At 57.2% G+C, this 113,651-nt stretch carries 109 protein-coding genes, 2 tRNA genes, 1 pseudogene and 1 riboswitch (2 of these 113 running past the window's edge); of the genes and pseudogenes, 61 read left to right on the top strand and 51 right to left on the bottom strand.

The window, feature by feature from the left end:
- The 3 genes in view from efeB to efeU are tightly spaced (at most 40 nt apart) and all read right to left on the bottom strand, a layout consistent with a single transcriptional unit that may run on beyond the window.
- On the bottom strand, positions 1–145 hold the beginning of the coding sequence (gene efeB, locus ACOTZB_RS08900) for an iron uptake transporter deferrochelatase/peroxidase subunit (RefSeq protein WP_126328211.1). The gene continues 1,139 nt to the left of window position 1, outside the view; 145 of the gene's 1,284 nt are visible here — the first part of the coding sequence; its start codon is at positions 143–145; its stop codon lies off the left edge, out of view.
- 5 nt (positions 146–150) lie between these two features.
- Entirely contained in the window at positions 151–1,278 is a 1,128-nt protein-coding gene (gene efeO / locus ACOTZB_RS08895; protein WP_421626931.1) for an iron uptake system protein EfeO, read from the bottom strand.
- 40 nt (positions 1,279–1,318) lie between these two features.
- Positions 1,319–2,152 carry an iron uptake transporter permease EfeU gene (gene efeU / locus ACOTZB_RS08890; protein ID WP_421626930.1) on the bottom strand — a complete coding sequence of 278 codons (834 nt, stop codon included), beginning with the start codon at positions 2,150–2,152 and terminating at the stop codon, positions 1,319–1,321.
- 251 nt (positions 2,153–2,403) lie between these two features.
- On the opposite strand from efeU, the gene ACOTZB_RS08885 reads away from it, so the two are divergent.
- A complete protein-coding gene (locus tag ACOTZB_RS08885) occupies positions 2,404–3,588 on the top strand; it encodes a NupC/NupG family nucleoside CNT transporter (protein WP_421626929.1) in 1,185 nt (394 codons plus the stop codon).
- Positions 3,589–3,619: 31 nt separating this feature from the next.
- On the opposite strand, the gene ACOTZB_RS08880 is transcribed toward ACOTZB_RS08885, so the two are convergent.
- Entirely contained in the window at positions 3,620–4,039 is a 420-nt protein-coding gene (locus ACOTZB_RS08880; protein ID WP_421626928.1) for a DUF3574 domain-containing protein, read from the bottom strand.
- 115 nt (positions 4,040–4,154) lie between these two features.
- On the bottom strand, positions 4,155–5,663 hold the full coding sequence (gene putP / locus ACOTZB_RS08875; RefSeq protein WP_149323878.1) for a sodium/proline symporter PutP: 1,509 nt from the start codon (positions 5,661–5,663) through the stop codon (positions 4,155–4,157).
- A 422-nt stretch (positions 5,664–6,085) separates the two neighbouring features.
- Between putP and putA the strand changes: the two genes are divergently transcribed.
- Together putA and ACOTZB_RS08865 are read left to right on the top strand one after the other, a co-directional pair.
- Complete coding sequence (gene putA, locus ACOTZB_RS08870; RefSeq protein ID WP_421626927.1) at positions 6,086–10,048, top strand: trifunctional transcriptional regulator/proline dehydrogenase/L-glutamate gamma-semialdehyde dehydrogenase; 3,963 nt, start codon at positions 6,086–6,088, stop codon at positions 10,046–10,048.
- Positions 10,049–10,099: 51 nt separating this feature from the next.
- On the top strand, positions 10,100–10,495 hold the full coding sequence (locus ACOTZB_RS08865) for a lysozyme inhibitor LprI family protein (protein WP_045401798.1): 396 nt from the start codon (positions 10,100–10,102) through the stop codon (positions 10,493–10,495).
- On the opposite strand, the gene rutR is transcribed toward ACOTZB_RS08865, so the two are convergent.
- On the bottom strand, positions 10,492–11,130 hold the full coding sequence (rutR, locus tag ACOTZB_RS08860) for an HTH-type transcriptional regulator RutR (protein ID WP_023311087.1): 639 nt from the start codon (positions 11,128–11,130) through the stop codon (positions 10,492–10,494). The two genes, ACOTZB_RS08865 and rutR, sit on opposite strands and share 4 nt — an antisense overlap.
- Positions 11,131–11,375: 245 nt before the next feature.
- Between rutR and rutA the strand changes: the two genes are divergently transcribed.
- Genes rutA through rutG form a run of 7 tightly spaced genes read left to right on the top strand, consistent with a single transcriptional unit; the run spans position 11,376 to position 16,810 of the window.
- Positions 11,376–12,467: a pyrimidine utilization protein A gene (rutA, locus tag ACOTZB_RS08855; RefSeq protein ID WP_421626926.1), complete on the top strand. Its 1,092-nt coding sequence runs from the start codon at positions 11,376–11,378 to the stop codon at positions 12,465–12,467.
- Positions 12,467–13,156, top strand: a complete 690-nt coding sequence (gene rutB / locus ACOTZB_RS08850; protein WP_421626925.1) for a pyrimidine utilization protein B — start codon at positions 12,467–12,469, stop codon at positions 13,154–13,156. Before rutA ends, rutB begins: the two co-directional genes overlap by 1 nt.
- Before the next feature lie 11 nt (positions 13,157–13,167).
- Positions 13,168–13,554: a pyrimidine utilization protein C gene (gene rutC, locus ACOTZB_RS08845; protein WP_010429508.1), complete on the top strand. Its 387-nt coding sequence runs from the start codon at positions 13,168–13,170 to the stop codon at positions 13,552–13,554.
- A gap of 7 nt (positions 13,555–13,561) precedes the next feature.
- Complete coding sequence (gene rutD, locus ACOTZB_RS08840; RefSeq protein WP_421626924.1) at positions 13,562–14,362, top strand: pyrimidine utilization protein D; 801 nt, start codon at positions 13,562–13,564, stop codon at positions 14,360–14,362.
- A gap of 9 nt (positions 14,363–14,371) precedes the next feature.
- Complete coding sequence (locus ACOTZB_RS08835; RefSeq protein WP_348940451.1) at positions 14,372–14,962, top strand: malonic semialdehyde reductase; 591 nt, start codon at positions 14,372–14,374, stop codon at positions 14,960–14,962.
- A gap of 9 nt (positions 14,963–14,971) precedes the next feature.
- The gene (gene rutF, locus ACOTZB_RS08830; protein ID WP_126328200.1) at positions 14,972–15,466 is read left to right on the top strand and encodes an NADH-dependent FMN reductase RutF; all 495 of its coding nucleotides are present in this window, start codon (positions 14,972–14,974) and stop codon (positions 15,464–15,466) included.
- Positions 15,467–15,487: 21 nt separating this feature from the next.
- Positions 15,488–16,810, top strand: a complete 1,323-nt coding sequence (gene rutG / locus ACOTZB_RS08825; protein WP_047061541.1) for a pyrimidine utilization transport protein G — start codon at positions 15,488–15,490, stop codon at positions 16,808–16,810.
- On the opposite strand, the gene ACOTZB_RS08820 is transcribed toward rutG, so the two are convergent.
- Complete coding sequence (locus tag ACOTZB_RS08820; protein WP_094934935.1) at positions 16,798–17,721, bottom strand: DMT family transporter; 924 nt, start codon at positions 17,719–17,721, stop codon at positions 16,798–16,800. The genes rutG and ACOTZB_RS08820 overlap by 13 nt on opposite strands.
- A 117-nt stretch (positions 17,722–17,838) precedes the next feature.
- Positions 17,839–18,009 (bottom strand): general stress protein, encoded by a 171-nt coding sequence (locus ACOTZB_RS08815; protein ID WP_023311077.1) that lies wholly within the window; start codon positions 18,007–18,009, stop codon positions 17,839–17,841.
- Positions 18,010–18,400: 391 nt separating this feature from the next.
- Between ACOTZB_RS08815 and wrbA the strand changes: the two genes are divergently transcribed.
- Positions 18,401–18,997, top strand: a complete 597-nt coding sequence (gene wrbA / locus ACOTZB_RS08810; protein ID WP_023311076.1) for an NAD(P)H:quinone oxidoreductase — start codon at positions 18,401–18,403, stop codon at positions 18,995–18,997.
- A 20-nt stretch (positions 18,998–19,017) separates the two neighbouring features.
- Positions 19,018–19,245 (top strand): YccJ family protein, encoded by a 228-nt coding sequence (locus ACOTZB_RS08805; protein ID WP_008499832.1) that lies wholly within the window; start codon positions 19,018–19,020, stop codon positions 19,243–19,245.
- A 33-nt stretch (positions 19,246–19,278) separates the two neighbouring features.
- Here the strand turns inward: ACOTZB_RS08805 and agp are convergent, their stop codons facing one another.
- Positions 19,279–20,520, bottom strand: a complete 1,242-nt coding sequence (gene agp / locus ACOTZB_RS08800) for a bifunctional glucose-1-phosphatase/inositol phosphatase (RefSeq protein ID WP_193804638.1) — start codon at positions 20,518–20,520, stop codon at positions 19,279–19,281.
- 152 nt (positions 20,521–20,672) lie between these two features.
- Here agp and ACOTZB_RS08795 point away from each other — a divergent pair, with 152 nt between their 5' ends.
- Together ACOTZB_RS08795 and ACOTZB_RS08790 are read left to right on the top strand one after the other, a co-directional pair.
- Positions 20,673–21,116, top strand: coding sequence for a winged helix-turn-helix transcriptional regulator (locus ACOTZB_RS08795; protein WP_421626923.1), 444 nt, complete (start codon positions 20,673–20,675; stop codon positions 21,114–21,116).
- Positions 21,117–21,241: 125 nt separating this feature from the next.
- Positions 21,242–22,033 carry an SDR family NAD(P)-dependent oxidoreductase gene (locus ACOTZB_RS08790; RefSeq protein ID WP_421626922.1) on the top strand — a complete coding sequence of 264 codons (792 nt, stop codon included), beginning with the start codon at positions 21,242–21,244 and terminating at the stop codon, positions 22,031–22,033.
- Here the strand turns inward: ACOTZB_RS08790 and ACOTZB_RS08785 are convergent.
- Positions 22,026–22,541, bottom strand: coding sequence for a DedA family protein (locus ACOTZB_RS08785; RefSeq protein ID WP_421626921.1), 516 nt, complete (start codon positions 22,539–22,541; stop codon positions 22,026–22,028). The two genes, ACOTZB_RS08790 and ACOTZB_RS08785, sit on opposite strands and share 8 nt — an antisense overlap.
- A gap of 159 nt (positions 22,542–22,700) precedes the next feature.
- Positions 22,701–22,870: riboswitch (M-box (ykoK) riboswitch) on the top strand.
- A 60-nt stretch (positions 22,871–22,930) separates the two neighbouring features.
- Between ACOTZB_RS08785 and ACOTZB_RS08780 the strand changes: the two genes are divergently transcribed.
- Positions 22,931–23,932 carry a magnesium transporter gene (locus ACOTZB_RS08780; protein ID WP_421626920.1) on the top strand — a complete coding sequence of 334 codons (1,002 nt, stop codon included), beginning with the start codon at positions 22,931–22,933 and terminating at the stop codon, positions 23,930–23,932.
- On the opposite strand, the gene hpxK is transcribed toward ACOTZB_RS08780, so the two are convergent.
- The 7 genes from hpxK to hpxU all read right to left on the bottom strand — a co-directional run bounded on the left by hpxK (position 23,898) and on the right by hpxU (position 30,269).
- Positions 23,898–25,160, bottom strand: coding sequence for an allantoate amidohydrolase (hpxK, locus tag ACOTZB_RS08775; RefSeq protein WP_421626919.1), 1,263 nt, complete (start codon positions 25,158–25,160; stop codon positions 23,898–23,900). The two genes, ACOTZB_RS08780 and hpxK, sit on opposite strands and share 35 nt — an antisense overlap.
- Positions 25,157–26,398 (bottom strand): pyridoxal-phosphate-dependent aminotransferase family protein, encoded by a 1,242-nt coding sequence (locus tag ACOTZB_RS08770; RefSeq protein ID WP_421626918.1) that lies wholly within the window; start codon positions 26,396–26,398, stop codon positions 25,157–25,159. Before ACOTZB_RS08770 ends, hpxK begins: the two co-directional genes overlap by 4 nt.
- A gap of 13 nt (positions 26,399–26,411) precedes the next feature.
- The gene (locus ACOTZB_RS08765; protein WP_045354547.1) at positions 26,412–27,149 is read right to left on the bottom strand and encodes an amino acid ABC transporter ATP-binding protein; all 738 of its coding nucleotides are present in this window, start codon (positions 27,147–27,149) and stop codon (positions 26,412–26,414) included.
- On the bottom strand, positions 27,130–27,786 hold the full coding sequence (locus ACOTZB_RS08760; RefSeq protein WP_421626948.1) for an amino acid ABC transporter permease: 657 nt from the start codon (positions 27,784–27,786) through the stop codon (positions 27,130–27,132). Before ACOTZB_RS08760 ends, ACOTZB_RS08765 begins: the two co-directional genes overlap by 20 nt.
- Positions 27,786–28,451, bottom strand: coding sequence for an amino acid ABC transporter permease (locus ACOTZB_RS08755; protein WP_421626917.1), 666 nt, complete (start codon positions 28,449–28,451; stop codon positions 27,786–27,788). Before ACOTZB_RS08755 ends, ACOTZB_RS08760 begins: the two co-directional genes overlap by 1 nt.
- 4 nt (positions 28,452–28,455) lie before the next feature.
- Entirely contained in the window at positions 28,456–29,238 is a 783-nt protein-coding gene (locus tag ACOTZB_RS08750) for a transporter substrate-binding domain-containing protein (RefSeq protein WP_421626916.1), read from the bottom strand.
- 191 nt (positions 29,239–29,429) lie between these two features.
- The gene (gene hpxU, locus ACOTZB_RS08745) at positions 29,430–30,269 is read right to left on the bottom strand and encodes a MurR/RpiR family transcriptional regulator HpxU (RefSeq protein WP_023311063.1); all 840 of its coding nucleotides are present in this window, start codon (positions 30,267–30,269) and stop codon (positions 29,430–29,432) included.
- Positions 30,270–30,412: 143 nt separating this feature from the next.
- Here hpxU and hpxW point away from each other — a divergent pair, with 143 nt between their 5' ends.
- From hpxW to ACOTZB_RS08710, 7 genes are all read left to right on the top strand, one after another.
- The gene (gene hpxW / locus ACOTZB_RS08740; RefSeq protein WP_421626915.1) at positions 30,413–31,996 is read left to right on the top strand and encodes an oxamate amidohydrolase; all 1,584 of its coding nucleotides are present in this window, start codon (positions 30,413–30,415) and stop codon (positions 31,994–31,996) included.
- A gap of 10 nt (positions 31,997–32,006) precedes the next feature.
- Positions 32,007–32,195 carry an oxalurate catabolism protein HpxX gene (gene hpxX, locus ACOTZB_RS08735; RefSeq protein WP_047650813.1) on the top strand — a complete coding sequence of 63 codons (189 nt, stop codon included), beginning with the start codon at positions 32,007–32,009 and terminating at the stop codon, positions 32,193–32,195.
- Positions 32,192–33,589, top strand: coding sequence for an AtzE family amidohydrolase (locus ACOTZB_RS08730; RefSeq protein ID WP_421626914.1), 1,398 nt, complete (start codon positions 32,192–32,194; stop codon positions 33,587–33,589). The genes hpxX and ACOTZB_RS08730 overlap by 4 nt, the downstream gene beginning before the upstream one ends.
- The gene (hpxZ, locus tag ACOTZB_RS08725; protein ID WP_008499851.1) at positions 33,586–33,972 is read left to right on the top strand and encodes an oxalurate catabolism protein HpxZ; all 387 of its coding nucleotides are present in this window, start codon (positions 33,586–33,588) and stop codon (positions 33,970–33,972) included. Before ACOTZB_RS08730 ends, hpxZ begins: the two co-directional genes overlap by 4 nt.
- 130 nt (positions 33,973–34,102) lie before the next feature.
- The gene (locus ACOTZB_RS08720) at positions 34,103–34,294 is read left to right on the top strand and encodes a hypothetical protein (RefSeq protein WP_421626913.1); all 192 of its coding nucleotides are present in this window, start codon (positions 34,103–34,105) and stop codon (positions 34,292–34,294) included.
- Positions 34,282–35,535, top strand: a complete 1,254-nt coding sequence (locus ACOTZB_RS08715; RefSeq protein WP_421626912.1) for a PAAR domain-containing protein — start codon at positions 34,282–34,284, stop codon at positions 35,533–35,535. The genes ACOTZB_RS08720 and ACOTZB_RS08715 overlap by 13 nt, the downstream gene beginning before the upstream one ends.
- On the top strand, positions 35,528–35,920 hold the full coding sequence (locus tag ACOTZB_RS08710) for a DUF943 family protein (protein WP_421626911.1): 393 nt from the start codon (positions 35,528–35,530) through the stop codon (positions 35,918–35,920). Before ACOTZB_RS08715 ends, ACOTZB_RS08710 begins: the two co-directional genes overlap by 8 nt.
- Before the next feature lie 550 nt (positions 35,921–36,470).
- Here ACOTZB_RS08710 and puuE read toward each other — a convergent pair.
- From puuE to ACOTZB_RS08695, 3 genes and pseudogenes are all read right to left on the bottom strand, one after another.
- Entirely contained in the window at positions 36,471–37,370 is a 900-nt protein-coding gene (gene puuE, locus ACOTZB_RS08705; protein WP_421626947.1) for an allantoinase PuuE, read from the bottom strand.
- A pseudogene (gene hpxA, locus ACOTZB_RS08700) lies at positions 37,288–38,159 on the bottom strand (allantoin racemase). The gene puuE and the pseudogene hpxA overlap by 83 nt, the downstream one beginning before the upstream one ends.
- Positions 38,159–38,875, bottom strand: coding sequence for a GntR family transcriptional regulator (locus tag ACOTZB_RS08695; protein WP_421626910.1), 717 nt, complete (start codon positions 38,873–38,875; stop codon positions 38,159–38,161). The pseudogene hpxA and the gene ACOTZB_RS08695 overlap by 1 nt, the downstream one beginning before the upstream one ends.
- A 144-nt stretch (positions 38,876–39,019) precedes the next feature.
- On the opposite strand from ACOTZB_RS08695, the gene ACOTZB_RS08690 reads away from it, so the two are divergent.
- Positions 39,020–40,516, top strand: coding sequence for an NCS1 family nucleobase:cation symporter-1 (locus ACOTZB_RS08690; protein WP_029741848.1), 1,497 nt, complete (start codon positions 39,020–39,022; stop codon positions 40,514–40,516).
- Positions 40,517–40,617: 101 nt separating this feature from the next.
- Positions 40,618–41,934 carry a guanine deaminase gene (guaD, locus tag ACOTZB_RS08685; RefSeq protein ID WP_421626946.1) on the top strand — a complete coding sequence of 439 codons (1,317 nt, stop codon included), beginning with the start codon at positions 40,618–40,620 and terminating at the stop codon, positions 41,932–41,934.
- Here guaD and uraH read toward each other — a convergent pair.
- Both uraH and uraD read right to left on the bottom strand, forming a co-directional pair.
- Positions 41,914–42,237: a hydroxyisourate hydrolase gene (gene uraH / locus ACOTZB_RS08680; protein ID WP_047652811.1), complete on the bottom strand. Its 324-nt coding sequence runs from the start codon at positions 42,235–42,237 to the stop codon at positions 41,914–41,916. The genes guaD and uraH overlap by 21 nt on opposite strands.
- Complete coding sequence (gene uraD, locus ACOTZB_RS08675) at positions 42,234–42,734, bottom strand: 2-oxo-4-hydroxy-4-carboxy-5-ureidoimidazoline decarboxylase (RefSeq protein WP_421626909.1); 501 nt, start codon at positions 42,732–42,734, stop codon at positions 42,234–42,236. Before uraD ends, uraH begins: the two co-directional genes overlap by 4 nt.
- Before the next feature lie 239 nt (positions 42,735–42,973).
- On the opposite strand from uraD, the gene hpxO reads away from it, so the two are divergent.
- Genes hpxO through ACOTZB_RS08660 form a run of 3 tightly spaced genes read left to right on the top strand, consistent with a single transcriptional unit; the run spans position 42,974 to position 46,127 of the window.
- Positions 42,974–44,128: an FAD-dependent urate hydroxylase HpxO gene (hpxO, locus tag ACOTZB_RS08670; protein WP_421626908.1), complete on the top strand. Its 1,155-nt coding sequence runs from the start codon at positions 42,974–42,976 to the stop codon at positions 44,126–44,128.
- 17 nt (positions 44,129–44,145) lie between these two features.
- Positions 44,146–45,180, top strand: a complete 1,035-nt coding sequence (gene hpxD, locus ACOTZB_RS08665; protein WP_126328182.1) for a molybdenum cofactor-independent xanthine hydroxylase subunit HpxD — start codon at positions 44,146–44,148, stop codon at positions 45,178–45,180.
- Positions 45,181–45,191: 11 nt separating this feature from the next.
- Positions 45,192–46,127: a PDR/VanB family oxidoreductase gene (locus ACOTZB_RS08660; protein WP_421626907.1), complete on the top strand. Its 936-nt coding sequence runs from the start codon at positions 45,192–45,194 to the stop codon at positions 46,125–46,127.
- A gap of 63 nt (positions 46,128–46,190) precedes the next feature.
- Here ACOTZB_RS08660 and ACOTZB_RS08655 read toward each other — a convergent pair whose 3' ends face one another.
- Genes ACOTZB_RS08655 through ACOTZB_RS08640 form a run of 4 tightly spaced genes read right to left on the bottom strand, consistent with a single transcriptional unit; the run spans position 46,191 to position 51,105 of the window.
- Complete coding sequence (locus ACOTZB_RS08655) at positions 46,191–46,763, bottom strand: DJ-1/PfpI family protein (RefSeq protein ID WP_421626906.1); 573 nt, start codon at positions 46,761–46,763, stop codon at positions 46,191–46,193.
- A 22-nt stretch (positions 46,764–46,785) separates the two neighbouring features.
- Positions 46,786–47,976, bottom strand: coding sequence for a glycoside hydrolase family 88 protein (locus tag ACOTZB_RS08650; protein ID WP_421626905.1), 1,191 nt, complete (start codon positions 47,974–47,976; stop codon positions 46,786–46,788).
- A 13-nt stretch (positions 47,977–47,989) separates the two neighbouring features.
- Entirely contained in the window at positions 47,990–49,270 is a 1,281-nt protein-coding gene (locus tag ACOTZB_RS08645) for an oligosaccharide MFS transporter (RefSeq protein WP_193804657.1), read from the bottom strand.
- Positions 49,267–51,105, bottom strand: coding sequence for a DUF2264 domain-containing protein (locus ACOTZB_RS08640; protein ID WP_421626904.1), 1,839 nt, complete (start codon positions 51,103–51,105; stop codon positions 49,267–49,269). The genes ACOTZB_RS08645 and ACOTZB_RS08640 overlap by 4 nt, the downstream gene beginning before the upstream one ends.
- Before the next feature lie 228 nt (positions 51,106–51,333).
- Between ACOTZB_RS08640 and ACOTZB_RS08635 the strand changes: the two genes are divergently transcribed.
- Entirely contained in the window at positions 51,334–52,191 is an 858-nt protein-coding gene (locus ACOTZB_RS08635) for a helix-turn-helix domain-containing protein (RefSeq protein WP_421626903.1), read from the top strand.
- A 78-nt stretch (positions 52,192–52,269) separates the two neighbouring features.
- Here ACOTZB_RS08635 and ACOTZB_RS08630 read toward each other — a convergent pair.
- Positions 52,270–52,357, bottom strand: a tRNA-Ser gene (locus ACOTZB_RS08630).
- A 276-nt stretch (positions 52,358–52,633) separates the two neighbouring features.
- Between ACOTZB_RS08630 and ACOTZB_RS08625 the strand changes: the two genes are divergently transcribed.
- From ACOTZB_RS08625 to ACOTZB_RS08600, 6 genes are all read left to right on the top strand, one after another.
- A complete protein-coding gene (locus ACOTZB_RS08625) occupies positions 52,634–53,770 on the top strand; it encodes a D-alanyl-lipoteichoic acid biosynthesis protein DltD (RefSeq protein ID WP_421626945.1) in 1,137 nt (378 codons plus the stop codon).
- Complete coding sequence (locus ACOTZB_RS08620) at positions 53,767–53,889, top strand: hypothetical protein (protein ID WP_023335174.1); 123 nt, start codon at positions 53,767–53,769, stop codon at positions 53,887–53,889. The genes ACOTZB_RS08625 and ACOTZB_RS08620 overlap by 4 nt, the downstream gene beginning before the upstream one ends.
- A gap of 9 nt (positions 53,890–53,898) precedes the next feature.
- Positions 53,899–55,017 (top strand): MBOAT family O-acyltransferase, encoded by a 1,119-nt coding sequence (locus ACOTZB_RS08615; protein WP_193807326.1) that lies wholly within the window; start codon positions 53,899–53,901, stop codon positions 55,015–55,017.
- A complete protein-coding gene (locus tag ACOTZB_RS08610; protein WP_047652821.1) occupies positions 55,014–56,447 on the top strand; it encodes an AMP-binding protein in 1,434 nt (477 codons plus the stop codon). The genes ACOTZB_RS08615 and ACOTZB_RS08610 overlap by 4 nt, the downstream gene beginning before the upstream one ends.
- Positions 56,448–56,464: 17 nt before the next feature.
- On the top strand, positions 56,465–56,683 hold the full coding sequence (locus ACOTZB_RS08605; protein WP_008499867.1) for an acyl carrier protein: 219 nt from the start codon (positions 56,465–56,467) through the stop codon (positions 56,681–56,683).
- A 251-nt stretch (positions 56,684–56,934) separates the two neighbouring features.
- The gene (locus ACOTZB_RS08600; RefSeq protein WP_421626902.1) at positions 56,935–57,771 is read left to right on the top strand and encodes an alpha/beta fold hydrolase; all 837 of its coding nucleotides are present in this window, start codon (positions 56,935–56,937) and stop codon (positions 57,769–57,771) included.
- Between the two features lie 66 nt (positions 57,772–57,837).
- On the opposite strand, the gene ACOTZB_RS08595 is transcribed toward ACOTZB_RS08600, so the two are convergent.
- Together ACOTZB_RS08595 and ACOTZB_RS08590 are read right to left on the bottom strand one after the other, a co-directional pair.
- A tRNA-Ser gene (locus ACOTZB_RS08595) sits at positions 57,838–57,925 on the bottom strand.
- A gap of 130 nt (positions 57,926–58,055) precedes the next feature.
- Entirely contained in the window at positions 58,056–59,684 is a 1,629-nt protein-coding gene (locus ACOTZB_RS08590; RefSeq protein WP_421626901.1) for an ABC transporter substrate-binding protein, read from the bottom strand.
- Between the two features lie 269 nt (positions 59,685–59,953).
- On the opposite strand from ACOTZB_RS08590, the gene yccA reads away from it, so the two are divergent.
- Positions 59,954–60,613 (top strand): FtsH protease modulator YccA, encoded by a 660-nt coding sequence (yccA, locus tag ACOTZB_RS08585; protein WP_023335168.1) that lies wholly within the window; start codon positions 59,954–59,956, stop codon positions 60,611–60,613.
- 54 nt (positions 60,614–60,667) lie between these two features.
- On the opposite strand, the gene ACOTZB_RS08580 is transcribed toward yccA, so the two are convergent.
- Together ACOTZB_RS08580 and ACOTZB_RS08575 are read right to left on the bottom strand one after the other, a co-directional pair.
- Complete coding sequence (locus tag ACOTZB_RS08580) at positions 60,668–61,144, bottom strand: hypothetical protein (RefSeq protein ID WP_193804677.1); 477 nt, start codon at positions 61,142–61,144, stop codon at positions 60,668–60,670.
- A complete protein-coding gene (locus tag ACOTZB_RS08575; RefSeq protein ID WP_421626900.1) occupies positions 61,141–61,896 on the bottom strand; it encodes a winged helix-turn-helix domain-containing protein in 756 nt (251 codons plus the stop codon). The genes ACOTZB_RS08580 and ACOTZB_RS08575 overlap by 4 nt, the downstream gene beginning before the upstream one ends.
- A gap of 309 nt (positions 61,897–62,205) precedes the next feature.
- Here ACOTZB_RS08575 and ACOTZB_RS08570 point away from each other — a divergent pair, with 309 nt between their 5' ends.
- From ACOTZB_RS08570 to tusE, 6 genes are all read left to right on the top strand, one after another.
- The gene (locus tag ACOTZB_RS08570; RefSeq protein ID WP_421626899.1) at positions 62,206–62,949 is read left to right on the top strand and encodes a fimbrial protein; all 744 of its coding nucleotides are present in this window, start codon (positions 62,206–62,208) and stop codon (positions 62,947–62,949) included.
- Between the two features lie 75 nt (positions 62,950–63,024).
- Positions 63,025–63,531 (top strand): CS1 type fimbrial major subunit, encoded by a 507-nt coding sequence (locus tag ACOTZB_RS08565; protein ID WP_025912956.1) that lies wholly within the window; start codon positions 63,025–63,027, stop codon positions 63,529–63,531.
- A gap of 72 nt (positions 63,532–63,603) precedes the next feature.
- Complete coding sequence (locus ACOTZB_RS08560) at positions 63,604–66,321, top strand: TcfC E-set like domain-containing protein (RefSeq protein ID WP_421626898.1); 2,718 nt, start codon at positions 63,604–63,606, stop codon at positions 66,319–66,321.
- Position 66,322: 1 nt separating this feature from the next.
- Positions 66,323–67,480 (top strand): CfaE/CblD family pilus tip adhesin, encoded by a 1,158-nt coding sequence (locus ACOTZB_RS08555; protein ID WP_421626897.1) that lies wholly within the window; start codon positions 66,323–66,325, stop codon positions 67,478–67,480.
- Positions 67,481–67,490: 10 nt separating this feature from the next.
- A complete protein-coding gene (locus ACOTZB_RS08550; protein ID WP_047652829.1) occupies positions 67,491–68,042 on the top strand; it encodes a LuxR C-terminal-related transcriptional regulator in 552 nt (183 codons plus the stop codon).
- Between the two features lie 69 nt (positions 68,043–68,111).
- Positions 68,112–68,441 (top strand): sulfurtransferase TusE, encoded by a 330-nt coding sequence (gene tusE, locus ACOTZB_RS08545; protein ID WP_008499913.1) that lies wholly within the window; start codon positions 68,112–68,114, stop codon positions 68,439–68,441.
- On the opposite strand, the gene yccX is transcribed toward tusE, so the two are convergent.
- Genes yccX through ACOTZB_RS08530 form a run of 3 tightly spaced genes read right to left on the bottom strand, consistent with a single transcriptional unit; the run spans position 68,438 to position 70,087 of the window.
- A complete protein-coding gene (gene yccX, locus ACOTZB_RS08540) occupies positions 68,438–68,719 on the bottom strand; it encodes an acylphosphatase (protein ID WP_421626896.1) in 282 nt (93 codons plus the stop codon). The two genes, tusE and yccX, sit on opposite strands and share 4 nt — an antisense overlap.
- A gap of 11 nt (positions 68,720–68,730) precedes the next feature.
- Positions 68,731–69,519, bottom strand: a complete 789-nt coding sequence (locus tag ACOTZB_RS08535) for a helix-turn-helix transcriptional regulator (protein WP_421626895.1) — start codon at positions 69,517–69,519, stop codon at positions 68,731–68,733.
- Positions 69,520–69,529: 10 nt separating this feature from the next.
- Complete coding sequence (locus ACOTZB_RS08530) at positions 69,530–70,087, bottom strand: kinase inhibitor (protein WP_421626894.1); 558 nt, start codon at positions 70,085–70,087, stop codon at positions 69,530–69,532.
- Between the two features lie 173 nt (positions 70,088–70,260).
- Between ACOTZB_RS08530 and rlmI the strand changes: the two genes are divergently transcribed.
- Positions 70,261–71,451, top strand: a complete 1,191-nt coding sequence (gene rlmI, locus ACOTZB_RS08525) for a 23S rRNA (cytosine(1962)-C(5))-methyltransferase RlmI (RefSeq protein WP_421626893.1) — start codon at positions 70,261–70,263, stop codon at positions 71,449–71,451.
- Positions 71,452–71,511: 60 nt separating this feature from the next.
- Positions 71,512–71,829, top strand: coding sequence for a heat shock protein HspQ (gene hspQ, locus ACOTZB_RS08520; protein WP_008499919.1), 318 nt, complete (start codon positions 71,512–71,514; stop codon positions 71,827–71,829).
- A 39-nt stretch (positions 71,830–71,868) separates the two neighbouring features.
- On the opposite strand, the gene ACOTZB_RS08515 is transcribed toward hspQ, so the two are convergent.
- A complete protein-coding gene (locus tag ACOTZB_RS08515; RefSeq protein WP_028012609.1) occupies positions 71,869–72,282 on the bottom strand; it encodes a CoA-binding protein in 414 nt (137 codons plus the stop codon).
- Positions 72,283–72,455: 173 nt separating this feature from the next.
- Between ACOTZB_RS08515 and csgI the strand changes: the two genes are divergently transcribed.
- Positions 72,456–73,118 (top strand): curli synthesis inhibitor, encoded by a 663-nt coding sequence (gene csgI / locus ACOTZB_RS08510; RefSeq protein ID WP_033145125.1) that lies wholly within the window; start codon positions 72,456–72,458, stop codon positions 73,116–73,118.
- Between the two features lie 80 nt (positions 73,119–73,198).
- Positions 73,199–73,657: a methylglyoxal synthase gene (gene mgsA, locus ACOTZB_RS08505; RefSeq protein ID WP_023311034.1), complete on the top strand. Its 459-nt coding sequence runs from the start codon at positions 73,199–73,201 to the stop codon at positions 73,655–73,657.
- A gap of 58 nt (positions 73,658–73,715) precedes the next feature.
- Here mgsA and helD read toward each other — a convergent pair whose 3' ends face one another.
- On the bottom strand, positions 73,716–75,770 hold the full coding sequence (helD, locus tag ACOTZB_RS08500) for a DNA helicase IV (RefSeq protein WP_421626892.1): 2,055 nt from the start codon (positions 75,768–75,770) through the stop codon (positions 73,716–73,718).
- A gap of 123 nt (positions 75,771–75,893) precedes the next feature.
- Here helD and ACOTZB_RS08495 point away from each other — a divergent pair, with 123 nt between their 5' ends.
- Together ACOTZB_RS08495 and yccS are read left to right on the top strand one after the other, a co-directional pair.
- Entirely contained in the window at positions 75,894–76,340 is a 447-nt protein-coding gene (locus ACOTZB_RS08495) for a YccF domain-containing protein (protein ID WP_023311032.1), read from the top strand.
- A gap of 19 nt (positions 76,341–76,359) precedes the next feature.
- On the top strand, positions 76,360–78,522 hold the full coding sequence (gene yccS / locus ACOTZB_RS08490; RefSeq protein ID WP_421626891.1) for a YccS family putative transporter: 2,163 nt from the start codon (positions 76,360–76,362) through the stop codon (positions 78,520–78,522).
- Here yccS and ACOTZB_RS08485 read toward each other — a convergent pair.
- A complete protein-coding gene (locus ACOTZB_RS08485; RefSeq protein WP_421626890.1) occupies positions 78,479–79,105 on the bottom strand; it encodes a TfoX/Sxy family DNA transformation protein in 627 nt (208 codons plus the stop codon). The genes yccS and ACOTZB_RS08485 overlap by 44 nt on opposite strands.
- A 217-nt stretch (positions 79,106–79,322) precedes the next feature.
- Between ACOTZB_RS08485 and sulA the strand changes: the two genes are divergently transcribed.
- Together sulA and ompA are read left to right on the top strand one after the other, a co-directional pair.
- Positions 79,323–79,832, top strand: coding sequence for an SOS-induced cell division inhibitor SulA (gene sulA / locus ACOTZB_RS08480; RefSeq protein WP_421626944.1), 510 nt, complete (start codon positions 79,323–79,325; stop codon positions 79,830–79,832).
- 354 nt (positions 79,833–80,186) lie between these two features.
- Positions 80,187–81,242 (top strand): porin OmpA, encoded by a 1,056-nt coding sequence (gene ompA, locus ACOTZB_RS08475; RefSeq protein ID WP_023311028.1) that lies wholly within the window; start codon positions 80,187–80,189, stop codon positions 81,240–81,242.
- Between the two features lie 66 nt (positions 81,243–81,308).
- On the opposite strand, the gene matP is transcribed toward ompA, so the two are convergent.
- Positions 81,309–81,761: a macrodomain Ter protein MatP gene (gene matP / locus ACOTZB_RS08470; RefSeq protein WP_008499929.1), complete on the bottom strand. Its 453-nt coding sequence runs from the start codon at positions 81,759–81,761 to the stop codon at positions 81,309–81,311.
- Between the two features lie 186 nt (positions 81,762–81,947).
- Between matP and ACOTZB_RS08465 the strand changes: the two genes are divergently transcribed.
- The gene (locus tag ACOTZB_RS08465; RefSeq protein WP_421626889.1) at positions 81,948–83,708 is read left to right on the top strand and encodes an AAA family ATPase; all 1,761 of its coding nucleotides are present in this window, start codon (positions 81,948–81,950) and stop codon (positions 83,706–83,708) included.
- A gap of 68 nt (positions 83,709–83,776) precedes the next feature.
- Positions 83,777–84,295: a 3-hydroxyacyl-[acyl-carrier-protein] dehydratase FabA gene (gene fabA / locus ACOTZB_RS08460; RefSeq protein WP_126328163.1), complete on the top strand. Its 519-nt coding sequence runs from the start codon at positions 83,777–83,779 to the stop codon at positions 84,293–84,295.
- A 71-nt stretch (positions 84,296–84,366) separates the two neighbouring features.
- Here fabA and rmf read toward each other — a convergent pair whose 3' ends face one another.
- The 6 genes from rmf to rlmKL form a co-directional block, all read right to left on the bottom strand.
- Positions 84,367–84,534 carry a ribosome modulation factor gene (gene rmf, locus ACOTZB_RS08455; RefSeq protein WP_013097261.1) on the bottom strand — a complete coding sequence of 56 codons (168 nt, stop codon included), beginning with the start codon at positions 84,532–84,534 and terminating at the stop codon, positions 84,367–84,369.
- A 256-nt stretch (positions 84,535–84,790) separates the two neighbouring features.
- The gene (gene pqiC / locus ACOTZB_RS08450) at positions 84,791–85,357 is read right to left on the bottom strand and encodes a membrane integrity-associated transporter subunit PqiC (RefSeq protein ID WP_337279902.1); all 567 of its coding nucleotides are present in this window, start codon (positions 85,355–85,357) and stop codon (positions 84,791–84,793) included.
- Positions 85,354–86,994, bottom strand: coding sequence for an intermembrane transport protein PqiB (gene pqiB, locus ACOTZB_RS08445; protein ID WP_008499933.1), 1,641 nt, complete (start codon positions 86,992–86,994; stop codon positions 85,354–85,356). The genes pqiC and pqiB overlap by 4 nt, the downstream gene beginning before the upstream one ends.
- Before the next feature lie 4 nt (positions 86,995–86,998).
- Positions 86,999–88,252, bottom strand: a complete 1,254-nt coding sequence (pqiA, locus tag ACOTZB_RS08440; protein WP_421626888.1) for a membrane integrity-associated transporter subunit PqiA — start codon at positions 88,250–88,252, stop codon at positions 86,999–87,001.
- A gap of 13 nt (positions 88,253–88,265) precedes the next feature.
- Positions 88,266–90,173, bottom strand: coding sequence for an ABC transporter ATP-binding protein (locus tag ACOTZB_RS08435; protein ID WP_421626887.1), 1,908 nt, complete (start codon positions 90,171–90,173; stop codon positions 88,266–88,268).
- A gap of 12 nt (positions 90,174–90,185) precedes the next feature.
- Positions 90,186–92,294: a bifunctional 23S rRNA (guanine(2069)-N(7))-methyltransferase RlmK/23S rRNA (guanine(2445)-N(2))-methyltransferase RlmL gene (gene rlmKL, locus ACOTZB_RS08430; protein ID WP_421626886.1), complete on the bottom strand. Its 2,109-nt coding sequence runs from the start codon at positions 92,292–92,294 to the stop codon at positions 90,186–90,188.
- Between the two features lie 98 nt (positions 92,295–92,392).
- Here rlmKL and ACOTZB_RS08425 point away from each other — a divergent pair, with 98 nt between their 5' ends.
- Complete coding sequence (locus tag ACOTZB_RS08425; protein ID WP_421626885.1) at positions 92,393–93,502, top strand: YcbX family protein; 1,110 nt, start codon at positions 92,393–92,395, stop codon at positions 93,500–93,502.
- Here ACOTZB_RS08425 and zapC read toward each other — a convergent pair.
- Together zapC and pyrD are read right to left on the bottom strand one after the other, a co-directional pair.
- The gene (zapC, locus tag ACOTZB_RS08420) at positions 93,499–94,041 is read right to left on the bottom strand and encodes a cell division protein ZapC (RefSeq protein WP_032651189.1); all 543 of its coding nucleotides are present in this window, start codon (positions 94,039–94,041) and stop codon (positions 93,499–93,501) included. The genes ACOTZB_RS08425 and zapC overlap by 4 nt on opposite strands.
- A 165-nt stretch (positions 94,042–94,206) precedes the next feature.
- Positions 94,207–95,217 carry a quinone-dependent dihydroorotate dehydrogenase gene (pyrD, locus tag ACOTZB_RS08415; protein WP_257829568.1) on the bottom strand — a complete coding sequence of 337 codons (1,011 nt, stop codon included), beginning with the start codon at positions 95,215–95,217 and terminating at the stop codon, positions 94,207–94,209.
- 248 nt (positions 95,218–95,465) lie between these two features.
- Here pyrD and ssuE point away from each other — a divergent pair, with 248 nt between their 5' ends.
- From ssuE to ssuB, 5 genes are read left to right on the top strand one after another with little or no spacing between them, the layout of a single operon-like run.
- Positions 95,466–96,041: an NADPH-dependent FMN reductase gene (gene ssuE, locus ACOTZB_RS08410; RefSeq protein WP_421626884.1), complete on the top strand. Its 576-nt coding sequence runs from the start codon at positions 95,466–95,468 to the stop codon at positions 96,039–96,041.
- On the top strand, positions 96,034–96,996 hold the full coding sequence (locus tag ACOTZB_RS08405) for a sulfonate ABC transporter substrate-binding protein (protein WP_421626883.1): 963 nt from the start codon (positions 96,034–96,036) through the stop codon (positions 96,994–96,996). The genes ssuE and ACOTZB_RS08405 overlap by 8 nt, the downstream gene beginning before the upstream one ends.
- Positions 96,993–98,138, top strand: coding sequence for an FMNH2-dependent alkanesulfonate monooxygenase (ssuD, locus tag ACOTZB_RS08400; protein ID WP_421626882.1), 1,146 nt, complete (start codon positions 96,993–96,995; stop codon positions 98,136–98,138). The genes ACOTZB_RS08405 and ssuD overlap by 4 nt, the downstream gene beginning before the upstream one ends.
- 9 nt (positions 98,139–98,147) lie before the next feature.
- Positions 98,148–98,939 (top strand): aliphatic sulfonate ABC transporter permease SsuC, encoded by a 792-nt coding sequence (ssuC, locus tag ACOTZB_RS08395; RefSeq protein ID WP_032658177.1) that lies wholly within the window; start codon positions 98,148–98,150, stop codon positions 98,937–98,939.
- Positions 98,936–99,706, top strand: a complete 771-nt coding sequence (gene ssuB, locus ACOTZB_RS08390; RefSeq protein WP_421626881.1) for an aliphatic sulfonates ABC transporter ATP-binding protein — start codon at positions 98,936–98,938, stop codon at positions 99,704–99,706. Before ssuC ends, ssuB begins: the two co-directional genes overlap by 4 nt.
- 37 nt (positions 99,707–99,743) lie before the next feature.
- Here ssuB and pepN read toward each other — a convergent pair whose 3' ends face one another.
- Entirely contained in the window at positions 99,744–102,356 is a 2,613-nt protein-coding gene (gene pepN / locus ACOTZB_RS08385) for an aminopeptidase N (protein ID WP_421626880.1), read from the bottom strand.
- Between the two features lie 254 nt (positions 102,357–102,610).
- Between pepN and pncB the strand changes: the two genes are divergently transcribed.
- The 4 genes from pncB (at position 102,611) to aspC (ending at position 108,465) form a co-directional block, all read left to right on the top strand.
- On the top strand, positions 102,611–103,813 hold the full coding sequence (pncB, locus tag ACOTZB_RS08380; RefSeq protein WP_421626879.1) for a nicotinate phosphoribosyltransferase: 1,203 nt from the start codon (positions 102,611–102,613) through the stop codon (positions 103,811–103,813).
- A 166-nt stretch (positions 103,814–103,979) separates the two neighbouring features.
- Positions 103,980–105,380, top strand: coding sequence for an asparagine--tRNA ligase (gene asnS, locus ACOTZB_RS08375; protein ID WP_032658183.1), 1,401 nt, complete (start codon positions 103,980–103,982; stop codon positions 105,378–105,380).
- A gap of 606 nt (positions 105,381–105,986) precedes the next feature.
- On the top strand, positions 105,987–107,090 hold the full coding sequence (locus tag ACOTZB_RS08370) for a porin (protein WP_047651295.1): 1,104 nt from the start codon (positions 105,987–105,989) through the stop codon (positions 107,088–107,090).
- A gap of 184 nt (positions 107,091–107,274) precedes the next feature.
- Positions 107,275–108,465 carry an aspartate transaminase gene (aspC, locus tag ACOTZB_RS08365; RefSeq protein ID WP_421626878.1) on the top strand — a complete coding sequence of 397 codons (1,191 nt, stop codon included), beginning with the start codon at positions 107,275–107,277 and terminating at the stop codon, positions 108,463–108,465.
- Positions 108,466–108,513: 48 nt separating this feature from the next.
- On the opposite strand, the gene ACOTZB_RS08360 is transcribed toward aspC, so the two are convergent.
- From ACOTZB_RS08360 to mukB, 4 genes are all read right to left on the bottom strand, one after another.
- Complete coding sequence (locus ACOTZB_RS08360; protein ID WP_047651296.1) at positions 108,514–109,161, bottom strand: MBL fold metallo-hydrolase; 648 nt, start codon at positions 109,159–109,161, stop codon at positions 108,514–108,516.
- A 20-nt stretch (positions 109,162–109,181) separates the two neighbouring features.
- Positions 109,182–109,733, bottom strand: coding sequence for a YcbK family protein (locus ACOTZB_RS08355; protein WP_126328153.1), 552 nt, complete (start codon positions 109,731–109,733; stop codon positions 109,182–109,184).
- A gap of 175 nt (positions 109,734–109,908) precedes the next feature.
- Entirely contained in the window at positions 109,909–111,732 is a 1,824-nt protein-coding gene (ldtD, locus tag ACOTZB_RS08350) for a L,D-transpeptidase (RefSeq protein ID WP_421626877.1), read from the bottom strand.
- Between the two features lie 177 nt (positions 111,733–111,909).
- A protein-coding gene (gene mukB / locus ACOTZB_RS08345) for a chromosome partition protein MukB (RefSeq protein ID WP_421626876.1) crosses the window boundary here: on the bottom strand, positions 111,910–113,651 show its 3' portion. Its footprint extends 2,710 nt past the window's final position; 1,742 of the gene's 4,452 nt are visible here — the last part of the coding sequence; its start codon lies off the right edge, out of view; its stop codon occupies positions 111,910–111,912.

Genomic DNA, 113,651 nt, shown 5'->3' with positions numbered 1-113,651 from the left:
GCGTGCCGGGCGCGCTTTGCGGTTTCGCCGCATGCGCTACCGGACAGCCACCGGCCAGAGCAAGAGCCCCCCCCAGCGCCCCCACCCCTTTTAACAACCGACGACGTGAAGGTTCCGCCACGTCGTATTCGTCATGCTTATTCATCGTGCTTAGTCCAGACCCAGTACGCCGCGCAGCAGAGAGAGATCTTCCGCCAGGGCGGTAATCGGGCCTTTCAGCGCGTTACGGTCGGCATCGGTCAGCTTGTCGTAGGTTTCAAACCCGTCTTTAGTGCGATACTTCGCCAGGATGGTATCGACTTTCTTAAAGTTGGCATCCACTTTCGCCAGCAGCTCGCCGTTCTCTTTCTGCAGCTGAGGACGCAGGAGGTTAACAATTTTCTGCGCGCCGTCGACGTTGGCCTGGAAGTCCCACAGATCGGTATGGCTGTAGCGATCTTCTTCGCCGCTGATTTTGCTCGCGGCCACTTCTTCAATCAGACCGGCCGCGCCGCCCACCACTTTTGACGGCGGGAAGGCCAGCTCGCTGATGCGCTTTTGCAGCTCCAGCACGTCGCCGTTTAGCTGCTCGGCGTATTTCTCCATCCCTTTGGTGGAGCTGTCGCCGAACAGGGCTTTCTCAAGACGGTGGAAGCCGGTGAATTTTGGATCGGCCGCTTTCTGCTCGTAATCGTCTTCACGGGCATCAATGCTGCCATCAAGATCGGAGAACAGCTCCGCAATTGGCTCAATACGCTCGTAGTGCTGACGGGTTGGCGCATACAGGGATTTCGCTTTTTCGATATCGCCCGCTTTCACCGCATCGGTAAAGGCTTTGGTGCCCGCGACCAGATCTGCAGTCTCTTTAGTGACGTAGGCTTTATAGGCGGTGATGGCCTCGCCCAGGCTCAGCAGCGCTTCGCCCTTCGCGGCATCCTTCGTGGCGTTGCCCTTGACGATCAGCTTGCCTTTCGGATTAGTCAGCAGGCCGCAGGTCATCTCGTACTCCCCCGGCTGCAGGTTGGCGGTCATCTTCTGGCTGAAGCCAGGGGCGATGTTTTCGCGCTCTTCCACCACCATTACGCCTTTGAGGATCTCCCACTCCAGCGCCTTCTGGCTATGGTTCTGGATGATAAACTGGGTTTTGCCGCTGTTGACCGTGAGGGTCATCGGCTCACACTGCTTGTCATTGACGGTGACTTTAACCTGAGGAACATCCGCGCCCCAGGCGGAGAATGCAGAAGCGAACAGCGCGGCAATGCCTGCGCATAACGCACTACGACGGAACTGAATTGCCATGACTCTTCCCTTTATAAGTATGTTGTAACTAAATCAAAGATTACGGCGTCGCGCGCGACGCCTGCTTGCCGGTACGCGGCGGCATAGCGAACAGCACCAGCGCCGGAACCAGATAAATAAAGTACATCGCCACTTCGCTGACGCTCGGCGTTTCCTGATAGCCGAAGATACCTTCGAGCAGGGTGCCGGTCAGAGAATGGGTGGAGAGCACGTTGCTGAGGTCAAACGCCACGTCCTGGAAATGGTTCCACAGGCCCGCCTCGTGGAAGGCGCGTATCGCCCCCGCCGCCAGCCCCGCAGCCACCAGCAGAATAAACAGGCTGGTCCACTTGAAGAACGCGCCCAGATTCAGGCGAATACCGCCCCAGTAGAGCAGAAAGCCCAGCACCACGGCGGTTGCCAGCCCAAGCATGGCCCCCAGCGGCGGCCAGATCCCCACATCCTGCTGAAACGCCGCCAGCAGGAAGAAAACGGACTCAAGGCCTTCACGCGCGACGGCGAAAAAGACCATCATAATGAGCGCCCAGCCGTGGTTGTTCCCCTTTTGCAGGGCGTTATCCACCGCCTGCTCCAGCTGCACCTTCACGTTACGGGAGACTTTACGCATCCAGAACACCATCCAGGTAAGGATCACCACCGCAATTACGGCGACGATCCCCTCAAACAGCTCCTGCTCTTTCTGCGGGAACTCCCCGGTGGTTTCGTTGATGAGGATACCAAGGCCCAGACAGAGTGCTGCAGCAAGGAATACCCCGACCCACATGACGCCAATCCAGCGTCCGCGCTGGGTTCGCTTCAGATAACTGGCGATGAGGCTCACGATAAGGGCAGCTTCAAGCCCTTCACGTAACATAATGAGAAATGGAACAAACATGCCGACACCTTAAATGTTTATCGCGGTCAACTGATGCAAAGAAAGGTAAATTCTTGTGATAGTGATTATCATTACGGCGAAAATAAACACAAGCGAAATGTGCGGTGTTTTGATGACGAGTTGTAAACGCAAAGCCTGTTAATAGTTGCCAACGTTACCGTTAAGTTTATAAGTTATAATAAAATTGCCCATTTACGGTTAACCAGCGCTGTGGCTAAATATCCTTCTCAAAAACCAACTGAAAATAAACCATGTTTAAGATTGTCCATTTCCTGCTGGCGCTGGTGATTATTCTTGCGCTCGCCTGGCTGGTGAGTTTCGACCGCCGAAAAATTCGCATTCGTTATGTTTTACAGCTTATTGTCATTGAGATTGCCCTGGCGTTCTTTTTCCTGCACGCCGAAAGCGGGTTATTCCTGATTAAATACGTCTCCGGATTCTTTGAGTCACTGCTTAAATTTGCCGGCGAAGGCACCAATTTCGTCTTTGGCGGAATGGGGGAAAAAGGGCTGGCGTTCATTTTCCTCGGCGTGCTTTGCCCGATTATTTTTATTTCCGCGCTGATTGGTATTCTTCAGCACTGGCGGATCCTGCCGATTTTTATTCGGGTCATCGGTACGCTGCTGTCGAAACTGAACGGTATGGGCAAGCTGGAATCCTTTAACGCGGTGAGTTCGCTGATCCTCGGCCAGTCGGAAAACTTCATTGCCTACAAAGGCGTGCTGGGCGATCTCTCCTCTCGTCGTCTCTTCACCATGGCGGCCACGGCCATGTCGACGGTCTCCCTGTCGATTGTCGGCGCCTATATGACCATGCTCGACGCCAAATTTGTCGTCGCCGCGCTGATTCTGAACATGTTCAGCACCTTTATTATTCTCTCCGTCATCAACCCGGCGCGCCCGGAAGCGGAGTCGGATATCAAGCTGGAAAAACTGCACGAATCGCAGAGCTTCTTCGAGATGCTCGGCGAGTATATTCTGGCCGGTTTTAAGGTGGCGATGATTATTCTGGCCATGCTGATAGGCTTTATCGCGCTTATTAGCGCCGTTAACGCCCTCTTCTCCAGCGTATTTGGCATGAGCTTCCAGCAGATCCTGGGTTACGTATTTTATCCCCTGGCGTGGCTGGTGGGGATTCCGCTGAGCGACGCCCTGAACGCGGGGAGTATTATGGCAACCAAGCTGGTGGCGAATGAATTTGTGGCGATGATTGAGCTGCAAAAAATCGCGCATCAGATGTCCCCGCGCGGGCTGGGGATTTTATCCGTCTTCCTGGTATCCTTCGCGAACTTCGCGTCCATCGGCATCGTGGCCGGGGGGATTAAGGGCCTGAACGAACAGCAGGGGAACGTGGTGTCGCGTTTCGGTTTGCGTCTGGTGTACGGCGCGACGCTGGTGAGCCTGCTGTCGGCGAGCTTCGCGGGTCTTGTGCTGTAAGTGAGAACGGCGGGTTATCCCGCCGTTTTTATCAGAACTGCACGCACACCGGCTGATCGACCCGCATCACCGACTCCTGCGCGAAGCGTGACTTGTAAATCCCGCGTAACGCTTCGATGTTCTTCTCGCTCTGCGCATCTTTACCGTGGATCAGCATCAATGCTTTGCTGGGTTCGCGCGCCACTTTCCCGTCGTTCCCCAGCCACTGCCCGCGCGCGTCAAACACCGTTAAGCCATCGCGGAAACGCGGCGTCACGTCCTGATCGACAAACTGCTGCCACTCGTTGCTGGTGATTTGCGCCCCGGCAGGACGATTTAAGCCGAAATAGAGCGTGGTTTGCTGCATCTGGTTATCCGCTTTGCAGGTCTCCACCGCCGCGTGCTGCGATGGCGCCGTGCAGCCAGCGAGCATCATTAATGCCGCTGCCATTACCCCTGTTTTGATTGTCATGCTTCGCTATCCTCATTGTTATAAGCACATGGATATCACAGGAAATTACGGATTTTGGCAAGAAAAAAGCCGGGTGCGCTTGCGCTCACCCGGCCTGCATTGTGCAGCAAGAAAATTATTCTGCCTGGAGCTTAGACGGCGGCGCAGTGTGGTAATGCGCGTCGGCCTCAGCAAAGCGTTTCTGCATGGAGGCAGACGGGGCTTTACCCAGCAGGCTGAACACCACGATTCCGATGCTGCCGAAGATGAAGCCAGGAATGATTTCGTACAGGCCCAGCCAGGCGAACTGTTTCCAGACGATAACGGTCACCGCACCGATAATCATCCCTGCCAGCGCGCCGTTACGGGTCATACGTGACCACATGACGGAGAACAGCACTACCGGACCAAACGCCGCACCAAAGCCCGCCCACGCGTAGCTCACCAGGCCCAGCACGCGGTTCTCCGGGTTGGCCGCCAGCGCAATGGCTACCAGCGCCACCACCAGCACCATAAAGCGCCCTACCCACACCAGCTCTTTCTGGCTCGCGTTTTTACGCAGGAAGGCTTTGTAGAGGTCTTCGGTGATTGCGCTGGAGCAGACCAGCAGCTGGCAGCTCAGGGTAGACATCACCGCCGCCAGGATTGCGGAGAGCAGAATACCGGCAATCCACGGGTTAAACAGAATTTGCGCCAGCTCGATGAACACGCGCTCGGCGTTCTGGTTGACCGCGCCCGCCTGCGCCGGGTTGTTGTTGAAGTAGGCAATACCGAAGAAGCCGACCGCACACGCCCCCGCCAGACACAGGATCATCCACGTCATGCTGATGCGACGGGCATGAACGATGGTGTGGTGAGAATCCGCTGCCATAAAGCGCGCCAGGATATGCGGCTGACCGAAGTAGCCCAGACCCCAGCCCATCAGGGAGACGATGGCCACGAAGTTCAGCCCTTTCAGCATGTCGACGTTTTCGATGCTCTTCTGCTTGATCACTTCCAGCGATTCGCCAAAGCCGCCAACGGTGAAAATCACAATCACCGGAGTCAGGATCAGGGCGAAAATCATCAGGCTCGCCTGCACGGTGTCGGTCCAGCTTACCGCCAAGAACCCGCCTACGAAGGTATAGAGGATGGTCGCCGCCGCACCGGCCCACAGGGCGGTTTCGTAGCTCATGCCGAAGGTGCTTTCGAACAGACGCGCGCCGGCCACGATGCCGGAGGCGCAGTAGATGGTGAAGAACAGCAGAATAACCACCGCGGAGATAATGCGCAGAACGCGGCTGTTATCTTCAAAGCGTCCGGTGAAGTAATCCGGCAGCGTCAGGGCGTTGTTGTTGGCCTCGGTATGCACGCGCAGACGGCCTGCCACCAGCTTCCAGTTGATCCACGCGCCCACGGTCAGACCGATGGCGATCCAGCTTTCAGAGATACCGGAGATGAAAATCGCGCCGGGCAGCCCCATCAGCAGCCAGCCGCTCATGTCGGATGCGCCCGCAGAGAGTGCGGTCACCATCGGGCCTAAACTGCGTCCGCCCAGAATGTAGTCGTCAAAGTTCTTTGTAGAACGCCACGCCAAAAACCCTATCAGGATCATGCCAAAAATATAAACGAGAAATGTCACCAGCATCGGTGTGCTAATAGCCATTCAAATTCTCCAAAATGTCGAGCGACAACCATCCGGGCTGCCTTGTTATATGATCACCGGAACGAGGTGAATGTATCTTGTGTTTCGGTTGGGCGCGCTATCCTGCCGTATGCGCCTTCCGCTGACAAACGATTTAACACTGCATTTACATCAATTTCATCCCCGGTTTGATACGAGTTTCCTATAGGTTGCACTCGCTCACGCTTTTACGGGTTGCACCTTTGAAAAGTGTTAACTACCGCATAAAACCAGGCTTCCCGCGCAAAAGCCAGCGCGTTTTTCCGGCTAACCATTCGTTAACAATCCATTCATTTTCCGGGTTGCAAACCAAGTCACATTTAACACGGTTGCACAAAGTTGCAACATGGGGGATATTTCACGCTATCAACAGAACGCTATTACAGAACAACAGGAGCTTTGGCATGGGTATGACCACCATGGGGGTTAAGCTGGATGACGCAACCCGCGAACGGATTAAGACCGCAGCAACCCGCATTGACCGCACGCCGCACTGGTTAATCAAGCAGGCGATTTTTAACTATCTCGAAAGACTCGAGAGCGATGAGGGCCTGCCGGAGCTGCCTGCCCTGCTGGCCGGCGCGGCGAACGAAAGTGAAGAAGCCCCGGCCGCTGGCGACGAGAACCATCAGCCGTTCCTTGAATTCGCCGAGCAGATCCTGCCGCAGTCCGTCAGCCGTGCCGCCATTACCGGCGCCTGGCGCCGTGCCGAAACCGACGCCGTGCCGATGCTGCTGGAGCAGGCCCGCCTGCCGGAAGCCATTGCCGCGCAGGCGCACAGCCTGGCGTATCAGTTAGCCGATAAGCTGCGCAACCAGAAAACCGCCACCGGCCGCGCCGGGATGGTCCAGGGTCTGCTGCAGGAGTTTTCCCTCTCCTCTCAGGAAGGCGTGGCGCTGATGTGCCTGGCGGAAGCGCTGCTGCGTATCCCGGATAAAGCCACCCGCGACGCGCTGATCCGCGACAAGATCAGCAACGGCAACTGGCATTCCCACATTGGCCGCAGCCCGTCGCTGTTCGTCAACGCCGCCACCTGGGGCCTGCTGTTTACAGGCAAGCTGGTCTCAACCCATAACGAAGCCAACCTCTCCCGCTCCCTGAACCGCATCATCGGCAAGAGCGGCGAGCCGCTGATCCGCAAAGGCGTGGACATGGCGATGCGCCTGATGGGCGAGCAGTTTGTGACCGGAGAAACCATTGCCGAAGCGCTGGCGAACGCCCGCAAGCTGGAAGATAAAGGTTTCCGCTATTCGTACGACATGCTGGGCGAAGCGGCCCTGACCGCCGCCGACGCGCAGGCCTACATGGTCTCTTACCAGCAGGCGATCCACGCCATCGGTAAAGCGTCCAACGGTCGCGGTATTTATGAAGGCCCGGGCATCTCTATCAAGCTCTCCGCCCTGCACCCGCGCTACAGCCGCGCGCAGTACGACCGCGTGATGGAAGAACTCTATCCGCGCCTGAAGTCGCTAACCCTGCTGGCGCGCCAGTATGACATCGGCATCAACATCGACGCCGAAGAGGCCGACCGTCTGGAGATCTCCCTCGATCTGCTGGAAAAACTGTGCTTCGAGCCGGAGCTGGCTGGCTGGAACGGCATTGGCTTCGTGATCCAGGCCTACCAGAAGCGCTGCCCGTTCGTCATTGATTACCTGATTGACCTGGCCAGCCGCAGCCGCCGCCGCCTGATGATCCGTCTGGTGAAAGGCGCCTACTGGGACAGCGAAATCAAACGCGCCCAGATGGAAGGGCTGGAAGGCTATCCGGTCTATACCCGCAAGGTTTACACCGACGTCTCTTACCTCGCCTGTGCGAAAAAGCTGCTCGGCGTGCCGAATCTGATCTATCCGCAGTTCGCTACCCACAACGCCCACACCCTGGCGGCGATCTACAGCCTGGCCGGGCAAAACTACTATCCGGGCCAGTACGAGTTCCAGTGCCTGCACGGCATGGGTGAACCGCTGTACGAGCAGGTGACCGGTAAAGTGGCGGACGGCAAGCTGAACCGCCCATGCCGAATCTATGCTCCGGTGGGAACGCACGAAACCCTGCTGGCGTACCTGGTGCGTCGTCTGCTGGAAAACGGCGCGAACACCTCCTTCGTTAACCGCATCGCCGACACCACGCTACCGCTGGACGAGCTGGTGGCCGATCCGGTGCAGGCCGTTGAGAAGATGGCGGCACAGGAAGGCCAGATTGGCCTGCCGCATCCGAAGATTGCCCTGCCGCGCGAGCTGTACGGCAAAGGCCGCGTCAACTCGGCGGGTCTGGATCTCGCCAACGAACACCGTCTGGCGTCCCTCTCCTCTGCCCTGCTCAACAGCGCGCTGCAGAAGTGGCAGGCGAAACCGATGCTGGAGCAGCCGGTTGCTGACGGCGAAATGCAGCCGGTGATCAACCCGGCCGAGCCGAAGGATATCGTCGGCTACGCGCGTGAAGCGACCGAAGCAGAAGTGGATCAGGCGCTGGACAGCGCGGTGAACAACGCCTCTATCTGGTTCGCCACGCCGCCGCAGGAGCGTGCCGCCATTCTGGAACGCGCGGCGGTGCTGATGGAAGATCAGATGCAGTCGCTCATCGGCATTCTGGTGCGCGAGGCGGGTAAAACCTTCAGCAACGCCATCGCCGAAGTGCGCGAGGCCGTCGACTTCCTGCACTACTATGCCGGTCAGGTGCGCGATGATTTCGATAACGAAACCCACCGTCCGCTCGGCCCGGTCGTCTGTATCAGCCCGTGGAACTTCCCGCTGGCGATCTTCACCGGCCAGATTGCCGCCGCGCTGGCCGCTGGCAACAGCGTGCTGGCAAAACCGGCAGAGCAGACCCCGCTGATTGCCGCGCAGGGCATCAACATTCTTCTGGAAGCCGGCGTGCCGGCGGGCGTGGTTCAGCTGCTGCCGGGCCGCGGTGAAACGGTCGGTGCCAAACTGACCTCCGATAACCGCGTGCGCGGCGTGATGTTTACCGGTTCGACCGAAGTGGCGTCTCTGCTGCAGCGCAATATTGCCACCCGTCTGGATGCCCAGGGTCGCCCTACGCCGCTCGTCGCGGAAACCGGCGGGATGAACGCCATGATCGTCGACTCCTCTGCCCTCACCGAGCAGGTGGTGGTCGATGTGCTGGCCTCCGCCTTCGACAGCGCCGGTCAGCGCTGCTCCGCCCTGCGCGTGCTGTGCCTGCAGGACGACGTGGCGGACCACACGCTGAAGATGCTGCGCGGCGCGATGGCCGAATGCCGCATGGGCAACCCGGGCCGTCTCACCACCGACATCGGGCCGGTGATTGACGCGGAAGCCAAAGCCAACATAGAAAACCACATTCAGACCATGCGCGCGAAAGGCCGTCCGGTGTTCCAGGCGGTGCGCGAGAACAGCGAAGATACCCGCGAATGGCGGACCGGCACCTTTGTGCCGCCAACGCTGATTGAGCTGGCAAGCTTCGACGAGCTGAAAAAAGAGGTCTTTGGCCCGGTGCTGCACGTGGTGCGCTACAACCGTAACAACCTCAAGGAGCTGGTTGAGCAGATCAACGCCTCCGGCTATGGCCTTACGCTCGGCGTGCATACCCGCATCGACGAGACCATCGCACAGGTCACCGGCAGCGCCAAAGTGGGCAACCTGTACGTTAACCGCAACATGGTTGGTGCGGTCGTGGGCGTGCAGCCGTTCGGCGGTGAAGGCCTTTCCGGCACCGGTCCGAAAGCGGGCGGTCCGCTCTACCTGTACCGTCTGCTGGCGAACCGTCCTGAGAACGCGCTGGGCGTCACCCTGGCACGCCAGGATGCGGACTATCCGGTGGATGCGCAGCTGAAAACCGTACTGACCCAGCCGCTGGAGGCGCTCATTACATGGGCAGAAAAACGTCCTGAACTGCGTGCCGTCGCGAAGCAGTACGGCGAGCTGGCGCAGGCCGGTACCCAGCGTCTGCTGCCGGGTCCAACCGGCGAGCGCAACACCTGGACGCTGATGCCGCGCGAGCGCGTGCTGTGCGTGGCCGATAGCGAGCAGGACGCGCTGGTGCAGCTGGCCGCCGCGATGGCAACCGGTTGTGAAGTGCTGTGGCCGGAAGATGCCCTGCATCGCGATCTCGCCAAACAGCTGCCTAAAGCAGTCTCAGCCCGCATTCGCTTTGCGAAGGCCGATGCGCTGCTGACGCAGCCGTTTGATGCCGTAATTTACCACGGTGATTCCGACCAGCTGCGCGAACTCTGCGAGCAGGTTGCGGCCCGCAGCGGGGCGATTGTTTCGGTGCAGGGCTTTGCCCGCGGGGAAACTAACCTGCTGCTTGAGCGTCTGTACGTGGAGCGCTCGCTCAGCGTCAACACCGCGGCGGCAGGCGGTAACGCCAGCCTGATGACAATAGGCTAACGCTGTGCTAATAAGGCTCCGGAGACGGAGCCTTATTTTATTGGGGAGTATATGAAACGATATCTTATCGCCAGTGCGGCACTGCTGCTGAGCGCCAGCGCGCTGGCCGACGAGTGCGACAACGCGACCACCCAGCTTGAACTGAATACCTGTAGCGCGCAGCAGTACCAGGCTGCCGATAAAAAGCTTAACCAGACGTATCAGGCGGCCGTTAAGCGCGCTGCTGCCCCCCAGCGCGACCTGCTGAAAAAAGCGCAGCAGGCGTGGATTACACTGCGCGATGCGGACTGCGCGTTTATCGGTTCGGGGACGGAAGGCGGGAGCGTCCAGCCAATGATTGTTAACCAGTGCCTGGCGGAAAAAACCGTGGAGCGCGAAGCGTTTCTGGCCTCGCTGATGCAGTGTGAAGAGGGCGACTTAAGCTGCCCTCTCCCGCCGGGGAACTAGCGCAGGCGGATCCCTTCGATAATCATCCGCTGCACGTTTTCGAGGGTGCTGTGGAAAAACGCCTCGTCCTGGAGCGTTTTACCGGTCACCGCCTCAACCTGGGCCGCAAAGTCAGCGTAATGCTGAGTGGAGGCCCAAATCATAAAGATCAGATGATGCGGGTCGACCGGGGCCAGCTTTCCGCTGGCGACCCATCCGGCAATAATGGCCGACTTATCGTCCACCAGCTGTTTTAGATCGCCGGTTAATTCCGCCTGCAGCAGCGGCGCGCCCTGCAGCATCTCAAGACAAAACAGCCTTGATGCCTGCGGGTAATCGCGCGACACCTCCAGCTTCAGGCGAATGTACTCCTTGATAGCCACCAGCGGGGCCAGCTCTGCGCGGAACGCTTTAAGGGGCGCCAGCCAGATATCGAGGATCTGCTGCATCACCGCCACATAGAGCGCCTCTTTCGACGGGTAGTAGTAAAGCAGATTGGTTTTGGATACGCCGGACTGCTCCGCCACCTGCTCCAGGCGCGTGCCGTGAATACCAAACTGCGAAAAAGTCTCCAGCGCCGCGCTGAGGATCGCCTGCTTCTTGGCGCTCACCGCCTGCGAACGTTTACCTGGTGTTTTCACTGCGCCTTGTGTCATTCCCGCTCTCCTTATTCTGCGTTGCCCTCAGCATAGCAAAACCCCCGACTCGCCACGACATTCTGCACTCCCATCGCGCATGAATGCCTGTTTTCTGTGCAATGTTTTTGACCAGTTAGTCCACATTTAGCCGCACCAACCCACCAACTTCTGATTAACACATTAATAACACAGCCATTTTCAAAACTGGCACTGCCTTTGCAAAAACACCGTTACACCTGCGACGTAATGAAGAGAGGTTCGTGATGAAAATTGGCGTATTTGTACCCATCGGCAACAACGGCTGGCTTATCTCGACCACTGCACCGCAATACATGCCGACCTTTGACCTCAATAAAGCCATCGTGCAGAAAGCGGAGCACTACCATTTCGACTTTGCGCTTTCGATGATCAAGCTGCGCGGCTTTGGCGGCAAAACCGAATTCTGGGACCACAACCTGGAGTCCTTTACCCTGATGGCCGGGCTGGCCGCGGTCACCTCGCGGATCCAGATCTACGCCACCGCCGCCACGCTCACCCTGCCCCCGGCGATCGTGGCGCGCATGGCCTCCACCATCGACTCGATCTCCGGCGGGCGCTTTGGCGTCAATCTGGTCACCGGCTGGCAAAAACCCGAGTACGAGCAGATGGGGCTCTGGCCGGGTGACGATTACTTCTCGCGTCGCTACGACTACCTGACCGAATACGTGCAGGTGCTGCGCGACCTGTGGGGGACCGGCAAAAGCGATTTCAAAGGTGATTTCTTCACCATGAACGACTGTCGCGTCAGCCCGCAGCCGTCGGTGCCGATGAAGGTGATTTGCGCCGGGCAGAGCGACGCGGGGATGGAATTCTCGGCGAAATACGCCGACTTTAACTTCTGCTTCGGTAAAGGCGTTAACACGCCTGCCGCCTTCGCCCCGACCGCCGCGCGCATGAAAGAGGCCGCCGACAAAACCGGGCGCGACGTGGGCTCCTACGTGCTGTTCATGGTGATCGCCGACGAAACCGACGATGCCGCGCGCGCGAAATGGGAGCGCTATAAGGACGGCGCCGACGAGGAGGCCCTGAGCTGGCTCACCGAACAGAGCCAGAAGGATACCCGCTCCGGGGCGGATACCAACGTTCGCCAGATGGCCGACCCGACCTCCGCCGTCAATATCAACATGGGCACGCTGGTCGGCTCTTATGCCAGCGTCGCCAGAATGCTTGACGAAGTGGCGGCCGTGCCCGGTGCGGAAGGCGTTCTGCTGACCTTCGACGATTTCCTCACCGGCGTGGAGACCTTCGGCGAGCGCATCCAGCCGCTGATGCAGTGCCGCGCCCACATCCCTGCCGTCACGAAGGAGGTGGCGTAATGACGACCCTTAACGCACGCCCGGAAGCCATCACCTTTGCGCCGGAGCAGAGCGCACTGATCGTGGTGGACATGCAAAACGCCTACGCCAGCCAGGGCGGTTATCTGGATCTGGCGGGGTTCGACGTCTCCGCCACCCGGCCGGTGATTGAGAACATTAAAACCGCCGTCGCCGCCGCGCGCGCCGCGGGCATGCTCATCATCTGGTTCCAGAACGGCTGGGATGAGCTGTATGTCGAGGCAGGCGGCCCCGGCTCGCCCAACTTCCACAAGTCGAACGCCCTGAAAACCATGCGTAAACGGCCCGAACTGCAGGGCAAGCTGCTGGCGAAAGGCGGCTGGGACTATCAGCTGGTGGATGAGCTGGTCCCGCAGGCGGGCGATATTGTCCTGCCCAAACCGCGCTACAGCGGCTTTTTCAACACGCCGCTCGACAGCCTGCTGCGCAGCAGGGGCATTCGCCACCTGGTCTTTACCGGCATCGCCACCAACGTCTGCGTGGAGTCGACCCTGCGCGACGGCTTCTTCCTCGAGTATTTCGGCGTGGTGCTGGAAGACGCGACCCACCAGGCCGGGCCGGAGTTTGCCCAAAAGGCGGCCCTGTTCAATATTGAAACCTTTTTTGGCTGGGTCAGCAGCGTTGCGGAGTTCTGCGACGCCCTGAATCCCCCGCTCGCCCGTATCGCCTGAGGAGACACCTGATGCCGAAATCCGTAATCATTCCGCCGGGCACCAGCACGCCCATCGCCCCGTTTGTGCCGGGCACCCTCGCCGACGGCGTGGTGTATGTCTCCGGCACGCTGCCGTTTGATAAAGACAACAACGTGGTGTTTATCAACGACCCAAAGGCGCAAACCCGCCACGTGCTGGAGACGATCAAAACCGTGATCGAAACGGCGGGTGGCACGATGGAGGATGTGACCTTCAACAGCATCTTTATCACCGACTGGAAAAACTACGCCGCGATTAACGAGATCTACGCCGAGTTCTTCCCCGGCGATAAGCCGGCGCGGTTCTGCATTCAGTGCGGGCTGGTGAAGCCAGAGGCGCTGGTTGAAATCGCTACCGTTGCGCACATCGCGAAGTGAGGCAGGTATGAAACTTTCCGTCTCGCCGCCCCCGTACGAGGGCGCGCCCGTGGTGGTCTTTATTTCCGGTCTCGGCGGCAGCGGCAGCTACTGGTTGCCCCAGCTGGCCACGCTGGAGCCGGAGTATCAGGTGGTGTGCTATGACCAGCGGGGAACGGGCAATAACCCCGCTACCCTGCCGGAAGGGTATAGCCTTGCAGAGATGGCGGACGAACTGGCTCAGGCGCTGGCTGAAGCCGGGATTGTCCGCTACAGCGTCGTGGGTCACGCGCTGGGGGCGCTGGTTGGCCTGCAGCTGGCCCTCGACAGGCCCGACGCCCTCACCGCGCTGGTGTGCGTCAACGGCTGGTTGACCCTCAACGCCCACACCCGCCGCTGCTTTCAGATCCGCGAGCGCCTGCTGCATTACGGCGGCGCACAGGCGTGGGTCGAGGCGCAGCCGCTGTTTCTCTACCCTGCGGACTGGATGGCCGCCCGCGCGCCCCGTCTGGAGGCCGAAGAAGCGCTGGCGCTGGCCCATTTCCAGGGAAAAGCCAACCTGCTACACAGGCTCAGCGCCCTGAAAAAGGCCGACTTCAGCCGCCATGCGGCGCGCATTCGCTGCCCGGTCCAGATCATCTGTTCCGCCGACGACATGCTGGTGCCCGCTGTTTGTTCGTCTGAACTGCAGGCGGCAATTCCGCACAGCCACAGCGTGGTGATGCGCCAGGGCGGGCACGCCTGCAACGTCACCGAGCCGGATACCTTTAACACCCTGCTGCTGAACGGGCTTGCCAGCCTGCTGCACAGCCCGGAACCCGCTTTATAAGGAGCTTTAATGAGCGAAGCCATTACCCCCGCCGCGCTGGAAACGCTGTTCACCGGCGCCCGCACCCATAACGGCTGGCTGGATATGTCCGTCAGCGACGAAACGCTGCGCGAAATCTACGACCTGATGAAATGGGGACCAACGTCCGCCAACTGCTCCCCGGCGCGGATTGTGTTTGTGCGAAGCGCGGAGGGAAAAGAGAAGCTGCGCCCGGCGCTCTCCAGCGGCAACCTTGAGAAAACGCTCACGGCTCCGGTCACGGCGATTGTGGCCTGGGACAGCGAGTTTTATGAGCGCCTGCCTGAACTGTTCCCGCATGGCGATGCCAGAAGCTGGTTTACCTCCAGCCCTGCGCTGGCGGAAGAGACCGCCTTTCGCAACAGCTCGCTGCAGGCTGCCTACCTGATCTTCGCCTGTCGCGCGCTGGGGCTGGACACCGGTCCGATGTCGGGCTTTGACCGCCAAAAGGTCGACGAGGCCTTTTTCACCGGCACGACGCTTAAAAGCAATCTGCTGATCAACATTGGCTACGGCGACACGAACAAACTGTACGGGCGTCTGCCGCGCCTGACCTTCGACGATGCCTGCGGGCTGGCGTAAGGAGCCATCATGACGACACCGGATAAACAAACCTTTCGCGACGCCATGGCCTGCGTTGGCGCGGCGGTCAATATCATCACCACCGACGGCCCGGCGGGGCTGGCAGGCTTCACAGCCAGCGCGGTGTGCAGCGTCACGGATTCACCGCCTACCCTGCTGGTGTGCCTGAACCGCGGCGCGTCCGTCTGGCAAACCTTTAGCGAAAACCGCACCCTTTGCGTGAATACCCTGAGCGCCGGACAGGAGCCTTTATCTAACCTGTTTGGCGGGAAAACGCCGATGGAGGAACGCTTTGCCGCCGCACGCTGGCAGACGGGCGACACGGGCTGCCCGCGCCTGGAAGATGCGCTGGCCTCGTTTGACTGCCGCATCAGCCAGGTGGTGAGCGTCGGCACCCACGACATTCTGTTTTGCGACATTATTTCGATCATTCGCCACCCCGCGCCGCAAGGTCTGGTGTGGTTTGACCGCGGCTACCACGCGCTTATGCGACCCGCCTGTTAACCCGCCCTAAGGAGACAGACCATGTTCGGATTTCCCCACTGGCAGTTGAAATCGACCTCCACAGAAACAGGCGTGGTCGCGCCGGATGAACGTCTCCCGCTCGGGCAGACGATGGTGATGGGCGTTCAGCACGCGGTCGCGATGTTTGGCGCCACGGTGCTGATGCCGATGCTGATGGGACTCGATCCCAACCTGTCTATTTTGATGTCGGGAATCGGCACGCTGCTGTTCTTTTTCGTCACCGGCGGGCGCGTACCCAGCTATCTCGGCTCCAGCGCCGCCTTTGTCGGGGTGGTCATCGCCACCACCGGGTTTAACGGCCAGGGGATCAACCCCAACCTGAGCGTGGCCCTTGGCGGCATCATCGCCTGCGGTCTGGTGTATACCCTGATTGGTCTGGTGGTGATGAAAATCGGCACGCGCTGGATCGAGCGAATGATGCCTCCCGTCGTGACGGGCGCCGTGGTGATGGCGATTGGCCTCAACCTCGCCCCAATTGCGGTCAGGAGCGTCTCCGCCTCGCCGTTTGAAAGCTGGATGGCGGTGATCACGGTGCTGTGCATCGGCCTGGTGGCGGTGTTCACGCGCGGCATGATCCAGCGTCTGCTGATCCTGGTTGGGCTGATTGTCGCCTGTCTGGTCTACGCCCTGCTGGCCAACGTTTTCGGTCTGGGCAAGCCGGTTGACTTTACCCTGCTCCATCAGGCCGCCTGGTTCGGCCTGCCGAAGGTGACCTCACCCACCTTTAACACCCAGGCGATGATGCTTATCGCACCGGTGGCGGTGATTCTGGTGGCGGAGAACCTGGGCCACCTGAAGGCCGTGGCGGGAATGACCGGGCGCAGTATGGACCCGTACATGGGCCGCGCGTTCGTCGGTGACGGGCTGGCGACCATGCTCTCCGGTTCCGTGGGCGGCAGCGGCGTCACCACCTATGCCGAAAACATCGGCGTGATGGCGGTGACCAAAGTTTATTCGACGCTGGTCTTTGTGGCGGCGGCGGTGATGGCGATGCTGCTCGGCTTCTCGCCGAAGTTCGGCGCGCTGATCCACACCATTCCGTCCCCGGTCATCGGGGGAGCCTCAATCGTGGTGTTTGGTCTGATCGCCGTGGCCGGCGCGCGTATCTGGGTACAGCATCGCGTCGATCTCAGCCAGAATGGCAACCTGATTATGGTGGCGGTCACGCTGGTGCTGGGCGCAGGCGATTTTGCCCTGACGCTGGGCGGGTTTACGATTGGCGGGATTGGCACGGCGACCTTCGGCGCGATCCTGCTTAACGCCCTGCTGAGCCGCCGGATGGCCGCTGCGCCGCAGGGCGCCGTAGTGCATCAGGATTCGTGATTTAACGTCGCGCTGTCATTTTCTGGCAGCGCGTTTTTCTTCCGTTTGAGCTTTAACTCGCTCACCAGCACCCCGGCGACAATAAATGCCGCGCCCACCAGCGCCAGAAGCGGCAAACGCTCACCAGCAATGCGTCCGAAAATCCCCGCCCAGACCGGTTCGCCGGTATAAATCACCGTCGCGCGGGTTGGCGATACGCTGCGCTGCGCCCAGTTCATGGTGACCTGAATAATGGCGCTGAAAATCCCCAGCCCCAGTGCGACCACCACCAGTCCGGTGGACATCGGCGGCACGGATTCCCCTGCCGGCACCATCGTCGCAAACGCCACCAGCGACGCCGTGGCAAGTTGCACCACCGTCACCCGTTTGACGTCGACCTTGCCTGCCCAGGCGCTAATCAGAATAATTTCCGCCGCAATGGCAATCGCCCCAATCAGGGTGATGATTTCGCCCGGCCCCAGCGCCAGCAGGTTGTTTTCCGGCCCGGCCAGTAAGATCAGGCCGATAAACGCCAGCACGATGCCAATACAGGACATCAGCCCGGGCAGCCGACCCAGGCACAACCACTGCAGTAGCGGCACCAGGGGCACATACATGGCGGTGATAAATGCGGATTTGCTGCTGGAGATGGTCTGCAATCCCCACGTCTGCAGGCTGTAGCCCATCGCTATCGCCACCCCAATCGCCACGCCGGCCTTAAGCTCTTTCAGCGTCAGCCCCCGCAGCGTTTTAAGCGAAATCAGCCCCACGGCAAGCGCTGCCGTCGCAAAGCGCAGGCCAACAAAAAAGAACGGATCGCTGAGGGTCACCGCGTACTGAACGGCCAGAAACGTCCCGCCCCAGAACATGGTGATGAGAATGAGGATGGCTTCCTGCGGTTTAACGGAAAATTTGAAGCGTGAGACAGACATGCGGCACCAGAATGAGAAAACAATTCTGTAGTGTGCGTTGCCTTTGGTTACAGTTCAATGTTGCAGAAATAAAAAAACCGCCGGGAGATCCCGGCGGCAGGGGTTCAACCCGGCGTGTTACTTACTGCTGCCGTGGCTGTTTTTCCCCCCTTTCTTGCCAGCTTCAGATGCGCGTTGCGGGTCGTTCTTGAAGTTGCCCCCGCTATGCTGGCCACCTTTACGGCCTGCTTCTGATGCTCTTTCACGGTCTTCTGCGAAATTACCTGAACCACCACGATGGTTTGCCATCTCTAACCTCCAGAATGTGAAACATTAGACATCATATTGCATTCAGTAAAAGAGGAATCTTTCACCTCGCAACACAAGGACAGTGCCTTTATCTGTGCCGCGTGAAATTAAGCTTAGTGGAATGCCGCTATCCGGCAAGCCGCAGGTAATATTCTGCAACATGAACTCAGCCTTTCGGGTGAGATGACGCGACGGCGATTCATAAGCCTTTCTTATCATTTCAAAAAACTGCTGCCAAAAAGTTGTTTCATTTTGCTACAAAGCCTTTTTGTAACCATATTGTTATAAATCAAAGAAATGCCGTTCATTTTTGCAGTCTGGCCGTGATGGCATATCTTTAAATGAGCGCAGCGATCCGCTGTCAGAAAATACAAACGAGGAGTGATGCAAAATGGCAAAAGTTCTGGTGCTCTATTATTCCATGTACGGACACATTGAAACCATGGCTCACGCGGTCGCAGAAGGTGCGAACAGAGTTGATGGCGTTGAGGTTGTGGTGAAACGCGTACCGGAAACCATGCAGGCGGAAGCCTTCCTGAAAGCCGGGGGGAAAACGCAAAACGCCCCGGTCGCCACCCCGCAGGAGCTGGCGGATTATGACGCCATTATCTTCGGTACCCCGACCCGCTTCGGCAATATGTCAGGCCAGATGCGCACCTTCCTCGATCAAACCGGCGGACTTTGGGCATCCGGGGCGCTCTACGGCAAACTGGCCAGCGTATTCAGCTCTACCGGCACCGGCGGCGGTCAGGAGCAGACGATTACCTCAACCTGGACTACCCTTGCTCATCACGGGATGGTGATTGTGCCGATTGGCTACGGCGCCCAGGAGCTGTTTGACATTTCCCAGGTACGCGGCGGTACGCCTTACGGCGCAACCACCATTGCCGGTGGGGATGGCTCACGTCAGCCAAGCAATGAAGAACTGTCTATCGCCCGCTATCAGGGTGAATACGTCGCGGGTCTGGCTAAAAAACTGAACGGCTAACACCCAACAGGAGGACAAGCATGCCAACTCAAGAATCCAAAGCTCACCACGTGGGCGAATGGGCAAGTTTACGCAACACCTCTCCGGAGATTGCCGAAGCTATCTTTGAAGTCGCGAAGTACGACGAGAAGCTGGCCGAGCAGATTTGGGAGGAAGGTAACGATGAGGTGCTGGTGCGCGCCTTCGAAAAAACGGATAAAGACTCGCTCTTCTGGGGCGAGCAAACCATCGAACGTAAAAACGTCTAAGCGTTTCCCCCCGCCGCAGCGGGGGGTTCTCCTTTACTTCGCCGCGTTATTCATCACCGCATTGAATTTATCGACAGGACAGAAGCCGTTTGCATCCACCGGGCAGCCTTTCAGCTCCAGCGTCACGCGCTGTGCGGGCGACTGCAGCGACAGCACGCTGGCGTTACGCAGCTGCTCTGAGCTCTGGTAGACATACTCAATTTTCATCAGCTCCTGGTTGGCATTTTTGTCATGCCAGCGCTGGAAGACAATCTTGCCGCCAATAGGGGTGCGTTCCTGCTGGTCGTGTAGCTGATAGGGTTTGAAATCCAGGGCCGTCAGCAGGGAAGCAATGTTGGAGTCGTGCCCCACCAGCAGGGTGATTTTCGGCGCTTTTGCCTGTTCGGTGACCAGCGTTTTATCAATGTACTTCACCAGCGGCTTCGCCACGTTTTGCGCCACTTCGGTGGAGGTAAACAGCGAGTCCTGATAGCCGTTCTTGAGCTTCGACAGCACGCGCCACTGCTGGTCGGTTTTGATTTCTCCCCAGGCCACCTGGTCGGCCGGGAAGCCTTCGTAATACTGCAGCGTAAACGCGTCCACCAGCGAGTTACCCACCTTCAGCGGCCCGGATACGCCAGGCTCTTTTTCATAGTCGGCGCTGAAGGTATCTTTCGCGTCCGCCAGCGAGCAGACTTTTTTCTCCTTGCAGGACGGCGAATCGGCGTAGTTCGTCATCTGCTCGAGCAGCTTATAGCTTTCGCCAAGCTGCATTTTCTGCCGCTCGGTCTCCATCGCCTTCAGCGCTTTTTCGCGGAATTCCGGCGAGTTATCGGTAATCACCGGGTTGAAGGTCGGATCCATAGTGCCCATTTTGTCCTGATGGTGCACGGGAACGTCGCAGCCCGGGAACGCGCCGGTGATAAAGAACTGCGCGGTGGCGACGGTACGCTGCAGGCTGTTGGCGTAAGCATAAACGCTATCCGCCGCCGGGCATTCTCCCGTCTTCACCATACCCTGCTGCGCCAGCCACTCGCGCATGTAGTGGCCCATATAGACCTCCAGCACGCCCCCTTTGGTCGTGAGCTGGCCGCCCGGCACCTCCCACTCCGGCCACTGCTTCGGCGTGGACTGCTCCAGCACGCTGCCGTTATTAGCGAGCGGCGCGCGCAGGTTATGGCGACTCATGATTAAAACTTGCTCCAGCTGATAGCCTTCCGGCGTCTCTTGCGCCTGCACGCCAAACGTTGCTGAAATGGAACCGGCGACTGCCAGCGCGAGTAGTGCTTTTCTCATCCCTAATTCCTCACTCGTTTTAAAATGTCGCATTCAGTGTGACATATTCGTGACAATTTTCCGGGAAGCATTTCTCAAACTGATGATTAACGTGCTTACGGTGTGGGCCAATAAGTTTTATAATAAAACCACACCCTACCGGAGAATTGACCGTGAAACGTACCCGCCTCGAAGAGAGCACCTGCCCCGTCGCCCGTTCGCTGGATATCATCGGCGACTGGTGGTCGCTGCTGATCGTGCGCGACGCGCTGCGCGGGATAAAACGCTTCGGCGAGTTCCAGAAAAGCCTCGGCATCGCGAAAAACATGCTGACCACGCGGCTGAAACTGCTGGTCGACGAAGGCATCCTCCGGCTTCAGCCCGCGTCCGACGGCAGCGCCTGGCAGGAGTATGTCCTGACCGAGAAAGGGCGCGCCCTGCAAACGGTGCTGGTTGCCCTCTCCCAGTGGGGAAATGAATTTTTGTTTGCTGAAAACGAATGCGGCACCGTGCTGGTCGATGCCGAACAGCGCAAACCCCTGCGCAGGCTGGCGCTTATCGCCGACGACGGGCGCGAACTGACGCCTGAAGAGATCGTGGCTAAACTCCCCTCCTGATCGTTTCCGACGGCAAAAGCACAAAATGCTCAGCAAAATGGTTGCATTATAAAACCAAATAGCAGAGAGTTAATTCAGTTTCATCTTGAAACCAAACAACCCACTTTGCCTTGAGGTAACACACGATGACTACGCAAATCACCACCGCCCTGATTACGGGTGCCTCTTCGGGGATTGGTGCCGTTTATGCCGACCGTCTTGCCGCGCGCGGCGCTAACCTGGTGCTGGTTGCCCGCCGCGAGGATCGCCTAAAAACCCTTGCCGCCGACCTTCGCGCGCGCTACGGCGTGGCCGTCAATATTCTGGTGGCCGATCTCACCGATGAAGCCGGGATCCGCGCCGTGGAAGAAGAGCTGCGCAGCAATACCGCCATTGATACGCTCGTTAACAACGCAGGCACCGCGCAGATGGCGCCGTTCCTCGCGGGCGATGTGGCGCAGCATCAGGCCATTAACACCCTGAACACCACGGCGCTGATGCGTCTGACCTACGCCATCCTGCCGCGCCTGGCGCAGAACAATCGCGGCACGCTGATCAATATCGCGTCCGTGCTGGCCCTGCACGTCCGGGCGGGCAGCGCGCTCTACAGCGCCACCAAGGCGTGGGTGTTGAGCTTTACCCGCGGGTTACAGGAAGAATTTGCCGACAGCAACGTGCGCATTCAGGCCGTGCTGCCCGCCGCAACGGCGACTGAAATCTGGAGCCATTCGGGCGTCACGGTGAACGATCTGCCGGAAGGCTCGGTGATGACTACAGATGACATGGTTGATGCTTCGCTGGCGGGTCTGGATCAGGGCGAGCTTATCACCATCCCGCCGATGCATGACGCCGACCTGTGGGATCGCTACGAAGCGGCGCGTCTTGAGCTGTTCAACAGCGCGCGCACCGGCATTCCGGCACCGCGCTACGCTAAATGATAAGATTAAATGCGCTGATGCCGGTGACTACACCGACATACAGCGCCGCCCAGACGCAGGCAGAAATCACACTGACGACATAAACCTTCACCGCGTGTATTTTGAGCATCCCCGCCGCCAGCGGCACGATATAGCGCAGGACCGCCAGGAAGCGCGCGGTGAAGAGCACCAGCACACCGTTTTTCTGCAGGCGATGCTGCACCCGCAAGAATTTACCGGCGTGTTTTGCGGTGAAGCGGGTCATCCATCGCGTGTGCCCCATCAGCTGGCCGATATGGTAGTTCAGCACCGAACCCGCAGTAGCGCCCAACACCACGGCCAGCCACGCCAGCGCAGGATGCATGCTCGTCTGGCTGACGGTAATGCCCGCCAGCAGCATCACCGAGGCGGGCGGCAGCACGGAGGAGATAAGCACCGTCGATTTGCTCAGCGCCATCACAAATAACAGCGCGAAAAGATGTGCCGGATACAGCGCAAAATGATTCAGTAGATTATCAAACCACGCCATTATCCTCTCCTTCGTTGATTATTTAATCCTCCATTAGAAATGAATTAACCTAAATAAACCCTCAACATTTTATTAATAAAAATAGGCTAAACCGTTCTTAAACATTATTTAATTTCCTGAGCGGTAAATTTAAATAAGCGTATTATTCCTCTCGTTTTACAACGATCTCGTTATGGCGAGGCTCCTGTATAAATACACGTTATCGCTCTGGTGGGTTCGAGAGAACCGACACAGGGTAAAACAGGCACTGTCGAATCAAGGCTTTGTCAGTATAACTTCCCTCGCGGGATACGGTGTACAGTGCTGAACCCAGGACGTGGGGATCTCCTCTTCGACATGCCCTGTCTTGCTCGCCCCTGAGAGATGTTATTATTCAAAGGGAATTCACTATGTCTTACGCTATTCACAACCAAAACCCGGCATTCAATGACAGCGCCATCGCGCAATATATGAATACCGATTTTATTGTCCTCGATATTTCATTATGCGTGGCGCTGGCGCGCGAGCAATTCTTCGAAAAATTAAAAGACGACGATATTCCGTCTCATATTTTTATTGAAGACAATGGCCGCCTGGCGGGCATGATTGCCGTGCGTAAATTGCTGCAAACCGCCGATACGGTACAGCCGGTGAAATCGCTGATGATCTCGCAGTTTTTGCAGGTCAAACCGGAGGATGAACGTGCCGACGTTGCCGGACTGCTGGCACACGGCGGCGCGGATGTGGTGCCCGTGGTCACCCACGGCAAGCTCGTCGGCTGCCTGACCGAGCGCGAAATCGCCCATCTGCTGGAAGATGACGTCACCGAAGACGCCCAGCTTCAGGGGGCGACGCTGCCGCTGGAGAAGCCCTATCTGGACACCAGCCCGTATAGCCTGTGGAAGAAACGCTCCGTCTGGCTGCTGCTGCTGTTTGTCGCGGAGGCCTACACCAGCTCGGTGATCCAGCATTTCGAAGAGGCGCTGGAGTCCGCCATCGCGCTGGCGTTCTTTATTCCGCTGCTGATCGGCACGGGCGGCAACAGCGGGACGCAGATCACCTCCACCCTGGTGCGCGCCATGGCGCTGGGGGAAGTCCGTCTGCGCGACGTCGGACGCGTGCTGCGCAAAGAGATGACCACCTCGCTGATGATTGCCGCCACGCTCGGTATCGCCGGGTGCATTCGCGCCTGGATGATGGGGATTGGGCTGGAAATCACGCTTATCGTCAGCCTGACGCTGGTGTGCATTACGCTCTGGAGTGCGATCGTGTCGTCCGTCATTCCGATGGTGCTCAAGCGCTGCGGCATTGACCCAGCGGTCGTCTCCGCGCCGTTTATCGCGACGCTTATCGACGGCACCGGGCTGATTATCTACTTTAAGATCGCGCAATATACGCTGGGGCTGGAGTAACGCTCTCCGCCAGCTGAATCACCGCACGCGAAAACGCCTCAATCGCCAGGGCGACATCCTCAGCCATCACCGATTCCGCCGGATGGTGGCTGACGCCTCCTTTGCAGCGCACAAACAGCATGCCGACCGGCCAGCGTTCCGCGATGGCAATCGCATCGTGGCCCGCACCGCTGGGCAGCGATAGCGAGCGCCCCTGTACCGATGTGACGGCCTCCCCCAGCACGTTTTGCAGGTGGATATCGCACGGCGTGGCGGCAATGCGGTAAAACTCCTCGGCGCTGAAATCCAGACCGCGGCGCGATGCGATCGCCTGCGCATGTTCCAGCAGGTCGTTAAGCAACCGATCCAGCGGCGCATCCTGCGGACCGCGAATATCCAGCGAGAGCTGAACCTCGCCGGGGATTACGTTCACCGCCCCCGGCAGACAGCGCAGCTCGCCAACCGTCGCTACCAGGTTGCAGCCCTGCTGTCGGGTAGCGTTTTCAATGATAACCATCCACTCGGCGGCGGCGGCCAGCGCGTCCCTGCGGTGGAGCATCGGTACGGTTCCCGCGTGCCCGGCCTCGCCGGTAAAGCGGCAGTTCAGACGGCGCGCGCCGTTAATGGCTTCCACCACGCCAAGGGCGAGCGCCTCCTGCTCAAGGCATGGCCCCTGCTCAATATGCAGCTCCAGATAGGCGCTGAAATCCTCCTGACGGCGCGCGGCATGCAGCACGCGGGCAGGATCGAGCCCCACCAGGGTCATCGCCTGCGCCACGCTGATCCCGCTGGCGTCGGCTTTTTCCAGCCAGCCCTGCGGCCAGGTGCCCGTCAGCCCCCGGCTGCCTAACAGCGTAATGCCGAAGCGGGTTCCCTCTTCGTCGCAAAAGCCGACAATCTCGATGGCCTGCGCCAGATGCACACCCTGCTGGTGCAGGCTGTCCACCACCTCAATGGCGGCAAGCACGCCGAGCATGCCGTCGTAGCGCCCGGCATTGCGCACGGTATCGAGATGAGAGCCGAGCAGCACCGCCTGCGCCCCTTCCTGCGCGCCCTCATAGCGTCCACAGATGTTGCCCACGCTGTCCTGCCAGACGGTCATTCCCGCCTGGCTCATCCACTGCCCCACCAGCTGGTTGGCCTGCAGATGCTGGGTGGAGAGATAGACCCTCGTCAGCGCATCCGGGGTTTCGCTGATGGCGGCCAGCGCGTCGGCGCGGGCCATCACCCGTTCTGCCGCCGGGCTCATTGCGGCGTCTCGCGGCGATAGTGGTCCCACGCGGCCTGCATGGCGGCCCCCTGCGTGGTGGTGAATTTGAGGTAGTTCAGCACCGACTCCAGCGCGCTCAGGGTGGTCATCACGCAGTCCTTGCGCGCGTTGTAGCCCATCGTGCCGATACGCCACACTTTGCCGTGCAGCGGGCCAAACGAGGTGCCGATTTCAATCCCGAAATCCTCCAGCATCAGCTTACGCACCTGGTCGCCGTTGACGCCCTGCGGGATCACCACGCCCAGCACGTTGTTCATCTTGTGCTTCAGGTCGCCGAAGGTCTCCAGCCCCATCGCCTGAATGCCCTTCAGCAGCGCATCGCCGTGAAGCCTGTGGCGAGCGATGCCGTTATCCAGCCCTTCCTGCAGGATCAGCCGCGCGCATTCGCGAGCGCCAAACAGCGCGGTGGTCGCTTCGGTGTGGTGGTTCAGGCGTTCCGGCCCCCAGTAGTCCATCACCATGCCGAGATCGAAGTAGTTGGAGTAGATCATCTCCTCGTCGCCGTCGCGGTGGGCGTCGGTGCGGATGCCCTCCTCCACGCACTTGCGGCGGCGGATCGCCTCTTCCATGCGCGCGCTCAGGGTGATCGGCGAGGTGCCCGACGGGCCGCCGAGGCACTTCTGCATCCCGGCCGAGACGGCGTCCAGCCCCCAGGCGTCGGTCTCCAGCGCGTTGCCGCCGAGCGACGCGGTGGCGTCGGTGTAGAACAGCACGTCGTAGCGGCGGCAGATCGCGCCCAGCTCGGCGAGCGGCTGCAGCATGGTGGTGGAGGTGTCGCCCTGCACCGTCAGCAGCAGGCGCGGACGAATACGCTTAATCGCATCCTCTACCTGGTCCGGGGTAAACACCTTGCCCCACCGCACCTCGATGGTATGCACCTCCGCGCGGCAGCGGCGGGCAATTTCGCACAGCAGATGACCAAAGCGGCCAAAGACCGGCACTAGCACCTTATCTCCCGGGCGGATGGCGGAGACCAGAATGGCTTCAATTCCCGCGCGGGAGGTGCCGTCTACCAGCATCGTCCAGCGGTTCTCGGTGCGGAACACCCCGCGATAGAGCGCCATCACCTCGTTCATGTAGTGGGTCATGGCCGGATCGTACTGGCCGATCAGCTGGCTCGACATGGCGCGCAGCACGCGCGGGTCGGCGTTGATCGGGCCCGGCCCCATCAGCAGACGCTGGGGCGGATTGATTTGCGGAAAGCGTGCGATATCCATTGTTAAGTCCTTATCAGTTGAGGCCGCGCACGGAGGAGATGAACTGCTTCAGTTCCGTGGTCTGCGGGTTGGCGAACAGCGTTTTGCTGTCGCCCTGCTCCCAGACTTTCCCCTGGTGCATAAACACCACGCGGTCGCCCACTTCGCGGGCAAAATTCATTTCATGGGTAACCAGTATGAGCGTCATCCCCTCGGCCGCCAGCTGCTCCAGCACCTTGAGCACTTCGCCCACCAGCTCCGGGTCGAGCGCGGAGGTGATCTCGTCGCAGAGTAAAACTTTAGGCGACATCGCCAGCGCGCGGGCAATCGCCACGCGCTGCTGCTGGCCGCCGGAGAGGCTCGACGGGTAGTAATCCAGACGATCGCCGAGACCCACTTTCTCCAGCATCTGCTTCGCCAGCTCGCGGCATTCGGCGGCGCTTTTCTTCAGCACCCGACGCGGGGCGAGCATCACGTTTTCCAGCGCCGTCATGTGCGGGAACAGGTTGAAGCTCTGAAACACCATCCCGACCGAGCGGCTGATTTCGCGCGCCTGAGAATCCCGGTCGGTAATGGTCATGCCGCCCAGCTTGATGCTGCCGTCCTGATAGCCTTCCAGGCCGTTAATGCAGCGCAGCAGCGTGCTTTTGCCCGATCCGCTGCGCCCGATAATGGAGATTACCTGGCCCATGTCGATATCCAGATCGACGCCCTTGAGCACGTGGTTATCGCCGTAGTACTTCTGCACCTGATTAATGGTGATGAGAGGCATTGAATTTCGTCTCCAGATAGCGGCTGTAGCGCGACAGCGGATAACACAGAATAAAGTAGCCGAGCGCCACCAGCGCAAAGACCTTAAACGGCTGATACGTCACGTTGGTCAACATGGTCCCGGCCTTGGTCAGCTCGATAAAGCCGATAATCGACGCCAGCGCGGTGCCTTTAATCACCTGCACGGCAAAGCCGACCGTCGGGGCGATGCCGATGCGCAGCGCCTGCGGGGCGACCACGCGAAACAGGGTCTGGCCAAAAGTCAGCCCCAGACAGCGCGACGCTTCCCACTGCCCTTTCGGCAGGGCGCGAATGCTGCCAAACCAGATATCGAGCAGAAACGCGCTGGTGTAAAACGTCAGAGCCAGCGAGGCGGCGGTCCACGGCGAAACGTCGATGCCGAACAGCGCCACGCCGAAAAAGGCCAGGAACAGCTGCATCAGCAGCGGCGTGCCCTGAAACAGCTCAATATAGCCGCGGATGATGCGCTTCACCGTGCTTCCGCCCGTCAGGCGCAGCAGCAGGAGCGGCAGCGTCACCACCGCTCCGCCGACAAACGCCACCAGCGACAGCAGCACCGTCCAGCGTCCGGCCAGCATCAGGTTGCGAATAATGTCCCAGTCGGTAAAGGTGGTCATCATGCCTGCACCCCCAGCCATTTGCGTCCCGCCGCCATCATCAGCTGGCGCAGGGTTATCGACAGCGCTAAGTAAATGCCGGTTGTCACCAGATACACCTCAAAGCTCAAAAACGTTCTGGACTGGATCAGGTTGGCGGCGAAGGTCAGCTCTTCATACGAGACCTGCGACACCACCGACGAGCCGAGCATCACGATGATGCACTGGCTCACCAGCGCCGGGTAAATGCGCTGCAGCGCGGGCGGCAGCACCACGCGAATAAAGGTCTGCAGGCGGGTCAGCCCCAGCACGCGTCCGGCCTCCCACTGCCCTTTCGGCGTGACCTGAATGCCCGCGCGGATAATCTCGGTGCTGTATGCGCCCAGGTTTACCACCATGGCCAGCAGCGCCGCTTCCCCCGCCGTCATCTTCAGCCCCAGATTCGGCAGGCCGAAGACGATGAAAAACAGCTGCACCACAAACGGCGTGTTGCGGATAATTTCCACGTAGCCGCCCCAGATCCGGCTGAACCAGTTGGTGCGTCCGCTGCGGATCGCCGCCCCGAAGATCCCTATCGCCAGCCCGCCGACGGTGGCCATCACCGTCAGCTGAACGGTGATCCACAGCCCCGCCAGCAGCTCCGGCCAGTACGGCCAGAGCGCGGAGAAATCAAGTTGCTCAGTCATCGGCTCAGGCGCCAAGGTTGGCCGGCAGCGGGGCCTTCAGCCACTGTTCAGACAGGCCGTTCAGCGTGCCGTCCTTGATGCCCTGCTCAATCAGCGCGTCCACTTTTGCCTTCAGGGCCGGTTCGTTTTTCTTCAGGCCAATAAAGCACGGCGAATCTTTCAGCATAAAGCTCGGCACCGGGGCTTTATCCGCGTTCTGGCGCGAAATGGCCGCCACCACGAGGTTGCCGGTTGCCACGTACTGCACCTGTCCGGAGAGATAGGCGGAGAGCGTGGTGTTGTTATCTTCGTAGCGCTTCACGTCCGCGTCTTTCGGCGCCAGGCTGGTCAGCACCATGTCCTCCACCGCCCCGCGCGTCACGCCGATGGTTTTTCCGCTCAGCGCGGCGGCGTCCTTCAGCTCAGCGCCTTTCGGGCCAAACACGCCGAGGAAGAACGGCGCGTAGGCGCGGCTAAAATCGATCACCTTCTCGCGCTCCGGGTTTTTACCGAGGCTGGAAATGACCAGATCCACCTTATCGGTTTGCAGGTACGGCACGCGGTTGGCGCTGGTCACCGGCACCAGCTGCAGCTTGAGCTTCATCTGCTTGGCCAGATAGCGCGCCATGTCGATGTCATAGCCCTGCGGCTGCAGATCGGTTCCCACCGAGCCAAACGGCGGGAAATCCTGCGGAACGGCAATGCGAATGGTGCCGCGCTTCTCGATATCCTGAAGCTGGTCAGCCTTTGCCGGCAGCTGTGTGAAGAGACATGCGGCCCCGGCCAGTGCAATCAACAATTTTCTCATGGTGCTTCCCCGTAACGTTAACATGAAACAAAAGATTCTTTGAATGTGATTTTGCAACTAATGTGCCAGATAAGGCGAAGCGGGAAATATTCTTGTGAAGCCTGATAAAACGGGGACGGGTCGAAAAAACGAGCGTTTTCCCGACCCGCCAAATGCACTATTTTAATGCAAAGCACCAGCCTGATGCCCCATTATCGTTGTTCGAGTTCGTCCAGCTGCTGGTAGAGGGAGGCAATCTCGTGAATGCGCGGACGGCCTTTATCGAGGATCTCATGCAGAAAGGCATTCGCCAGCAGGTTGATCAGACTGTTAACCGAGGAATAGCTGTCATAGGCCGAGACGCTGTCCAGCGGGGCGCAGAGCTGCCAGCTTGCCAGCGGGAACAGGCTGTGCGCCTGCGGCTCGCACATCAGCAGCACCGGAATACCGCTGCTCTGAAGCTGCTGCATCAGCGGGCGGATGATGCGCGGGCGGCGGCGAAAGGCCATCATGACCACCAGATCGTCCGGCGTTAAATCCACCAGCTCCTCGCCCAGGCTCTGCCCCGGCTGCGGCAGGACCAGCACCTGACCGCGCGCCTGCAGCAGCTGCTGACGCAGGTGCAGCGCCGCCGGATAGGCGTTACGCATGCCGATAATGACGATGCGCCGCGCCTTCACCATGCAGGCCATGGCGTCGGCAAACTGCTGCGCGTCGAGGGCATTGACCCACTGGGTCAGGTTCGCCATCTCCTGCTTATAGTGGCGCGCCAGCAGCGTATTGCCCTGCACCGCGTCGCGGTTATCGGTGAGCGGCATCCCGCTCTGGCGCAGGGTGCGCAGCTCGTCGCGCATGTCCTTGTATTTCTCATAGCCCAGACGCTTAAACAGACGGCTGACCGTGGCTTTCGACACCCCGCTCAGCTGCGCCAGCTCGGCGCTGTTGTAGCTAATGAGATCGTCAAAATGGTCGAAAATAAAGTCCGCCACCCGCTGCTCCTGCGGCGACAGCGACGGGTACTGTGCTTTCAGACGTTCATCCAGTTGTTCCATAGCGCCTCTGTAACTTTTGTTTCATCACATTGTACCTTTTAATCTACGTATTCATTATACATGCCAGTTTACTGAAACTTTTCTTTCAGAACTGGAACAGCTTTTGCAGCGCCTTGTGACTTTCTGGGTTACGAGGACTCTTCATGCAAAGTAATGTCTCCACGCACGGCATGGCCGTTGCGCCCCACCATCTTGCCAGCCAGAGCGCGCTGGCGGTGCTGCGCGAAGGCGGCAGCGCGATAGAAGCGATGGTCGCCGCGGCGGCCACCATTGCCGTGGTTTATCCGCACATGAACGGGCTGGGCGGCGATGGCTTCTGGCTTATCGTGCCGCCGGAAGGCGAACCTGTCGCCATTGATGCCAGCGGCGCGGCGGGATCGTGCGCGACGCTCGCCGCCTACGACGGTCTGGCGCATATCCCCCATCGGGGGCCCCGCGCGGCGCTGACCGTCGCCGGCACGGTGAGCGGCTGGGACGAGGCGCTGAAGGTCTCGCGCGAGTTGACCGGCAAGGCGCTGCCGCTGGCCCGCCTGCTGGCCGACGCCATTGACTATGCGAAGAACGGCACGCCGGTCACGGCCTCACAGGCCAATGCCACGGCCAGCAAATTCGACGAGCTGAAGGACGTCCCCGGCTTCGCGGAAACCTGGCTGGTGGACGGTAAGCCGCCGCAGGTCGGGAGCCGTTTTTACCAGCCCGCCATGGCCACGACGTTGACGCGCCTGGTGGAAGACGGTCTGGACAGCTTTTACCGCGGCCCGCTGGCGGACGTGCTGGCGCACGGTATGGAGACGCTGGGCCTGCCCGTGACGCTGGCCGATCTTAACGCGCACGCTGCCCGGCGCACCGCGCCGCTGAGGCTGCAGCATCAGCAGGGGGAGATCTTTAACCACGCCCCGCCGACGCAGGGGCTGGTCTCGCTGGCGATACTCGGCATCACCGACCGCCTGAATATGGCGGAGGCCGACGACGCCGACACCATTCACCGCATCGTTGAAGCCACCAAGCTGGCCTTTGGCCTGCGCGATGCCCACATCACCGACCCGCGCGAGCTGAAAACCGATATTCAGGGTCTGCTGGATCCCGCCGCCCTGCAGGCGCTTGCCGACAGGGTTGACGACGGCCGCGCCGCGCCGTGGGGCACCGGAAAAGGCCCCGGCGATACGGTGTGGATGGGGGTGATGGACAGCAGCGGGCTTGCCGTGTCGTTTATCCAGAGTATCTATCACGAGTTCGGCAGCGGCGTGGTGCTGCCCGATACCGGCATCGTCTGGCAGAACCGCGGCGCATCCTTCAGCCTCGATCCCACCCATCTTCTGGCCCTCGCGCCGGGCAAACAGCCTTTCCACACCCTGAACCCGGCGGCGGCGCGTCTGAAGGACGGTCGCGTGATGGTGTACGGATCGATGGGCGGCGACGGACAGCCGCAAACCCAGGCCGCGCTCTTTACCCGCTACGTTGTCCAGGGCGTCCCCCTGCAGGAGAGCATCACCCGCCCGCGCTGGCTGCTGGGGCGCACCTGGGGACAAACCTCGGACACGTTAAAGCTGGAAGGACGCTTTACCGCTGAGACGGTCTCACGGCTTCAGGCGCTCGGACACGAGGTGGAAATCTTCCCTGACTTCAGCGAAGCGATGGGCCACGCGGGCGCGATTGTCCGCCACCCCAACGGGCTGTTCGAAGGGGCATTTGACCCGCGCAGCAACGGCGCGGCCGCCGGATTCTGAGGAGAAAACAATGACGACACAACAACCCGACTGGCAGGCGTATCTGGCGCAAATGGAGTCCGTGCTCGACGTGACGCTGGACGATGCCCGCCGCGCCGAGCTACAGGTGCAGTTCAGCCGCATTGCAAGCATGGCCGCCCCTCTGATGGAGCTGCCGCTCGACGACCGTCTGGAGATCGCAGGAGTGTACAAAGCATGAGGCTACACGAGATGAGTATCAGCGCGATCCAGCATGCGCTGGGCGCGGGCGAGCTGAGCGCTCGCGAGATTGCCCGCCAGACGCTGGAGGCGATTGCGCGCGTTAACCCGCAGATCGGCGCCTGGACCGCCGTGACGGAAGCACGCATGCTCGCCGAGGCCGAGAGCATCGATACCCTCCGCCGCGAAAAGCGCCCCCTACCGCCGCTGGCGGGCGTGCCCTACGCGGTAAAAAATCTGTTCGACGTTGCCGGCCACACCACCCTCGCCGGGGCAGAGCTGTTCAGCCAGCGCCCTGCCGCGGCCGCTGACAGCTTCGCGGTGCGCCAGTTGCGCAGCGCGGGCGGGATGCTGACCGGGATGGTGAATATGGACGCCTACGCCTACGGTTTTACCACCGAAAACAGCCACTACGGCACGACGCGTAACCCGCACGATCTGGCGCGCATTGCGGGCGGGTCGTCCGGCGGTTCAGCGGCCGCCGTGGCCGCCGGGCTGGTGCACTTTTCGCTCGGCACCGACACCAACGGCTCGATTCGCGTTCCGGCCTCCCTGTGCGGCATCTACGGCCTGAAGCCCACATTTGGCCGCCTGTCGCGATCCGGCAGCCATCCGTTTGTCGCGAGCCTGGATCATATCGGTCCTTTCGCCCGCCGCGTGTGCGATCTGGCGTCCGTGTACGACGCGCTGCAGGGCCGGGACAGCAGCGACGCTTTCCAGGCAGAGAGCTCGCGCGAGCAGACGCGTCCCCTGCTTGACCGCGGGCTTGACGGCCTGCGCTGCGCGGTGCTCGGCGGCTACTTCACCACCTGGTGCGACGCGGATGCCAGAGACGCCGTGGCGCGGGTGGCGAAGGCGCTTGGCGTGCAGGATGAGCTGCAGTTCCCGGACGCAGAGCTGGCGCGCTCCGCGGCGTTTATCATCAGCGCCTCCGAAGGGGGAAACCAGTATCTGCCCGCGCTTCGCCGCGAGCCCGAGCGTTTTGAGCCGCATTCCCGCGAACGGCTGCTGGCCGGCGCGATGATCCCCTCCGCCTGGTACATTCAGGCCCAGCGGTTTCGCGCGCACGCCCGGCAGGCGTTTAAAACCCTGTTCGCGCAGGCCGACGTGCTGATCGCTCCGGCAACACCGCGCAGCGCGACGCTCGCGGGTGAGCAGACCATGGAGATTAACGGTCAGCCGCTCCCCATCCGCGCCAGCATGGGGATGCTGACCCAGCCGATATCATTTCTGGGCCTGCCCGTGACCACCGTTCCGCTGCGCACCGCGCAGGGTGCGCCGATTGGCCTGCAGCTGATTGCCGCGCCGTTTAACGAGCAGGCCTGCCTGCGCGTTGCGCGCGTGCTGGAAGAGAGCGGCATCACCGATGCCCGCCCGGCGGAGGTGGCCGCATGATGAATCATGATGACATTAACCTTCCGTGGGTAGTTGCCGAGGTGACCGCCGCGTTTTACCGCTATGAGGACGCGCTGGTGAGCAACAACGTTGCGGTGCTGGACGAGCTGTTCTGGCACGACAAAAATACGGTGCGTCTGGGGGCGGGTGAAAACCTGTATGGGATTGATGAAATCCGCGCCTTCCGGGCGGCGCGCCCCGCCGCCGGGCTGCAGCGGACGCTGCGCCATACCGTGATTACCACCTTCGGTGAGGATTACGCGGTGTGCAGCACCGAGTTTACCCGCGAGAGCACGGAACGCATTGGCCGCCAGCAGCAGACGTGGGTGCGGTTTGCCTACGGGTGGCGGATCGTGGCGGCGCAGGTGAGTTTGATGGTGTAATGAAAAGATGCTTACAGTTACATCCGACGGCAAGCCGGTGACAGAGTGCGACATATAGGGGAATTTTGGTTAAGTCTCGACCGGTGTATGATGGACGAGACAATAACATTATGAACCAGAAGGATTTGATATGTCACAGCAATATACTAACGAACTAACCCCGGAATTAGTCGCCACACTCGCTCGTCCGCCGTTTTCGGCGGTGAAAAAGGCTGTAATATCTGACGATTCCCGTCAGACAGTCGAAGCGAAGGAAACATTCATGCGTGAACATCCGGTGGTGGACATTTACCGGCAGAGGGCTGAATTATGTCCATCATGAGAGGGTGTAGCGTTCACGGCAAGAATGTCGGATTACACGGAGATAAAACCTCTTCGGGGGCTCAATGTATCGCGGCCCGTCCCGGCATGTCGGTCATGGGGTTGCTGAAACTCTATATCGGTGACAAGACCACCCCATGCCCGAAGTGTGGGGAAGTGGGGGTCATTGTGGACGGCGATCACCGGTGCTCAAACAGTGCCGCTGTTGCGGTGGACGGCGCGGAGATCCGTTGCGGGTGTCCGCAGGGGTCCAATTTTCTGATTGCCCCGGGTACTATCCCACAGCTTTCAGAGCCAAGCGCCGGGATGGCACCGGTCGCAGCCCCGGAGACGGAACTGCATGCGCAGACGGCGGAAAAGCCTCGCTCTGAACCTCTCCCTCTTCCGGCGCGAATTTACCAGACCACGCGGCAGATGGATGACTATCAGGCCAAGGATATGCGCTACGGCGATCTGGACACGCTGACGCTACGTAACCAGTTTTACATCGACGTGGACAATGTGTCCGCGAAGGTGAACCCTCGAACCCTGAAGCTACAGCCGACAGCGAACACTGCAACACAATATTCCCCTTATGCCATGCAGGATCTTGAACAGCAGCAGCCGTCTGTCAGCAGGGACGAGGCGAAGCGCCTGATGTTTGATGAGTTCCGGGAACTGGCGAAGCTGTACTCCTTCCACGGTCCGTATAAGAACATCATCACCGAGATGATTGACCATATGCAGGAGAATCACGGTGCACCATACAGCAGCCCGTTGCTGGACAGGGCGCTGAAGGAGCAGATCCTGAATGACCATTCAGAGAAAAGCTCTTTGCTGGAAATTAAAGATGTTCTGAAACGAGTAATTGACTATGAACATGGATTTATACCACTGGATAAAAAAGGCGATATCTTCGACGAAAATGGAAACCTTAAAGAAATAGGGAAAACTGTACTGCCTAAATTTGACCGGAAGATAGATAACACTAACGGTCTGGTAATCTCTGTACATGACACCTGGTCCACTCATATCACACTGGTATCACTACTGGTGAGTGGTGACAGCTACCGGGCAACGGTGCATTACCGGATTCAGGATCACTTTGGACTCGATGACGATGATTTACTGAACCCTGTATACCGGGAGTTTCGTATTTTCCGTTTGTGGTTCGCGCTCCAGCGTTGGAATGAGTACGGGTATAAGCCTTTTATCACCGAGATGAATGCCTCTGTCGAAATTAACGGGAGGCGAGGTGAATAAACGGCTGTTAGCTGCCGCTATTGCGGTAATAGCTTGTGGTTATGTGCTCTGGCAGGTTTTGACACCAGTTGAAATAGTGGCGGTGCATGAAGGGGATACGATCTTAGTCAAGAATTTCCCGTATCTGAAAAGTCGCCAAATAGCTTGGTGGGAAGCCAACAAAGACATAATTCAGACGAAATATGGGATACCGAATAAAAGCGAAGGTGATTATTACAGCGTAACTATTATGGACTTTGGCGACGGTTATCGTATTGATCGAGGGACGGATGAAGACTCTGATTTACTTTGCTTCGATGAAATGCCCGTAGATGCGCGATGCATCGAAAAACATCCTCGGCTATGGATTATGTCTAGTCAAAATACCGGGCTGTTTTATAGATAATAACACTTACCAAAAGGATCTTCTTGAGATCCTTTTTTGCGCATAATCTCTTGCCCTGTAAACGAAAAAACCCGCCAGAAGGCGGGTTGGTCCGGGTTCGTTGAGCTTGCAACTCGGGAAACCGGACGGTAACTGGATCTTTAGCGGAGGACGGTCACCAAATCAGTTCTTTCAGTTAGCCTCTACAAGGCTGTCTGTTTAAGAGTAAACGACAGTTTTACTTATGTTGACTATCAGTCTGCCTTCTCCCGCGAACCTCAGTGACCAGTGGCTGCTGCATGTGGCGATTTGTCGTATCTGTCCAGGTTGGCTCCAGAGTACAGATACCGGAACAGGCGCAGCAGTCGGGCTGAACGGGGGCTCTTGCTTACAGCCCAGCAGGGAGTGGACTATCTAACTGGAACGGGGCGTTGTGATATAGGTAAGGCTTGCACCACAACACGAAGACCTTATGCGGTTTGCTTACGGGTGGCGCATCGTGGCGGCGCAGGTGAGTTTGATGTCGTAGGCCGGGTAAGGCGCAGCCGCCACCCGGCTAAACACGGCTCAGTTATTTCTGAAACGGATGCACATCCCGCCAGTGGTCGGCAATCTGCTGGCGGGTACAGACCCACACCCGCTCGTGCTGCTGCACGTAATCCAGGAAACGCTGCAGCGCGCGAAAACGCCCCGGCCGCCCCAGCAGGCGGCAGTGCATGCCGATGGACATCATCTTCGGCGCGCTTTCCCCCTCTTCGTACAGCACGTCAAAACTGTCTTTCAGATAGGTGTAAAACTGCTCGGCGGTGTTAAACCCCTGCGCGGTGGCGAAGCGCATGTCGTTGGCATCCAGCGTATAGGGCACGATCAGGTGCGGCTTGCGGGAGCCGTCGCTGCAGGCCACTTCCGTCCAGAAGGGCAGATCGTCGCCGTAGTAGTCGCTGTCGTAGTCGAAGCCGCCGTGCTCTACCACCAGCTGGCGCGTGTTGGGGCTGTCGCGCCCGGTGTACCAGCCCGTTGGCGGCTTGCCGAACAGGTCGGTCAACACGTGCACCGCCTTGTGCAGGTGTTCGCGCTCCTGGCTGATATTCATGCTCTGGTAGTGGATCCAGCGCCAGCCGTGGCTGACTACGTCGTAGTCCGCTCCCTTGATTGCCTCGACGATCTCCGGGTGACGCGCCAGCGCCATCGCCACGCCGAAAACCGTCAGCGGCAGGCCGCGCTTTTGAAATTCATTGTGGATCCGCCAGAACCCGGCGCGGCTGCCGTATTCGTAGAGGGAGTCCATCGACATGTGCTTATCCGGGTAGCTGGCCGCGCCGATAATGTCCGACAGGAACTGCTCGGATCCGGCATCGCCGTGCAGAACGTGGTTTTCCGCCCCTTCCTCATAATTGAGCACAAACTGTACGGCGACGCGCGCCTGATTCGGCCACCGCGCGTGCGGCGGGTTGCCCGCGTAGCCGCGCAGATCCCGCGGGTAATCCTGTTCAAAAAGCCCCATTGCCACCCCCAAAAATTAAAATGGATTCAGTGCCTGAAAATGTCCGCTTAACGCTTTTTTCTCGGGGAACGCCAGATCCCCGTGCTTGCTGGTCGACAGCCCCAGCGCCACCAGCGATTCCACCATCTTCACCGCCGCACTGACGCCGTCGATGACCGGCACGCGCAGCTCGCGGGTCAGCTCCTGCGCCAGCGTTGCCATGCCGCCGCAGCCCAGCACGATGGCGCCACAGCCGTCCTCTTTCAGCGCCTGTATACAGCGCGCGCGCACTTTCTCCTGCGCCAGACCGCTGCCGTCCTCCAGCGCCAGCACCGGAAGGTCGATGGCGTGCAGCGCCGCACAATGGTCCTGAAAGCCATACTGGTGCAGCAGATGACGGGCAATGATCAGCGTGCGCGGCAGCGTGGTCACCACCGAAAAGCGCGTCGCCACCAGCGTCGCCATATGCATGGCTGCTTCGGCGATGCCGACCACCGGCCCCTGCGCCAGCTCGCGCGCCGCCAGCAGGCCCGGATCGCCAAAGCAGGCGATCACGTGACCGTCCACGCCCTGCTCCCTGCCTTTTTTAATCTGCTCCAGGACACCGACGGCGGCGATGGCCTCATCAAAGTGGCCTTCTATGGACGGCACGCCCGCGCTCGGGCAGACCGCGAGGATCTCCGTCCCCGGCGCCGCCACCGCGCGGGCCGCCGCGCCGATGGTTTCCGTCATCGCGAGGCTGGTGTTGGGGTTGATCACTTGTATACAGACAGACATTACGACTCCTTGTGGCCGGCAAACAGCCGGGCAAAATCAGGCAGGCACTCGCCCGCCCGCTCGAAGCAGAGGCTGGCGACGATATGTTCAAAATGGTGCATCAAAGTATCGCTGAGCGGCTGGAGCGCCTTCTGGCGCAGCAGATCCACAAGCTGTTCGTGATCGTTGCAGCGGCACCCCTGACGCCACGGCGCGCCCCAGGTGGCAATCACCAGCGACGAGCGCTGGCTCAGGCCGGTCACCATCTCCGTCAGCACCTGGTTGCCGGAGATGGCCTGCAGCTGAATGTGGAAATTGGCGGAGTGGCGAATCGCCGCCGGGCCGTCATAGGCCTCGTGCGCCTGCTGCTCCTGGCGAATAATGGTCTCCAGCGCGGCAAGGTGCGGCGGCTGGCAGCGGGCCAGCACGTCCGGCAGGTTAGCGACCTCCAGCAGGGCGCGGGTGCGGAAGATGTGTCGCGCCTCTTCCACCGTCGGGCTGGCGACGTGTGCACCACGCTTGGGCGTCAGAGTGACCATTTGCACAGCGGCGAGTCGTTGAAGCACCTTGCGGATGCCCGTGCGGCTCACGCCAAAGACCTCGGCCAGCGCCTCTTCCGGGAGTTTGCTCCCCGGCAGCAGCTGATGTTCGACAATCGCGGTCATCAGCGCCTGAAAGATCGATTCATCTTTGTCATGCAGGTCTGGCGCGGTCTGCAGGGCGTTTATGTTGTTCATTCACCACTCCGTCTTTTACTCTTCGTTATCGAATCGTATACATAAAAATAAAATATTGCATACAAGATTTATTATTTTGGCCTGGATCCTGCAACACCGTCTGCACTCCCGCTTAACGGGTTTTCATTCACAGGAGCAGGTTTCATGCCAAACAGTCAAAACGCGCAGCAGGGTACGGCCGCTGATTCCGGTGCGGTTTACAGCCCACGTCTTTGCAATGAGGATCTGGCACCGACGCGTGACCAGAACTGGAGCTGGTACAACATCTTTTCTTTCTGGATGTCGGACGTACACAGCATGGGGGGTTATGTTGTCGCCGCGAGCTTCTTTACGCTCGGGCTGGCAAGCTGGCAGGTGCTGCTCTGCCTGCTGGTGGGGATTTGCATCGTGCAGCTGTGCGCCAACCTGGTGGCCAAACCGAGCCAGATGGCGGGCGTGCCCTACGCGGTGATCAGCCGTCAGGCGTTTGGCGTGTTCGGAGCCAATATTCCGGCGGTGATCCGCGGGCTGATTGCCTTCGCGTGGTACGGCATTCAGACCTATCTGGCCGCCAACGCCCTGATGCTGGTGGCGCTGAAGTTCTGGCCGTCGCTCTCTTCGCTCACTACCGGCGCATTCCTGGGCCTGTCGCATCTCGGCTGGATCTGCTTTGCCATTATGTGGGTACTGCAGGCGATGGTTTTCTGGCACGGCATGAGCGCCATCAAGCGCTTTATTGATATCGCCGGTCCGGCGGTCTACGTGGTGATGCTGGCCCTTGCAGGCTGGATTGTATACAAGACCGGTTTTGACGGAATTTCCTTCACTCTCGCCAGCAAATCCCTGAGCGCGGGCGAGCAGACCTGGCAGATGATCACCGCCACGGCGCTGGTGGTGTCTTACTTCTCCGGCCCGCTGCTCAACTTTGGCGATTTCTCCCGCTACGGCAAAAGCATGGGTGAGATCCGCCGCGGCAACCGCTGGGGGCTGCCGTTTAACTTCCTGCTGTTCTCCATCGTCACCGTGGTGATTGTCTCCGGCACCCAGTCGCTGTTTGGCCGCATGATCACCGACCCGATCGAAACCGTCAGCCGCGTGGGCAACGATCTGGCCGTGGCGATTGGCCTGCTGACGATGATCACCGCTACCATCGGGATCAACATCGTCGCGAACTTCGTCTCCCCGGCGTTTGATTTCTCTAACTGCTCGCCGCAGAAAATCAGCTTCCGCACCGGGGGTATGATTGCCGCTGTCGGCTCGATCCTGCTCACCCCGTGGAACCTGTTCAACTCGCCGGAGCTTATCCACTACACTCTCGACGTGCTCGGGGCGTTTATCGGCCCGCTGTTCGGCATTCTGATTGCCGACTTCTACCTGATTAAGCGCGGCAAGGTGTCGGTTGACGATCTGTTCGACGACACGCCAAAGGGCAAATACTGGTACCGCAACGGTTTCAACCCGAAAGCCATCGGCGCGCTGATCCCGTCCGTTGCCGTGGGCCTGGTGATTAGCTTCATCCCGGCCCTGCATGAGGTGGCGAACTTCAGCTGGTTCATCGGCGTCTTCCTTGGCGGCGTGACCTACCGCTGGCTGGCGCGGGAAGATCGCGAGACGGCGGGCGCGACGTCGTTCAGCTCCCGCGTGGCAACGCAAAAAGAGTAATCCCCTCCTCGGGCCGCAGCTTATCTGCGGCCCGTTCATTCTGGCACCGTTCTTGCTGCGTCAGATCACCCCGCTACGCATACACTAAGGCAGGAACCATGATGGATTATCAGACAGCTATCCGCGGCGCTTTTTTTGATATTGCCCGGGTCTGCGACAGCGCAGACGCGATTGCCCAACACGCGCGCTATCTTGAGGACGGGGTGCTGTTTATACAGAGCGGGAAAATTCTGGCGCAGATGCCGTGGCAGGAGGGCGAACAGTATCTTGCCCCCCACAAGGGCTACACCGACCTGCGCGGCAGGCTGCTGCTGCCCGGTTTTGTCGATACCCACGTCCATTATCCGCAAACGGAGATGATCGGGGCCTTTGGCGAGCAGCTGCTGGAGTGGCTGACCACCTACACCTTCCCGGTGGAGAGCCAGTTTTCCGATGAAGCCTACGCGAAAGAGATCGCCGAATTTTTCATTCAGCAGCTGGTGAGCAACGGCACCACCACCGCGCTGGTGTTTTGTACGCTGCATCCGGAATCGGTCGAGGCGCTGTTTACCGAAGCCCTGCGCCTGAACATGCGCCTGATCGCCGGAAAGGTGATGATGGACAGACACACGCCAGACTACCTGAGCGAAGACGCGAAGCAGAGCTACCGGCAGACGCGGGAGCTGATCCAGCGCTGGCACCACCGGGGACGGCTGGGCTATGCCATTACCCCGCGCTTTGCCCCGACGTCATCCCCCGAGCTGCTTGCGGCGGTCAGCCTGCTCAGAGAGGAGTTCCCGGATACCTGGATGCAGACCCACCTGAGCGAAAACCCCAACGAAGTGGCCTGGGTGAGCGACCTCTGGCCGGAGCACGAGCGCTATCTGGACGTGTATCACCACTACGGCCTGACCGGAGAGCGCAGCGTGTTTGCCCACGCGATTCATCTTCACCACAGCGAGTGGCAATGCCTGCATGACACCGGTTCGGCGGTGGCGTTTTGCCCCACCTCTAACCTGTTTCTCGGCAGCGGGCTGTTTCGCCTGCCCGCCTGCTGGCAGCACAGGGTGCGTATGGGCATCGGCACCGACGTCGGCGCGGGTACCACCTTCAGCATGCTGCGCACCCTGGGGGAAGCCTACAAGGTCGGCCAGCTTCAGAGCTACCGCCTGCGCGCCAGCGAGGCCTTTTACCACGCCACGCTGGGCGGCGCGCACGCCCTCAGGCTCGACGATAAGATTGGCAACTTCGCGCCCGGTAAAGAGGCGGATTTCGTGGTGATCGACCCTGACGTGACGCCGCTGCAGCGCCTGCGCAATCGCCGCTGCAAGGATATCTACGAGCAGCTTTTTGTGCTGATGACCCTCGGCGACGAGCGCAACATCAGCGAGACCTGGGTCAACGGCGAGCGGGTGTGGTCAACTTCCCCGGTAGGTTGACCACCCGCCGGGCGCAATCACAAACGGCAGGTGGAAATGCTCGTCTGCCGTTTCTCCCGTCACAAAATCAATTTGTGCGCAGGGGTATAGCGTGTCGCGACCGGTTTCGCTAAACCATTCTCCGATCTCTGCCACCAGCCGATAGCGGCCTTTTGGCAGGAAAGGGACAAATTCGGTGATGCGACCATTTACGTTGGTCACGCCCGTCGCCATGATTTCGCCCTCCCGTTCGAGATGCACCGTCACGCCCTCTGCGGGTTTGCCCGTGGAAATATCGAGAATATGGGTGCTAAGTGTGCTCATTCGCTAATAACTCCTTCCAGCCGTAGCAGCGTAATTTCTCGCAGCTGTTCCAGCGCGGCACGGATTTCCTGCGCGTCGCTGTTCTCCAGCCGCGCGTGCAGTGCCTGTAAAATCTCCTCGCCGCTGCGGCCCTTCGCGCGGATCAGAAACACGCGTCCGAAGCGGGCCTCGTAGCGGGCGTTGCCTTCGCGCAGCGCCCGGGCAAGGGCAGCATCGCGATCGTTCACCGCGCCCTGCTCCTGGCGCGACAGCGCCGCCTCCGCCTGTGAACCTGCAGGTTTTTCCCCGATGCGCGGATGGGCGCTCAGGGCCTGCGCAAGCGCCGCTTCGTCCCAGTTTTGCGTCAGCGCTTTTGCCGTACTGAACAATTCGTCCCGGCTGGCGTAGGGCCGCCCCAGCGCCAGCGCATCGGCCCAGCCGGGGAGCGCCACGCAGGGGTGAATCAGCGCTAACGCCTTTTCGTGGGGAAGATGATTGAAGTCGTGCAGTGCGATCATAGTGTCTCCTTTATTGTCTTCCTCCGGGCTATTGCACAAACCACGCCACTCTGAGTGCGGGCGTGAAACAGTCGATTCCCTGTAGCTCAACAGGAAATTTTTGATTCAAAAAAAGGCATGCTCACCGCGTTTACGCACCTTAGCAGTGCAAACGTCTCTCTCACAACGCCGTTTTCGCCACTCTGCAGCCTGGTACGCAAATTGCTGAATGTCATTACACCCTGCAAAAGGAGAGAAGCATGAGAGCAATCGTCATTGGTGCGGGTATTGGCGGCCTGAGCGCCGCCGTCGCGCTGAAGAAAGCGGGCATCGACTGTACCGTGTTTGAAGCCGTCAAAGAGATCAGGCCCGTCGGGGCGGCCATCTCCATCTGGCCGAACGGCGTGAAATGCATGCAGCACCTCGGCATGGGCGACATCATCGAGACCTACGGCGGTCCGATGCGTTTTATGGCCTACAAGGATTACCGGCGCGGCGATACCCTGACCCGCTTTAGCCTTGCCCCGCTGGTTGAGCGTACCGGCGGGCGTCCCTGCCCCGTCTCGCGCGCTGAGCTTCAGCGCGAAATGCTGCACTTCTGGGGGCGCGACAAGGTGCAGTTCGGCAAGCGCGTCGAACGCGTAAGCGAAGACGACGCGGGCGTGAGCGTGACATTCACCGACGGCACCACGGCAGCCGGTGATTTTCTGATTGCCGCCGACGGCAGCCACTCGGCGGTTCGCCCTTACGTGCTGGGTTATACCCCGGAGCGCCGCTACGCCGGGTACGTGAACTGGAACGGGCTGGTGAAGATTGACGAAGAGATCGCCCCGGCGCACCAGTGGACCACCTTCGTTGGCGAAGGCAAACGCGTGTCGCTGATGCCCGTCTCCGGCGGACGATTTTACTTCTTTTTTGACGTGCCGCTGCCCGCAGGCCTGGCGGAAGATCGCACCACCCTGCGTGCCGATCTCACGGGCTACTTCCGCGGCTGGGCGCCCCCGGTGCAGAAGCTTATCGCGGCGCTGGATCCGGAAACGACCAACCGCATTGAAATCCACGATATTGAGCCGTTCGACAGCCTGGTGCGCGGCAACGTCGCGCTGCTCGGCGATGCCGCGCACAGCACCACGCCGGATATCGGCCAGGGCGGCTGTGCGGCGATGGAAGACGCCGTGGTGCTGGGTGAATGCCTGCGCGAAAACCACAGCATTACGCTGGCGCTGCGGCAGTACGAGGCGCTGCGCTGCGACCGGGTACGCGACCTGGTGCTGAAGGCGCGTAAGCGCTGCGACGTCACCCACGGGAAAGACATGGCGTTGACGCAGGCCTGGTATCAGGAGCTCAAAGAGGAGACCGGAGAGCGCATCATAAACGGCCTGTGCGAGACCATTCAGGGCGGCCCGTTGGGCTGAACGTAAGAGGGATAACCATGAAAAGAGAACCGACTCCACCCGCCCACTGCACGTTTGAGCCAGAGGACTGGCTGCGCCTCGCGAAATGCTGGCATCCGGTCGCACGCGCCTGCGACGTCGGCCCGGCGCCGGTCAAGGCGACCCTGCTGGACGAACAGCTGGTCATTTACCGGATCCACGACCAGGTCGTGGTCGCCCGTGACGTCTGCCCGCACCGCGGCGTGCCGCTGACGCTCGGCTTTCACGACGAGCACGGGATTATCTGTCCTTACCACGGCTTACGCTTTGGAGAAGACGGGCGCTGCAACCGTATTCCGTCCAGCCCCGACCAGCCCGTTCCGGCGAAGCTGAACCTGATTAACTACGCCGTGGAGGAGCGCTTCGGCCTGATCTGGACCTGCCTGGCGTTTGACCCGGACAATCCTGTGCCGCTGCCCACCATGCCGCACTGGGATGACGACGGGTTTCAGCAGATCAACTGCCCGGCGTTTGAGGTGAACGGCTTTGCCGGTCGTCAGGTAGAGGGGTTTCTGGACGTGGCGCACTTTGCGTGGATCCACACCGATACCTTTGCCGATCCCAATAATCAGCTTGTGCCCGCCTATCAGCCGCAGGAGACGCCGTTTGGCTTCGTCGCAGATTACTGGAGCTCCGTGAGCAACTATCCCGCCAGTTCGGATATACAGGCGCCGGAAGGATTCCAGTGGCTGCGCCATTTTGAAATGCACCTGCCGTTTACCGCCACCCTGACGATTCATTTTCCGGGAGAATCGCGACTGGTGATCATGAACGCAGCGTCGCCCGTCTCGTCACGGGTAACCCGCATGTTCGCGCCGATCGCGCGTAACTTTGACCTGCATATTCCGGTGGAGGATGTACATGCCTTCAATCTGCGGATTTTTGAAGAGGATCGCCTGATGGTCGAAACCCAGCGCCCGGAAAGTCTGCCGCTGGATCTGACGCTGGAAGCCCATATTCCCGCCGATAAAAGCTCAATTGCCTACCGTCGGGGACTGAAGAAGATGGGCTTTGGCGAATTTTTCCTGGTATGACGGAGGCCGATATGCTGAGCGTAATTGTTGACGGACTGTGGCGTGAGGGTGATAAAAGCCTCGCCGTCAGGCTGGTGGCTGAAGACGGTAACGCGCTGCCGGCGTGGCAGCCCGGCGCGCACGTTGATGTCCACCTGCCCTGCGGCGCGGTGCGCCAGTATTCCCTGACCGGAGCATGTGAGGACGAGAGCTATCTTATCTGCGTGGGGCGGGAAACCGCCTCGCGCGGCGGATCGCACTACGTTCACGAGACGCTGCGACCCGGGCAGAAATTAGCGATCTCTGCCCCACGCAATCTGTTTCCGCTGCATCAGGCTGAGCGGGTGTTGCTGCTGGCGGCAGGCATTGGCATTACGCCGCTGTATGCGATGGCCATGCAGCTGAAGGCGACCGGAACGCCGTTTACGCTGCACTATTACGTCAAACGCCGCGAAAGCGCGGCGTTTACGCGCGAACTCTCCCGGTTCGGTGAGTGCCACATTCATACCGCCAGCCCGCGCACGGCGCTGGCAGAGCATCTCCCCGCGCCTGAGACGGGGCTTCACGCCTGGATCTGCGGTCCGGCAGGGTTTATGGAAAAAGTGCGAGACGTGGCGACGACCAGGGGATGGGATGATGACCATCTTCACAGCGAGGCGTTTCAGCCCGCAGCGCCTGCCGCACGCGGTGACGTGGGCGAGATTTTTACGGTCAAACTCGCTTCCACCGGGGAGCGCTGGCCGGTGCCCGCGGATAAGACCATCGCTCAGGTATTACAGGAAAACGGCGTGGACGTGCCGCTGTCATGCGAAATGGGGATCTGCGGGGCGTGCCTGACGCCGGTGATTGACGGCGTGGCGGATCATCGTGATAGCGTGCAGTCGGAGGCGGAAAAAGGCGCGGCAGACCAGCAGGTGGCGCTCTGCTGTTCGCGGAGCCATTCCGGAGAGCTGGTGATCGGGCTGTAAAACGCCATAAATATCCTCCGGCACAGCCGGAGGTTTTTCAGATATGCCAGTAAGGCTTTGTTATCAGACGCCTCCCGGCTGCCACGCATAATCAATATGGCTGGCCTGCTCGCGCGCCAACGCGTCATCGCCCTGCAATCGCGCCGCCAGGGTAAAGGCGAAATCAAATACTTTACCCAGCCCACGGCCGCTCAGCAGATTGCCGTCTTCCACCACGTCGGCATCGACGTAGATGCCATCGCTGACTGTTTTCCACAGATCGCCGGAGCAGACATAGCGACGTCCCTTCAGCAGTCCATTGCCGCCCAGCACGCGGGCGGCTGCGGAGCAAATCGGGCAGATATATTTGCCCGCTTCATCGTGGCGGCGGACGAAGGCAATGACCTCCGCGCTTTTCGCCAGGTTAACGCTGCCTTGCGGGCCACCCGGTAACACCACGGCGTCAAAAGTCCGATCGAGACTGGCCTGCAGAGTACTGTCCGCCACCACAGGGATGGCGTGATAACTCACCACTTCGCGACTCTCGCCGCAGGCAATCGTCTGCACCGTAATATTCAGGCGGCGCAGGATATCGATAGTGACAATCGCTTCCCCTTCTTCAAAACCAGGGGCTAATAGCACGGCTACGCTTTTCATTTTGCTCTCCATTGCTTAAGGGTTACCAGTACGGGTGCCAAATCTGTCGCAGCCGCGCCAGCAGTTCAAGATAGAAATAGTCTCCCCAGCTACAGCACTGATCGACGCCCTTACCGCTGCCCATATGATAAACCGAGTGCTGCAGCAGCCCTTCGGTCGGATCGTCGTCGTGAGCAAGGTAGTTATCGGTCAGCGACAGCGCAATACGCAGCGCCATCTCTTCATAATACGCACGGTTTGCGTCGAGCGTCGGCAGCGCCTTGACCAGCTCCAGCAGGCCACAGGCGGCAATCGCCGCCGCTGAACTGTCGCGCACAGCGTCGGTACCGAGCAGGGCCAAATCCCAGTGGCAAACATCATCTTCCGGCAGACGATTGAGGAAGTAATGCGCCAGGCTGCGTGACAGCTCCACCATCTGCTTATCGCCGGTGTGCTGATAGCTGAGCAGGAAGCCATAAATGCCCCATGCCTGGCCGCGCGACCAGCACGAGGTATCGCTGTAGCCCTGATGGGTGTTGCCAAAGCGCGGCTCACCCGTCTGCACATCCATATAGTAAGTGTGATAAGTCGAGGCATCTTCACGCACGATATAGTGCGCGGCCTGTCCTGCGTGTGCCGTCGCCGCCTGCGCATAGCGCGGATCCCCGGTCTGTTCGCTGGCCCAGTACAGCAGCGGCAGGTTCATATTGCAGTCGATGATCATTCTCCCCTGCTGCTCCGGGTCGTTTAAATCCCCCCACGCCTGAATAATGTTGGCCGTCGGGTTAAAGCGCTCCATCAGACGGTCGGCTGCCAGCAGCGCCGACTGGCGAGCGGCTTCGTTTCCGGTGAGGTGCCAGGCGCTGATGCAGGAGAGCGAATAGAGGAACCCGAGATCGTGCGTTGCGGTGTCGATGCGCTGCTCAATACGCCGGGCGAACGACGGCAAATAGCGTTCGGCGGCTTCACGATAATGCGCTTTGCCGGTCATCTCCCACGCCAGCCACAGCTGGCCAGGCCAAAAGCTGGTGGTCCATTCCACGTTATCGGTGCGCGGCCAGACGCCCTTCTCACAGGCCTCACCGGGGAACTTATCGCCGAAGGCGACAATATTTTTGTCGAGCTTGCGCGTGACGCGGGTTAACGCCGCTTCCAGCTTCTGGCTCAATGCCAGTCGATCGACCTGATGCAGTTCGATCGGCCGCAGCGCTTCGGTGATAACAGATTTGGTCATAACAACTCCTGAATTAATGTTTGGCCGGTTCAACCGGGGCGGTATCTAAAGCCGGAGCAAAGGATCGTGAATCATCGCGCTTCGACTGGCAGCGCGACAGCGTAAAGGCGGAAATCAGCGTAAATACCAGGGCGCAGCTGCCCATCAGCAGATAGGTATGCTCAAAGCCAATCTTGTCGTACAGATAGCCGGCAGGTGGGGCGACCACAATCGAACCCACGTAAATCATCGCCTGGTAGCCCAGCAGGTACATCGTGGCGTTAACCCGACGATGGAAATGCTCGGCGATGTATTTGAAGACCGAGATGAGCAGCAGCGCGATCTCGACGCCATAAAACGGTTTGATGATGGAGATAACAATCGGGTCACTGGTCAGCCCGGATGCGATCAGCCGTGCTCCGACCACGCAGCCGCAGAACAGGAGGCCGCGCTTAGCGCCGTAGTGGTTCACCAGCCACGGGATAAACATCATCATCACGAACTCCATCCCCGACTGGACGGTACTCAGGTAGCCGTACCAGGCATTCCCCTGCTCTTTGGTGGCGAAGAACGAGACGAAGTAGCGCGGGAACTGCTGTTCGGCGATAAACATCATCCACGCCACCCCGGCGACATAGAGGCTGAACATCCAGAATTTGCGGTTTTTCAGGAGCATCAGCACATCGGCGAAGACGATCTTATTAGCGGAAATGACGCTGTTATTGCGCAGCTGCTCATCGCCGATTTTGAGGCTAATCAGCACCAGCAGCATCAGTATCGAGGTACCGCTGCTGAGGAGAAAGTTGGCCAGCGGCGTAAAGTTAAACAACAGCCCGGAGACCGACGCCGCCATCGCCCAGCCCAGCGAACCCCACATTCTGATGCGACCAAACTCCAGGCCGTACAGGCGGCTAAAGCGGTCGGCGTAAGATTCAGACGCCGCCACGCCGGCGTACCAGCCCAGGCTGAGATACAGCGCGCCGATGATAATCCCCGCCATCGCATGGCTTTGCAGCAGCGGCTGGTACACCAGCGCAAAAAACGGCGCCATCAGCGCAGAAATGGCGCAGACAAAATAGAGCAGCCACTTGCTCATGCCGATTTTGTCCATGATGTAGCCGTACACCGGCTTCAGGACCACCGCGAAGACGCCATTGATGGCGAACACGCTGCCGATGGTGACGCTATCGAGGCCCACTTTCTGGCTCAGCCACAGGGCGTACAGGCCAAAGCTGGATGACCACGTGAAGAAGTAAAGGAAAATAAAGGTACTCATTTTGTACTGCGCGGCGCGTACGGACGATGATGTGCTCATAGCGATGCCTCCGGAGCCAGAACGAGCGTCGTTTCCTGTCGTGCCGTCACGAAGCGTACCGCGTCATCGCTAATGAAGGCCTGCGGGCAGCGTTGCGGATCGAAGTCGGCGGCATTTCCCGCCCACACCGCGCTGATTAACACATGCTTACCGGGGTCGAGCTCGCCGCGCAGCACTGGCACCGCTGCGCGCTCGGCGAACAGCAGATTACTGTTTGGCGGCGTCACCACCGTCTCGCCGCGGCGAGCGTGCGGATGTAAACAGAAAATGGCTGAGACATCCCGGGCATTGCGTAACCAGCAGGCGCTGTCGCTCTCGTGGACCTGCGGCTGCGGGCGGTTTGCCAGGCTAAAGCCGCCTTCCGCGCAGTCCAGCGCGCGCCGGGTATTGATACGATGAACGCGCAGCTGCCAGTCGCCCAGCGCCAGCAGCCAGCTATCAATCACCACGTCGCGCCACGGCAGCCAGCGGCTGTAAATAGTGCCGTCAGCGGTGACCACGTGCTGGCACTCGCGGCGGCCACGCCAGTAGTTATCCTTTTCGGCCAGCAGCAGCATCGAATCGGGCGCGGCATGGTTCAGGCCGTAGCGGCCGCGTTCGATGGTGAAGCCAAAGCGGGTGGAATAGGCAAATTTGCAGTATTTCGCTTCGGTGTTCACGAAGTTGTTCAGCTCCAGCTGGCCGGACGTCAGCATCCACAGGTGGTCGGCCTGATGTACCACCACCTGATCCGCGTGGGCTATCGTGTGCTGCGCGGGCAACGGCGGCAGCGGCAGCTCAGCCGCCTGCCAGAAGGCATCGCCCTCATCTAATGCCAGTACCAGCAGGGTCTTCAGGCCCCAGTACGGCGACCCCGGCGCGTTGTAGTCTTCCGCCATCGCCAGGTTCGGATAGCTGTAACCGACGCTTAGTATGCCGTCGCGGTCGAATATCGGCTGCTTCAGCCACCAGCGCAGATGGCGCAGGACGATGCCCTTCATCACGCCGGGCGAAAAGACTTCCAGCCCGGCGAAGGCCGCCGCACTCCAGAACGCCGCCTCGGCAAAGCGGTAGGTCAGGCTACGGCCAAACGGGATCGCCGCGCCGTCTTCGGCGAAGAAATGGATGAAGTCAGAGGAGAAACGCGCGGCGCGGTGACGCAGCGTTGCGCAACGCTTTGGATCGACCCCGGCCATGAGCTTCGCGTAAATCAGGCCATAGAAATGGAACCCCATCGAGATGTAATAGTCGCGCGGCCGTCCCGGACCATCGGCATACCAGCCATCGCCGAGATAGTAGTGCTCCATGGCAGCAAAATGATCTTCCAGTGCCTGAGAGTTGGTCGGCATGCCGCAATAATGGAAGCCGACCTGCACCAGAATCGGGAAGAAGTGCCAGTTGTTATCGGGGATTTCCTGGGTCTCGCACTGCTTTAGCCAGCGCCATAAATGCTCTTTCTCCGTCTCAGTGAAGTGTGCCAGTACGGTTTCACCCGCCAGCGCCAGCAGCAGCCCGTAGGCCGCCATCTCGACGATTCGCTGATCGTAAGGCCCGACGTCGCCCCAGTAATCGGCATGCTGCGGATCGGTGCCGTTTTTTATCGCCTGTAAATAGAATGAGAAGTACTGCGGCTCGCTGCCGCCAGCCAACAGCGGCGTCACGCCCCACAGCAGGCGGGAAAACGTTTCCATGCTCGCCACCTGCTGACCGTAGTGAGCGGTAAAGTTCGCTAAATCAATGCGGCTGGCGTCTTTTTTAAAATAAGGCGTCACCGCGTTCAGCATGTCGTTGACCAGCCGTAGCACCTCTTCCCGGCTTGTCAGTGGATTATCCAGATGAATATTTTCAGGTTGCACAGGGTCCTCCCGCATTACACGAGGGTAGAGATAAGTTATTGTTATTAGGCTTTTTAAAGCCACGAGTGCGACGTCTGTATGAAGAGTAACTGCTTTTATTCCTGGCGCTGAGTGAGCAGACTCACAAAATTAAACCGCCATTTCATTTTCACTGGATTTTGTCGGCCGCGAGGGGGATAAATTACAAATGATGGCCTAAAAATTTAAATCTGTTGTTCTGGAGGTAATATGGGTGAAACGCAACTACTGGAACGCATTACGCTCGATCGGCAGGCCATTTCTTTTAACCGCATGTACACCACCAGCGCGATTTACTACCACTGGCATCAATGCGTTGAATTGCTCTATATCTCCAGCGGCTACGGCATCGTGGTGGTGGATAACCAGCACTACACCGCCCGTCCGGGGCGACTCTTTATCTTCCCGCCCTTCCGTTTGCACAAAGTGCAGGTCGATCATAGCGATAAGAACCCCTATCACCGCACGACGATGCACATTGAGCAATCGGTCGTCGAAAGTGCGCTCGGCGCCTTCCCGCGCCATCAGGCCCGGTTCGCCGCGCTGGCCGCCAGCAATCTGCCAGCACAGATTTACGATCTCAGCAATCACGCGGCGTTTATTGAGAGGATCCTTGAACAGTTTCAGCGCCTGGAGGGCAACGAGCAGACCGAGGCCTGCGAGGTGGCCTTTCTGATGATGCAGCTCATGACGTTTCTGCCCGAGCAGCCGCCGCCCTACCCGCCGCGCCAGCAGACCGTCGCCTCGCGGATTATGAGCTGGGTCGAAGCCCACTATGCCAGCAAGTTTTCGCTCGACCAGCTAGCCCACGATCTGGGGCTTTCGCGCAGCTATACCTCACGAATTTTCCGCCAGCAGACCGGCGGTACCCTCCATGAATATTTGCTGACCCGGCGAATAAAAAGCAGCTGCGAGCTGTTACGGTACGGCGATGAGCCTGTTGACGCCATTGCCCTTGCAGTCGGGTTTAGCGAGGTGACCTATTTCATTACCTGCTTTAAAAAGATGATGCGTCAGACGCCACTGCAGTATCGGCGCAGTATCCGCTGCACCAGGATTCCCCGTTAAGGAATTTTTAACCAATCAAAAGGAGGGGATTCTGTGCATAAAAAAACCCAGGTCGCATAACGACCTGGGTTTCGAATTTGGCGGAAGCGTAGAGATTCGAACTCTAGAACCCTTTCGGGTCGCCGGTTTTCAAGACCGGTGCCTTCAACCGCTCGGCCACGCTTCCAAAGTGAGGCGCACTATAAACATCTATTAGCCCCTTGTAAAGCAGGAATTTTTCTATTTTGACCTGCCGGCGTTTGACTGCGCAAAAATCACCCATACGCTGCTCTCACGTCACTCAGCTCGACCTTGTACATACCGTAACATAGCAACGCTCATCCTTTTAAATCGCTCTGGTATAGAATGCCACAAAAATAAACGGTCATTTGTTGTGTAATTGTTATAAATCTGAGTACCCGCAGATTTAGAAATTACTGCCATGCAGTGTTACTGGTTGATGATGAAAATCAAAAATACGCTTTGCTTACATATCCTGATGGCGACCCTGGCCATTTTGTTCCTTTGTGTTCACCCGCTGGTGACGAGCTTCAATCCGCCCCTCACCTTCCAGCCGCTGATTAAATCAATGGCGGGCACGCCTAAAGAACAGGCGGAAAAAATTGCGACTATTTCCCATGCCTTAGAAGGGAATGCTATTTTCTTCATTGGCGCGTCTGAGGTTGCCACCTCAGAAGATGAACATTACGCCGTATATAATTACTTTAATAAGCAATTGCACAAACCCGTCGTGGCCTATGGCGATGCGTTCGTCGATGATGAAACGCAATTTTTACTGTTCTCACGTTTTAAAAATAGCCTTAATGCAAACAGTAAAGTTATTCTGCTTCTGGCACCTGACAGCTTTTACTCAAAAGGGCTGCCACCGGCTATCTATGCCGATAATTTTCCCGGTTCTATTTTTAATCCGCTAATGAAGGATCCGCAGGCGCGCCCGCTGCTGGTTAATTATTTAAAGCATATTGATAGTAAAGAAATAAGCCATTTAACCTTTGGCCAAATGCGCGTCTTTGGCTGGCACCCCGATCTGATGTGGGACGAGCTGAGCTTCCAGTTTGCCAACGTCTGCACCCTGATAAAAAACGACTGGCTGGCGCTGCTCAACGTTACGCCCCAGACGGTACAGCCCTGGCCGCAGCAGCCAACCACCCACGTTGCCCCTGACTGGGATAAAGAGCTGGCGAATGCGCGCGAGTTAAATAAAAAACGCCAGCAGAGCCCGGCTACGCTGTGGATGGACAAAACGATTTACGAAGAGGACGGTTCGCGGCAACAGTGGGATGACACGCCGGTCGTGCCTGCGCAAATCGCCGCGTTCAGTAAAACCGTCCAGTTGCTAAAAGAACGTCACGTGCAGGTGATTGCTATCGTCGACCCGGTTAATCCCTGGGCGCTTTACAATACCGATACCTTCCGCCCGGTGGATAAGCAAATTAAAACCATTCTGGAAAAGAACCAGATCCCTTATTTAGATATGTACGCCATGCCTTATCAGAATGGCTGGAACTGGGATCGTTTGCACCCTTCCGAACTGGCCTGGGTTCCTATGATTCGCTTTATTGCACAGAGTTTTAAATGATGAAAATCGCGATCCGTCTTTTTTTCCTTTATCTCCTGCTGGCGATCACCATCGTCGCGTGGACCTCTGTCGATGACAGCATGAGTATGCAGCTGCATTTTGAATATCAAAAGTTCTGAGGCCGAATGATGTACAGCTCAGGGATGTTTTTTGTTTATTTGTTTTCATCCGCGCTGGCGTTTGCGCTGGTTAATCGCGTATTACGCCATCGTCTGACCTGGTTATCTGCGCTGTCGGTGCTGACGGCGCTGGGATGGGGATATATATTTCAGGGCGATTATATTGTCCCCGCCGCCGTTTTTTTCAGCTTTTATGTTTTTGCCACGCTAAAAGAGAAGGAATGGTTAAAAACGTGGCAGGCGGTCGTTCTGACATTATTGCCGCTGCTGCTGGTGAAATTACACTTAAATAACCACTGGGGCATGATCGGTCTCTCTTTTATGACGTTCCGCGCGCTGGACGTACTGCTCTATCGCAGTAAAAAAGAAGGTCAGAATTTCCTGCACTATTTCTGTTATCTGTTTATGCCCTTTATTATCCTGGCCGGCCCAATGTACCGCTGGCGGACATGGATGAGTGACGTCAGCAAGCCCGTATTTGCCCTTAACCGTGAACAGTTTTTAGTCGCGTTAGAGCAAATCATTACCGGCATTGTCCAGAAGTTCCTGTTTGCCATGCTGATTGATTCGCTTGTCGTGCAGCCCTGGAGCCATAAGCCGTTTACGCTGACCGTGGGCGTGGTGATGTCGATTGCCTACAGCGCCTACCTGTACTTTGATTTTGCGGGCTACAGCAATATGGCCATCGGCGCGGGCCGCCTGTTTGGGCTCAACATTCCGGCAAACTTCAACATGCCGCTTCTGGCAAAGAACCCGCAGGATTTCTGGCGCCGCTTCCACATCAGCCTGTCTGAATGGCTGCGCGATGTGGTCTTTATGCCCGTTTATATGAACCTGATGAAATTCAACTTTTTCCGTCAGAACAAAACGCTGGCGCAAAATATCGGTATTTTTTGCACCTTATTCTGCATGGGGGCATGGAATGGCCTGGAACGCCATTACGTCATCAGCGGCGCGCTGTTTGGCGCGATTTCCGTCGCTCACAATATGCTGCTGTGGTCAGCCAAACGCAGCCCGGCATTGCACCGCGGCCTGCAGTATCCGGCCGTTGCGTTTTTAGGGCGAATTCTGACGCTGGGAAGCGCCGCGGGATCCCTTTACATCTTTAGTGGAATGTCACCTCTATGAAAAATCACTCCGATCTTCAGGAACTGCAGGATTTCTTACGTGCGGCATTATGCGATCCCGCCTCCCCGCAGCAGCTGGCCATCAGCGGCAGCGACGAAGCCTTAAGCTGGCTGCAGCTTTCCGCTGCCGTGACGGACTGGGCGCAGCGCTATCAGCGCTGCCAGCCTGTTGCCGGTACGCCGGTCGTATTGTACGGACACCAGCAGGCCGAATTCGCGGTGGCGATTTATAGCTGCCTGCTGCACAACATTCCGTACATCCCGGTGGACTGCATCTACCCGCAGGAGCGCCTGCGGGAGATCTGCCATCTGGCCAGCGCCCCTTACTATTACGACGTCGCGACCCGGCAGTTCATCGCCACCGGCGAAGCGGGCAAGGTGCTGGAGGAGCAGGATCTGGCCTACATCATGTTTACTTCAGGCAGTACCGGTAAACCTAAAGGCGTGCAGATTGGGCGTGAAAGCGTATGGCACTTCATGAAATGGGTCAGCCAGGACTTTTCACTGCCGGAAAAACCGGTCCTGATGAACCACGCGGTATTCAGCTTTGACCTCTCCCTGATCCCTTTGCTGGCCAATCTGGCGATGGGCGGACACATCGTGCTGAACGCCAAAGAGGACATTCAGAAAGAGAACTGGCTGGAGCGACTGAAAAGCAGCGCGGTCTCCGCCTGGGTTTCCACCCCCTCTTTTGCCTACCAGCAGCTGCTTTCCCCGCAGTTCAACAGCGAGTATTTGCCAGCGCTGAGCGTCTTCATCTTCATTGGTGAAGTGTTAAATAAGGCGCTGGTTAAACAGCTCCGCCGCCGTTTCCCGCAGGCCAAAATCATTAACTCCTATGGCCCTACGGAAGCGACCATCGCGACGACCGTGGTTGAAATCACGGATGCGATCCTGAACAGCGACAGCGCCGTGCTGCCGGTCGGAGTCATGATGCCTGAGAGCAAAATGGAAATTTCCGCCGACGGCGAGCTGATTATCTGGGGTAAAAACGTCATGCGCGGCTATCTCGGCCTGCCGCAGGAGAACGCGGCGAAATTACTCCGTCGGGAAGATGAAGCGTTTCGCGGCTACCGTACCGGCGATCTAGGCTATGAAGCGGGGCTGATCTACTGTCAGGGCCGCAACGACAGCCAGGTCAAACTGAACGGCTACCGTATTGAAATCAACGAGATAGAGAACCGCCTGCTGGCCATGTCCGGCATTAACGAAGCGGTGGTCCTGCCGCTGATGAAATCCTGCGGCAGCGTGCTGCGCATTGCCGCGTTCTGCGTGACGGATATGGCGCCGGACACCATCAAAACATCGCTGTCGAAGGTTGTTCCGCACTATATGGTGCCTTCACAAATTATCGTAAAAGACGCTTTGCCGCTGAATCCTAACGGCAAAATTGACCGCAAGCTGCTGGACGCTTACGCCCGCACAAATTAATGACTCCAGGAAAAATTATGGAACAAGAAATTCTCGCCCTGTTCGAAAAAGTGTTATCCCGTAAGGTGGGTTTTCACGATGAACTGATTGAATCCGACATTCTCGACTCCATCCTGGCGGTCGATATGGTGCTGGAAGTGCAGGACGTTTACGGCTGTATGATCCCGCCAACTGACGTGGCGACGGTGCTGAAAACCCCGGCGGACCTGGCTCGCTATATTGAAGAAAACCGCTAAACGCCCCTGCTGTTAATGCTGCCCTGAAGGCTCTGGAGGATCTCGCCAGAGCCTTCATTCGTTCCCCCTCCCCCTGAACGCTGTCCTGCTCCCTTTCACAGGAATGAAACCGACTGCTTTTACTATTTCTCCTACACTTTAGGAGTACTGTCGGTACGGTAAACAGAAAAAAGCCAACTTAATTAAGGCATTAATGATTCGCTGAGCGCTCAGCCGGGGAACGTTTTGCCTTTAACAGAGGAGTCTGCGGTATGGCATTCGTAACAACGAAAGACGGCGTCAATATTTACTACAAAGACTGGGGCCCAAAAGAGGCTCAACCTGTTGTTTTCCACCACGGCTGGCCGCTAAGTGCCGATGACTGGGATAACCAGATGCTCTTCTTCCTCGCAGAAGGCTATCGCGTTATCGCTATCGATCGTCGTGGTCACGGGCGTTCGGACCAGGTGAGTGAAGGCCACGATATGGATCATTATGCGGCCGACGCGTCAGCCGTGGTTGAAAGCCTGGATCTGCGCAATGCCGTGCACGTCGGTCACTCCACCGGCGGCGGCCAGGTCGCCCGCTATGTTGCGCAGTATGGGCAACCGCAGGGGCGCGTCGCCAAAGCGGTGCTCGTCAGCGCCGTGCCGCCGCTGATGGTCAAAACGGACAGTAACCCCGGCGGAACGCCCATCGATGTTTTCGACGGCTTCCGCAAAGCGCTGGCGGCTAACCGCGCCCAGTTTTACCTCGACGTCGCCAGCGGTCCTTTCTACGGTTTTAACCGTGAGGGAGCAGAGGTTTCACAGGGTACGATTCAGAACTGGTGGCGTCAGGGCATGATCGGCAGCGCCAAGGCCCACTATGAGGGGATAAAGGCGTTTTCAGAAACCGACCAGACGGAGGATCTAAAAACCATCACGGTTCCCGTTCTGGTGATGCAGGGCGACGACGATCAGGTCGTGCCGTATAAGAATGCTGCCCTGCTGCAGGACAAGCTGCTGGCGAACAGCGTACTGAAAATTTATCCGGGCTTCCCGCACGGGATGCATACCACCCATGCGGATACCATCAACGCGGACATCCTGGCCTTTATCCGCTCATAAACGTCAGGTTTGAGATTCACGTAAAAAGAAAAACCCCAGGTTCACGAGTAACCTGGGGTTTCTATCTGGCGGAAGCGCAGAGATTCGAACTCTGGAACCCTTTCGGGTCGCCGGTTTTCAAGACCGGTGCCTTCAACCGCTCGGCCACACTTCCTGAGTGAGGCGAACTATAAACACCTCACCGCGTGCTGTAAAGAGTGGCTGCACTCGTTCGCTGTAAAAATAGTCAAAACGTGTTTAATCGGTTGAACTGACGACACATCGACGATTTTATCAGCACAGGCTCAGTGTTTTTTGATGTACATATCTTTCGTGAAATAGTACCCCAGCTTATCCGGCGTAAATCCGCCGACCCACGGTTTCACCAGGTGCGTACGGACGTAGTGATAAACCGGAATGGCCGGCACATCGCGTCCCAGCAGATCTTCCGCCTGCTGGTAGTACTTACCCCGCTCTTCCGCTGATTTGGCTTTCGCGGCATCGATCAGCGCCCGATCGTAGTCCGGATTGCTGTACTGGCTGGTGTTTTCGCTGTCGCCCGTGCGGAAGTTATTCAGGAAGGTCGCCGCATCGTCATAATCGGCAATCCACGCATACCGCACCGCGTCAAAGTTGTGGGTGTGCATGGTATCCAGCATGGTTTTCCACTCCTGGTTTTGCAGCTTTGCCTCCACGCCAAGGTTTTTCTTCCACATGGAGCTGGCCGCAATCGCGATGCGCTGGTGCGATTCAGAGGTGTTGTAGAGCAGGTTAAAGCTCAGAGGATGGCTGGCGTTATATCCGGCCTCGTTCAGCAGCTTTTTCGCCTCCGCGATGCGCTTGTCCAGCGGCCAGCTGGCGTAATCCGGGTTCTTTAGCTTCACGCCGCCAATATCCGGCTGGCTGATGAGCCACGCCGGACGCTGCCCCTGCCCTAATACTTTTCCGGCAATGATGTCTTTATCCAGCGCCATGTTCAGCGCCTTACGCACGCGCGCGTCGTTGAACGGCGGACGGGTGGTATTGAATTCGTAGTAATAGGTCGCCAGCTGAGGTGAAACGTCCAGCTCGCTGCCCAGGGTTTTCTTGAGCTGGGCAAACTGGTTAATCGGCACCGTGTACACGATGTCAATTTCGCCCGCCTTATAGCGGTTCACATCCGAGGCCTCGGAGGTGATGGGCAGGTAGGTGACCTTGTTAATCACGGTATGCGCGTTATCCCAGTAGCGCGGGTTGCGCTCCGCCACGATGCGTTCGTTGACCACCCACTGCGACAGCTTATACGCCCCGCTGCTGACGAAATGTTCCGGTTTGGTCCACTTATCGCCGAAACGGCCAATCAGCACTTTATCCACCGGCACCAGAGACGGGTGCGCCAGCATCGCGAGGAAGGCCGCGTTTGGCTGGGTAAGCGTCACTTCCAGCGTGGTGTCGTTAATCGCTTTTACGCCCAGCGTATCGGGCGCTTTTTTCCCCTGAGCAATATCGGCCGCGTTGACGATATGCATGTTGCCCGGATAGCTGGCATACGGCGAAGCCGTTTTCGGATCGATCAGGCGCTGCCAGCTCCAGACTACATCCTCTGCGGTAATCGCCGTGCCGTCGCTCCAGGTGATGCCCGGGCGCAAATGGAACGTCCAGACGGTGTTGTCCTTGTTCTCCCATTTTTCCGCCAGTCGCGGTTGAACTTCTCCTGCCGGGGAAACGCCCACCAGCCCTTCGAATAAATCGCTGATAATATTGAATTCGACATCGCTTTCGACTTTATGCGGGTCGAGCGAAGCCGGTTCACTGCCGTTGTTTCTGACCAGTTCCTGTTTGTCGGCCAGCGCGGTTCCTGCCGGCACGTTCGCCGCCCAGGCTGCCGTGCTGGCGCACAGGATCCCGGCGGTGAGTAAAGTGAGCGTAAAGTTCGTGCGTGTTTGTGGTTTCATTTCCTTCGCCTTATTGTCTGTATTATGACGATCCGGAAATAACTCTTAGCGCCCGAACGGTAATAACGCAATATTTTTCAGTAACCTATAAGAGCTTGATCTGGTAAATTGTCGCAAACCGCTGTTCGTACTGGCGAAACGGTTTTCTGCAGAAGAAATAACCACCTCCGGCGCTAACGTGCTGAGTAAAGATGGGTAAAACCACTTTGAGACTGGCGTGCCGTTTCCTATTCTTTCCACTAATTACATCTGTCGTAAGAGAGTGACTCATGGATCGTATAATTACTTCTTCACGCGACCGCACATCGCTACTCAGCACCCACAAGGTGCTGCGCAATACCTATTTCATGCTCAGCCTGACGCTGGCATTTTCAGCGATCACCGCAACCGCCAGCACCGTGCTGATGCTGCCGTCTCCGGGGCTGATCCTGACGCTGGTGGGTATGTATGGTCTGATGTTCCTGACCTACAAAACCGCTGACAAGCCCGTCGGCATTCTGTCCGCGTTTGCCTTCACCGGCTTCCTGGGCTACATCCTGGGGCCGATGCTGAATGCGTATCTGTCTGCCGGAATGGGCGATCTTATCGGCATGGCGCTGGGCGGTACCGCGCTAGTGTTCTTCTGCTGCTCGGCCTACGTGCTGACCACGCGTAAGGACATGTCCTTCCTCGGCGGTATGCTGATGGCGGGTGTCGTGGTGGTGCTGGTGGGCATGGTGGCAAACATCTTCCTGCAGCTGCCTGCCCTGCATCTGGCGATCAGCGCCGTCTTTATTCTGATTTCTTCAGGCGCAATCCTGTTCGAAACCAGCAACATCATTCGCGGCGGTGAGACGAACTATATCCGCGCCACCGTGAGCCTGTACGTGTCGCTGTACAACATCTTCGTCAGCCTGTTGAGCATCTTGGGCTTCGCCAGCCGCGATTAAGCACAACGGATACGAAAAAGGAGAATGCCTCTGGCATTCTCCTTTTTTTATGCCCTACTCACCCCGGCAAATATAGGTGGGATAACGCCGGTCCTGAATCAGCCACACGGAAGGCGCGAGCTCAGAGATCGTCAGATAGTAGCGTGCGGTCGGATTGGCGAAGCTACCCCACTGAGCATCAGGCGTATTGTCATTGTGCCGACGCCAGGTTTTGGTGTAGCTCAACACAATCACGTTATCATCGTCCCGCTGCTGCCAGGTAAAGTCCACATCCCTGTCAACGATCAAACATTGCCCGCCAGCTCTTGCCGCCCCTTTATAGGTTGTCAACCCGGTCCCGTCCCGATGGAAAAAGAACTGGGCAACGGTATTGACCTTTACTTCACTGGGTTTTCCCTCATTGCGTGTGAAATTAAATTCAGTGCTGCAGGCCAGCACATCCTTTTTACCCACGCTGCCGGAAAAGTAAAAAAATGCCAGCGAACAACCAACCAGGACACCGCCCACGCCAAAAAGAAGTTTTATTTTCATTTTTGTGCCCCGCTTTTATAACGTATGGTTTTACACAGGCTGGTTTGGCTGACCGGACAGGCACCAATAAACACCTCATCTGCAGCGGAAATAGTAAAACGGGCGCTGAAATAATAAATGTCGTACGCCTCACGTTCGCACGCCACATTATTAGCCTCCAGCCGCTCCGCTAATTTCGATAGCACCAGCGGTCGTCCGTGATCGTTGATAATCCAGATGCTGCAACGCGCGATTTTTTCCTTAACCGGCTTGAGTTTCGCCGGAATGAAAATCCCCTGCTGTCGGCTAAAGTAGAGATTCGTCCCCAGCGCAGCGACGATCAATACGGCCACAATCGCCCATTTTTGCAAGGAAGCGCGTTGAGGCTTTACTTCTTGCGGAGCGAACGAAGGCTGCGGATCGACGGATGGAGTTTTCTCTCCGGGCTGAAAAATCACCTCAGCATCAAAACGAAATCCGTAACGGGGCACGGTCACGATAAATTCGTGCCCCTCTCCCAGAGACTGGAAGCTTTTACGTAATTCGCTAACCGCTTTATTGAGATTATTTCCTGAGGGCGTAAAGCCAAATTCCTCCCACACGCGAGTGATTAATTCCTCCCGACTCAGGTCGCATCCTTTGTGTTTTATAAATTCCTGCAAAAGCCGCACGGCTGGCGCCGAAAGCGTTAATACACATTCTGGTTGTCCAACAAGACTTATTGCATGTGCTTCAGGATCGAATAACAACGAATTATTGCATATAAAAAACATCTTTTATTCTCGGCTGTTACCGCATGCTTTTTTAATCCCTGGTACATCGACATGAAAAACGCCTCCTGACCTGCTTATTTTTTCGTCAGAAGGAATTTTCTTCCTATCCCTGGTCGCGGTATTTTCGCTTAACTATACAACCTTAAAGCCAGAAAAGCAGGATAAAAACCTGTATTTAACGAGTTAATTAATACAAATTTTCACAAACCGCTGTTCTGGTTAAAGTTTCCCTGCCCTGAAGCAATACGAAAGCAGACGGTGTCCTGGTGTTAACGCGCCGCCGATGAACTCAGAGCAGGCAGACTGAATGTGAAACAGAAAAATAGAGTGAACATGACAACCGCCTTTTATGTCGCCGCGCTGTCATTGCCATTTTTCTCAGAAATGGCAATGGCCAATATGAGCGTGTACCCGATGGAACTGAATGTGGACAGGTCCGGTGCGGCGCAAATTAAGGTAGCGTCGAAAACGGATGATATTCAGTTCATTCGGGTGAGGCAAAAGAAAATTCTTAATCCCGGCACCGCCCAGGAAAAAGAGATTGATGTGGCCTCGTGGAAAGAAGGCGGCGTTGTTGTCACGCCCGAAAAATTTGCCCTGGCGGCAGGCGCAATGCGCGTCGTTCGTCTGGTATCGCTTACGCCACCGGAAAAAGAGACCACCTGGCGCGTCTATTTTGAAGGGGTAAAGCAGCCTGACAGCATTATTCCCGGCAAGGCAGAAAGCCCTGCTGCGACGGCAACATTGGGCGTCAATGTGATCTGGGGCGCCCTGATCCACCTCGCCCCGGAAAAAAGTGTGGTTTCACTCTCGATAGACCCTCGCAAGGGCACGTTAAAAAACAACGGTACGTTGCGCGTGCCGCTGAGAGAGATCGGTATTTGTGACGCAGATTCGTCGTGTAAATGGGTTAAAGAAGACGCGACGATTTATCCGGACACCGAACGGAAATTAAAAGCGCTCACAAAGACACAAGGCCAGAAATATAAATTCCGCTACTTCAACTGGGTGAATAAAACCGCTGAAGAAGCTGATTTACCCGTCGTGCAATAACACGACGTTACCGTAAAGACCCAAAAGGGTTTGTTTAAAGAGCCAGGGTGCTCATTTGTAAATATGGAGATATCAATGCGTAAGTACTTTAAACCTCTGATGATTGTTGCCGCGATGACCACGTCCGTTAGCGTGCTGGCGATCCAAAAAGATATTACCGTCAACGCCAGCGTTGATTCACAGCTCGATATGACCCAGGCCGATAACACGCCGCTGCCGGCAAGCATCGATATGCAGTATCTGCCTGGCCGCGGTCTGGAAAGCTATCGCCTGAATACCAAGGTGTGGTCTAACTCCGCCACCAGCAACGTGAAAGTCCGTCTGGTGAGCGCCGCGAAGCTGGCAAATGCCGACGGTGCTGAGACTATCCCAATGACGGTAAAGCTGGGCGATAAAACCCTCTCTACCGCCGATGTGGAATATACCGGTACCGAACTGTTCCCGGGTAGCATCGAAAACGGTTCAGCGGTACTGCCGCTGACCATTTCTCAGACCACCAAAGGCATTCTGAAAACCGGTCAGTACAGCGGCGTTGTCAGCCTGATGCTGACGCAGGCGACTACCACGGAAGGCGGTGCGTAACACCACAGCACCTAAGGAATAACGTCAGAGGGTGCCCACCCTCTGACGTCAGGATGATGTCGAGGCTCGTTCATGGCGTTTCACAGAAATACTCTCCTCTTTGTTGCTTTGTTACCCGCATCCATCCAACTCGCCTGCGCCGGGATGGCCGTCCCGGCAGGTTTTGAAGATCTGGCGAAAACGCAGCGCCTGTGGACAGAGGTCAACCTCTACGGCGAGTCGCTTGGACTTTTTGAAACGGATATCACGCTTGAAACGGTCAGTTTTGTCGCACCTGAAACCGTTGTGGCGGCCATCAAACGCCGGTTTAACGACGACCCTGCTCTCGTTGGCACCGTGTCTGCCGCGCTGGCCGTTCCGCTTGCCCGTAACGGCAACCTGGCCTGCAGCAGCAACGGCTCCGCAGCGGGCTGCGATTACATTGATACCGACCGCGCGGCCATTATCTATGACGAGAATAACGCCCGTATTAGCCTGTTTTTGGACAAGAAATATCTGCCTAAAGCCACCGCGGAAAATCAGTGGTATCAGCCCACGCAGGACACCGAAAATGCGCTGATCCATCAGCAGAATATTAATTTTGTTGCCGACAGGGACTATCAGTCAGCCACCGTACAGGGCAATGGCGCGCTGGCGCTCACCCAGGACGGCTATGTTAACCTTGACTGGACCTGGCTGGGACAGCGTTCAAGGCGCCAGCAGCAACAGGAAATCACCGTCAACAACGCCTGGTTCCGCCAGGATATCTTGCGTCAGTACTATGTCCAGCTGGGCGAGATGGATACCCGCGATCTGTTCAGTAATGCCGGCGGGAATATCAACCTCAGCCAGCTGCCGCTGGGCAAAATTCGTGGTCTGCGCACGGGTTCAACACGGGCGTGGATTAATCCGGTTCAGCAGTCAAAGGGAACACCTGTCACCGTGCTGCTTTCCCATGACGCGCGTATCGACGCCCGCCGTGGCAATCAGCTGCTTGCCAGCTTTTACCTGAATGCCGGGGCGCAAACCCTCGACACGCGATCGTTTCCGGACGGGAGCTACACCGTCACGCTGTCGGTCTATGAAAATAACCGGCTGACGCGTACCGAGCAGGTGCCGTTTACCCGAACCGGCATTACGCCATTTGACCGCGTCGAGTGGTTCCTGCAGGCGGGTGAAACCGACAATAGCAATCAAAACGAAGAACGCAGCGCGGTTGCGCAGGCGGGCGTACGCCTGCCCGTTACCCCGACCCTGGCGCTGACCAGCGGAGCAACGATAAAGAAAAACCAGCGTTTCCTGGAAAATGCGCTCGACTGGAGCCGGGGCTTCAACGCGGGCCCGATCGACGGCGTGCTGAGTACCCGGTTTAGCTACCTTTACGGCAGCGAAGGCCAGCGCGGCAATATTCAGCAAATCAGCTACAACGACGGTTTTTCACTGAGCCTCTATCGCAACGCGTTATCAGCCGAAAACTGCAACACCCGAAGCGCGGGGTTTGACGCCGTGAACGGCTGTTATCGCACCCTCTCGGTGATGTTTTCCGTCCCTGTCGGAGGCTGGTATGCGAGCCTCGGATATTCGGATAACCGCAACGAAGGACGTTACGTTTCACGTCGGGAGCTCCCGGACAGCGACGATCGCCACGATGCGGGTTTGCCGTGGGAATCGGTCTATATGACCCGCTCGCGCTCGCGCGCCTGGCAGGGAGGGCTGAGCAATGCCTTTAGCACCCGAGGCCTGAACATTAACAGCAGCATTAACCTGTTCATGCGTAACGATGACGCCCGCGACGGCAGGGACAAAGGCGGCTACCTGAGCGTAAGCCTGTCCATGGCGCATAACCGTCAGGGTGATGCGTCGAGCTATACCTCTATGGGCGCGACATGGCAGCACCAGCAGCGTGAAAAAAATCAGCTGAGCTACAACGTGGCGCATAACTGGTACGCCGATGCACGCGGCGAAAACGAGTACGGTCTGAGCGCGTCGGGCATTAACAGCGATTCGCTCAATACTTCAGCCTATACGCGCCAGGGCGGGCGTTATGGCAACGGCAGCCTGACCGTCAGCGACGCCTGGAATCGTCAGGACAGGCGCCATACGCTGAGCAGCAGCGGCAACTACGGCTCGACCCTTGCGCTGTCGCGTTCTGGCCTGTGGCTCGGCCGCTGGAGCGACGGTCGTCCTGCTTCCGCCGTCGCGGTTAACGTTGCCACACCGGAAGATACCCAGGCTCCGAGCGTTGCCGTGTCGTTGGATAACAGCGGGAGCGCAGACATTCCGGGCAATAGCCGCGCCCTCTTCGCAGTGCCGGGCTACCAGCAGACGACGTTGACGATTAACGAATCGCTGGACGTATCCCGGGGGGCCAGCAGTGAGATCACGCAAGGTTCAGGCAGCAGAACGCTGTTTATGGTGCCTGGCAAACTGCTGCGTCGGGACGTGCAAACCACCGCAAGCTACACCTGGCTCGGCCAGTTAACCGACGAGCGTCATTCGCCGTTTATCGGCGGCGTGCCGCTGAACGTTAACGGCTGGAGCGATCTCGGCAACGGCGGATTCAGCGCCCAGAGCGATGCCCTGCTGCATAACCTCTACCTGGTGCGCCAGCAGCAGTTCTATCAGTGCGAACTCAACGTGAAAAGTATGCGCGACGTGGTGCGCTATGTCGGTTCCATTCCTTGCCGGGAATTAACCTTCTCCGCCCTGCCGGATGCCGTCCAGCAGCAGGCGCAGCTGATGCTCGCCGGACGATCGGTACCTACCGGTCCGACTGCCATGAACGCTGACAACCTCACTAAAGGGAAATGATGTGATTAAGTGCTTCTTTATTTTACTGTTCTTAAGCCTGTGGACAGGCCAGACTCTGGCGGGCGCCCCTGCGGGACGAAACACCAGCGTTGGGATCAGCTTCGATCGCACGGCACCGCCTGCGCGTTTCGATATCTGGTTTCATGAATCGGGCGGCTTTGACGCCGCCGACCCGCAAAAGTGGGGACGTAATACCCTGACCTGTCAGTCCCGGACTGACGCCACGTACGGGGCCTGCATGAACTCACCGGTCTGGTTCTCAGCTAACCCGGCCGCGCCCTATGCCATCAATTTACGTTTCACGCATGCCCTCACCAGCAAGACGGTGGATATCAAGCTGTATGGCGATCACTACATGTTTATCAACAATAAAGTCTTTACCTTCGCCAGCTTTGTGACAGGGGGAACGGCCACAATCGCTGACTGGAACAGAGAGCCGTATTTTGATTTCTATATTGTGAAAAGCGAACTGGATAAGCTCGCCCTGCCGGGGATCTGGACCGCAACGCTGAAGCAGAATCTGCGTCAATGGGGGAGCGCCGACTGTGGCGGGAACTTCAATGACGTAAACGTCGGATGCCCTGGCTACCTCACCATCGCCAGGTGGCAGGCAAACATTCGCATTGAGGTGGTCGATCCGGGTAATCAGCAGATTTATCTGCCGGCCTTTCCGCACTCAACGCCCATCGTTAACCTCAACCTGACCAACTTCCCGGGGCGGCCGGGAGGTAGTGAGATCCAGGGTGAAAACTCGCTGGATATGTGCCTGTACGACGGCAAAAACAGCACCAGCACCCGCGCCTATCTTCGCTTTGAGGATGACGGGCTTCCCTCAGTGGATCGTGCCGAAGGCGCGTTTTCTATCAGGCGACGCGGCGGTAGCCAGACCGATGCGCGGGATCGTCTCGATTATCGGGTCTCCGTCACCAACCCAATCACAGGCGCAACCGAAAGCGTCGCGAACGGTAAAACCCTGGTCTGGCAAGGCACAAACGATCCGCAGCATCTGCGTCAGGTCGTGCTGCCCGGCGGACGCGAGAGCGTACTGTGCATCCCTGCCCCTATTATCCTGAAAACCCCCGCGTTTGCCGCCAGCAGCAAAAACGCGGGCGACTATACCGGCACGCTGCGCGTTATCTATACGCCCAGCACGTTATAACGAGGTCACCGTGAGTTACGCTATTCTCGACAATAATCGATTTTACGCCGAAGGGTTGCGCTACGCGCTGCTGCGTCGGGGCGTGCAGTTAGAGGTCCAAAGCGACACCGTGCAATGGCAGCCAGCGCTGCTTACCCGCCGTGTGGTTGTCGTACGCTGTCGTTTTTCCGTGGCCGCTACGCATCAGGCACTGATTAACATTTTGCTCAGACTGGAAGCCGCCCGCTGGCAAGGCAGCCTGTATCTGGTCTGCAATGAAAAGGGGTGGGCGCTGGCGACGCATTTACGCAAGCGTTTCAGTACGTTAACCCTTTATATCATCGATGACCGGATCGCCGTTGCCGATGCGGCATATTTGCTGGCAAAAGAGCCTCGCCGCGTTCGAAGCCTGGACTGCTGTCTTACCGGCCTTGAATTCAACGTGCTCGATCTGATGCTTACCGGCTTGCCGGTACGCCACATTGCCATCGTGACGCGTATGTCTGAGAAGCAGGTTTCGACCCATAAATGCAACGCACTGAAAAAGCTTAATGCCAACAATCTGCTGCAGCTACTCCTGTAGGGCACGGCTTATCCTGCGGCGGCTTTTTTGCTACACTGTCGCCGTTTTTTTCACAGACGACAGAAGATTATGTTCATTTTTGCAGGCCAGGAAATTGAGACCGATAGCGAAGGCTATCTGAAAGATACGACGCTCTGGAGCGAGCCGCTGGCGGAGAAAATTGCGGAAAACGAAGGGATTACCCTCTCCCCCGAACACTGGGAAGTGGTGCGTTTTGTTCGCGAGTTCTATCTTGAATTCAACACCTCTCCGGCGATCCGCATGCTGGTTAAAGCCATGGCCAATAAGTTCGGCGAAGAGAAAGGCAACAGCCGCTATCTGTATCGTCTGTTCCCGAAAGGCCCGGCAAAACAGGCCACCAAAATTGCCGGCCTGCCAAAACCGGTGAAGTGTATTTAATACCGAATCCCGAAGTTTACGTATTCCCGCCCGGGTTGATGCGGTTCCGTTAACACCTTATCAACCCGCGCGCTGCGCGGCCCACCCGCCTTCAGCCACGCCATCAGCTTGTCGACCTGCTCCGCTTCGCCGCAGGCGACCACCTCAACGCTGCCGTCGTCCATATTTCGCGCGTATCCCGTTAGCCCAAGCTCAACCGCTTCGCGCTGGGTGCTGTAGCGGAACCCCACGCCCTGAACAACGCCGTGAACCCAGGCAATGGTGCAGATTTTTGACATTTTTCTTCTCCTTAACGTAGCGTTTTCGGCAAACAGCCATAGTGCTGCCGGAAACGGGCGGTGAAACGAGAGCTGGAAAGATACCCACATTGTAATGCGATTTCGCCAATTGGTAATCGGGTTGACTGGAGCTGTGACAAAGCAACGGCCATCCTCACCTCCTCCACGATCTGACGAAAACTCTGCGACTCTTCACGCAAGCGTCTGCGCAGCGTCGGCACGCTTAAGGCCAGACGGCTGGCAACGTCCTGCGCGGTCCAGTCTCTGGCGGGCGACAGCATAATGAACTGCCGCACCTGCTCGGTCAGGTTACTGTTGCGCTCAACAAGCAGTGGACCCGCCACGCCATCGTGCAGCAGGGCCAGCAAAAGGCCGAAAGCCTGATGCTTTTGTAGCGCCTCCGGTAAATCCTGACGCACGGCGTGCAGCAGATTGTCCCACATAAACGCCAACCCCTCGCTCAGCGGGGCGCAGAGCGAATGCAGCGTCGTGCGCGGCCAGGATTTCAGGTAATGCGCTTTAAACTCGGCGACGATCTCCGGAGACAACATCAGCAAATCCGAGTGAAACAGACCGTTTACAGGCTGATTGATAATCTCCCTCGTCGTATTGGCCGGGATAATGATGAGCTCATCCCGTGTCGCCTCCAGGCGGTTATCATCCTGAACAATCACCTTACTGCCGTGAGTGATATGACAAATAGCCGGAAAAAAGAGTTTAACCTGGTGCAGGCGATGCATTTTGCTGGCAGTCACTTCACCCGCGGTAAGATGGCTATGTCGAAAATGAAACTCCTGCACCCTGCCATCCTTATCTGCTGTACGTTGCTGTTAACTGAGCTTTTGCCAGAACGTGACTATTGAGCATAAAACCGACCAGCGCGCCGCTGGCATTGCTGTCGACGGGCAGTTTATCCACGTTCAGGGCCCAGACGGTAATCTGATAGCGATGAGGCTTGTCCCCTTCGGGTGGACATGCGCCGCCGAATCCAGAATAGCCGAAATCATTACGCCCCTGCACAACGCCGGCAGGTAATTTCTCGCCGTTCGGGTTACCGGCATCAGCGGGCAGCGTCATTGTCTTCGCCGGAATATTGGCGACGGTCCAGTGCCACCAGCCGCTGCCGGTGGGGGCATCCGGGTCATATACCGTGACGGCAAAACTTTTCGTACCGGCGGGCGGATTTTTCCATGCCAGCTGTGGAGAAGTATTCCCACCGTGGCAGCCAAACCCCTCAAATACCTGCTGTTGCGCCAGCCGCCTTTCGCCGGAAATATCCCGGCTGGTGATGCCGAAAGGCGTTGTGGCTAAAACCTGAAAACTCATCGCCGCCAGAGCGGCTATGGCTATCACACTGCGCTTTTTCATGGGTGCTCCCTCTGCTGTACCGGAAGCCCTACTGTAAAGCCTGCTGCAATACCGGAATGTGCCTAAGCGATTTGATTTTGTGCCGAAACGCTCAACGGCATCCGCAGATGATTGCGCCTTGCTGAATGTGGTAATCTACGCGCCATTTCCTGAAATCGACAGAACAGCAAATTATGAGTGTACGTTTAGTGTTAGCCAAAGGGCGCGAGAAATCATTACTGCGCCGTCATCCCTGGGTCTTTTCCGGCGCGGTTGCCCGTATGGAAGGCAAAGCCAGCCTCGGTGAAACCATTGATATCGTTGACCATCAGGGGAAATGGTTAGCGCGAGGCGCCTACTCGCCAGCGTCCCAGATCCGCGCGCGCGTCTGGACGTTTGATAAAGATGAAAGCATCGACATCGACTTCTTCGTTCGCCGTCTGCAGCAGGCGCAGCAGTGGCGCGACTGGCTGGCAAAACGCGACGGGCTGGACAGCTACCGCCTGATTGCCGGTGAGTCCGACGGCCTGCCGGGCGTGACCATCGATCGCTTCGGTAACTTCCTGGTGCTGCAGCTCCTGAGCGCCGGAGCGGAATACCAGCGTGCCGCGCTGATCGGCGCGCTGCAAACGCTGTTCCCGGAATGTGCCATTTACGACCGCAGCGATGTGGCGGTGCGCAAAAAAGAAGGCATGGAGCTGACTCAGGGGCCCGTAACGGGCGAACTGCCACCGGCCCTGCTGCCGATTGAAGAGCACGGCATGAAGCTGCTGGTGGATATTCAGGGCGGGCACAAAACGGGTTACTACCTCGACCAGCGCGACAGCCGTCTGGCTACGCGTCAGTACGTTGCCGACAAACGCGTGCTAAACTGCTTCTCCTATACCGGCGGTTTTGCCGTTTCGGCGCTGATGGGTGGCTGTGCCCAGGTGGTGAGCGTGGACACTTCGCAGGAAGCGCTGGACGTGGCAAAACAGAACGTCGAGCTCAACAAGCTGGATCTGAGCAAAGCGGAGTTTGTCCGCGATGACGTCTTCAAGCTGCTGCGTAAATATCGCGACCAGGGCGAGAAGTTCGACGTCATCGTGATGGATCCGCCAAAGTTTGTGGAAAACAAAAGCCAGCTGATGGGCGCGTGCCGCGGGTATAAAGATATCAACATGCTGGCTATCCAGCTGCTGAACCCGGGCGGAGTTCTGCTCACCTTCTCCTGCTCCGGCCTGATGACCACAGATTTATTTCAGAAAATCATCGCCGATGCCGCAATAGATGCTGGCCGTGATGTACAATTTATAGAGCAGTTCCGTCAGGCAGCCGATCACCCCGTGATTGCTACCTACCCGGAAGGACTGTATCTGAAAGGGTTTGCCTGTCGCGTCATGTAACTTGAAAAGAGAAATATTGCCCGCACATAACGTGTAAGTCGTATTTCCCGGGAGGTGACTATGATTGCCAGCAAATTCGGTATCGGCCAGCAGGTCCGCCACACTTTGCTAGGGTATTTGGGTGTGGTCGTGGATATCGACCCGGAGTATTCCCTTGATGAACCGTCAGCAGACGAGCTGGCGGTGAACGCAGAGCTTCGCGCCGCGCCCTGGTACCACGTGGTAATGGAAGGTGATGATGGACAACCCGTTCACACCTATCTGGCCGAAGCGCAGCTGAGTAGCGAGCTGCAGGAAGAGCATCCGGAGCAACCCACAATGGATGAACTTGCTCAGACTATCCGCAAACAGTTACAGGCTCCGCGCCTGCGGAACTAAGCGTGTAAAAAAAGCCCGATGAACGGGCTTTTTTTTTTATTACTTCGCCAGCCCCAGACGGGGGATATCGATCGCCGGACAGCGGTCCATGACGACCTTCAACCCCGCATCCCGCGCCAGCACGGCGGCCTGCTCGTTAATCACGCCCAGCTGCATCCACAGCGTTTTCGCCCCTACGGCGATAGCGTCCTGCGCCACTTCCCACGCTGCCTCGGAATTTCGGAAGACATCAACCATATCAATTTTTTCCGGCACGTCAGCGAGCGTGGCATAACCCTGCTGACCCAGTAAGGTTTTCCCCGCCACCTTTGGCGAGACCGGGATAACGTGATAGCCCTGATCGAGAAGGTATTTCATCACCCGATAGCTTGGACGATCGGGTTTATCGCTCGCGCCCACCAGCGCAATGGTACGCGTGGATGTCAGAATCTCGGCAATATCGTTCTCTTTCATGGTTTTTCTCCTGGCTTTTTTAAAAGTGTACGACAAACCGCATATCTCAACCATCCATCCCATACAGATGCATGAGGGCAAAACGGCGAAATATGTCTATATGTTAGTAAACGTGATTATCGAAAAATTTAGATACATTAATGCGGCGACAGAATTTCTGACGGGAGCCTTCTATGAAAACCGGTATTGCCACTGCCCTGATTGCGTTAGTGATGCCGGTCTGCGTTTTTGCCACCACGCTCCGGCTCTCTACCGACATAGATCTCCTTGTACTGGACGGTAAAAAGGTCTCCAGCTCGTTATTGCGCGGTGCAGACAGCATCGAGCTGGATAACGGGCCTCATCAGCTGGTCTTCCGGGTGGAAAAGTCGATCGGTCTGGCGAATCACGAGCAACGCATGTACATCTCCCCGCCGCTGATCGTCAGCTTTAATACGCGGCAAATCAGTCAGGTGAACATCACCCTGCCTCGCCTTGAAACGGAGAAGGAATCTGCGGCCTTCGACGCTTCACCCCGCGTTGAACTGCTGGACGGGAATGCGATGCCGATTCCGGTGAAGCTGGATATTCTGGCGTTAACGACCTCGCCGAAAGGCCCGGATTACGAGGCCGCGACCCAGACCTATAACAAAGCGGGAAAACGCGCATCGCTTCCGCAGTTTGCCACCATGATGGCGGATGACAGTACGCTTCTATCCGGCGTCTCTGAACTGGACGTCATTCCTCCCCAGTCCCAGACCCTGACGGAACAGCGCCTTAAATTCTGGTTCCAGCAGGCAGATCCCGATACGCGCGCCCGGTTTTTACAATGGGCAAAACAACAACCTTCATCATAAGCCACATTTTTTACGCCTTTCTCTTGCAGCGTCAGACGGTTCCCGTCATCGTGTAGGCAGTTAACCTGATGGATATGATTATGGAACTGACAACACGCACGCTGCCTGAGCGCAAACACATTGCTCTTGTGGCGCACGATCACTGTAAACAAATGCTGCTTAACTGGGTTCGCCGCCATCAGTCTTCGCTGGAAAAGCACGCCCTTTCGGCAACCGGCACAACCGGTAACCTGATCCAGCGCGAAACGGGTCTGCAGGTGAATGCCATGCTGAGCGGCCCGATGGGCGGCGATCAGCAGGTCGGCGCGCAGATCTCCGAAGGGAAGATTGATGTGCTGATCTTCTTCTGGGACCCGCTGAACGCGGTTCCGCACGATCCGGATGTCAAAGCCTTGCTGCGTCTGGCGACGGTGTGGAATATTCCGGTGGCGACAAACCTGTCGACGGCGGATTTCATCATCGAATCGCCGCAGTTTAACTCGCCGGTTGATATTCTTATTCCGGACTATCAGCGTTATCTTTCCGACAGACTGAAGTAGCTTTTTTGCCGGGTGGCGGCGACGCCTTACCCGGCCTACCCATCCTTGCCCGGCGGCGTTATGGCTTCCGCGCCACCGGTACATCTATACTCTTCAAAATATCGACAAACACGGATGGCTCCTCTTTATTGAACAGCAGCCACACGCGATGCCGCGCGCGGGTGATAGCCACATACAGCAAACGCCGCTCTTCGGCATCCGGGAAGTCTTCCGGCACAGGCAGCAGAGCCTCTTCCATCACCGACTCGCGGGCCGGGGCCGGGAAACCGTCGCTCCCCTCTTTCAGCCCCACCACAATCACATAGTCAGCCTGCTGCCCTTTGCTGGCGTGAATGGTCATAAATTCAAGCTGCAGTTTCGGCCAGCGGGTGGCGGCTTTTTCCAGCGCCGCGGGCTTAAGGTGATGGTAGCGCGCCAGCACCAGAATACGTTCATCGGGCTTCGCGTAGCCGCTGAGCTTGTCCAGCAGCGGTTCCAGTTGGTCATCCGCCAGCAGGGTGACCGCTTTTTTATCTCCTGGGCGCAGGCTATTGAGTGGCTTTGCCAGCTGATGCGGGTTCTGCTGGATAAAGCGGTTGGCGATCTCACCAATGCGTGAATTGAAGCGGTAGGTGGTATCCAGATCGCTGCGATCCCCTTCGCCAAAATGGTGGTGGAACGCGGTCGTCAGGGAGAGCTGCGCCCCGCTGAAGCGATAGATGGCCTGCCAGTCGTCCCCTACCGCAAACAGCGACGTATGTTTATTTTGCGCCCGTAGCGCCGAGAGCAGTGCAGCACGCTGCGGTGAGATATCCTGGAACTCATCCACCAGAATATGTTTCCACGGACTGACAAAACGTCCCTTCTCAAGAATGATGATGGCCTGATGGATCAAACCGGAGAAATCGACGGCATTTTCCTCTTTCAGCGCGGTTTTCCAGGCTTTCAGCAGCGGAGCCATCAGCTTGACCCGTTTCGCAAACAGATCGCGGATCGCCTCCGGCGCGCTTTCAATCATCTCTGCCTGCGATCCACCGTGCATTCGCATCAGGCTGACCCAGCGGTCAAGTCGCGAACCCAGCCGACGCGCCAGTTTGTCATCCTGCCAGAAGCTGCCCTCTGGCACCTCCCAGCCGAGCTCCTCTTCCAGCCACTGCCGCCACCCTTTCGCCTGCGCCTTTTTCTCACTGCACTGCTGGCGCCACGTTTTGATGAACAGCGCCTGACGCGCCTGCGCGTCGTTTTCCAGCTTACTAATGGAAGGCACTTTTTTACTGCCCTGCTGAATAATATGCAGCGCAAGGGCATGGAAGGTTCTGGCCGTGATGTCCCGGGTGTGCAGACGTTCCTGGATACGTTCGTCCATCTCCTGAGCAGCCTTACGGCCAAAGGCCAGAAGCAGTATTTGATCGGCTACCGCTTCCCCGGTCGTCAGCAGCCAGCCGGCACGCGCCACCAGCACCGACGTTTTACCGCTACCGGCCCCCGCCAGCACCAGCAGCGACTGCTCGCCATTGACCACCGCGCGCGCCTGGGCCGGATTGAGCGGTGAAGATTCCACCGTACTGAAAAAGTCGGCGTATTGGGTGAGCATGGCGTCCGTCCAGGCCTGATTATGAGCGAGACGGCTTTTATCCTTATCGTTCAGCCAGGCCTGACACTGGCGCCAGGCGTCGCGACAGTTGTCAAACTCGTCGAGACGCGTCACGGAGAGCGGCAGCGCCGAGAGTGCGTGTCGGATCTTTTGCTGCAGCCCGGCGGTCTGCTGACGGGTCAGCCACGCGTGCTGTGCGTTGCTCTGCGCGATATCGTCCAGCACCTGCTGCAGCACCTGGGCGGCAATTACGCTCATATCCTGGCTCCACTGCTGCCACAGCGCGTTCAGGTGATGATGGAAACGCTGGGTTTCCGCCCACTCGGTGCCGTGAAGACGCACGACTTTATCGTCAGGCAGAACGAATTCCAGCTCGCCCCACACCAGCCCGCGTTTACAGTGGATAGCCAGAAGCTGGTTAAACGGAATAAGGTATTCGTGGCGTTCCCCGGAGACTTTCACCCCGGCATTAAGGAGAACCACCCTGTCGTAAGGGTGTTGCGCCAGGCGTTTGCCTAACGAGGTTGCTTTCAGTTCCATGTTCCGCCAAATCCACGAAGAGATAATTTACCTGACAGTTTAACTGCCAGTTTTAAGGTGCTCCAGCCTAAAAAAACGTTACAATCATTGGGCGTTAATTTTATCGAAAGGAAGTGAGGGTTTATGCGTACCGTTCTGAATGTGTTGAATTTTGTGCTGGGCGGTTTTGCCACCACCCTTTCCTGGCTTTTTGCCACGCTGGTGAGCATCGTCCTGATTTTCACGCTTCCCCTGACCCGTTCCTGCTGGGAAATCACAAAACTCTCCTTAATCCCCTACGGGAATGAAGCCATCCACGTTGACGAGCTGAATCCGGAGAGCAAAAACGCCCTGATGAATACGGGCGGAACCCTGCTGAACATTCTGTGGCTGATTTTCTTCGGCTGGTGGCTGTGCATCATGCATATTTTTGCCGGTATTGCACAGTGCATCACGATTATTGGCATTCCGGTGGGGATCGCGAACTTTAAGATCGCCGCCATCGCCCTTTGGCCCGTCGGTCGCAGGGTTGTTCCGGTAGAAGTGGCCCAGGCGGCGCGTGAAGCAAACGCGCGTCGTCGTTTTCAGTAAATAAGGACCGGCCGCGTTTATGCTTAGCCCACTGCTTCGCCGTTATACCTGGAACAGCACCTGGCTATACAACGTCAGGATATTTATCGCGCTTTGCGGCGCGGCTGCCCTGCCCTGGTGGCTGAATGATGTCAAACTCACCATTCCGCTCACGCTGGGGGTGGTGGCCGGGGCGCTGGCGGACCTGGACGATCGTCTGGCCGGGCGTTTACGTAACCTGGTCATTACGCTCGTCTGCTTTTTCATTGCTTCAGCGTCCGTTGAGCTGCTTTTCCCGTGGCCCTGGCTGTTTGCCCTGGGCCTTACGCTCTCAACCAGCGGGTTTATTTTGCTGGGCGGCCTCGGGCAACGCTATGCCACCATCGCGTTTGGTGCATTGCTGGTCGCCATCTACACCATGCTGGGCGTTTCCCTGTATGACCAGTGGTACCAGCAGCCGGTTCTCCTGATGCTGGGCGCCATCTGGTATAATCTGCTGACGCTAACCGGTCATCTGATCTTCCCGGTTCGCCCGCTGCAGGATAACCTTGCCCGCAGCTTTGAGCAGTTAGCCCACTATCTGGAACTGAAATCCCGGCTGTTCGACCCGGATATCGAGGAAGAAAGCCAGGCTCCGCTCTACGATCTGGCGCTGGCAAACGGCCAGCTGGTCGCCACCCTTAACCAGACAAAAGCCTCTCTGCTTACCCGTCTGCGCGGCGATCGCGGCCAGCGCGGAACCCGAAGGACCTTACACTACTATTTTGCCGCCCAGGATATTCATGAACGTGCCAGCTCCTCGCACGTTCAGTATGCTGCCCTGCGCGAGAAGTTCCGCTACAGCGACGTGATGTTCCGCTTCCAGCGCCTGCTGTCCATGCAGTCCCAGGCGTGTCAGCAGCTCTCGCGGTCTATTCTGCTGCGCACGCCCTATCAGCATGACCCCCGCTTTGAACGCGTATTCAGCCATCTTGATGCGGCGCTCGACCGCGTTCAGGCCAGCGGAACGTCACAGGAGCACATCAAAGCGCTGGGCTTTCTGCTTAACAACCTGCGGGCGATTGATGCTCAGCTGGCAACCATTGAGTCCGAACAGGCGATGGCGCTGCCGGGCAGTGAGGTGGAAAATCAGCTTGCTGATGACAGCGTGCACAGCGTTAGCGATATGTGGCTGCGGCTGAGCCGCAACTTTACGCCTGAGTCGGCACTCTTTCGCCACGCGGTAAGAATGTCGCTGGTGCTGTGCGTGGGGTATGCCTTTATCCAGATAACCGGGCTGCACCACGGCTACTGGATCCTGCTGACCAGCCTGTTCGTCTGCCAGCCGAACTATAACGCCACCCGACACCGTCTTGCGCTGCGTATTATCGGCACGCTGGTCGGCGTCGCGATTGGCCTTCCGGTGCTCTATTTCGTGCCCTCCGTTGAAGGTCAACTGATCCTGATTGTGATCACCGGCGTGCTGTTCTTCGCGTTTCGCAACGTGCAGTACGCCCACGCCACCATGTTCATTACGCTGCTGGTGCTGCTCTGCTTTAACCTGCTGGGTGAAGGGTTTGAAGTTGCCCTGCCCCGCGTGATCGATACCCTGATTGGTTGTGCGATTGCCTGGGCCGCGGTCAGCTTTATCTGGCCGGACTGGCGTTTCCGCAATTTGCCGCGCGTAGTAGACAGGGCGATGAACGCCAACTGTCGATACCTTGACGCAATCCTGGAACAGTACCACCAGGGGCGTGATAACCGCCTGGCTTATCGGATAGCCCGTCGCGACGCGCATAACAGTGACGCAGAACTGGCCTCCGTTGTCTCTAATATGTCAACGGAGCCTCGCGCCACGGCGGAGATCCGTGAGACTGCGTTCCGCCTGCTCTGCCTGAACCATACGTTCACCAGCTATATTTCGACGCTCGGTGCTCACCGTGAGAAACTCACCAACCCGGGCATTCTCAACCTGCTCGATGATGCCGTCTGTTATGTCGATGACGCACTTCATCACCGACCGGCCGATGAGCCGCGCGTTCAACAGGCGCTGGATGAACTGGCTCAACGCATTGCGCATCTTGACCCTGGAAACGACAGCAAAGCGCCGCTGGTACTTCAGCAGATAGGCCTGCTTATCACTCTGCTGCCTGAAATTTGCCGGCTGCAACAGCAAATCGCTACCTGGAGGAGTGATTCTCCTGTGGCTCAGGCAGCGCATTAAACCACTCCGTTAGCTCCCGGCGAATGCCTGCCGGGAGTGCCGCCTCATGCAGCCCCTCGATAGCCCCTTCCAGCGCGAAGAGAACCTTAATACTGAGCGCTTTGTTTTTTGCCCGCATCTTCAGCCAGCTCTCTCTGGCACCCAGCGCCCGCAGCGTTTCCTCATTAGTGATGCCTGCTTCAAAGAGCAAGACTTCAAGCTGAAAGGTCAGGTTTGGCAGATCCTTTAAGCGGTTTCGTTGATGGCGCTGATAGCGCTCTTTTCTTGCCGCACTGAGCGCAAACGAGGAGAGCTGAAGCAGCCGTTCTCTGTCCTGCCATAATCCGTCATCCACACGATAGTAGTTGAGCAGCACCGGGCGGCCTCGCTTCATCAACGTCAAAAAAGAGGAGGCATTTTTTACACAGTATTTCGCACTCTCCTCACAGGCGCGAAGATAAAGTTCGCCGTCTGACACCATGGCAAACACCGCATCATCTACCGCCAGGGTATAGCCTCCAAACAGAGCCCGGTGATGAATTTCGCCCAACGGGGAGAGGTATTCCTGGGATTTATAAATCCGTTCATAAGATATCTTTTTCATGATATTTCCCTTCAAAATCATAAAGTAACAACGAAATTTCTTACTAGCGGATCCGTTAGCAGGAAAATAGGCAACTTATCGCCGATGAGCAAGATGATTTTTCGAGGGACATCAACATTGAATGAATTTTGCGAGTCGCTTTCCGAAAATGAGGTTGATCTTTATGCATACAGGGGTTACTGTATATCCATACAGTAACTACAGGGCTGGAATGAATATGTACACTTCAGGCTATGCAAATCGCTCAACCTCTCTCTCTTCTACCGCAGGCAATGTCGCGCAGAATTCCGTCGAGCGTGTTTCCACGGGGCTTATCAGTGAAGTGGTTTATCGTGAAGACCAGCCCCTGTTAACGCAACTTCTGTTGTTGCCGTTATTGCAACAGCTTGGTCAGCAATCGCGCTGGCAGCTCTGGCTCACGCCTCAGCAAAAACTGAGCCGTGAGTGGGTTCAGTCCGCAGGCCTTCCGCTAACTAAGGTGATGCAAATTAACCAGCTTCCGCCGTGCGATACCGTTGAGTCGATGATCCGCGCGTTACGCACCGGAAATTACAGCGTGGTGATTGGATGGTTACCGGAAGAATTGACGGAAGAGGAACATTTCCGTCTGACTGAAGCAGCTGAAGAAGGGAATGCAATCGGGTTCATTATGCGTCCGGTTCGATCGGATTCTTACCGCAGAGGACAACTTTCTGGGCTAAAAATTCACTCAAATTTGTATCATTGAGTGAAATTAAGATTTTTCCTGGAATTTTTTTTGACCACAAGATGGCATTAAAGTTCCCGGCCTGAAAATTGCGGCAAGGCTTGTCTGGTGCGGTTCTCCTTAATTTTATTGCACAAAATTCGTTCGAAAAATGTTAAATAATCGGTATACGGAACTTTTTTTTTCATATGCCTGACGGACTTCACACTTGTAAGTTTTCAGCTACGTTGTAGACTTTACATCGCCAGGGGTGCTCGGCCTAAGCCGAAGATATCGGTAGATTTATATTTGACCACGCCCCCCGGTGAAGGATTTAACCGTGATTCTCTCATGAGACTTTCATGGCGAATTTTGGATGATAACGAGGCGCAAAAAATGAAAAAGACAGCTATCGCGATTGCAGTGGCACTGGCTGGCTTCGCTACCGTAGCGCAGGCCGCTCCGAAAGATAATACCTGGTATGCAGGTGGTAAACTGGGCTGGTCTCAGTTCCACGACACCGGCTGGTACAACAGCAGCCTGAACAATGATGGCCCTACTCACGAGAGCCAGCTTGGTGCAGGTGCGTTCGGTGGCTATCAGGTTAACCCGTATGTTGGTTTTGAAATGGGTTACGACTGGTTAGGTCGTATGCCATACAAAGGCGACACCATCAACGGCGCTTTCAAAGCACAGGGCGTTCAACTGACCGCTAAACTGGGCTACCCAATCACTGACGATCTGGACGTGTACACCCGTCTGGGCGGCATGGTATGGCGTGCAGACTCCAGCAACAACATCTCTGGTGACAACCATGACACCGGTGTTTCCCCAGTATTCGCTGGTGGCGTTGAGTGGGCTATGACCCGTGACATCGCTACCCGTCTGGAATACCAGTGGGTTAACAACATCGGCGACGGCAACACCGTTGGTGTTCGTCCAGACAACGGCATGCTGAGCGTAGGTGTTTCCTACCGTTTCGGCCAGCAGGAAGAAGCAGCACCAGTTGTTGCTCCAGCGCCGGCTCCAGCTCCAGAAGTACAGACCAAGCACTTCACTCTGAAGTCTGACGTTCTGTTCAACTTCAACAAAGCGACTCTGAAACCAGAAGGCCAGCAGGCACTGGATCAGCTGTACACCCAGCTGAGCAACCTGGATCCTAAAGACGGTTCCGTAGTGGTTCTGGGCTTCACCGACCGTATCGGTTCTGACGCTTACAACCAGAAACTGTCTGAGAAACGTGCTCAGTCTGTTGTTGATTACCTGATCTCTAAAGGTATCCCAGCTAACAAGATCTCCCCACGTGGTATGGGCGAATCTAACCCAGTTACTGGCAACACCTGTGACAACGTGAAAGCTCGCGCTGCACTGATCGACTGCCTGGCTCCAGATCGTCGCGTAGAGATCGAAGTTAAAGGCATCAAAGACGTTGTAACTCAGCCAGCGGCATAAGTTATCGTCTTATAAAAAAACCCCGCAATGCGGGGTTTTTTATTGTCTGAAGAAAAGTAAACAAATCTACTTTTTACCCAACAGCGCCTGAAGGTCGTTCTTCAGTGTCGACATCTGGTTGGCGTATTTCTCTTTATGTTCTGCATCCTCAATCAGCTGCACGATGGTTTCCGACAGCGTTTTGCCCCGTCGTTGTGCCAGCCCGGCCAGGCGCTGCCAGACAACAAATTCCAGGTCGATTGATTTTTTGCGAGTGTGCTGATGCTCAGCATTAAAATGCCGTTTGCGTCGCGCGCGGATAGTTTGCTTCATCCGGTTTAACAGTGCAGGATTGATGTGTTTCTCAATCCAGCCGTTAACCTGTACCGGTTCATTTTCGAGGGTCAGCAAAATATCCACGGCTTCTTGCGCAGCGCTGGCTTCGATGTAGCAGGTGATCAGCTCCCCTTCACGGTGCTTTTTGACCAGGTACTTCCATTTCCAGCCGCTTTCGAGATTTTCCAGTTGTTGATATTTCATTGCTATCTCAGTGTTACCACGTAACTCTGTTCAGAATATCAGTTTTTTAGCAATCTGCTGAAAAGAAATCATATCCTGTGAGTGAATGCAGCCAATCGCCCTGCCGAAATCCCCAATCCTGCTTGGGTACAGCCCCCCGCTTACGGTATACTCCACGCTTTTACATCTGACTAAAAAACATCAACTTTGACCATTACGAAACTTGCATGGCGTGACCTTGTTCCGGATACCGAAAGTTACCAGGAACTGTTTGCACAGCCCGAACTCGCAAAAGAACACGAATTCATCCTTAGCGATACGCAGCCTCGTTTGCATTATGCGCTGGAGCAGGTGTTAAGCCCATGGACAACCGCGCCTTTCATGCTGCTCAAGGCCCCGGAAGAAGCGGAATACCTGACGCTGCTCGGAGATGCCGTGCGCGAGCTGAAGCCGGAAGCGAACGCAGTTTTCGGCGGCCAGTATCGTATTGCGGGACATGATGTCACTTTCGAACCGGCGGCGCAGGCCGATGGCCGTTTTGCCGCTAAGGGCGAGGTGATTACCGCTAACTGGGTCGAGGCGGAACAACTCTTTGGCTGTCTGCGCCAGTTTAACGGCGAACTTTCGCTGCAGCCGGGGCTGGTACATCGCGCAAATGGCGGTGTTCTCATCATCTCACTGCGTACCCTGCTCTCGCAGCCGCTGCTGTGGATGCGTCTGAAAACTATCGTCAACCAGCAGCGTTTCGACTGGGTCGGCTACGACGAGTCTCGTCCTCTGCCTGTCTCTGTTCCGTCTATGCCGCTGTCGCTGACCGTCGTGCTGACGGGCGACCGCGAATCGCTGGCGGACTTCCAGGAAATGGAGCCGGAACTCGCTGAGCAGGCGGTGTATAGCGAATACGAAGACAACATCCAGATTGCTGACGCCGATGATATGGCACAGTGGTGCCAGTGGGTGATGGCCGTCGCTGAACGTTTTGCGCTACCAACCCCTGCGGCTGACGCGTGGCCGGGCTTAATCCGCGAAGCCGTGCGCTACACCGGTGATCAGGAAACGCTGCCGCTTTGCCCGCTCTGGATCGGTAAACAGCTGCGTGAAGTGGGCGTGATCAGCGGTGACGGAGCGTTCACCGGCGAACAGCTCACTCAGATGCTGGCTCAGCGTGAGTGGCGAGAAGGCTATCTTGCCGACCGTATGCAGGATGAAATTCTGCTGGAACAAATTCTGGTAGAGACCGAAGGCGAACGCGTCGGGCAGATCAACGCCCTGTCGGTGATTGAATTTCCCGGCCATCCGCGCGCATTCGGGGAACCGTCCCGTATCAGCTGCGTTGTGCACATTGGCGATGGCGAGTTCACCGATATCGAACGGAAAGCCGAGCTGGGCGGCAACATTCACGCGAAAGGCATGATGATCATGCAGGCGTTTTTGATGTCAGAGCTGCAGCTTGAGCAACAGATCCCCTTCTCCGCCTCGCTGACGTTTGAGCAGTCCTACAGCGAAGTGGATGGCGATAGCGCCTCTATGGCCGAGCTGTGCGCCTTAATCAGCGCCCTGGCGGAAGTGCCCATAAATCAGAACATCGCGATCACCGGTTCGGTGGACCAGTTCGGTCGTGCCCAGCCAGTGGGAGGCCTCAACGAAAAAATTGAAGGCTTCTTCTCCATCTGTCAGCAGCGTGGTTTAAACGGCAAACAGGGTGTGATTATTCCTGCTCCCAACGCACGCCATTTGAGTCTCAGTCAGGAGATTCTGGATGCGGTAGAGCAAGAGCAATTCGCCATCTGGGCCATCGAAAGGATCGAGGATGCGCTACCCTTACTGACAAATCTGGTTTGGGATGGCGAAGGGCAAACTACCCTGATGCAGACTATCCAGGAGCGCATTGCTCAGGCGACACAGCAGGATGCTCGTCATCGTTATCCATGGCCGTTACGCTGGTTGGGCTGGTTTAGTTCGAACTGATCGGACTTGTTCAGCGTACACGTGTTAGCTATCCTGCGTCCTTCACTAAAATAAGGCTTACTGAGAACATGGTAGATAAACGCGAATCCTATACAAAAGAAGATCTTCTTGCCTCTGGTCGCGGTGAACTGTTTGGCGCAAAAGGCCCACAGTTACCGGCCCCAAGCATGCTGATGATGGACCGTGTCGTGAAAATGACCGAAACCGGCGGTAACTTCGATAAGGGTTACGTAGAAGCAGAACTCGATATCAACCCGGACCTGTGGTTCTTCGGTTGCCACTTTATTGGCGATCCGGTAATGCCTGGCTGCCTGGGCCTCGATGCAATGTGGCAGCTGGTTGGCTTCTATCTGGGCTGGCTGGGTGGCGAAGGTAAAGGCCGCGCGCTGGGCGTAGGCGAAGTAAAATTCACTGGCCAGGTTCTGCCTACGGCGAAGAAAGTGACCTATCGTATTCACTTCAAGCGCATCGTTAACCGCCGCCTGATTATGGGCCTGGCAGATGGCGAAGTGCTTGTCGACGGTCGTCTGATCTATAGCGCAAGCGACCTGAAAGTTGGCCTGTTCCAGGACACTTCAGCTTTCTGATCGTGCTTTTCGCACCCCCAGAAAGGCGAAACCTCCGCATTGCGGAGGTTTCTTTTTTGAAAGAGACGTTATCAGGCTATGAGTGCCCTGTCGCCGATGGCTTCTCGCCAGCCTCCAAGCCATTGTGACCTTTGATTTATCGTCTGATAAGGACACATTTCTTTAGAACGTCCAGCGATGCCGGCCTGATAACCACGTTGATGAGCCCGTTCCAGGCGATCTCGTTTCTGTCTCTTCATGCCTCGTTTCCCTCATTCTTTTGTCTGGTGGAAAGAAAACAGTGTCTGCACTATCTGCACAGGCACAGATAACGAATACCCCGAATTAGTCGCATCGTCAATGTTCAAAATTCATACGGGTGTCATATTTGTGAGCTAGCCAGAAGTTCATTTGTACAAAAATTGTGACGTGGCACAAGTAACAATCTGAACTGAAAACGAAAAAAAAACCGCAATCAGCAACGGGCCAACTGCGGTTCTTGATGATGAATTTTACTTATGGTAGCCGGGAAATTTCTCTCGCGATGCTGGCCGACTCCTGTGCCCAACCCTGAGCCAGAACTTTCACCATTTCGTCATAGCCATCTTTCTGCTGCTTCAGCTCCAGATGGAAAGGACGCTTAATCAGCTGCCCCTGATGGTTCAGCAACCACTCCCCGCTAATCACCACCGCACCGTCATAACGGCCGTGGAAGCCCGTTACCGTGACGTTCAGCGTATCCTGGTCATTACCCAGCGGCTGCGACGCGACAACCCAGCCCGGAAGCTGACTGCCCAGATTGGCCACCAGCGTGTTGCGCAGCTGCTGATCCAACGGGCTGGCCCACAGGTTGTTCGTCGCAATCACGTATTTAACGTCGCTGGTCTGATAGACCACGCCGTTCCCTGCCAGATAATCCGGCACGGCAACCTGCTCAACCCACAGCTGGCGATTTCCCTGGCTGGCCGTGCTTTGCCCACCGCTGTGGGTAGCCACAGGCAGCTGATAGTAGCTTTTATTATCTACCCCTGAACTGCACGCCGTTAACAGCAAAGCACTAACCATCAATAGCCACTTTTTCATTCTTTTGCCCTCTTCGGCTCAGGATCCTTTTTATCTTTCGCTTCGAACACCAGCGCATTGCTCTTCTCGTTGAGCGTTTTCAGCACCGGCTGCAGTTCACGCAAGACCTGATCAAGACGCTGCATATCTGCCACCATCTTGTTGTAGGCCGCTGAACCCGGCTGGAAGCCCTGCATACTGCGGTTCAGCTCACGCAGCGTTTTCTGCATATCCTGCGGCAGCTGCTGCATGCTCTGGCTCGCCGTGATCTTGTTGATGTTATCCAGCGTGGTTTGCAGGCGACGCATCGTTGCCTGGCTTTCACTAAGAGAGTTCGTCGCCGCTTCAATCATCGGATTCAGTGGCAGATTGTTGATCTTATCCAGCGTTTCCATCAGACGCTGCTGGATCTGAGCCAGACCGCTACTCACCGTTGGGATGATCTTGTAGCCACCGAATTCACGGATACCGGTAATCGGTGGTGCTTTCGGGTAGAAGTCCATATCCACATACAGCGCACCGGTTACCAGGTTGCCGGTTTTCAGCGACCCGCGCAAACCGCGTTCCATCAGTTGGGTGATATGGGTAGCGATATCCTGATTTTCACCAATCTGGTTAAGCAGACGCTCTGGTTCAATGCGAATCAGTACCGGAATGCGGTAATCATCGTCCAGCACCTGCTGAAGGCCCGGGACGAAGAATGGCACTTGCCCAACCGTACCGAGACGAATGCCGCGGAACTCAACAGGCGCCCCCGGCTGCAGGCCGCGAACGGAGTCTTTAAAGAACATCAGGAAGTCAACGTGATCGGTATAGAGCGCATCCTGAATGCTTTTTTGATCGTCAAAGAGACGGAAAGCGGTGTTCTCTGCAACCGGCTGGCCCAAATCCAGGCCCTCCGGCACGTCAAAACTCACGCCACCGCCAAACAGCGTGGTCAGCGAACCCATTTCAACGCGCATGCCTGCCGAGGTCAGATCCACGGCGATCCCGCTGTCTTTCCAGAAACGGACGTTGCTGGTGACCAGGCGATCGTTTGGCGCATTAATGAAGAGCTGATAGCTGATCGCGCGTTTCTGCGGATCAAACGTGCTTTTCTCAACCGACCCGACGCGGTAACCGCGGAACAGGACCGGGTCGCCCGCCGTGAGCTGACCTGCTTTTTTGCTGTCGAGGATCACGCGGATGCCTTTGGCATCAGGCGGTGCAAGCGGCGGTGAATCCAGAAGCTGGTATTGGGCTGGCTGGTTACCCTTAGCACCCGGCTGCAGTTCGATATAGGCCCCGGAGAGCAGCGTCCCTAAACCGCTGATCCCTTCACGTCCCACCTGCGGCTTAACGACCCAGAAAACGGAATCGCCATGCAGCAGTTTTTCCATGCCGGCATTAAGGCGCGCCTTAATCTCCACATGGGTTAAATCGTCGGTCAGGGTTGCACTTTCGACCACGCCCACGTCCACGCTACGGCTTTTGATGGTCGTTTTACCGCCCTCAATCCCCTCGGCATTGGTGGTTATCAGCGTGACTTCGGGTCCCTGATGGCTGTAATGATAAAACAGGATCCATGCACCGATCAGCGCGGTCACGATGGGGAAAATCCACACCGGCGACCAGTTTTTGACCTTCTGCACTTTCGCCTCTCCACTCTTATTTTCCATGCTCTTACTCTTCCTCATGGCTTGATTCAGGCTCACGATCCCACGATAAACGAGGGTCGAAGGTCATGGCCGCAAACATGGTCATAATCACGACCAGTGCAAACATTAAAGCCCCCATCGCGGGATAAATACTCATCAAACCGCCCATCCGCACCAGTGCAGAGAGAACGGCGATGACAAACACGTCAATCATTGACCAGCGTCCGACAAACTCGACCACTTCATAAATCAGGTGCATGCGTTCGCTGTCGCGTTTTCCATGGCCCTTAGCGTCCCAACAGAGCCAGGCGATGGCGATCATTTTTAAGGTTGGCACCATAATACTGGCGATAAAGATCACGCCAGCGACGGGATAGGAACCTTCGCCCCACAGCAGGATCACCCCGGCGAGGATCGTCGAGGGCATTTTGTCGCCGAGCAAATCGGTGATCATGATCGGTAGAATATTGGCAGGCAGATACAGCATGATGGAGGTGACCAGCAGGGCCATCGTCCACTGAAGGCTATTTTTACGGCGTACGTGACCTTTCGTTTCGCAGCGCGGACAAACGTCGAGATCGGCGGGCAGCACGGCGGTACAGCATGGGCAGGAACGCAGCCCCTGGCGAATGCCGGGCACGCCGACTTTTACCGTCTGCGCGAGCGTCGGTGCCGGGGCGATATCATCCCACGCCCATCGCCTGTCCACGCACTGGAACGCGCGCAGCTGAAGGACACAGTACAGGCACCACGGAACAAAGCTGCTCCCGATCCCCACATCGCCGTAAGCCATGAGCTTCACAAAACTGACCAGAATGCCCGCCAGAAAAATTTCGGCCATACCCCAGCTTTTGAGCTGAAACAGGATTCGTGCGAGCCGGATTTTCAGTAATGCCGGCATCCTGACGCGGTTGACCAGTAAAAGAATAATGACCAGGCAGAAAGCCGGGACTATCTGGACAAACAGGAGAAAAAAGGTGCCGAGGCTGGCGTAATCTTCCGAGAACATCACGCCCGGGATTTCAAGCAAATTCACCTGGCTGGTTATCCCCCCCACCTTCATATAGATGAAGGGGAAGAGATTAGAGAGCAGCAGCATGAACAAGGCTGCCAGAGCGTAAGCAGTGGGACGCTGCCGCGGCGCGTCCCACTCGGTTGTCAACGTTGCGCCGCAACGTGGACACAGGGCTTTATGTCCGTGACCAAGCTCTGGCAACGCCACGAGCATATCGCATTGCGAGCATAAAATATGCCTGTCGGCATGGTGCTGGTCACACATATGTTATCCCTGTTTATGCGCCGTTTTTCAGAGACTCAAGGTACTCCCAGCGCTCAAATGCTTCTTCCAGGGCTTTTTCAGCCGCGGACAGTTCTGACAGTACTTTCTGAGTATAGTCGTGCGGCTGCGTAAAGAATGACGCATCAGCGACCTGCATCTGCAACGTTTCGAGAGCGGCCTCCAGCTCTTCAAGGCGCTGAGGCAGCCCCTCGAGTTCGCGCTGCAGGTTATAACTCATTTTAGCAGGAGATTTTTTAACAGTTTCTGCTTTTGTTACAGCAGGTTCTGGACTTATTTTGGACTTTGACTGTTTCTGCGCCAGAGACTGCGATTGCTGTCCTTTTGCATCGTGATAACCGCCTACGTATTGTCCAATTCGCCCTTCACCTTCGAAAATCCAGCACTCGGTTACGGTGTTATCCACAAACTGACGATCGTGGCTAACCAGCATCACGGTCCCCTGATAACCGTCGATCAGTTCTTCGAGTAATTCCAGCGTTTCGACATCCAGGTCGTTCGTTGGTTCATCGAGAATCAACAGGTTACTTGGTTTCAGGAACAGACGCGCCAGCAGCAGACGATTACGCTCTCCGCCAGATAACGCACGGACTGGGGTCATCGCACGTTTCGGATGGAACAGGAAGTCCTGCAGATAGCCCAGCACGTGGCGCGGCTTGCCGTTTACCATTACCTCTTGCTTGCCTTCGGCGAGGTTATCCATCACCGTGCGCTCCGGATCCAGCTCCGCGCGGTGCTGGTCGAAGTAGGCCACTTCCAGCTTAGTTCCACAGTGAATGCGGCCGCTGTCGGCCTGCAGCTGGCCCAGCATTAGCTTCAGCAGCGTGGTTTTACCGCAGCCGTTCGGGCCGATAAGCGCAATTTTGTCGCCGCGCTGAACCTGGGCGGAGAAATCCTTCACCAGCACTTTGCCATCAACCTGATAGTTGACGTTTTCCATTTCGAAGACAATCTTGCCGGAACGGGACGCTTCTTCCACCTGCATTTTGGCGCTGCCCATCACTTCACGGCGTTCGCTGCGCTCACGGCGCATTGCCTTCAGAGCGCGCACGCGGCCTTCGTTACGGGTACGGCGGGCCTTGATGCCCTGGCGGATCCACACCTCTTCCTGCGCCAGCTTGCGGTCGAACTCCGCATTCTGCAGCTCTTCCACGCGCAGGTTTTCTTCTTTCTCAAGCAGATAGGTGTCGTAATCGCCAGGATAGGTGACCAGCTTGCCGCGGTCGAGATCGACAATACGCGTCGCCATGTTGCGAATAAACGAACGGTCGTGCGAGATAAAGATGATGGTGCCGCTGAAGGTTTTCAGGAAACCTTCCAGCCAGTCAATCGCTTCGATATCCAGGTGGTTCGTCGGTTCGTCCAGCAGCAGCACCTTCGGCCCGCTGACCAGCGCGCGGCCCAGGGCCGCTTTACGCAACCAGCCGCCGGAGAGCGCCGACAGCTCCATGTCCGCTTCCAGACCAAGCTGGGCCAGAACCTCGTTAATGCGGTTTTCAAGCTGCCACAGACCATGGTGATCGAGCATCTCCTGCACTTTCGCCAGTTCGTTGAGGTTCTTGTCGCTTGGGTCGGTCATCACCAGATGCGAAATCTCGTGATAGCGCTTCAGGTATTCGGCCTGCTCAGAGATCCCTTCCGCCACGAAATCGTAAACGCTCCCGGTCACGTGACGCGGCGGATCCTGCTGGAGGCGGGAGACAATCAGATCCTGCTCGTAAACGATGCGGCCGTCATCCAGCCCCTGTTCGCGGTTGAGGATTTTCATCAGCGTGGATTTACCCGCGCCGTTACGGCCCACCAGGCAGACGCGCTCGTTATCTTCGATATGCAGCTCTGCATTATCGAGAAGCGGCGAGTCGCTGAAAGAGAGCCACGCGCCGTGCATACTAATTAAAGACATTTATATTTCCTTTCAGGCCGCGGTAATCAACCAGCAGTTATGAATTTGACGGTTACGGGCAAAGTCCTGAGACAGCGTTTTTTGGCTGATTTCTTGTGCTTTCAGTCCCAGGGCTGCTAAACCGTCATGATCCATACGGAAGCCGCGTTTGTTGTTCGAGAACATAATGGTGCCACCTTTACGCAGCAGGCGTTTCAGGTCGGTCATCAGGCGCAGGTGATCGCGTTGAACGTCAAAGCTATCCTCCATACGCTTGGAGTTAGAGAAGGTCGGCGGATCGATAAAGATCAGGTCGAACTGCTCGTCGGTATCGCGCAGCCAGCCCAGCACGTCGGCCTGCATCAGGCGATGCTGACGTCCTGTCAGACCGTTGAGACGCAGGTTGCGCTCGGCCCACTCCAGATAGGTGCGGGACATATCCACCGTAGTGGTGCTCCGCGCGCCGCCCAGACCCGCGTGCACGCTGGCGCTCCCGGTATAGGAGAACAGGTTGAGGAAATTTTTGCCCTTGCTCATCTGGCCGAGCATGCGGCGGGCAATACGGTGGTCAAGGAACAGGCCGGTATCAAGATAGTCGGTCAGGTTCACCCACAGGCGGGCGTTGTATTCGCCCACTTCGATGAAGTCGCCCTTTTCACCCATTTTCTGGTACTGGTTTTTACCCTTCTGACGCTCGCGGGTTTTCAGCACCAGCTTGTTCGGCGCAATGCCGAGCACGGCGATGGTAGCCGCGATAACGTCCAGCATACGCTGACGCGCTTTTTGCGCATCAATGGTTTTCGGTGGCGCATATTCCTGAATCACCACCCAGTCCGCGTAGCGGTCAACCGCCACGTTGTACTCCGGCAGGTCAGCATCGTACAGGCGGTAGCATTCAATCCCTTCCTGCTTGGCCCATTTTTCATATTTTTTCAGATTCTTGCGCAGGCGGTTGGCATAATCTTCCGCCACGCCGGATGGCTTGCTGTCCGCCGCCTTCTCCGCCAGATGGTAGTTTTTCTGCACGCAGTCCAGCGGGCCGTTTTTCGCCTTAAACTGGCGATCGGCACGCAGCTGCAGGCAGCTCAGCAGCTCCGGCGAGGCGCTAAACAGCGACAGGTTCCAGCCGCCGAAGTAGTCCTTCATATTGCGGCCCAGCAGGCTGTGCAGGGCAATCAGCGCCGGCTCGCTGTCCAGACGCTCGCCGTATGGCGGGTTGCTGATAACCGTACCGTACGGGCCTTTCGGCAGCGGGTTGGTGAGGTTCGCTACATCTTTCACCTCGAAGGTGACAAGCTCGCCGATACCGGCGCGACGGGCGTTGCTGCGCGCGCGTTCGATTACGCGCGGGTCGCTGTCCGAACCGTAGAAGTGGGAGGTATATTCCGCCAGCCCCTTACGCGCGCGGGTTTGCGCGTCGTCTTTGACCTCTTTCCAGAGCGCTTCGTCGTGCTGCGCCCAGCCTTTAAAACCCCAGTGGCCGCGATGCAGCCCCGGCGCGCGGTCGGTTGCCAGCATGGCCGCTTCAATCAGCAACGTACCGGAACCACACATCGGATCGAGCAGCGGCGTGCCCGGCTGCCAGCCGGAGCGCATCACAATGGCGGCAGCCAGAGTTTCTTTAATTGGCGCCATACCGGTACGATCGCGGTAGCCACGCAGGTGCAGGCCCGCGCCGCTCAGATCGAGAGAAATACTCGCCGTGTCACCGTTGAGCCAGACGTTAATACGCAGATCCGGATTTTCGCGATCGACGTTCGGACGTTCCTTATTTTTACGCGTGAAGCAGTCCACAATGGCGTCTTTGACGCGCAGGGCACCGTACTGGCTGTTGCGGATCTCATCGTTCACGCCGTTGAAATGCACCGCAAAGGTGGCATTGGGCGTGAAGATCTCTGTCCAGTCGATCATCTGTACGCCGGTATAGAGGTCCAGGTCGCTATAGACCTTGCACTCCTTCATCGGCAGCATGATGCGCGACGCCAGACGGCTCCACATCAGGCTCTGGTAAATAAGCCGCGTGTCGCCCTCAAAATGGACACCACCCTGAACCACCTGGCACTCTTGCGCGCCCAGGCTTTCCAGTTCAGTTTTTAACAGCTCTTCCAGCCCACGGGCCGTACTGGCAAACAGAGAATTCATATCGTCACTTTTACTCTTAGAAAATTGTCGCGCATTATAGCTAATATGGCGTGTATGTCATAAAGTTGAAGGCTTATTTTCATTTGTGGGAGTGTGCAGTGGCGACGTTATCCAGGCTTTTTATTCATCCGGTGAAATCCATGCGCGGCATCGGCGTCTCTCACGCGCTGGCCGACATGAGCGGATTCGCCTTCGATCGTATTTTTATGGTCACCGAGCCTGACGGCACGTTCATTACCGCACGTCAGTTCCCGCAGATGGTTCGCTTTACCCCTTCCCCGCTTCATGACGGTTTGCACCTTACCGCGCCGGACGGTTCCAGCGCGGTCATTCGCTTTGCTGATTTTGCGCCTGTCGATGCGCCAACGGAAGTGTGGGGTAACCATTTTACCGCGCGCATCGCCCCGGATGAGATTAACCGCTGGCTGAGCGGTTTCTTCTCCCGCGACGTGCAGCTGCGCTGGGTAGGTCCTGAACCGACGCGTCGCGTGAAGCGCCATGACGCCGTTCCCCTCTCCTTCGCCGATGGTTTTCCGTTCCTGCTGACTAACGAAGCCTCGCTGCGTGATTTACAAGGCCGCTGCAAAGCCAGCGTTCAGATGGAACAGTTCCGTCCGAACCTGGTGGTCACGGGCGCCGACGCCTGGGAAGAAGACACCTGGAAAGTGATCCGCATCGGCAGCGTCATCTTTGATGTTGTAAAACCCTGCAGCCGCTGCATTTTCACCACGGTGAGCCCTGAAAAAGGGCTGAAGCACCCTTCTGGTGAACCGCTGAAGACGCTGCAGTCGTTCCGCACCGCGCAGAACAACGGCGATGTGGATTTCGGCCAGAACCTGATCCCGCGCTCCAGCGGCGCGATCCGCGTCGGCGATGAGGTCGAAATTCTTGCCCGTGGGCCTGCAAGGGTGTACGGCTCGGGTCAGGAAGAAGAAATGGTCGACGTTGTGACGAATGTCGCCTCTGCGGTAGATATTCACTGGCAGGGCAACGTCATCCGTGGCAACAACCAGCAGGTATTACTTGAGCAACTGGAGCAGGCAGGAATTCGCGTACCCTATTCCTGTCGCGCAGGCATTTGCGGATGCTGTCGCATCAAGCTGGTGGATGGAGAGGTCAGTGCGCTGAAAAAATCGGCAATTGGAAATGACGGCACAATTCTGTGCTGTAGCTGCATACCGAAAACGTCCGTACAACTGGAAGCTTAAACCGCCTGTTCGAGGCTGAAGGCATCCACGCGCAGCTGTGGCTTCAGCCGGTCATTCATCACTTTAATGGCATCGCCAAGCTGCATCGTCCGCCCGGCAATGGTTACGCCGGGCTGCGCCAGCAGGCAGAGCGCAGCATTTTCGCCTGGCTCAACCACCAGCAGGCTCACCTCTTCTGCGGTATCGCTCAGATTGACGCTGGCCGCGTCACCCGTTGCCGGGGTCCAGTTCATGCCGTGCGGCAGGAAATGCCAGCTTTTTGGCATTTGCGGTTTCAGGAAGCGGATAGCCACCAGCGCATTTAATACCAGCTCGGCACGCTGCTCTTTAGAGAGCACCAGATCGCGACATTTTTCTTCAAAGGAGAAATAAAGCGCCGCATCGTCAACGCAAAAGCCCGAAGGGGAAAACGCGTCCGGGGTTAACATTCGGCGGGCAAAACGAGAACGAAACAACATGCCATTGGCTAAATCGAGCATCATTCGGTCATGCTCGTCGCAAAAATACCAGCGCCAGTTATCGTCAGGTTTAATTCGCATGTGTCTCTCCCGTCCCCAAACGTCCTGTACTAAAAATGTCCTGTTTGCCGCCTCGTTTATAACACCATTAATAAAAGACTATAATGACTAAATAAGCAACAGTGACGGAATATAAAACAACCAGGGCTGGAAATAAAGCCCTGGTTGTCTGATTAAGAGAAAAGATTAGATATGAGTAACGATTTCTTTAATCAGCGGCGGTCCTTTAAAAATAAAGCCGGAATAGATTTGCACCAGTGACGCACCCGCCGCCATCTTCTCGCGCGCAGCAATCACTGAGTCAATGCCGCCGACGCCAATAATCGGCAGACGTCCTTTTAATTCCGCAGACAGGGCGCGAATAATTTCGGTGCTTTTTAATTGTACCGGACGTCCACTTAACCCACCCGCTTCGTCACAGTTTTTCATTCCCTGCACGAGGGAACGATCGAGGGTGGTATTGGTCGCAATAACACCATCAATATTATGGCGAACCAAACTGTCGGCAACCTGGATCAATTCTTCGGGAGAAAGATCCGGGGCGATCTTAACCGCGACCGGAACATATTTATGGTGGATCGTCTGGAGTTCATTTTGTTTATTTTTAATGGCACTCAGAAGATCGTCCAGCGCTTCGCCATATTGTAAAGAGCGCAGACCCGGGGTATTGGGTGAAGAAATATTCACCGCAATATAACCGGCATAGGCGTAGACTTTTTCCATACAAATCAGATAGTCATCTTTACCCTGCTCTACCGGCGTGTCTTTATTTTTGCCGATATTGATGCCTAATATCCCGTCAAAATGGGCTTTTTTTACGTTCTCAACCAGGTGATCAACACCGAGGTTATTAAAGCCCATGCGGTTGATCAGCCCTTCGGCTTCAACCAGGCGGAACAGGCGCGGCTTGTCATTTCCCGGCTGCGGGCGCGGCGTGACGGTACCGATTTCAATGGAGCCAAAGCCCATCGCGCCCAGGGCATCAATGCACTCGCCATTTTTGTCCAGACCGGCCGCCAGACCCAGCGGATTTTTAAAGGTCAGACCCATGCACTGCACAGGTTTTACCGGCACATTCTGACGCACCAGCGCGGCCAGCGGCGTTCCGGTAATACGACGTAATTGCTGGAATGTAAATTCATGAGCGCGCTCAGGGTCGAGCTGGAAAAGGGCTTTACGAACGAAGGGGTAGTACATGAACTCTCCTGGATTCCCGGTGTGCAAACCGGGAGGGGATTATGGGCGATCCACGCACGAAAGGGAATTGACCTGCGGCAAAAAATCAGCGCAAAACGCAATCGTTTACCTTCCCGTCAATTTCTTATGCACTTTTTCGCATTTTAATTGCAGATAAATCATTTAGTGGAATAACCACGCAGTGTCACACTCCTGAAAATTGTTATGAATGTTAGATAAAAGCAAACAATTGGTTATAAGGAGGAAGTATGCGCGTCATTACCCTGGCCGGAAGTCCACGATTCCCCTCGCGCTCCAGCGCCCTGCTGGAATATGCCCGCGAAAAACTCAATGCCCTGGATGTGGAAGTGTGCCACTGGAACCTGCATAACTTTGAACCTGAAGATCTGCTCTACGCCCGCTTCGACAGCCCTGCGCTAAAAACGCTCATCGAGCAGCTTAACGGCGCTGACGGCTTAATTGTGGCAACGCCTATTTATAAAGCCTCTTTTTCCGGGGCGCTGAAAACCCTGCTCGATCTGCTTCCGGAACGCGCCCTGGACGGCAAAGTTGTGCTGCCGCTGGCAACGGGCGGTACGGTTGCCCATTTACTGGCCGTGGATTATGCCCTGAAGCCGGTGCTGAACGCGCTGAAAGCGCAGGAGATCCTCCACGGCGTTTTCGCAGATGACTCCCAGGTTATCGATTATCAACATAAACCTCTTTTTACGCCGAACCTGCAAACCCGCCTCGATAACGCCCTGGAAACCTTCTGGCATGCCCTGCACCGCCGGGATATCCAGGCCCCGGCGTTTGGTCAGCCTCAAGGAGTCGCACATGTTTAAAACCTTAACCCGCATCGGACTGGCCGGTCTGATGGCGCTTACCTCGCTGGCCCATGCCGCAGAAACGGCTCCGGAAAGCTTACGTATCGGCTATCAGAAAGGCAGCGTCAGCATGGTGCTGGCGAAAAGCCACCAGCTGCTGGAAAAACGCTTCCCGGAGACCAAATTCTCGTGGGTGGAGTTCCCGGCTGGCCCGCAGATGCTGGAGGCCCTGAACGTCGGCAGTATCGATCTCGGCAGCACGGGTGATATTCCGCCGATATTCGCCCAGGCGGCGGGAGCGGACCTCGTCTATGTGGGCGTTGAGCCGCCCAAACCGAAGGCCGAAGTGATTCTGGTACCTGAAAACAGCGACATTAAAAGCGTCGCCGACCTCAAAGGGCATAAAGTGGCTTTCCAGAAAGGTTCCAGCTCACACAACCTGTTGCTGCGCGCTCTGCAAGAGGCCGGGCTCAAGTTCACTGACATTCAGCCTGTTTACCTGACGCCTGCCGACGCCCGCGCCGCGTTCCAGCAGAAGAACGTTGATGCCTGGGCCATCTGGGATCCGTACTACTCCGCCGCATTGCTGCAGGGCGGCGTTCGCGTGCTGAAAGACGGTACCACGCTGAAGCAGACCGGTTCGTTCTATCTGGCCGCGCGTCCTTATGCGGAAAAGAACGGCGCATATATTCAGGCCGTACTGGATACCTTTACCCAGGCCGATGCGCTGACCCAGACCCAGCGTCAGGAGAGCATTGCCCTGCTGGCGAAAACTATGGGCTTACCTGAGCCGGTGATCGCGAGCTATCTCAACCACCGTCCGCCGACCACCATTACGCCCGTGGACGCGCACGTCGCCGCGCTTCAGCAACAAACGGCAGACCTTTTCTATCAAAACCACCTGGTGCCAAAACAGGTCACTATTCGCGAACGCATCTGGCAGCCCGCAGGCAAAGAAGGAGCTAAATCATGAGTCTGAATCTTTTCTGGTTTTTACCCACCCACGGTGATGGACACTATCTTGGTACAGAAGAGGGCTCACGCCCGGTTGAACACGGCTACCTGCAGCAGATTGCGCAGGCGGCGGACCGAATCGGTTTCACCGGGGTGCTGATCCCGACCGGACGTTCATGTGAAGATGCCTGGCTGGTGGCCGCGTCGATGATCCCGGTCACCCAGCGTCTGAAGTTCCTGGTTGCGTTACGCCCGAGCGTGGTCTCCCCCACCGTGGCGGCGCGTCAGGCGGCAACGCTGGACAGGCTGTCCAACGGTCGCGCCCTGTTTAACCTGGTGACGGGCAGCGATCCGCAGGAGCTGGCGGGCGATGGGGTGTTCCTCGACCATACCGAGCGCTATGAAGCCTCCGCCGAGTTCACCCGCGTTTGGCGACGTCTGCTGGAAGGTGAAACCGTCACCTTTGAAGGCAAGCATATTCACGTTCGTGACGCGAAACTCTACTTCCCACCGGTTCAGCAGCCGCGACCGCCGCTCTATTTTGGCGGATCGTCGGATGTGGCCCAGGATCTGGCGGCAGAGCAGGTCGATCTCTATCTTACCTGGGGCGAACCGCCTGAGCTGGTGAAAGAAAAAATTGCCCAGGTACGCGCTAAGGCGGCCGCCCATGGCCGCAAGGTGCGCTTCGGTATTCGCCTGCACGTAATCGTGCGCGAAACCAATGAAGAAGCCTGGCAGGCCGCCGACCGTCTGATTTCCCATCTGGACGATGAGACCATCGCCAGGGCGCAGGCCGCGTTTGCCAAAACCGACTCCGTCGGACAGCACCGAATGGCGTCCCTGCACAACGGCAAGCGCGAGAATCTGGAGATCAGCCCGAACCTGTGGGCGGGCGTTGGCCTGGTGCGCGGCGGTGCGGGCACGGCGCTGGTCGGCGACGGTCCGACCGTAGCCGCCCGGATTAATGAATACGCTGACCTGGGTATCGACAGCTTTATTCTCTCCGGTTACCCGCATCTTGAAGAGGCGTACAAGGTGGGCGAGCTGTTATTCCCGCATCTGGATGTTGCCATTCCGGAGATTCCGCAGCCGCAGCGGCTTCAGCTTCAGGGCGAAGCCGTGGCGAACGAGTTTATCCCACGCAAAGCCGCCCAGAGCTAAGGAGTGACCATGTCTGCCACCTCACAAAAATGGCTGCTGCGCGCCGCGCCGTGGTTTTTACCCGTCGGCATTGTGGCTCTCTGGCAGCTCGCGTCATCCACCGGCTGGCTGTCGAGCCGCATTCTGCCCTCTCCGGAGGGCGTCGTAGAAGCGTTCTGGTCGCTGAGCGTCAGCGGTGAGCTGTGGCAGCATCTGGCGATCAGCTCCTGGCGCGCCGTGATTGGGTTTTCCATCGGCGGCAGCATCGGTCTGGTTCTGGGCTTGATTAGCGGCCTTTCCCGCTGGGGCGAGCGGCTGCTGGATACCTCCATTCAGATGCTGCGCAACGTGCCGCATCTGGCGCTGATCCCGCTGGTTATCCTGTGGTTTGGTATTGATGAGAGCGCCAAGATCTTCCTCGTGGCGCTGGGCACATTGTTCCCGATCTACATCAACACCTGGCACGGCATCCGCAACATCGATCGCGGTCTGGTGGAGATGGCGCGCAGCTACGGCTTAACGGGTTTTTCTCTCTTTATACACGTGATCCTGCCGGGCGCCCTGCCCTCCATTATGGTCGGGGTGCGTTTTGCGCTCGGCCTGATGTGGCTGACGCTGATTGTGGCGGAGACCATCTCGGCCAACTCAGGCATTGGCTACCTGGCGATGAACGCCCGTGAATTCCTGCAAACGGACGTGGTGGTGGTTGCCATCATTCTGTATGCCCTGCTCGGCAAACTCGCCGACGTTAGCGCCCAGTGGCTGGAGCGCAGCTGGCTGCGCTGGAACCCGGCCTACACCCTTCAGGAGGCGAAAGCATGAATACTGCACGACTGAACCAGGGAACGCCGTTACTGCTGAACGGCGTGACCAAACGCTACGGCGAAAACACCATTCTTAACGGGCTGGATCTGCATATTCCCGCCGGACAATTTGTGGCCGTTGTTGGTCGCAGCGGCGGCGGCAAGAGTACCCTGCTACGCCTTCTGGCTGGACTGGAAGCCCCCAACGGCGGTGACATTCTGGCAGGAACGACGCCGCTTTCGAATATTCAGGACGATACCCGCATGATGTTCCAGGACGCGCGGCTACTGCCGTGGAAAACGGTTATCGACAACGTCGGGCTCGGTCTTAAGGGCAGCTGGCGGGATGAAGCCCGCCAAGCGCTGGCCGCCGTTGGTCTGGAAAATCGTGCGGGCGAATGGCCTGCCGCCCTCTCGGGTGGGCAGAAGCAGCGCGTGGCGCTGGCGCGGGCGTTGATTCACCGTCCGGGCCTGCTGTTGCTTGATGAACCGCTGGGCGCGCTCGACGCCCTGACGCGGATCGAAATGCAGGATTTGATAGGATCCCTGTGGCAGGCGCACGGCTTTACGGTACTGCTGGTGACGCATGACGTGAGCGAGGCCGTCGCGATGGCCGATCGTGTGCTGTTAATTGAGGACGGGAAAATAGGTCTGGATCTGACGGTGGATCTTCCGCGGCCTCGTCGCGTGGGCTCGACAAGACTGGCGGAGCTGGAGGCTGAGGTATTGGATCGGGTGATGAAGCGCGGGGGGACGGAGTTAGAGCGAGTTAAGGCTAATGCCTGATGCCCTCTCCCACAGGGAGAGGGAGGGTTAACTTTTATTACGCTAAGGCCTTAGCAATCTTCTCGTACAGATCGCCAGACAGGTTCTCCAGCCCTTTCAGCTGCTCAAGCGCGGCACGCATCTTCTCCTGACGCTTCGCATCGTAGCGTTTCAGGCGGATCAGCGGCTCAATCAGGCGCGACGCCACCTGCGGGTTACGGCTGTTCAGCTCGGTCAGCATTTCCACCATGAACTGATACCCGCTGCCGTCTTCGGCGTGGAACGCCGCCGGGTTGCTGCTGGCAAACGCGCCAATCAGAGAACGCACGCGGTTTGGGTTGCTCAGAGTAAAGGAGCGATGCTTCAGCAGACTGCGCACGTTGCTGAGCGCATCGGCCGCCGGGCTGGTCGCCTGCAGGATGAACCACTTGTCCATCACCAGACCATCCTTATGCCACTTGTCGTCGTACTCCTGCATTAGCGCATCGCGGCACGGCAGTTCAGCGGCAACGCTTGCGCCCAGCGCGGCCAGCGCGTCGGTCATGTTATCCGTTTCGTGATACTGCTTGCTCACCAGGGTGTTCGCCAGCTCGGTTTCACCAAATGCCAGATAGCGCAGGCAGGTGTTGCGCAGAGAACGTTTACCAATGTCCGCATGTTCAACGCGATAAGCGTCAAGCTTGTTGGCGTTATAAATAGCCAGGAACTCGTCCGCCAGTTCAGCAGCCAGCGTACGGGTCAGCGCTTCACGCACCGCCACGATGGCAATCGGGTCGATGATGTCAAACAGCTCGGCGATTTCAGTCGCTGAAGGCAGGGTCAGAATTTCAGCGGCCAGGGCCGGGTCAATCTTCTCATCCAGCAGGATCGCGCGGAACGCGTCAGCCACATGGACAGGCAGCGACAGCGGCTGGCCCTGCTGATGGCGGTTTACGTTGAGCTTGATGTAGGTCGCCAGCAGGCTTTGCGCCGCGTCCCAGCGGGAGAAGTCGTTACGCGCGTGACGCATCAGGAACGTCAGCTGCTGATCGCTCCACTTGTATTCCAGCTTCACCGGCGCGGAGAATTCGCACAGCAGCGCAGGCACCGGCTGGAAGTAGACGTTATCGAAGATAAAGGTCTGCTCGGCCTGAGTCACGTTCAGCACGTGGTGTACCGGGTGGCCGCCCTTCTGGAGCGGGATGACTTTGCCTTCGTTATCGTACAGCTCAATGCTGAACGGAATATGCAGCGGATATTTCTCTTCCTGCTCCGCCGTCGGCGGCGTGCGCTGGCTGATGGTCAGGGTATACTGCTCGGTTTCCGGATTGTAATCGTCTTTGACGGTGACAACCGGCGTACCGGCCTGGCTGTACCAGCGGCGGAAGTGGGAAAGATCGACATTAGAGGCATCTTCCATCGCCTGCACAAAATCGTCGCAGGTGGCCGCACTGCCGTCATGACGCTCGAAGTACAGCTGCATGCCTTTCTGGAAGTTCTCCTCACCCAGCAGGGTGTGGATCATGCGGATAATTTCAGCGCCTTTCTCATACACCGTCAGGGTGTAGAAGTTGTTCATCTCGATGACTTTATCCGGACGGATCGGGTGCGCCATTGGGCTGGCGTCTTCCGCAAACTGCAGGCCACGCATGGTACGCACGTTGTTGATGCGGTTCACCGCGCGTGAACCCAGGTCGGAGCTGAACTCCTGATCGCGGAAGACGGTCAGGCCCTCTTTCAGGCTCAGCTGGAACCAGTCGCGGCAGGTGACGCGGTTACCGGTCCAGTTGTGGAAATATTCGTGGCCGATAACGCGTTCGATATCAAGGTAGTCTTTGTCCGTTGCGGTATCGGTACGCGCCAGCACGTATTTGGAGTTAAAGACGTTAAGGCCTTTGTTCTCCATTGCGCCCATGTTGAAGAAATCGACGGCGACGATCATATAGATGTCGAGGTCATATTCGAGGCCGAAGCGCTCCTCGTCCCACTTCATGGAGTTAATGAGCGAGGTCATCGCCCACGGCGCGCGGTCAAGGTTGCCGCGGTCAACAAACAGCTCCAGCGCCACCTCGCGGCCTGAGCGCGTTTTGAAGGTGTCGCGCAGCACGTCGAAGTCCCCCGCCACCAGCGCAAACAGGTAGCACGGTTTCGGGAAGGGATCCTGCCACTGCACCCAGTGACGGCCATTCTCCAGCTCGCCTTCGCCTACGCGGTTGCCGTTGGAGAGCAGGAAGGGATACAGGGTTTTATCGGCGATGATTTTGGTGGTGAAGCGCGCCAGGACGTCCGGGCGGTCGAGATACCAGGTTATGTGGCGGAAACCTTCCGCTTCACACTGGGTACACAGCGCCACGCCCGACTGGTAAAGCCCTTCCAGCGCGGTGTTGGCGGCCGGGCTGATTTCATTCACGATGCGCAGCGTAAACTGTTCCGGCAGGTTGTCGATGACCAGCTGGTTGTTTTCTTCTTTATAGTCCGACCAGGGTTCATCATTAATATGCAGGGAGACCAGCGTCAGGTCTTCACCATCCAGACGCAGCGGCACCGCAGTTGCGCTATGGCGCGTCACCTGGCTCACCGCCGTGACAACGGTTTTAGTGGCATCCAGGTCAAAAGTCAGATCGATTTCGCTAATCAGGTAATCCGGCGCACGGTAGTCGTGGCGGTATTTGGCTTGTGGCTGTTGTGTCATAGAAAACCTTATGCATCGTTTGTCGAGTAACGTTTCAATATATTCCTGTTGCGCAAATCGCGCTATGCAGAATGTTCATCTTTTCAGGGGCAAAACCTTTTTTTGCTACATTTGTATAACACGGGGCACAAAATGCCCTCGACCATAAAACGCGCTTATGTTGTGATCGGGGTTCAATAAATCACTAAACAAGGTATACTCCGGAGTTGTTTATTGTACTAAACGCTCCCGTGAGAGGATGCTACAGCGCACCTATGACTCAATTCGCTTCTCCGGTTCTGCATACGTTGCTGGATACCGACGCGTATAAACTGCATATGCAGCAAGCCGTTTTCCACCATTACTATGACGTTCACGTCGCGGCGGAATTCCGCTGCCGTGGCGACGACTTGCTCGGTATCTACGCAGACGCCATTCGTGAACAGGTCGATGCGATGCAGCATCTGACGCTGCAGGACGAGGAATTTCAGTGGCTTTCTGGCCTGCCTTTCTTCAAAGCGGACTATCTGAACTGGCTGCGCGACTTCCGCTATAAGCCTGAACAGGTCACCGTGACCAACGAGAACGGCAAGCTGGATATTCGTCTTGAAGGTCCGTGGCGGGAAGTGATTATGTGGGAAGTGCCGCTTCTGGCGGTGATCAGTGAACTGGCTCACCGCTACCGTTCGCCGGAAAAAGGCGTCGAGCAGGCGGTCGCCGCGCTGGAAAATAAACTCGCAGCCTTCTCTACGCTGACCGAAGGGCTGGACATGTCCCGCTTCCGCCTGATGGACTTTGGCACGCGTCGCCGTTTCTCGCGTGACGTTCAGGAGGCCATCGTTAAACTTCTGCAGCGGGAGCCGTGGTTCGTGGGCACCAGCAACTACGATCTGGCGCGTCGCCTCAGCCTGACGCCAATGGGCACCCAGGCACACGAGTGGTTCCAGGCGCATCAGCAGATCAGCCCCGATCTGGCTAACAGCCAGCGCGCGGCGCTGGCCGCATGGCTTGAGGAGTACCCGAATCAGCTCGGGATTGCCCTCACCGACTGTATTACGATGGATGCCTTCCTGCGCGACTTTGGTCCCGAGTTCGCTGAACGTTACCAGGGATTACGCCACGACTCCGGGGATCCGGTTGAATGGGGCGAGAAAGCCATTGCCCATTACGAAAAACTCGGCATTGACCCGATGAGCAAGGTGCTGGTCTTCTCGGATAATCTCGACCTGGCGAAAGCGGTCGACCTCTATCGCCATTTCAACACCCGGGTGAACCTGAGCTTCGGGATTGGTACCCGTTTGACCTGCGATATCCCTCAGGTGAAACCACTGAATATTGTCATCAAACTGGTGGAATGTAATGGAAAGCCGGTGGCGAAACTCTCTGACAGCCCGGGTAAAACCATCTGCCATGACAAGGCGTTTGTCCGCGCGTTGCGCAAAGCCTTCGATCTTCCCCAGATAAAAAAAGCCAGTTAAGCGCTTAAGGGAGCCTTCATGGCTCCCCTCTTCTTATTTATTTCTCAATTCTTCTCTTTAGACTGCGAAATTTACTTGTCTGATAGCGGATGGCAGGTAACATAGATATCCCCCCATAAGGGTGGACAAGTGTTTATTTTTTCCGACTATTAACAGAGAGAATATTATGAGCGTTGTGCCTGTAGCCGACGTACTCCAGGGCCGTGTCGCCGTTGACCAGGAAGTCACCGTGCGCGGATGGGTGCGTACCCGCCGAGATTCTAAAGCTGGCATCTCCTTCCTCGCCGTCTATGACGGTTCCTGCTTTGATCCTGTACAGGCCGTCATTAATAATTCTCTGCCCAATTACAATGATGACGTTCTGCGCCTGACAACCGGTTGCTCCGTGATTGTTACCGGCGTGGTGGTGGCTTCACCGGGTCAGGGCCAGAGCTTCGAAATTCAGGCTACTGCCATTGAAGTCACCGGCTGGGTTGAAGATCCGGACACCTATCCGATGGCGGCAAAACGTCACAGCATCGAATATCTGCGTGAAGTTGCCCACCTGCGTCCGCGTACCAACCTGATTGGTGCGGTGGCGCGCGTGCGTCATACGCTGGCGCAGGCGCTGCATCGTTTCTTCGATGAGCAGGGTTACTTCTGGGTGTCTACCCCGCTGATCACCGCGTCCGATACGGAAGGTGCCGGTGAGATGTTCCGCGTCTCGACGCTGGATATGGAAAACCTGCCGCGCACGCCTGAAGGTAAAGTGGACTATGACAAAGACTTCTTTGGTAAAGAAGCCTTCCTGACGGTATCTGGTCAGCTCAACGGCGAAACGTATGCCTGTGCGCTGTCTAAGATCTACACCTTTGGCCCAACCTTCCGCGCCGAAAACTCCAACACCAGCCGTCACCTGGCGGAATTCTGGATGCTGGAGCCTGAAGTGGCGTTCGCTGACCTGGACGATGTAGCGGGTCTGGCGGAAGCCATGCTGAAGTATGTGTTCAAAGCGGTGCTGGAAGAACGTCCTGACGACATGAAATTCTTCGCAGAACGCGTAGACAGCGATGCTGTGGCGCGTCTGGAGCGTTTCGTGTCTGCCGACTTTGCGCAGGTAGACTATACCGACGCGGTGGCGATCCTCGAGAAATGCGGTGAGACGTTCGAGAACCCGGTTTACTGGGGCGTTGACCTGGCGTCTGAACACGAACGCTATCTGGCCGAGAAACATTTCAAAGCGCCGGTTGTCGTTAAAAACTACCCGAAAGACATTAAGGCCTTCTATATGCGCCTTAACGAAGACGGTAAAACCGTGGCAGCGATGGACGTTCTGGCGCCGGGCATTGGTGAAATCATCGGTGGCTCTCAGCGTGAAGAGCGTCTAGACGTGCTGGACGCGCGTATGGAAGAGATGGGGCTCAACCCAGCTGATTACAGCTGGTACCGCGATCTGCGTCGTTACGGTACCGTACCGCACGCCGGTTTTGGTCTGGGCTTCGAGCGTCTGATTGCCTACGTTACCGGTGTTCAGAACGTACGTGACGTAATTCCTTTCCCACGCACTCCACGTAACGCCAGCTTCTAATCGGTACAAGACTGAAATGGCCAGCAAATGCTGGCCATTATTTTATTCTGTATTGTCAGTTTTCGTCAGCGCAAAGTCAGCGTCTTTAAACCTTCACCCCGTCACAACCACTACCTGTTACGTTTTGTTTCCGCGAAATATCCAGCCACAAAAAATAAACCCCATTCTTATTGCGATTATTACACTCTCAGCCGTTAGCACAAATTTCAACCAATTTTACAGCCATCCGGAAGGCCTTTTGTAGTCATAAGAAAAAACGAGCCGTTTAAGGTCTGTTTATACGAATCGCCTTTATCTCAATTAATTATAAGGAATTCATATATATAGGATAGGCCCTGCTGTTTAATTCGCCAGGGTGTTCTGAAGTTTGAGATGGTTCACAAAGTTCCGAAAAATACATACTTGGTTACACATATTTTCTTTCGGTTACTTAATCTTGAGAATTGTAGCACTTTCAGGCTAGCGAAACGCTTCGCCGAATGGAAAGATGCCTGTCAGATACATAAAGACACCAAACTCTCATCAATAGTTCCGGAAATATTTATTGACAGAATTTATTGACGGCAGTGGCGAGTGTCATAAAAAAACCAATGAGGGTAATAAATAATGATGAAGCGCAATATTCTGGCAGTGGTAATCCCTGCCCTGCTGGTAGCCGGTGCAGCTAACGCTGCAGAAATCTATAACAAGAACGGCAACAAACTGGACTTCTACGGTAAAGTTGTGGGCGAACACGGCTTCACCACTTCTGGCGTACACAAAAACGCTGACTCCTCTTACGGCCAGATCGGCTTCAAAGGCGAAACTCAGATCAACGACCAACTGACCGGTTACGGTCAGTGGGAATACCGTGCACGCGCCGGTGCAGCTGAAGGTGATCAGACTAACGTAACTCGTCTGGCTTTCGCTGGCCTGAAAATCGCTGACGCGGGTTCTCTGGACTACGGTCGTAACTACGGTATCGTGTATGACGTAGAATCCTACACCGATATGGCTCCGTCCTTCTCTGGCGAAACCTGGGGTGGCGGCTATGTTGATAACTACATGACCAGCCGTTCTACTGGCCTGCTGACCTACCGTAACAACAACTTCTTCGGTCTGGTTGATGGTCTGAACTTTGGCGTTCAATACCAGGGTAAAAACGATCGTAAAAACCTGAATGAAGCAAACGGCGACGGCGTTGGCCTGTCACTGGGTTACGAGTTCGGTGAAGGCTTCGGTCTGATCGGTGCCTACAGCACCGCTAACCGTACGCTTGAGCAGAAAAAAGATGGTAAAGGCGATAAAGCTGAATCCTGGGCTGTTGGCGCGAAATACGACGCGAACAACATCTACCTGGCGACCGTTTATGCAGAGACTCGCAACATGAGCCGCCTGGGTAACAGCGGTGAAAACTATGTTCCGAATGATGATGGTAATGTTTATAACATTGCTAACAAGACCCAGAACTTTGAAGTTATCGCTCAGTACCAGTTCGACTTCGGCCTGCGTCCTTCCGTTTCTTACGTTCAATCCAAAGGTAAAGACCTGAACGGCATCGGCGACCGTGACCTGGCGAAATACATCACCACTGGTGCGACTTACTACTTCAACAAGAACTTCAACGTGTACGGTGACTACCGCTTCAACCTGCTGGACGACAAAGATGCGTCCACCAGCTGGGTTGGCTCTGACAACCAGGCTACCGTTGGCGTAACCTACCAGTTCTAATCAGTACACCACGTTGTTATATGCTTAATGAACAGGGCTTCGGCCCTGTTTTTTTATGCGTGACAGAAAATAATGGCGACTTTTGAAAAGCCGCACGCTTTTCGTCGCAAACGGTTGGCATTTTGTAAATCTACCGTTAACCTGATAGCGGATTTCACTTCTGTAATCACAATGGAACTTCGTCATGTTTGAGAACATTACCGCCGCTCCTGCCGACCCTATTCTGGGCCTGGCCGATCTGTTTCGTGCCGACGACCGCCCTGGCAAAATCAACCTGGGTATTGGTGTATATAAAGATGAAACCGGCAAAACTCCGGTACTGACCAGCGTTAAGAAAGCTGAGCAGTATCTGCTGGAAAACGAAACCACCAAAAACTACCTCGGTATTGATGGTATCCCTGAATTTGGTCGCTGCACCCAGGAGCTGCTGTTCGGTAAAGGCAGCGCAATTGTGAGTGACAAACGTGCCCGTACAGCACAGACCCCAGGCGGTACCGGTGCGCTGCGCGTGGCGGCGGATTTCCTTGCGAAAAACACCTCTGTTAAGCGCGTATGGGTCAGCAACCCAAGCTGGCCGAACCACAAGAGCGTGTTTAACTCTGCGGGTCTGGAGGTGCGTGAATATGCATACTACGACGCGGCAAACCACTCTCTCGACTTTGACGGCCTGCTGGCAAGCCTGAGCGAAGCACAGGCAGGTGACGTGGTGCTGTTCCACGGCTGCTGCCACAACCCAACCGGTATCGATCCGACGCTTGAGCAGTGGCAACACCTGGCAAAGCTGTCCGTTGACAAAGGCTGGCTGCCGCTGTTTGACTTTGCCTACCAGGGCTTCGCCCGTGGTCTGGAAGAAGATGCCGAAGGCCTGCGCGCGTTCGCAGCCGTGCATCAGGAGCTGATTGTCGCAAGCTCGTATTCCAAGAACTTCGGCCTGTACAACGAGCGCGTAGGCGCCTGTACGCTGGTTGCGGCTAACGAAGAGACCGTCGATCGTGCGTTCAGCCAGATGAAATCGGTTATCCGCGCTAACTACTCTAACCCACCGGCACACGGTGCGTCTGTTGTGGCCACTATCCTGAGCAACGATGCGCTGCGCGCCATCTGGGAACAAGAGCTTAACGATATGCGCCAGCGCATTCAGCGCATGCGCCTGCTGTTTGTGAACACCCTGGCTGAGAAAGGCGCGGACCGCGACTTCAGCTTTATCATCAAACAGAACGGCATGTTCTCGTTCAGCGGCCTGACCAAAGAGCAGGTTCTGCGTCTGCGTGAAGAGTTTGGCGTGTACGCCGTGGCCTCTGGCCGCGTGAACGTTGCTGGCATGACGCCTGACAACATGGCGCCACTGTGCGAAGCGATTGTCGCCGTACTGTAATTTGCGCCCATAAAAAAGCCTGCGTTATGCAGGCTTTTTTTATTCTGGTTACCAGACAGGCATTTCATCCTGAAGGAACGGGTTATGGAGCCGTTCGTAGCCCAGCGTCGACATCGGACCGTGTCCAGGGATAAACGTAACGTCATCACCCAGCGGCAATAACTTTTGTTTAATCGACTGAATCAGCTGCCCGTGATCGCCGCGCGGAAAATCGCTGCGTCCTACACCACCTTTGAAGATCACATCGCCGGAAATTAGCAGACGGGACTGGTCATCAAAGAAGACGATATGGCCTGGCGTATGCCCAGGACAATGCAACACCTGTAAAGTCACATTCCCTACGTTAACGCGCTCTCCTTCGTTCAGCCAGCGATCGGGCGTCAGGGGCTGACACTCATCAAGGCCAAACATGCGGCTTTGGGCGGGTAACCCCTGCAGCCAGAACTCATCTTCTTTTTCCGGACCGATAATCGGCACACCGTAGTGTTCAGCCAGTTCAGCCGCAGCACCTACATGGTCAAGATGACCATGAGTGAGCAAAATTTGCATCAGCGTGACGCCGCTTGCTGCGACTTCCTGCTTGATTTTCTCAGCGTCACCGCCGGGATCGACAAGCGCGGCCAGTTTAGTCTGTTCGCACCAGATCAATGAACAATTCTGGGAGAACGCGGTAACCGGAATAATACGATAGTTCATACTGCTCCTGTGTTTCGTTATTACCAGTGCCGAACCGGACCGGTATCAATATGCACAAAGTTGCTGCTGGGGTAATATCCTACACCACCTGCGCGCATAGATAACGCGGCTTTGCGAATATTGGCTAACGAAACGCCTTCAATATGGAAATCCATTGCCTGTCCCTTCGTGTGATAGCTTTTTTTCGCTACCCCACGACTGTGGGCGCGCAGTTCATTATTGGTATCAATCGAGCGATAGCCAGATATGAGTTGCACCGGCTTGCTGCTGCCCAGCAGGCCCTGAAGGCGGAAAAGCTGATCAAAGAGTCCAGGATCGATGGCTTTTATTTTGTTCGCGCGGAAATCACGGAAAAAATGGTTAAGTCTTGCTAATTCATCCTGAATATAGCCTCTGCCATCGAAAAACTCCGCTTTTAGCGACTCACCGGTATGCAGGTTGTTGAGCGTTAAAACTCGCGGACGAGGTGTCGAGAGGGTGGCAAATGCTGGCGTCGGCAGGATGGCCGCTGCGCCAAGCGCAACACCACCTAACGCCAGCAGTTTGCGGCGATTAGCGTCAAATTTGTCCATGATAATCAGGTCTACAGGTCAATGTTTATCGTAATATGCTTAGCGCACGAAGGGCACCTTAACTGGCAAAACCGGGTACGTCAAGGCGCCCAACCCCAGTGAATACGCGGCTTACAGCGATATTGCCCCCTATTCACCATAACTTACGACAATCATTTCTCCCGAACTACTTCATTTACCTGATTAATTGTTCAGCTTTTGGCAAAATTTGTGCGCCGGATCGCGCGGTGAGATCATAATTGTAAATATCTGTACGATACTGGGTACGCCCGTCCTCACCCACAAATGCCGTCAGATAGTAAAGATTGACTGGAATATTGTGGCGAATATTAACGTAACGCGTATCCCCCTGCTTCAGGGCATCCGAGATGCGCGTATCGTTCCAGCCCGCATCCTGCAACAGCATATTGGCCAGCTCCGAGGCTTTGTTCACGCGCACGCAGCCAGAACTGAGCGCGCGCGTATCTTTCTGAAACAGGTTGTGGTTCGGCGTATCGTGCAGATAGATAGCGTCTGAACTCGGCATATTGAACTTATAACGCCCTAAAGAGTTATGCGCCCCGGGAGCCTGCTGGAAACGGAACGGTAAATTCGACGCCGTGATCGTCGACCAGTCGACCATATAAGGATCGATGGCCTCTTTACTGTTCCATCCACGCATCACCGTGTAGCCATGACGTTCCAGATAACCCGGATCGTTCCAGACCTTCGGCAAAATGTCTTTTCGCGCCAGCGTCGGCGGCACGTTCCACGGCGGGTTAACCACCACGTTATTCAGCGCGCTGCTCATCATCGGCGTTTTGCGATCCGGACGCCCGACAATCACGCGCGACGCCAGTTTTTCGCTACCGTCCTGATAATAGACCAGGGAATACGCCGGAATGTTAACCATAATTCCGGTAGCGAGCGTTCCCGGCAGCAGACGCAAACGCTGGATATTGAGCGCCAGTACGCCTGCCCGCTGCGCAGGCGATACGTTCAGCCAGTCACGCGTCGTCTGGCCAATGACGCCATCGGCCCCCAGCCCCTGAGCGGTCTGGAACTGTTTAACGGCCGCAACCAGCTCGCGATCGTAAGCCGCAGGTTTGTTGCTCAGGACAACACCTTTCTTCTCTTTTACTGGCGCTGACGGGCTGACGGCGACGTTTTGTGGATCATCACCCGGGAGAGCAATCTTTGGCCCGCCATCAAGAAGACCGGAGCGCGTCAGGATCTCGCGCAGAGCAGGCACATCGCTGCTCCACTGTCCCGGACGCAGCGTCGCGGTACCGCGCATTTGCGGCCATGGACGCGTGTCTCCCACCAGCGCGAGGAGCGACTGGTGCAGAGTGGCATAGTGTGGATGCGCCGGTGCGAGGCTGGCGATAAAGCGCGGCAGTTCGCCGTTATCCAGCGCTAGCTGCCACTGGTTAATCACCGACAGCGCCGGCGTCGCCAGCTTGTACGGTTTATCGCTGTACAGCCAGCGGTTGCCATTGACCGGAATACCCGCCACGAACTGCAGGTAGCCCATCATGGCATCGGAAAGCACCACATCACGCGCCTGCCCGGTGACGGCAGGATCGGTTAACAGCTCAACCCACTTTGTAAACTGCGGCTGAAACCCTGCAATTGCGACTTCCGCCAGCTGCTGCTGGAAGGCGCGCACGGCATCGCGGTTTTCCCACATCGGTTTCATATCGCGGGCGGCATAGAGGAGCGTGAGCTGATTGATATAGACAGGCGTGTAGCCTGACGGCAGCCCCGACTGCAGCTGCTGACTGAGCGATTCCGCGTCGATGCCTTCCGGCAGCGGTTTAATTCCGGCCATGATAGCCGTCGCCGGAGACTGCTCCAGCGGCTGGGACAACGACGTTGGCTGAGCGCCTGTCGTTGCCGAGCTGTCAGTCGGCACAATTTCAGGCTCGTCGGCCTGGGCGGTTAACAGCGGAGCAAACATCACTGCCAGGCATAAACTCAGCGCAGACAGCTGACGACCACATTCTTTCTTTAGCAACATCCCTTGCCCCCTGTTTTCACGACATGCCCATCACGCTGGGGCTTTCTTTCATTATAGGTAGACGGCTAAGCTGTTGCCTTACCTTATGTAAAGAAGTTTAAAGATAACGCAGCCCCAAGCACAAGTTAAGTTTAAAAAAAAGCGGCGCCAGTGCGCCGCTTCGGGTCAGAAAACGCTTCAGGAAGCGTCCGCCGTGGTTTCCGGCAATGACTCCGGCGGCTGCGGCGCAAAGCCACGCAGCCCCACAACGTGAACGTGTTCGCTGTTCTGGAACACCTTACGCACCAGTTTGTAGGTGGTGCCCTTCTCGGGGCTGATGTTCTCCGGCGCCGCGATAATGAGCTGCATATCGAGACGTTCGCAAAGCTCGAACAGCGTGGCAATTGAGCGGGCATCAAGTCGCGCCGCCTCATCCAGGAACAGCAGTCGGCATGGCGAGATATCTTTGCCGCGCAGGCGGCGCGCTTCATCTTCCCAGCTCTGTACCACCATCACCAGAATTGACATCCCGGTACCGATCGCTTCACCGGTAGAGAGCGCCCCGGATTCCGCACGCAGCCAGCCGTCTGAGCCACGGTTTACCTCAACTTCCATTTCCAGGTAGTTACGGTAGTCCAGCAGCTCTTCACCGATGGTTTGCGGCGTACGTTGCCCCATATCAATCTGCGGGTTCAGGCGCTGATACAGCTTCGCCAGCGCTTCGGAGAAGGTCAGACGGTTGCTGTTGAACAGATCCTGATGCTGCTCGTGCTGCTCTGAGAGCACTTCCAGCAGCATCGCGTGGGCCTCACGCACGTTGACGTTGAGGCGCACGCTGTTCACCTGGCCAAACGACACGCTCTGCAGACCCTGGTTCAGCTGGCGGATACGGTTCTGCTCGCGCTGAATAGTTTTACGAATGATGTTCGCCACGCTGCGGGAGCTGATCGCCAGCTTCTGCTCGCGGGAGGTCAACTCCTCCGTCAGGCGGCCCAGCTCGATTTCCATCTGTTCGATGGCTTCGACCGGATCGTCGGTACGGATAATGTCCTGACGAATACGCTCGCGCAGGTGCTGGTAAACCGCCACGAAGAACTGAATTTTACGTTCCGGACGTTTCGGATCCTCCGACATACGCAGCACGTCGCGCAGGTGTTCGTTATCCGCCACCGCCAGACGCAGCGCACCCAACGCCTTATCCGACATGGAACGCAGCTCATCGGCAGAAAGATACGCCAGCTCGCGACGGTGCAGGCGACGCTCAACGTTATTGTCTTTCACCATGCGCATCACCGCGCACCAGCCCGCCTTGGCGGTCACGACCTGCTCGCGCATTTCGTGATAGTCGCGTTCCAGCTTGCGCAGGCGACGGGTCAGGTTATCCATTTCGGCTTCGCAGAAGGTCAGCGCTTTTTCCAGCTGATTGCGACGCGCGCGGTTATTGCTGAGCTGAGAATGCAGCTCGTCACGACGAATACGCGCGCGCTCTTCTGCCCCGCTGTCGGCACGCACGCCGATGTCCTGAAGCTCTTTCTGCAGATCGTTTAAAAGCTCTTTCTTGGTATCGAAGGAGCTTTTCAGCGAGGCCAGCACCTGATTGTACTGGTTCAGCTGAGCGGAGTGGCTGCGCATCGCTTCGCGGGCGCGAGTACGTTCCGCCTCCGCCTGCTCAAGGCGCTGACGCAGTTTTTCGTTCAGATCGCTGTTACCGCTCAGCATTTCAGCCGAATCGGAGTAGCCAAAGTGCGCGCGACGCTGCACCACTTCCGTCAGAGCAAACGCCTGCTGACGCGCTTCGCGCTGCACCTGCTGCGACCAGGCATAATCTTCTTTTAACTGCTCGAACTGTTCCGGGTCGCTCTGCAGGACAGACACGACGGGCTCCAGCTTCGCCAGCTGATTGCCGTGCTGCTGAACGAAACGCGCGGCTTCCTGCGCTT

This window comes from Enterobacter cloacae complex sp. SHL020, assembly GCF_049236945.1.
Lineage (GTDB): Bacteria > Pseudomonadota > Gammaproteobacteria > Enterobacterales > Enterobacteriaceae > Enterobacter > Enterobacter dykesii.
Note: the sequence above shows the minus strand (reverse complement) of the source record. Positions and strands in the feature narration are given on the sequence as shown.

Coding starts and splice junctions, on each gene's coding strand:
- efeO (WP_421626931.1), bottom strand. CDS start 1,278: ATGGCAATTCAGTTCCGTCGTAGTGCGTTATGCGCAGGCATTGCCGCG.
- efeU (WP_421626930.1), bottom strand. CDS start 2,152: ATGTTTGTTCCATTTCTCATTATGTTACGTGAAGGGCTTGAAGCTGCC.
- ACOTZB_RS08885 (WP_421626929.1), top strand. CDS start 2,404: ATGTTTAAGATTGTCCATTTCCTGCTGGCGCTGGTGATTATTCTTGCG.
- ACOTZB_RS08880 (WP_421626928.1), bottom strand. CDS start 4,039: ATGACAATCAAAACAGGGGTAATGGCAGCGGCATTAATGATGCTCGCT.
- putP (WP_149323878.1), bottom strand. CDS start 5,663: ATGGCTATTAGCACACCGATGCTGGTGACATTTCTCGTTTATATTTTT.
- putA (WP_421626927.1), top strand. CDS start 6,086: ATGGGTATGACCACCATGGGGGTTAAGCTGGATGACGCAACCCGCGAA.
- ACOTZB_RS08865 (WP_045401798.1), top strand. CDS start 10,100: ATGAAACGATATCTTATCGCCAGTGCGGCACTGCTGCTGAGCGCCAGC.
- rutR (WP_023311087.1), bottom strand. CDS start 11,130: ATGACACAAGGCGCAGTGAAAACACCAGGTAAACGTTCGCAGGCGGTG.
- rutA (WP_421626926.1), top strand. CDS start 11,376: ATGAAAATTGGCGTATTTGTACCCATCGGCAACAACGGCTGGCTTATC.
- rutB (WP_421626925.1), top strand. CDS start 12,467: ATGACGACCCTTAACGCACGCCCGGAAGCCATCACCTTTGCGCCGGAG.
- rutC (WP_010429508.1), top strand. CDS start 13,168: ATGCCGAAATCCGTAATCATTCCGCCGGGCACCAGCACGCCCATCGCC.
- rutD (WP_421626924.1), top strand. CDS start 13,562: ATGAAACTTTCCGTCTCGCCGCCCCCGTACGAGGGCGCGCCCGTGGTG.
- ACOTZB_RS08835 (WP_348940451.1), top strand. CDS start 14,372: ATGAGCGAAGCCATTACCCCCGCCGCGCTGGAAACGCTGTTCACCGGC.
- rutF (WP_126328200.1), top strand. CDS start 14,972: ATGACGACACCGGATAAACAAACCTTTCGCGACGCCATGGCCTGCGTT.
- rutG (WP_047061541.1), top strand. CDS start 15,488: ATGTTCGGATTTCCCCACTGGCAGTTGAAATCGACCTCCACAGAAACA.
- ACOTZB_RS08820 (WP_094934935.1), bottom strand. CDS start 17,721: ATGTCTGTCTCACGCTTCAAATTTTCCGTTAAACCGCAGGAAGCCATC.
- ACOTZB_RS08815 (WP_023311077.1), bottom strand. CDS start 18,009: ATGGCAAACCATCGTGGTGGTTCAGGTAATTTCGCAGAAGACCGTGAA.
- wrbA (WP_023311076.1), top strand. CDS start 18,401: ATGGCAAAAGTTCTGGTGCTCTATTATTCCATGTACGGACACATTGAA.
- ACOTZB_RS08805 (WP_008499832.1), top strand. CDS start 19,018: ATGCCAACTCAAGAATCCAAAGCTCACCACGTGGGCGAATGGGCAAGT.
- agp (WP_193804638.1), bottom strand. CDS start 20,520: ATGAGAAAAGCACTACTCGCGCTGGCAGTCGCCGGTTCCATTTCAGCA.
- ACOTZB_RS08790 (WP_421626922.1), top strand. CDS start 21,242: ATGACTACGCAAATCACCACCGCCCTGATTACGGGTGCCTCTTCGGGG.
- ACOTZB_RS08785 (WP_421626921.1), bottom strand. CDS start 22,541: ATGGCGTGGTTTGATAATCTACTGAATCATTTTGCGCTGTATCCGGCA.
- ACOTZB_RS08780 (WP_421626920.1), top strand. CDS start 22,931: ATGTCTTACGCTATTCACAACCAAAACCCGGCATTCAATGACAGCGCC.
- hpxK (WP_421626919.1), bottom strand. CDS start 25,160: ATGAGCCCGGCGGCAGAACGGGTGATGGCCCGCGCCGACGCGCTGGCC.
- ACOTZB_RS08770 (WP_421626918.1), bottom strand. CDS start 26,398: ATGGATATCGCACGCTTTCCGCAAATCAATCCGCCCCAGCGTCTGCTG.
- ACOTZB_RS08765 (WP_045354547.1), bottom strand. CDS start 27,149: ATGCCTCTCATCACCATTAATCAGGTGCAGAAGTACTACGGCGATAAC.
- ACOTZB_RS08760 (WP_421626948.1), bottom strand. CDS start 27,786: ATGACCACCTTTACCGACTGGGACATTATTCGCAACCTGATGCTGGCC.
- ACOTZB_RS08755 (WP_421626917.1), bottom strand. CDS start 28,451: ATGACTGAGCAACTTGATTTCTCCGCGCTCTGGCCGTACTGGCCGGAG.
- ACOTZB_RS08750 (WP_421626916.1), bottom strand. CDS start 29,238: ATGAGAAAATTGTTGATTGCACTGGCCGGGGCCGCATGTCTCTTCACA.
- hpxU (WP_023311063.1), bottom strand. CDS start 30,269: ATGGAACAACTGGATGAACGTCTGAAAGCACAGTACCCGTCGCTGTCG.
- hpxW (WP_421626915.1), top strand. CDS start 30,413: ATGCAAAGTAATGTCTCCACGCACGGCATGGCCGTTGCGCCCCACCAT.
- hpxX (WP_047650813.1), top strand. CDS start 32,007: ATGACGACACAACAACCCGACTGGCAGGCGTATCTGGCGCAAATGGAG.
- ACOTZB_RS08730 (WP_421626914.1), top strand. CDS start 32,192: ATGAGGCTACACGAGATGAGTATCAGCGCGATCCAGCATGCGCTGGGC.
- hpxZ (WP_008499851.1), top strand. CDS start 33,586: ATGATGAATCATGATGACATTAACCTTCCGTGGGTAGTTGCCGAGGTG.
- ACOTZB_RS08720 (WP_421626913.1), top strand. CDS start 34,103: ATGTCACAGCAATATACTAACGAACTAACCCCGGAATTAGTCGCCACA.
- ACOTZB_RS08715 (WP_421626912.1), top strand. CDS start 34,282: ATGTCCATCATGAGAGGGTGTAGCGTTCACGGCAAGAATGTCGGATTA.
- ACOTZB_RS08695 (WP_421626910.1), bottom strand. CDS start 38,875: ATGAACAACATAAACGCCCTGCAGACCGCGCCAGACCTGCATGACAAA.
- ACOTZB_RS08690 (WP_029741848.1), top strand. CDS start 39,020: ATGCCAAACAGTCAAAACGCGCAGCAGGGTACGGCCGCTGATTCCGGT.
- guaD (WP_421626946.1), top strand. CDS start 40,618: ATGGATTATCAGACAGCTATCCGCGGCGCTTTTTTTGATATTGCCCGG.
- uraH (WP_047652811.1), bottom strand. CDS start 42,237: ATGAGCACACTTAGCACCCATATTCTCGATATTTCCACGGGCAAACCC.
- uraD (WP_421626909.1), bottom strand. CDS start 42,734: ATGATCGCACTGCACGACTTCAATCATCTTCCCCACGAAAAGGCGTTA.
- hpxO (WP_421626908.1), top strand. CDS start 42,974: ATGAGAGCAATCGTCATTGGTGCGGGTATTGGCGGCCTGAGCGCCGCC.
- hpxD (WP_126328182.1), top strand. CDS start 44,146: ATGAAAAGAGAACCGACTCCACCCGCCCACTGCACGTTTGAGCCAGAG.
- ACOTZB_RS08660 (WP_421626907.1), top strand. CDS start 45,192: ATGCTGAGCGTAATTGTTGACGGACTGTGGCGTGAGGGTGATAAAAGC.
- ACOTZB_RS08655 (WP_421626906.1), bottom strand. CDS start 46,763: ATGAAAAGCGTAGCCGTGCTATTAGCCCCTGGTTTTGAAGAAGGGGAA.
- ACOTZB_RS08650 (WP_421626905.1), bottom strand. CDS start 47,976: ATGACCAAATCTGTTATCACCGAAGCGCTGCGGCCGATCGAACTGCAT.
- ACOTZB_RS08645 (WP_193804657.1), bottom strand. CDS start 49,270: ATGAGCACATCATCGTCCGTACGCGCCGCGCAGTACAAAATGAGTACC.
- ACOTZB_RS08635 (WP_421626903.1), top strand. CDS start 51,334: ATGGGTGAAACGCAACTACTGGAACGCATTACGCTCGATCGGCAGGCC.
- ACOTZB_RS08625 (WP_421626945.1), top strand. CDS start 52,634: ATGAAAATCAAAAATACGCTTTGCTTACATATCCTGATGGCGACCCTG.
- ACOTZB_RS08620 (WP_023335174.1), top strand. CDS start 53,767: ATGATGAAAATCGCGATCCGTCTTTTTTTCCTTTATCTCCTGCTGGCG.
- ACOTZB_RS08615 (WP_193807326.1), top strand. CDS start 53,899: ATGTACAGCTCAGGGATGTTTTTTGTTTATTTGTTTTCATCCGCGCTG.
- ACOTZB_RS08610 (WP_047652821.1), top strand. CDS start 55,014: ATGAAAAATCACTCCGATCTTCAGGAACTGCAGGATTTCTTACGTGCG.
- ACOTZB_RS08605 (WP_008499867.1), top strand. CDS start 56,465: ATGGAACAAGAAATTCTCGCCCTGTTCGAAAAAGTGTTATCCCGTAAG.
- ACOTZB_RS08600 (WP_421626902.1), top strand. CDS start 56,935: ATGGCATTCGTAACAACGAAAGACGGCGTCAATATTTACTACAAAGAC.
- ACOTZB_RS08590 (WP_421626901.1), bottom strand. CDS start 59,684: ATGAAACCACAAACACGCACGAACTTTACGCTCACTTTACTCACCGCC.
- yccA (WP_023335168.1), top strand. CDS start 59,954: ATGGATCGTATAATTACTTCTTCACGCGACCGCACATCGCTACTCAGC.
- ACOTZB_RS08580 (WP_193804677.1), bottom strand. CDS start 61,144: ATGAAAATAAAACTTCTTTTTGGCGTGGGCGGTGTCCTGGTTGGTTGT.
- ACOTZB_RS08575 (WP_421626900.1), bottom strand. CDS start 61,896: ATGTTTTTTATATGCAATAATTCGTTGTTATTCGATCCTGAAGCACAT.
- ACOTZB_RS08565 (WP_025912956.1), top strand. CDS start 63,025: ATGCGTAAGTACTTTAAACCTCTGATGATTGTTGCCGCGATGACCACG.
- ACOTZB_RS08560 (WP_421626898.1), top strand. CDS start 63,604: ATGGCGTTTCACAGAAATACTCTCCTCTTTGTTGCTTTGTTACCCGCA.
- tusE (WP_008499913.1), top strand. CDS start 68,112: ATGTTCATTTTTGCAGGCCAGGAAATTGAGACCGATAGCGAAGGCTAT.
- yccX (WP_421626896.1), bottom strand. CDS start 68,719: ATGTCAAAAATCTGCACCATTGCCTGGGTTCACGGCGTTGTTCAGGGC.
- ACOTZB_RS08530 (WP_421626894.1), bottom strand. CDS start 70,087: ATGAAAAAGCGCAGTGTGATAGCCATAGCCGCTCTGGCGGCGATGAGT.
- rlmI (WP_421626893.1), top strand. CDS start 70,261: ATGAGTGTACGTTTAGTGTTAGCCAAAGGGCGCGAGAAATCATTACTG.
- hspQ (WP_008499919.1), top strand. CDS start 71,512: ATGATTGCCAGCAAATTCGGTATCGGCCAGCAGGTCCGCCACACTTTG.
- ACOTZB_RS08515 (WP_028012609.1), bottom strand. CDS start 72,282: ATGAAAGAGAACGATATTGCCGAGATTCTGACATCCACGCGTACCATT.
- csgI (WP_033145125.1), top strand. CDS start 72,456: ATGAAAACCGGTATTGCCACTGCCCTGATTGCGTTAGTGATGCCGGTC.
- mgsA (WP_023311034.1), top strand. CDS start 73,199: ATGGAACTGACAACACGCACGCTGCCTGAGCGCAAACACATTGCTCTT.
- helD (WP_421626892.1), bottom strand. CDS start 75,770: ATGGAACTGAAAGCAACCTCGTTAGGCAAACGCCTGGCGCAACACCCT.
- ACOTZB_RS08495 (WP_023311032.1), top strand. CDS start 75,894: ATGCGTACCGTTCTGAATGTGTTGAATTTTGTGCTGGGCGGTTTTGCC.
- yccS (WP_421626891.1), top strand. CDS start 76,360: ATGCTTAGCCCACTGCTTCGCCGTTATACCTGGAACAGCACCTGGCTA.
- ACOTZB_RS08485 (WP_421626890.1), bottom strand. CDS start 79,105: ATGAAAAAGATATCTTATGAACGGATTTATAAATCCCAGGAATACCTC.
- sulA (WP_421626944.1), top strand. CDS start 79,323: ATGTACACTTCAGGCTATGCAAATCGCTCAACCTCTCTCTCTTCTACC.
- ompA (WP_023311028.1), top strand. CDS start 80,187: ATGAAAAAGACAGCTATCGCGATTGCAGTGGCACTGGCTGGCTTCGCT.
- matP (WP_008499929.1), bottom strand. CDS start 81,761: ATGAAATATCAACAACTGGAAAATCTCGAAAGCGGCTGGAAATGGAAG.
- fabA (WP_126328163.1), top strand. CDS start 83,777: ATGGTAGATAAACGCGAATCCTATACAAAAGAAGATCTTCTTGCCTCT.
- rmf (WP_013097261.1), bottom strand. CDS start 84,534: ATGAAGAGACAGAAACGAGATCGCCTGGAACGGGCTCATCAACGTGGT.
- pqiC (WP_337279902.1), bottom strand. CDS start 85,357: ATGAAAAAGTGGCTATTGATGGTTAGTGCTTTGCTGTTAACGGCGTGC.
- pqiB (WP_008499933.1), bottom strand. CDS start 86,994: ATGGAAAATAAGAGTGGAGAGGCGAAAGTGCAGAAGGTCAAAAACTGG.
- pqiA (WP_421626888.1), bottom strand. CDS start 88,252: ATGTGTGACCAGCACCATGCCGACAGGCATATTTTATGCTCGCAATGC.
- ACOTZB_RS08435 (WP_421626887.1), bottom strand. CDS start 90,173: ATGTCTTTAATTAGTATGCACGGCGCGTGGCTCTCTTTCAGCGACTCG.
- rlmKL (WP_421626886.1), bottom strand. CDS start 92,294: ATGAATTCTCTGTTTGCCAGTACGGCCCGTGGGCTGGAAGAGCTGTTA.
- zapC (WP_032651189.1), bottom strand. CDS start 94,041: ATGCGAATTAAACCTGACGATAACTGGCGCTGGTATTTTTGCGACGAG.
- pyrD (WP_257829568.1), bottom strand. CDS start 95,217: ATGTACTACCCCTTCGTTCGTAAAGCCCTTTTCCAGCTCGACCCTGAG.
- ssuE (WP_421626884.1), top strand. CDS start 95,466: ATGCGCGTCATTACCCTGGCCGGAAGTCCACGATTCCCCTCGCGCTCC.
- ACOTZB_RS08405 (WP_421626883.1), top strand. CDS start 96,034: ATGTTTAAAACCTTAACCCGCATCGGACTGGCCGGTCTGATGGCGCTT.
- ssuD (WP_421626882.1), top strand. CDS start 96,993: ATGAGTCTGAATCTTTTCTGGTTTTTACCCACCCACGGTGATGGACAC.
- ssuC (WP_032658177.1), top strand. CDS start 98,148: ATGTCTGCCACCTCACAAAAATGGCTGCTGCGCGCCGCGCCGTGGTTT.
- ssuB (WP_421626881.1), top strand. CDS start 98,936: ATGAATACTGCACGACTGAACCAGGGAACGCCGTTACTGCTGAACGGC.
- pepN (WP_421626880.1), bottom strand. CDS start 102,356: ATGACACAACAGCCACAAGCCAAATACCGCCACGACTACCGTGCGCCG.
- pncB (WP_421626879.1), top strand. CDS start 102,611: ATGACTCAATTCGCTTCTCCGGTTCTGCATACGTTGCTGGATACCGAC.
- asnS (WP_032658183.1), top strand. CDS start 103,980: ATGAGCGTTGTGCCTGTAGCCGACGTACTCCAGGGCCGTGTCGCCGTT.
- ACOTZB_RS08370 (WP_047651295.1), top strand. CDS start 105,987: ATGATGAAGCGCAATATTCTGGCAGTGGTAATCCCTGCCCTGCTGGTA.
- aspC (WP_421626878.1), top strand. CDS start 107,275: ATGTTTGAGAACATTACCGCCGCTCCTGCCGACCCTATTCTGGGCCTG.
- ACOTZB_RS08360 (WP_047651296.1), bottom strand. CDS start 109,161: ATGAACTATCGTATTATTCCGGTTACCGCGTTCTCCCAGAATTGTTCA.
- ACOTZB_RS08355 (WP_126328153.1), bottom strand. CDS start 109,733: ATGGACAAATTTGACGCTAATCGCCGCAAACTGCTGGCGTTAGGTGGT.
- ldtD (WP_421626877.1), bottom strand. CDS start 111,732: ATGTTGCTAAAGAAAGAATGTGGTCGTCAGCTGTCTGCGCTGAGTTTA.